The sequence below is a fragment of the Streptomyces sp. NPDC031426 genome, assembly GCF_055581585.1.
In genome coordinates, this window is the sequence record NZ_JBVIJE010000003.1 from 411408 (window position 1) to 521996 (window position 110589).

Below are 110589 nucleotides of genomic sequence, written 5' to 3' on the forward strand. Positions count from 1 at the left end.
CTGCGGGGGCCCGGTGCCGGGCGCCGAGGGTGCCGTACGGCCGCCGGACCTGCGCGGCGCGGAGGCGCTGAGGTTCCTGTGGGAGGGCTATCTGCTCCCGCTCGCCTACGCCATGGCGCCCGGTGTCCGCGCGGCGGCCGGGGCGTTCCGCCCGGACGTGGTGGTGGCCGACCAGCAGGCCTTCGCCGGCGCCCTGGTGGCCGAACGCCTCGGACTGCCGTGGGCCACCTCGGCCACCACCTCGGCGGAGTTCACCGGCGCCTACGACGGCCTGCCGAAGGTCGCCGCCTGGCTGCGAGACCGCCTGATCGAACTGCGCGCCCGCGTCGGCGACCCGTCCGGCACCGCCGACGCACGCTTCTCGCCGCACCTGACGCTGATCTTCAGCACGCCCGAACTCCTCGGCCTTCAGGCGCCGTTGGCCCCGCACATCCACTACGTCGGTCCCTCCCTCGCCGCCCGCCCGACCGGCCCCGCTTTCCCCTGGGAACTGCTGGACCGGTCCCGGGCGAAGGTGCTGGTGACCCTGGGCACGGCGAACGCCGACGCGGGCGGCCGGTTCCTCGCCGAGTGCCTCAGCGCGCTGCGGGAACGCGCCGACCGGGTGCAGGCGGTGATCGCCGACCCGGGTGGTGACCTCGGGGTGTCACCCGGCGACAAGGACGTCCTGGTCCTTCCGTCCGTGCCGCAGCTCGCGCTGCTGGAGCGGATGGACGCCGTCATCTGCCACGCCGGACACAACACCGTGTGCGAGGCCCTGTGGCACGGCGTTCCGCTCGTCGTCGCGCCCATTCGCGACGATCAGCCGGTGGTGGCCGGACAGGTCGTGGACGCCGGCGCCGGCGTCCGGATCCGCTTCGGCCGGGCCCGCGCGGACCGGCTCGGCGCGGCACTCGACACCGTCCTCACCGATCCGGTCCACCGGGCCGCCGCCGTCCGCATCCGCACCGCGTTCCGCGCGGCGGGCGGGGCCCGGGCCGCGGCGGCCCATCTCGAACGACTCGCAGCGGAGGGCCGATGAGCGACCACGAAGAACAGAACGCCGAGAGCGCCCAGAACGACAGGACGGCGCGTATCGCCGCCCTGCGTCCCGCCTACCAGAGCGACCTGGCGGCCGGCACGGACCGCTTCTTCACCGCCCGCCGTCCCGACTGCCCCTGGTGCGGCTCGGCCCGGCTCACCACCCGGCTGCGGACCACCGACCTGCTCCAGCACAAGCCCGGCCGCTTCACCCTCGACCGGTGCGCCGACTGCGGCCACATCTTCCAGAACCCCCAACTCGCCGCCGCCGGCCTGGAGTTCTACTACCGGGACTTCTACGACGGCCTCGGCGAACAGCGCATGAGCGGCACCTTCGGCGGCCGTGGCGCGATGTACCGGGCCCGCGCCGAGGCGATGCTCCCGTACGACCACGCCCCGAAGACCTGGCTGGACGTCGGCACCGGCCACGGTCACTTCTGCGCGAGCGCCCGCGCCGTCCTGCCCGGCACCTCCTTCGACGGCCTCGACTTCACCGACGGCGTCGAACTCGCCGCCCGCGAGGGCCGCGTGGACCACGCCCACCGCGGCGCCTTCCCCGATCTGGCGCCCGAACTGGGCGCCCGCTACGACGTGGTGAGCATGTTCCACTACCTGGAGCACAGCACCGACCCGGACCGCGAACTCCGTGCCGCCCACCAGGTCGTACGCCCCGGCGGCCACCTGCTCATCGAGGTGCCGGACCCGGAGAGCCGCTACGCCCGGCTGCTAGGCCGCTGGTGGCTGCCCTGGCTCCAGCCCCAGCACCTGCACCTCATGCCGGTCGCGGGCCTCCGACGGCGGCTGACCGAGCTGGGCTTCACCGTGCTCGCCGAGCAGCACGCCGAAGCGCATGACCCGGTCGACCTGCTCGCCGCGGTCTGGCTGGCCCTCGACCACACCGCCCCGCGCGAGGACGCCCCCTGGCTGCCGGAGCCGCCCCGCGCCCTACGCCGCGCCACGCGCACCGCACTGCTGCTCGCGGGGGTGCCCGCGCTCATCGCGGCGACGCTCCTCGACCGGTTCGCGGCACGCCCCCTGTCCCACCGCCTCGGCCTGTCCAACGCCTACCGCCTGGTGGCGCGCCGCGAGTGACCCCGCTCACAGCACCTTGGCCCGGATCAGCGCGGACAGCGTGAGGGTGCCCGGCAGCAGCGGCACCCAGTCGGTCAGCACCCGGTAGCCGATGACCGTCGCCGTGGCCACCGGCGGCCCGGCGCCGAACGTGACCAGCGTCCACACCAGCGCCGCGTCGACCGCGAACCCGCCCGGCGCCGGAACCGCCCCCACGGCCGTGCCCGCCGCGAGATAGGCGAGCACCACATGCGCCCAGGGCAGCCCCAGCCCGAGCGCGGCACCGACACAGGACAGGGTGGACCCCTGCACCAGCGGCATCGCCACCGCCCCGCCCCACAGCGCGACCACGCGGCAGGGCCTCGTGTGCACCTCCCGGGCGTCGGCGAGGGCGGAGCGCAGCAGTCCGGTCACCGGTCGCCGCAACGGCCGTACGACCGTCAGCAGCACCCCCGCCACCGCGACGGCCCCGCCCACGACGGCGGCGACCGGAACCACCAGCCGTCCGTCCGGCACCAGATCCCCGAGCCGCCGCCAGGCCGGTGAGGTGGCGAGGAACACCAGCAGCACCAGGGTCTTCGCGCTCGACTTGGCCAGCGAGTACAGCCCGATCGACGCGGTGGCCCGGGCCGGCGTCACCCCTTGGCCCCGCAGAAAGCGCAGTGTGACGGCATGGGCGCCGAGCCCGGCCGGCAGCGCGTGGTTGGCGGCACCGGCGGCGAACTGCGAGGCCAGCAGCAGCCCCGGGGGCACCCGGTCGGGCAGCGCGCCCTGCCGGACGCACGTGGCCGCCACACAGTTCAGGCAGGTGAAACCGGCCCCGGCCAGCAGCCACCCCGGGTCGGCCGCGAGCAGCCGCCGGACCCCCTCGTACATCACGGGCCGGTTGGCGACGGCCCAGCCGGCGGCGAGCAGCAGGGGAGCCAGGCACAGGACCAGCCGGATGTGCCGGGCCGCGAGGGGGGACACGGACCGGGGAGCGGATTCGGAACCGGTGTCGGGCGGGGCACCGGGGCCGACGGGGAGCGGATCCGCCGTCCGGGGACACGGCGGGGAGGGGAGCGAAGGGGACGGAGACAGTGAGGACACGGGGACGTCGTCCTTCCGCAGCGGGTCCCTGCGGGGACCTGGGGGAGGCGGGTCGGGCGATACCGCGGGGAGCCTTCCCCTCCCGCGTGACACGGGGATGTCCGAAAACCGAAGGCGCGAGGGCGGGACGGTGCCGCGGGGCGGGTGCGCGCAAGCCGCCGTTCACCGCCGACCAGGTAGCCTTCCCTTGGGGCGCGCTGTGCATGCGGCGGCCCGGAACGCAAGGACAGCGACAGGGGAGGATCCCGCGGTGCACGTCCAGGAATGGCTCGACACGGTGCCCGCGGCCGCCGTCTACGCAGTGGTGGCCCTGGTGATCGGTGTGGAGAGCCTGGGCATCCCGCTTCCCGGAGAGATCATCCTGGTCTCGGCGGCGCTGATGTCCTCCCAGCACTCGGGCATCAATCCGCTCGTCCTCGGCGCGTGCGCGACCGCGGGTGCCGTGATCGGCGACTCCATCGGCTACGCGATCGGCCGCAAGGGCGGCCGCCCGCTGCTGGCCTGGCTGGGCGACAAGTTCCCGAGACACTTCAGCGAGGGCCATGTGGCCACCGCCGAGCGGTCGTTCGAGAAGTGGGGCATGTGGGCCGTCTTCTTCGGCCGCTTCGTCGCCCTCCTGCGCATCTTCGCCGGCCCGCTCGCGGGCGTCCTCCAGATGCCGTACTGGAAGTTCCTGATCGCCAACGTCCTCGGCGGCATCTGCTGGGCGGGCGGCACCACGGCCGCCGTCTACTACGTCGGCGTGGTGGCCGAGGGCTGGCTGAAGAAGTTCTCCTACGTGGGCCTGGCGGCGGCGGTCCTGCTCGGTCTCGCCACCATGCTGATCATCAAGCGCAAGGCGAAGAAGGCCCAGGAGCAGGCGGACCGAGAAGCAGAACCTGTAAGCGCCGGGGAGTAGGACGCCCCCACAGGGGCGCGGGGAACTGCGGGATCAACCGCAACGCACCCGCACCCGCCGACGCGCCTACTCATGCACCCCACGATGCGCCTTGGCCAGCTCCGCATACATCGTGCCGTTGAGCGTGACCCCCTGCCGCTCCTCCTCCGACAACGGCCGCTTGACCTTCGCCGGCACCCCGGCCACCAGCGACCCGGGCGGCACGACCATTCCTTGCGGGACCAATGCCTGAGCCGCGACGAGCGACCCCGCCCCGATCACCGCCCCGTTCAGGACAGTCGCCCCCATCCCGACCAGGCAGTCGTCCTCCACGGTCGCCCCATGAACGACGGCGTTGTGCCCGATGGACACCCGCTCGCCCACGCTCACCGGAAACCCGGGATCCGCGTGCAGCGTGACGTTGTCCTGCACATTCGCCTGCGCACCCACGGTGATCGTCTCGACATCCCCGCGCACCACAGCCCCGTACCAGACACTGGCCCCCGCGTGCAGGGTGACATCACCGATCACGGAAGCCGTCGGCGCCACGAACGCCTCCGGATCGACCCGCGGCTCCTTGCCTCCGATGCCCACGATCAGCGCCTGCTGTGTCATCACCGTCTCCTCGCATTCGTAAGTACCCCGCACGCTACGACACGGCGTGGGGCAAAGATCACAGCAGCCCGCTCTCTCGCCGAAGGCAACCGCTGAGTAACGTAAGCCCGTGCCGAAGCCCAAGAACACGTTCTCGTCCTGGCGCCGCGGCCTCGCCCAACGCGCGGTACACGCGGCCTGGGCCTGGGCCCAACGCACCGGCTCCGTCTCCGCCGAGCATCCCGGCCGCCTGAAGTTCGGCGCGATCGGCGAAGCCACCCGGCTCGCCTTCCCGCTCGGCACGGTCTTCGGCGAGCCCTGGATCCACCTCGGCTCGCACTGCATCATCGGCGAACAGGTCACGCTGACGGCCGGCCTGATGCCGGACCTGGACCTCGGCCCGGACCCGATCCTGCGCATCGGCGACGGCGTGGTGCTCGGCCGCGGCAGCCATGTCATCGCCGACACGACGGTCACCATCGGCAGCGACTGCTACTTCGGCCCGTACGTCTACGTCACCTCCACCAACCACTCCTACGACGACCCGCACCAGCCCATCGGCAGGCAGTGGCCGCGCATGCAGCCGGTGGACATCGGCCCGGGCTGCTGGATCGGCACCGGTGCGGTGATCCTGCCGGGCGCGCGCATAGGCCGGAACGTGGTCGTCGCGGCCGGCGCCGTGGTCCGCGGCACGGTGCCCGATCACGCCGTCGTGGCGGGGGCGCCCGCCCGGGTCGTCCGGCGCTGGACGGCCGAGCAGGGCTGGCAGCCGCCGCTCAGGACGCCGGCCCCGGTGCCGATCCCGGACGGCATGACACCACAGCAGCTGCGGGCACTGGCCGAACTGGACGAGGACGGGGTGGCCCGCCTCGCGGAACTGGAAACCGAAAGCTGACTCGGCTGGGGTTGGATTCCGCGGGTGGGTTCGGCTGGTATCGGAGCCTGCAGGTCGGTTCGGCCGGGGCCGGGGGTCCGCGGGTCGGTTCGGCCGGGACGGGCGCCCGTGGGTCGGTTCGGCCGGGGCCGGAGTCCGCGGGTCAGGCGCGGGGTCCGCGGGGCGGTTCGGTCGGGACCGGAGTGCGCGGGTCGGCTGGGTCGGGGCCGGGGTCCGCGGGTCGGCTGGGTCGGGGCCGGGGGTCCGCGGGGCGGTTCGGTCGGGATGGGTGCCCGCGGGTCGGCTCGGTGGTGGTGGATTCCGCGGGTGGGTTCGGCCGGGGCCGGAAGCCGCAGGTGGGTTCGGTCGGGACCGGGGCCCGCAGGTCGGCTCCGCCAGGACCAGAGCGCCCAGGCTGACCCTTTCGGAGCTGGAAACCGAAGGTCGGTCCAGCCGGAGCCGGGACCTGCGGGCTCGCTCAGCCGGTCGCCAGCAGCAGGGTGCCGAGCAGCGCCAGGCCCGCGCCCGCTGCCTGGATCGCCCGCAGCCGCTCGCTGAGGAAGCCGCGCGCGGCCAGCGCGGTCACCACCGGGTACAGCGAGGCGAGGACGGCCGCCACGGTGACCGGGCCGTGCTGGGCGGCGACGGCGTAGGTGCCGTTGGCGGCCACGTCGGCGAGCCCGACGAAGGCCAGCGCGGGCAGCGAGGCCCACGGGAAGCCGCCCTCGGGCACCGCCCAGCCGCCCCGCCGTACGGAGACGGCGAGCGCGGCCCCACCGACCGCGACGTTCGTCAGCCGCTGGACGAACAGGGACAGGAACAGGCCGCTGACGGTGGTCGAGGCCTCCGTGATCAGGGCGAAGACCGTGCCGAAGCCCAGCGCCGCGATCAGTGTGAGCAGGATCGTCCGCCGCTGGACGGGCGCGCCGCGCAACTGCGGGCCGCCCGCGAGGACGACCCCGGTGACGGCGACCGCGATGCCCGCGACCTGGAGCAGACCGGGCCGCTCGCCGAGGACGAGGCCCACCCCGACCGGCACGGCCACGCTCAGTGTCGCGAGCGGGGAGACGACCCCCATGGGGCCGAGCGCGAGGGCCTTGTAGAAGGAGAGCAGGGCGATCGGTCCGACCAGCCCCGCGGCGAACGCGAACCACAGGCGGGGCCCGGCCTCGCTCCAGCCACCGGTCGCGAGGACGATCGCGCCGAGGACCGTCGCCGCGACGGCCTGCGAGACGACGACGACCGTCAGCGCGGGCGTGCGCCGGGTCAGCAGTCCACCGCCGAAGTCGGCCAGTCCCCACAGCAGACTGGTGGTGAGGGCGAAGAATGCTGTCACGGCCGGCCTCGCAGTACAGTGTGGTGAACAATCAGGTACACCACACCGTAGTCCAGTCAAGTGAACTCTGCCATGCCGTATATTGAACCCTCATCGATGGACGTGATGTGTCGGACCTCGACCTGCTGACCCAGTCCCTGGCGCGCAACGTCAAGCGCTGGCGCACCGAGCGCGGCTTCACCCTGGACGCGCTCGCGGCCCGCGCGGGCGTCAGCCGCGGCATGCTCATCCAGATCGAGCAGGCCCGGACCAACCCCAGCATCGGCACCGTCGTCAAGATCGGCGACGCGCTCGGCATCAGCATCACCACCCTGCTCGACTACGAACAGGGCCCCACCGTCCGCATCGTCCCCGCCGAGCAGGCCGTACGGCTGTGGCACACGGACGCCGGCAGCTACAACCGCCTCCTCGCCGGCACGGAGGCGCCCGGTCCACTGGAGATGTGGGACTGGCGGCTGATGCCCGGCGAGCAGAGCCCCTCCGAGCCGCACCCCGTGGGCACGGTGGAACTCGTCCATGTCACCGCGGGCGAACTGACCCTCACCGTGGACGGCGTCAAGCACCTGGTGCCGACCGGCGCGAGCGCCACGTTCGAGGCGAGCACCTCGCACACCTACGGCAACGAGGGCGACGTACCGATGGAGATGGTGATGGCCGTCTCCGTGCCGCCCGTGCGCTGAACCGCACCGCGGCGGCCTGTTAGCGTGCGGCCATGCGCGCGCCCATCGGAGACTTCGACACCGCCACCCCCGTCCCGGACTGCCTCGAGGAGCTGACCGCCCCGGTCGCCGACGCCGTACGCGAATGGCGGGGCGTGATCCCCGCCGACCGCGTCCTCTACGTCGAGACGGACCCGCGCTGGGCCGACACCGCCGTCTTCGTGGAGCACTACGGCCGCGAGCTGCTGGAGCGGTCGGCGAACTGTGTGGTGGTCGCCGGCAAGCGGGGCGGCGAGACCACTCTCGCCGCGTGCCTGGTGCTCTCCACCACGCGGGTCGACGTCAACGGCGTGGTCCGCCGCCAACTCGGCGCGCGCAAGGCCTCGTTCGCCTCGATGGAGACGGCGACCGGCGAGACGGGCATGGAGTACGGCGGCATCACCCCGGTCGGACTGCCCGCCGGCTGGCCCCTGCTGATCGACTCCGCCGTCGTGGACCTCCCCTACGTCCTCGTCGGCAGCGGACGCCGGCGCGGCAAGCTGCTGGTGCCCGGCAAGGCCCTCGCGGAACTGCCGGGCGCCGTGGTGCTGGAGGGCCTCGGGGTCGCCTGAGGCGGCTGTCCCGCGCATGACCCGGCCCGGGTTGGGATTCAGTAGGCGGTGGCGGTGCCGAGGTACTGCTCGGCGAAGGCCGCCGCCGCGGCCGGTGAGGTGAACAGGCGGCGCAGCCGGGCCAGTGTGGTGCCGGCGCGGAACGGGTCGCCGGACGCGACACCGTGATAGATGTCCGACAGCCACTGCGAGAACTCCTGGTAGTCCCACACCCGGCGCAGACAGGCCGTCGAGTAGCCGTCCAGGCCGCTGCCGTCGCCCTTCGTGACGCAGGCCGCGAGCGCGTCGCCGAGCAGGAAGGCGTCGTGCAGGGCGAGGTTCATGCCCTTCGCGGCGATGGGCGCGACCAGGTGACCGGCGTCGCCGGCCAGGAAAAGCCGCCCGTGGGCCAGGGGTTCGACGACATAGTGGTGCATGTCCAGGACGCGTTTCTCGATCAGCCGGCCCTCGGCGAGCGGGGGCGCTCCGGCCGCGCCGAGCCGCTCGCGCAGCTCGGTCCAGACCCTGTCGTGCGGCCAGTTGTCCGGGTCGTCGCCGGGCGGGCACTGGAGGTAGAACCGGGTCAGCTCCGGGCTGCGGGGCATCTGGCCGGCGAAACCGCGCGGATGGACGCCGAACAGGACGCAGTCCGTCGACGGCGGGACCTCCGCGAGCAGCGCCAGCCAGCCGATGCCGTCGTCCTGCCGTGCGATGCGCCGGCGCTCGACGGGTATCGCGTCCCGGGTCACCCCGCGCGCCCCGTCGCAGCCCGCGACGAAGTCGCAGCGCAGCAGCCGCCGTTCACCCGTGTCCGGGCACCGGTAGGACACCGCGGGCCGGTCGGAGTCCAGGTCGTACAGCGTGACGTCGCGCACGCCGAAGCGGATGTCGCCGCCCCGTACGTCGGCGTACTCCCGCACCAGGTCCGTCACCAGCAACGGCTGCGGGTAGACGTAGTGACGGCTGCCGGTCAGGTCGGCGTAGGGGAGGCGGTACCGCTCGCCGTCGAAGCGGAACTCGCAGGCGCTGTGCGACTCGGCCCGCTCCGGGAGCCGTGCGGACAGTCCGCGCCGGCCCAGTTCGCGCACCGCCCACTCCTCGATGACACCGGCCCTGGGCCGGGTCTCGATGAACTGCCTGCTCTCGGTCTCCAGGACGACACAGTCGACGGAGGCGGCCCGCAGGATGCCGGCGACGGTGAGCCCAGCAGGCCCGGCGCCCACGACGACGACGGTACGGCGTTCCTCGGGCGCGGAGCCGAGGTGGGGGGAAGGCGAGATCATCCCCGCATTATGACGGTGTCCCGTCAGCCGGATCCGGCCGACGGGACACCAGGGGGGAGCGAGGTCAGTGCGCGGGGGCGTCGGTGACGACGACCTCTTCGATGTCGCGCTCGATCTGCTCGGGCTTGGAGGCGGTCGCCTTGGCCCAGTAGTAGATGACGAGCGAGAACACCGCGACGACCAGGATGTCCCACCACAGCGGCAGGTCACCATTACCGCCGAAGGTGCTCAGGTAGGAGATCACGCCGATGCCCACCAGGTAGGGCGGCAGCCACTGCGCGGCCTTGAAGTCCAGGCGCGGCGCGTTGGGCAGGTTCTTGCGGATCGCGTACCAGGCGTAGGAGCCGAGCAGCACGTAGCCGATCAGGATCGCGCAGCCCAGGCGCCACAGGGTGTCCCAGCCGGACCAGAAGATGATCAGGTTGGCGACCACGAAGGACAGCGGCGAGATGATGTTGCCGAAGGGCAGCTTGTACGGACGCTCGTGGTTCGGCAGTCGGTCGGAGAAGACGCCGTAGGCCAGCGGGGCGCCCGCGTACATCAGCACGCTCGCCGAGGTGATGAAGCCGACCAGCGTCTGCCAGCTCGGGAACGGCGCGAAGCAGATCACACCGGTCACGAACGACATCGCCAGGCCGAACCACGGCACACCGCGCGAGTCCGTCTTGGCGAACACCTTCGGAGCGTAGCCGTTCTTGGCCAGACCGTAGGAGATGCGGGAGGTGGCGGTGGTGTAGATCAGGCCCGTGCCGCCGGGGGAGATGATCGCGTCGGCGTACAGGACCCAGGCCAGCCAGCCCAGGCCGACCAGCGAGGCGAGACCCGCCCAGGGGCCGCTGATGCCGGCGTAGGCCAGGTTGGCCCAGCCCTTCGCGAAGGAGGCGTGCGGCAGGGCGGCGATGAACACGACCTGGAGCAGGACGTAGATCGTGGCGCCGATCGCGACCGAACCGAGCGTCGCGCGCGGCAGGTCACGCTTCGGGTTGCGGCTCTCGCCGGCCAGCTGGATCGCCTGCTCGAAGCCGAGCAGCGCGAAGATGATGCCGCTGGAGCTGATCGCGGTGAGGACGCCCTTGGCGCCGAACGGGGCGAAGCCCTCGGAGGTGAAGTTGGCCGGGTGGAAGTTGCCGATGGCGATGATGAAGATCGCCGCGAGCGGGACCGCGATCTTCCACCAGGTGGCGGCGCTGTTCGTGTGCGCCAGCACGCGGACGCCAAGGAAGTTGACCGCGACGAACACGGCCATGAGGAGCACTGCGACGACGATGCCGCTGGTGGTGAGCGTGCCGTTCACGTTCTGCAGTCCGTCGGCGAAGTGCCAGTGCTTGGCGTAGCCGATCATGGCCTCGACCTCGATCGGGGCCACCGTCGCGGCCTGCAGCCAGGAGAACCAGCCGAAGGACATACCCGCCAGACCGCCGAAGGCGTAGTGCGGGTAACGGGCGGTACCGCCCGCAACCGGGAACATTCCGCCGAGCTCGGCGTGCACGAGGGCGAGCAGCACGATCGCCACGGCACCGATCACCCACGAGATGATCGCCGCGGGGCCAGCCGCCGTGACCGCCTTCTCGGCACCGAAGAGCCAGCCGGAGCCGATGATGGAACCCACCGAAGCCCACATCAGGCCGATGAGTCCCACATCGCGGCGCAGGCCGCCGCCGGTGTCGCTTGTGGCTACCGGCGTAGCAGCCTGGTCGACTTTCGCCATGTCTAGTGGCCTCTCAGATCTATACGCAGCGTTAACGAGCAAGGAGGCCACAGGCTAGGGATGTTTTCCGAGTCAGCAAAAGAGTGTTAACCAAATTTTGACCTGGGATCTTCGGTGTCTTGGGCGCACACTCGGTCACTGACTTGTCACAGGTCAGATGCCCAGTAGGAATGTCAATATTCAGCGACCAATTGTGAGTAGAAGGAGAGATTCGTTAGCCCAGACGGGGAATTTCGATGGCCGGACACCGGTCCATGACCATGTCGAGGCCTGCCATCCGTGTGCGCTCGTAGGCGGCCTCGTCCACGACACCGAGCTGGAACCACACCGCCCGCGCGCCCTTGGTCACCGCCTCGTCGGCCACCGCGCCGGCCAGGTCGCCGTTGACGAAGACGTCGACCACGTCGACCTCGAAGGGGATGTCCGCGAGGGAGGCGTAGCCCTGCTCACCGTGCACGGTCTCGGCCTTGGGGTGCACCGGCACGATCCGCTTGCCGTACCGCTGCAGGACCTGCGCCACGCCGTACGCGGCCCGGCCCCGGTTGCCGGACAGACCGACCACCGCCCAGGTGTCGCCCAGCTCGGTCAGGATCCTGCGGATCGTCGCTTCGTCGCCGTACACGGCCGCCTCCTCGGGGCTGCGGGAAACTGTTCCCCTGGGCAACAGCACCCCGGCGGGTCCGGATTCCCGGCCCGACCCCTCGCCACCATGTCCGGAATGGACACAAGATGCCTGCGTACGACCGTCCGCCCGCCTACGCTCAGCCCGTGCTGCGCATCCTCGACGCCCGAACTGGTGAGCCCGTCCCCGCCGCGCCCGCCCGTCGCGGCCTGACCCGCATCGAGGCCCACGCCTCCGGCCCCGACCCGACCTCCCTGCGGGTGCTGCTCACCGCCGACCTCCTCGTCCGCGCCCTGGAACTGGGCGGCACACCGGTCTGGGCGACCCTCGCCGCACCCCGCGGCCCCGCCGGCCTCCACAGCGCCGCGACCACCCTGGCCATCCGCCCCTTCGAGGACGCCCACGACGCCACGCCGGGCCTCGGGGAGGCCCAGACGATCCACGTGACGACCGAAATCCCGGACACCTCCGGCGGGGGACCGGTGGCGTGGGTGGCGCCGGTGGAGTGGACGGGGGAGCCGGTGGGCGGCCCAGGGGCGGATCCCGCCGCGGGGCACGTCCCCGAGCCCGCTGCACACCCCGCGCTCCCGGACCTCCTTTGCGGTCTCTCCGACCCCGCTGCCCTTCGGCTCGCGCTCCTCCGCGTGCCGCGTGGCGAGCCGGTCCGGCTGGGCCTCGCCGTGCTGGAGGAGGCCGCCGGGCGGCTGGACCGGTGGCGGCGGGCAGTGGCGGGGTGGGCGCGGCAGCCCTCGCGGCCCGTGCCCGACGAGGTGCGGGCGCGGCTGCGCTCCGCGTGGGAGGACGACCTCGACCTGCCCGGAGTGCTGGAGGTGCTGCGGGACGTGGAGAGCGCCCCGGACCTGCCCGACGGGGCCCGGTTCGAGACCTACGTCTACGCCGACCGGCTGCTGGCCCTCGACCTCGCCCGCGACCTCGGGAGCCCGGCGTGATCACGCGGGCGGGCAGGGGCTCGCTGCGCCGGCTGGTGGTCCTGCGGCACGCGAAGTCCGCCTGGCCCGAGGGCGTCGAGGACCACCGCCGGCCGCTCGCGCGGCGCGGGCTGCGCGACGCCCCGGCCGCCGGACGCGCCCTCGCCGAGGCCGACTGCCTGCCCGACCTCGCCCTGTGCTCCCCGGCCGTGCGCGCCCGCCGCACCTGGGAGCTGGCCTCCGCCGAGTGGGGCACTCCGCCGCCGGTGCGCTACGACCGGCGGTTGTACGCGGCCGGCGTACCGGAACTCCTGGAGGTGGTCCACGAGGCGCCGTCGGAGGTCGAGACGCTCCTGCTGGTCGGGCACAACCCCGGTCTCGAGGAGCTCGTCCTGGCGCTGGCGCGGGACGGTCTGGAGGACACGCTGGAGCGGGTGCGGACGAAGTTCCCCACGTCCGCCATCGCCGTCCTGTCCTGGCACGGCACCGGCTGGCCCGCCCTCGGCCCCGGCACCGCCCTTCTGACCTCGCTGATCGTGGCACGCGGGAAGAAGAAGTAGGCCCACGCGCGCGTGCGCGTGCCCACGCCGCGACCACCGGCTGCGCGCGCGTACCCGACCGTCGTCCGTGCCCCCACCGCCGGCGTGCGCCCGTCGCCGCCCACTCCCTGTCAGCACATAGGCTTGCGGGATGCAGGACGAGTACCGCACAGTCGCCCGCGCGGGCGTGCACGAGATCGAGATCAACCGCTCCCGCTTCCTGTGCGCCCTCGCCCCGGCCGCCACCGAGCAGGAGGCGCAGGACTTCATCGCCTCCGTGCGCAAGGAGCACGCCGACGCGACCCACAACTGCTGGGCGTACGTCATCGGCGCCGACGCCTCCGTGCAGAAGGCCAGCGACGACGGCGAACCGGGCGGCACCGCCGGTGTTCCCATGCTCCAGATGCTGCTGCGCCGTGAGATGCGCTACGTCGTCGCGGTCGTCACCCGCTACTACGGGGGCGTCAAGCTCGGCGCCGGCGGACTCATCCGGGCCTACGGCGGCGCCGTCGGGGAGGCCCTCGACACCCTCGGCACGATCACCCGGCGCCGCTTCCGGCTGGCCACGGTGACTGTAGACCACCAGCGCGCCGGCAAGGTCCAGAACGACCTGCGCGCCACCGGACGCGAGGTGCGGGACGTCCGCTACGCCGAGGCGGTCACCATCGAGATCGGCCTGCCGGACGCGGACGTGGACGCCTTCCGCGCCTGGCTCGCCGATGCGACGGCGGGCACGGCAGGGTTCGAACTGGGCGGCGAGGCCTACGGAGATGCTTGACACTCCGCCCTGATCGGGCAAATACGGCCATAGTTGACCGGCTGTGTCGGGTCGATACGGGAGTAACCGCCCGTGATGTCAGACCCGGCCGTTAGTCTCGGGGATCATGAGACTCCTGCACACGTCCGACTGGCATCTCGGCCGGGCCTTCCACCGGGTGAACATGCTCGGGGCCCAGGCCGAGTTCATCGGTCACCTCGTCACCACCGTGCGCGAGCGCGAGGTGGACGCGGTGGTCGTGTCGGGCGATGTGTACGACCGCGCGGTGCCCCCACTCGCCGCGGTCGAGCTGTTCGACGACGCCCTGCACCGCCTCGCCGACCTCGGCGTGCCCACGGTGATGATCTCCGGCAACCACGACTCCGCCCGCCGCCTCGGCGTCGGCGCCGGGCTCATCGACCGCGCCGGCATCCACCTGCGCACCGAACCGTCGGCCGCCGGCATCCCCGTGGTGCTCACCGACGCCCACGGCGACGTCGCCTTCTACGGTCTGCCCTACCTCGAACCGGCCCTGGTGAAGGACGAGTTCGCCGTGGACAAGGCCGGACACGAGGCCGTGCTCGGCGCCGCCATGGACCGCGTCCGCGCCGACCTCGCCGGCCGCGGGCCGGGCACCCGCTCGGTCGTCCTGGCCCACGCCTTCGTCACCGGCGGCGAGGCCAGCGACAGCGAGCGGGACATCACCGTCGGCGGGGTCGCCGCCGTACCGGCGGGGGTCTTCGACGGTGTCGACTATGTGGCGCTCGGCCATCTGCACGGCTGCCAGACCCTCACCGAGCGCGTGCGCTACTCCGGCTCCCCGCTCGCCTACTCGTTCTCCGAGGCCGACCACCGCAAGAGCATGTGGCTGATCGACCTCGGCCCCGACGGCTCCGTCTCCGCCGAGCGCGTCGACTGCCCGGTGCCGCGCCCGCTGGCCCGCATCAGGGGCACGCTGGACGACCTCCTCGCCGACCCGGCACTGGCCCGCCACGAGGACGCCTGGGTCGAGGCCACCCTCACCGACCCGGTCCGCCCCGCCGAACCCATGGCCCGGCTCACCGAGCGCTTCCCGCACACCCTCAGCCTCGTCTTCGCCCCCGAGCGCGGCCCGGACGACCCCCAGGTGTCCTACGCCCGGCGTCTCGCGGGCCGCAGCGACCAGCAGATCGCCCAGGACTTCGTCGCCCATGTGCGCGGCGCCGGGCCCGACGAACGGGAGGCGGCCGTGCTGCGCGAGGCCTTCGACGCCATGCGCGCCGACGCCGCCGTACGGGAGGTGGCCCGGTGAGGCTGCACCGGCTCGACATCACCGCCTTCGGGCCCTTCGGCGGCTCCCAGAGCATCGACTTCGACGCCCTGTCCGCCGCCGGACTCTTCCTGCTGCACGGCCCCACCGGCGCCGGCAAGACCTCCGTCCTGGACGCCGTCTGCTACGCCCTGTACGGCTCCGTCCCCGGCGCCCGGCAGAGCGGCCAGGGCATGCACCTGCGCAGCGACCACGCCGAGCCGCGCACCCGCACCGAGGTCCGCCTCGACCTCACCGTCGCCGGCCGCCGCCTGGAGATCACCCGGCAGCCGCCCTGGGAGCGGCCCAAACTGCGCGGCGCCGGCACGACCGTCGACAAGGCCCAGACCTGGCTGCGCGAGTACGACGCCGCGGCCGGCGCCTGGAAGGACCGCAGCCGCTCCCACCAGGAGATCGGCGAGGAGATCACCCAGCTGCTCGGCATGAGCCGCGAGCAGTTCTGCCAGGTCGTGCTGCTGCCCCAGGGCGACTTCGCCCGTTTCCTGCGTGCCGACGCCGAGGCCCGCGGCCGGCTGCTGGGCCGCCTCTTCGACACCCAGCGCTTCGCCGACGTCGAGAAGCGCCTCGCCGAGCGCCGCCGCGCCACCGAGGCACGCGTGCGGGAAGGCGACGCGGCGCTGCTCGCCGACGCCCACCGCATGCAGCAGGAGGCCGGCGACGCCATGGAGCTGCCCGAGCTGGCCCCCGGCGACCCGGGCCTGGCCGACGCCGTCCTCGGCGCCGCCGCGGTCGCCCGGGCCACCGCCCGCGAACGCCTCACCGTCGCCCATTGCCGGCTCGCCGCCGCCGAGTCGGCCCACGCCGAGACCCGACGCGACCTGGACGAGGTACGCGAACTCGCCCGGCTGCAGAGCCGGTTGGCCGAGGCCCGGCAGCGCGCCGAGCGGCTCCAGGAGCGGGCGGGCGCCCATCACGAGGCACAGCGGCGCATGGAGCGGTCCCGCAAGGCGGAGGCGGTCGCGCCCGCGCTGGAGCTGCGCGAGGCCGTCGAGGAGGAGCACCGCAGGACGGCCGCGGCCGAGGCACGCACGCGTGGCATGCTCCCCGAGTCCTACGCCGACGCGGGCGCGGCCGGACTCGCCGCCGCCGCCCGCCGGGCCGCCGAGGAGCTGGGCGGTCTGGACGCGGCCCGGCGGGCCGAGCAGCGGCTCGCCGAACTGGCCGAGGAGCGGTCCGGGCTCGACCGCCAGGAGCGCGCGGACGAGGACGTGCTCCGCGAGGCCGAGGCCTGGCTCGACGGCTGGGACGCCACCCGCGCGGCGCTGCAGTCCCGCGTCGACTCCGCCCAGGAGGCCGCCACCCGCGCCGAACAGCTCGCCGTCCAGCGGGAACCGATGCGCGGGCGCCTAGAGGCGGCCCGCACCCGGGACCAGCTGGCCGCCGACCTGGAGGGGGCCCGGCTGCAGGCGGCCGCCTCGGGGCAGCGCGCCCTCGACGCCCGAGCCCACTGGCTGGACCTCAAGGAACAGCGCCTGCACGGCATCGCCGCCGAACTGGCCGCCCACCTCACCGACGGCGAGCCCTGCGCGGTCTGCGGAGCCACCGAACACCCGGCGCCGGCCCGCAAGGTCGCCGGACACGTCGACCGGGAGACCGAGGACCGGGCCCTGGCCGACTGCCGGCGCGCCGAGGAGCAGCACGCCGAGGACGAACGGCGGCTCGGCGTCGTCCGCGAAGCCCTGGCCGCCGCCACCGCCGAGGCCGGAGACACGCCCACCGCCCAACTCGAAGAAGCCAACGCGCAGTTGGAGCACGAGTACGCCCGCGCCCGGCGCGACGCCTCCGCGCTGCACGCCGCCCACGAGGAGCTGCGCCGCGCCGAGCACGAGCGCGAACAGCGCCTCGCGGACCGCCAGCAGGCCGCCGTACGGGCCGCCTCCCGGCTCACCCGGCGCGAGTCCCTGGAGCGCGAACAGGCGCAACTGGAAGAGGTGTTGACCAAGGCGCGCGGCAACTCCGGCAGTGTGGCCGCACGTGCCGCGCAACTGGAGCGGCAGACGGCGCTGCTGACCGACGCCGCTGACGCCGTGCGCGCCGCCGAGGACGCCGCCCAGCGACTGAAGGACGCCGACGCCCGCCTCGCCGACGCCGCCTACCGGGCCGGCTTCGACACCCCGCGGGCCGCGGCCGGCGCTCTCCTGGACGCCGCGGCCCACCGCGAACTGCAGCACCGCCTGGACGCCTGGCAGGCCGAGGAGGCCGCCGTACGCGCGGTACTGGCGGAGGCCGACACCGCGGCCGCCGCCCAGCGCCCGCCCGCCGACCCGGCCACGGCCGAGCGCGCGGCCGCGACGGCCGAACACCGGCTGCGCGAGGCGGCGTCCGCACGCGACGCGGCGGCCCGCTGCTGCGCCGAGCTGGACCGCCTCTCCGCGCGCACCGCCGAGGCCGTACGACGGCTCGCCCCGCTCCGCGAGGAATACGACCGGGTCGCCCGCCTCGCCGCCCTCACCGCGGGCACCTCCGCCGACAACGAACGCAAGATGCGCCTGGAGTCGTATGTGCTCGCGGCCCGCCTGGAGCAGGTCGCCGCCGCCGCGACCGCCCGGCTGCAGCGCATGTCGTCGGGCCGCTACACCCTCGTCCACTCCGACGACCGCACCGGACGCGGCCGCAGCGGGCTCGGGCTGCATGTGGTCGACGCCTGGACGGGACGCGAACGCGACACCGCCACCCTGTCCGGCGGCGAGACCTTCTTCGCCTCCCTCGCCCTCGCCCTCGGCCTCGCGGACGTCGTCACCGACGAGGCCGGCGGCGTCCGCCTCGACACGTTGTTCATCGACGAGGGCTTCGGCAGCCTCGACGACCAGACCCTCGACGAGGTCCTGGACGTCCTGGACTCCCTGCGCGAACGCGACCGCAGCGTGGGCATCGTCAGCCACGTGCCCGACCTGCGCCGCCGCATCCACGCCCAGCTGGAGGTCGTCAAGGGCAGATCGGGGTCGGCGCTGCGGCAGCGGGGGGTCTGACCAGGTACCCGGATCAGCGGCCCAGTGCGCGCCGGGGCAGGGGAGAGGAGTACACGACACTGGTGGTCACCGAGCCCAGCGCGCCGATCTTCCCGGAGATCTCCTCCAGATGGGACATGGACCGGGCGGCGACCTTGATGACGAAACAGTCGTCGCCCGTCACGTGGTGCGCCTCCAGGATCTCGGGCGTCGCGGCCACCATGTCGTGGAACGGCTTGTAGTTGCCGTTCGGGTAGCGCAGCCTTACGAACGCCAGGATCGGCAGCCCGAGCCGCTCGGGGTCCACGACCGCGGCGTACCCCTGGATCACGCCCGCTTCCTCCAGCCGGCGGACCCGTTCGGTGACGGCGCTCGGCGACATGGAGACGGCCCGCGCCAGCTCGGCGTAGCTGGCCCGGCCCTCGCGCTGGAGGACCTCTAGGATGCGCCAGTCGGTGGCGTCCGGGGAATACACGGTCATCCCGGATGGATAGCAGGGAAATCCCGGCCCGGACAAGGGGAATGCCGTGGATACCTGCTTCAGGGCCGGGGGCGTGAGCCGTAGATTTACAGTCATGATCACGAAGACCACGGAAAACCCTGTCCTGCGCGTCGCGCCCGCGGCCCCCGCCGAGGCGGCCGCCCACTTCCGGGCGAGCCTGGCCTTCCACGCCGATGTCTCCGACGTGGCCGCCGCGCTCGCGGTCGGCGGTGACCCCGGCTTCGTCGTCGTGGACTCGCGCTCGACGGAGTCCTGGGACCAGGGGCACATCCCCGGCGCCGTCCACCTGCCCACCGCGCTCATCCCCGAGCAGGCGGAGCAGCTCCTGGACAAGTCCGTGCCGGTGGTGACGTACTGCTGGGGCCCCGGCTGCAACGGCGCCACCCGCGCCGCCCTCGCCCTCGCCGAACTGGGCTACCAGGTCAAGGAGATGCTCGGCGGCTTCGAGTACTGGGCGCGCGAGGGCTTCGCCTACGAGACCTGGCAGGGGCGCGCACAGCGCGACGCCGACCCGCTGACCGCACCCGTCGAAGGCGATTGCGGCTGCTGATCGACACCCGTGTAGGTTCTCTGCCCATGGCTCGATACGCGGATCCAGGCGCGCTGGAGTGGGTGGAATCGGGCGGCGGTCCGCTGATAGCCGTCCCGGAGACGGTGCTGCCCTTCTGGGCGGGCGCCGACAGCGAGGAACTCGACACGGACTACGACCGCGCGTGCGAGGTCGACGGTTACGCCGGCCTGCTGCCCGTCGGCGACAGCGCGGCCCTGGTCTTCGGCGACGAACCCGCGGCCACCTCGTACCTCCCGGACCACGCCACCTTCGTGCGGTGGTCCGCCGCGAACTCGGAGGCGGAACTCCTCGCCGGTGTCCCCGCCGCCCTGGACACGGCGGTGTGGGGGAGCGAGGTGCACTGGCGGGTGCCCGGACCGGTGCTGCTGTTCGACTCGGCCTGGCCGGGCCCGGCGGCCGACCGCAACGAGCACCTGAGGGTGCCGCTGGAGCCGGGCACGTACGCGGTGCGCGCCGCGTATGCGCAGCCGGGGCCCGAGACCTGGGTCGGGCTGGTACAGCTCAGACGGCTCGATCACTGACCGGACCGCCGACGGCTGTCAACGCAGTTTGTCGAAGGCGATGTTCAGATGCCGGGGGCCGCGCAGCACCGCGTTCTGCCGGTACGGCGGCGGGTCCTCGACCAGACGGGGATTCTCCAGCCGCCGGGCCAGTTCGGACAGCGCGATCTGGGTTTCGAGCCGGGCCAGCGGAGCGCCGAAGCAGCTGTGGATGCCACTGCCGAAGCCGAGGTGCTGGATGTCCTCGCGGTCCGGGTCGAAGCGCTCGGGGTCCTTGAACCGCTCGGGGTCGCGGTTGCCGGCGGCCAGTACCAGCCAGATCCGCGAACCCTTGGGGACGGTGACCCCGCGCACCTGGATGTCGGTGATGCTGGTGCGCTGCGGCACGATCTGCACGGGTGGCTCGTAACGCAGCAACTCCTCCACGATGCGCACCGAAAGGCCCGGGTCCCGGCGCAGGCGCTGCAGGACGTCCGGGTGGCGCAGCAAGGTGAGCATGCCGTTCGTGATCAGGTTGACCGTCGTCTCGTGACCGGCGATCAGCAGCAGCACCGCGGTGCTCAGCACCTCCATCATCGTCATGGCACCGTCCGGGCCCTTGCTGTCGACCAGGTCGGACAGCAGGTCGTCCCGGGGTTCCTTGGTGCGCTGCTCGACCAGCCCGGCCAGGTACATCCCGAGCTGCATCCGTGCTTCCTGCGCCTTCTCCACGAACTCGGGATCGGGATGCTCGCGCGCCTCCGGGTCCAGGCTGGCCACCAGCGGGTCCACCCAGGCGCGGAACCGGGGCTCGTCCTCCCGGGGCACTCCGAGCAGCCGGCAGATCACGGTCACCGGGAAGGGATACGCGAACTGGTCGACCAGGTCGATCTGCCGTGCGTCCCCGAAGCCGTCGATCAGCTGGGTGACGATGGCCGCCATGTCACCGCGCATGTCGTCGACCCGGCGCGGCCGGTGCGGCGGCCCGAAGGCGCTGTTGGCGATGCGCCGGAGCCGGTCGTGCTCCGGCGGGTCGAGCCGCAGGAAGGACGGCGGCAGTCCCCCCGTCTCCTCCGACTGGGCCAGTGGGTCCTCTCCGGCGGCGGCGAGGTTGGCGGAGTCGGAGCTGACCCGGGGATCGTGCAGCAGGGCCTCGATGTCGTAGTACGAGCTGAAGACGTACGGGCCGCCCTCCTCCTCGTGCAGGACCGGGGTCTTGCGCAGCTCCTCGTACAGCGGGTACGGGTTGGCGCGGCTGGCGAAGTCGGTGATCCGACGGAACAACGGGGCCTGCGTCATGACACGTCCTTGGAGCGTCGGGCCGGGCGGCGGTCAGTGCCGGGCGGGATGGAAGACCAGCTGCTGGTCGGCCGGCGAGTAGCCGGTGAGGGTCACGGTGGGGCCGTGGGTCGGCAGGGACGGGTCGGGGAAGTCGGCCGCCACCGGCTGCCTGCCCTCGGGACGCCGGTCCATCGTCGGGTGCTCCACCGGGAACGGCGCGCCCTGCTCGATCTGCCGCGCGTAGAACTCCAGCCACCTGGTGTTGTCGAAGCTCACGGCGGCGATCATCCGGCCCTGGTAGCCGTACACGCCGACGAACCGGCGTTCGACCGGCGAACCCTGCGTGATCATGAGCTGGTCACCCATGGGCGGCACGCCGACCGACTTGATGTTCACGCCGAACATCGACGACCAGAAGGCGGGCATCCACAGGTGCGGCCGCCGGTCGGCGCCGTGGCAGATCATGTTGTGCGCGGCCGTCTCCGCCTGCGCGACGGCGTTGCCCCAGTGCTCCAGTGAGAGGAACTGGTAGCCGAACAGCGCGTGCGGGGAGCGCGCGACGTCACCCGCCACGAAGACGTCGTCGGTGACGATGCCCCGGAAGTCGAAGGCGCGGCAGCCCGCGTCGCAGGCGATGCCCCGGGGGCCGGCGCCCAGCCCCGACCCGGTCAGCCAGTCGGTGTTGCGCAGCGAGCCCAGCGAGACCACGACCACGTCCGCCTCGACGACGCTCTCGTCGGACAGATGGACCGCCCGCACCCGGCCGGCCGAGTCACCCTCCAGCGAGGTCACCGTGACATGTGTGCGCAGGTCCACCCCGTTGTCGGTCTGCAGGTCGGCGGCGACGGCGCCGATCACCCCGCCGAGCGCGCCCACCAGCGGTGCTGCGGCGCGTTCCGCCACGGTCACGGGCAGCCCCATCTCCCGGCAGGCCGACGCCACCTCCGAACCGGCGAAGCCCGCGCCGATGACGAACACCCGGCGCGGCCCTGCCTTGAGCCGCTGGTACAGATCGGCCGCGTCGTCCCGGGTCCGCAGCAGGCAGACGCCGTCCAGCCGGGCCTCGTCCTCATTCGGCCAGGGCCGGGCGCGGACGCCGGTCGCGATGAGCAGCCGGTCGTACTCCACCTCGTCGCCGTCGGCCAGCCGGACCCGTTTGGCCGTCAGATCCAGTCCGGTCGCCGGGACACCGAGCCGCCACTTGGCGTCGATCTCCCGGCGGTGCGGCAGCTCGGTGCGGTGCGGGGAGGCCATCCCCAGCAGGACGGACTTGGACAGCGGCGGCCGGTCGTACGGCTCGTACGGTTCGTCGCCGATCAGGGTCAGCTCGCCGGCGAAGCCCTCGGCACGCAGGGTCTCGGCGGCCCGCAGCCCCGCGAGCGAGGCGCCGACGATCACGATCCGGCCTTCGCGTCTGAGCCACTCGATGTGATCAGCGGCCATCGGACGCCTCCCGGGAGTCTCCCGTGTCGTCCAGACCGTCCGCGGTGATCGCCTGCACCGGGCAGGCGGCGACGGCGCGGGCCAGCCGTTCCCGCTGCTCCTCGGGGGCATGCGGGTTGTAGATCAGTGACTCCTCGCCGTGCATCGCGAAGACATCGGGAGCGAGGAACGCGCACTGGGCGTACCCCTGGCATTTGTTGAGATCGACGACGAGCCGCATCGACGCTCCGCCTTTCCGGTGGCCAGGTCCGGTCCGCGCCGGCCGTGTCGCGCGGCATTCCCGGACGGCGGTCATGTCCCGTTTGTCAGCATGGGTCCACTGCGGCGAGATCGCCCGTCGGGGAACCCGTCCGGGTCGGCGCCACGCCGGGCGCGCCGGACCGGTCCGTCATGCCCGAGGCGCGGCAGGTGAGCGCGAGCCGGCGCTCGCCAGGAGGATGTGACCGCTGAGCACCAGCGACCAGGCCGGGAAGACCAGCTCCGACCAGGGCACGTTGTCCGACACGAAGAGCAGTGTCAGGGCGGTGAGGCCGCCCAGGACGGTGATCGGGCGGGGCAGGACACCGAGACGGTGGCCGATAACCGACACGACGGACACGAAGACGGCCGCCATCCGCATCGCGTACCCCACCAGCATCGTGTACGCGAAGTGGCGGCCGAAGTCCCAGGACGCGGGCGCGGGTGCCGTGCCGGCCGGGTGCGCGACGGAGAGGACGGCACCGGCCGCCGCGGCGGCGCCGAACATCGTGGCCGTGAAGACCAGGCCGCTGCCCAGGAACACGGTGGCCAGAAACCTGTCCTCGGCCGCACCGACATGCGCCCGAATGGAGCCCATGAACCACAGGAAGAAGATGCCTGCGAACGGCACGAGCGCGAGGGCCCTCTCAAGTGCGCCGCGCCGCGCGGAGTTCGTGAACCCCTGGGCGGTGATCGCGGCAGCGCCCTGGGGCATCCCCAGCCGGACCAGGACGATCGCCGCCGTCAGCAGCAGCGCGAACCCGACTCCGGCCAGCCCGGCGGCCCGCGGCGTCTCCAGCGCCGACCTCTTCCGCTGCATGCCGGCCCGCCTCCTCCGCATCGACTCCGGCACCAGCAAGCCCCCACCCGCCGCCCCACGCCACCGGGCACGGCCGGACGGCGGAGCGATGGGGTGTGTGGGGGTGGGGTGGGCGCGGAGCTGGGGCCATATTCACTCGCGGCGCGATCCCGCTCCCCCTAAGGTGATCCGCCATGTCGGCAAACACTCCCCCCGCCCCGGAAGAGCTGCGCCGCGACCCGTTGCCCCTGCGTGGCCGTACCGCTCTCGTCACCGGGGCGAGCCGGCGGACCGGGATCGGGCATGCTGTGGCGCGGCGGTTGGCGGCGTACGGGGCGAGTGTGTATCTGCATCACCATGTGCCGCACGACGCCGCCATGCCGTGGGGCGCCGACAGTCCCGAGGCTGTCGTCGGCTCCGTGCGTGAGGCGCTCGGTGATCCCGGGGCCCGCGTCGCCGCAGGACCCGGTGACCTCGCCGACCCGGCCGAGCCGGCGCGGCTGATCGACACGGTCGTCGGTGAGTTCGGCCGGCTGGACATCCTCGTCGCCAACCACGCCCTCAGCGGCTCGGACGGCACCCTGGACGAGATCGACGCCGCGATGCTGGACGCGCACTGGGCGGTCGACACCCGCTCGGTCCTGCTGCTCGTCCAGGCCTACGCCCGCTCGCGCGCACGGCTGACCGACGGTGCTCCCGGCGGGCGGGTGGTGTTGATGACCTCCGGACAGGACCTCGGCGGTGGCATGCCCGGCGAGATCGCCTACGCCCTGCAGAAGGGCGCCCTCGCCTCGATCACCCGCTCACTGGCCGGCACGCTGGTCGAGCACGGCATCACGGTGAACGCCGTCAATCCCGGCCCGGTGGACACCGGTTACGCCACCGGCGAGGCCCACGCCGCCGTCGCCGCCCGTTTTCCCGGCGGACGCTGGGGGCTCCCCGACGACCCGGCCCGCCTCATCGCGTGGCTGGCCACGGACGAGGCCGGCTGGATCACCGGGGAGGTCATCAACTCGGAAGGCGGCTTCCGGCGCTGACGCTCCCGGGCGTCAGAGCCGGGCCAGCTCGTCCACCAGGTCGTCCAGGCCCAGCGAACCCTGCGACAGGGCCGCCATGTGCCAGGCCTTCAGGTCGAACGCGTCGCCGTGCCGCTCGCGCGCCTTCTCCCGGCCCAGCAGCCACGCCCGCTCACCGAGCTTGTAGCCGATCGCCTGGCCCGGAATCGTCAGATACCGGGTCAGCTCGCTCTCCACGAAGTCCGCCGGTCGGCTGCTGTGGGCACCGAAGAACTCCTGCGCCAGCTCCGGCGTCCACCGCTCACCGGGGTGGAACGGCGAGTCGGCGGGGATCTCCAGCTCCAGGTGCATGCCGATGTCCACGATCACCCGGGCCGCCCGCATCATCTGCGCGTCCAGATAGCCGAGCCGCTGCTCGGGATCCGTGAGGTAGCCCAGCTCGTCCATCAGCCGCTCCGCGTACAGCGCCCAGCCCTCGGCGTTGGCGCTCACCCCGCCGACCGTCGCCTGGTAGCGGGAGAGGTTCTCCGCCACGTGCACCCACTGCGCGAGCTGGAGGTGATGCCCGGGCACGCCCTCGTGGTACCAGGTGGAGACCAGATCGTAGACCGGGAAGCGGGTCTGCCCCATGGTGGGCAGCCAGGTGCGCCCAGGGCGGGAGAAGTCCTCCGACGGAGGCGTGTAATAGGGGGCCGCGGCGCCGCCGGGCGGGGCGATGCGCGACTCCACCTTCCGCACCCGCTCGGCGAGTTCGAAGTGCGTGCCGTCCAGGTCCTGGATGGCCTTGTCCATCAGGCCCTGCAGCCACTCCCGCACCTCCTCCACGCCCTCGATGTGCCGGCCGTGCTCGTCGAGGTGGGCGAGCGCCACCCAGGGGGTCTCGGCGCCGGGCAGGATCTTCTCCGCCTCCTGCCTCATCTCGCCGAGGATGCGGTGGAACTCCGACCAGCCGTACGCGTACGCCTCGTCCAGGTCGAGATCGGTGCCGTTGAAGTAGCGGGACCAGCGCGCGTACCGCTCGCGGCCCACCGTGTTCGGGGCGCCCTCGATCGCGGCCGCGTACACGTCCCGCAGCCAGTCCCGCAGCTCCACCAGGGCGCCGGTCGCCGCGCGGGCCGCCTCGTCCAGCTCCGCGCGCAGCGCCTGGGGCCCGGCGGCGGTGAAGTCCTCGTACCAGCCACGGCCCTTGCCGTCCGTGTCCGTCCACTCGGTGAGCTGCTCGATGTACGTCGCCGTCGGCCGCGGCGCCGCGAACAGCTTGCGGTCCAGGCCGAGTTGCAGCGACTCACGGTAGCCCGCGAGCGCTCCCGGCACCGCGCGCAGCCGCTCGGCGATCGCCGCCCAGTCCTCGTCCGTCTGCGACGGCGTGACCGTGAAGATGTCCCGCACCGAGTGGCCCGGCGTGGCCATGTTGCCGACCGCGCGCAGGTGCTCGTCGGCCTCGTGCACGGCGAGTTCGGCGGTCAGCCGCTCCCGCAGCAGCCGCCCGCAGCGCCGCTCCGCGTCGCTGTCCGCCCCCGGCTGCCGCTCCGCCTCGTCCAGCTTCGCGAGCGTGGTCCGCGCCAGCTCCGCGAGGGCCGACTGGCCCGCGGGCGAGTAGTCGGGCAGCCGGCTCGAACTCTCCTTCACACCGAGGTAGGTACCGGTGACCGGGTCGAGGGCGATGAGGTCGTCCACGTACGCGTCTGCCACCTGACGGGGCAGCGGGCTCTTGGTCTCAGACATGGGCCCATCCTCGTACGAGAAGGATCACCCCGTCACCCACGTATGGGGGGATTCAGCTCTGGGCGTGGCCGGGCGGCAGCAGCGGCCCGCAGTCCCACTGCTGGAAGATCAGCCGGGTCTCCACCCGCGCCACCTCGCGCCGCGCGGTGAACTCGTCGAGCACCAGGCGCTGCAGGTCGGCCATGTCCGCGACGGCCACATGCACCAGATAGTCGTCCGGCCCGGTCAGATGGAACACGGTCAAGGTCTCCGGCAGAGCCCGGATCCGCTCCACGAACGGCCCGACCAGCTCCCGCCGGTGCGGCCGTACCTGTACCGACAGCAGGGCCTGGAGCCCGCGCCCCAGCTTGGCCGGATCCAGACGCAGCTGGTGGCCGAGGATCACGCCCGAGCGGCGCAGCCGGGTCACCCGGTCCAGACACGTCGACGGCGCCACGCCCACCTGCGCGGCGAGATCGCGGTAGGTGGTCCGGGCGTCGTTCTGCAGCAGCCGCAGCAGATGAAGATCCACCGGATCCAGTACGACAGATTCGGCCATGGGCCGAACGTAGCACGGTGTTCGAATCCCGTGAACCGTTCACTGTTCACCCTTCCGCGCATGGACACAGCGAGCACAGGTGCCTACGACGGCGTACGCACCGCATCGAGAGCCCTGGACACGGAGGCCGTGCACGCCGGCCGCGACGATCTCGCCCGCCAGGGCCTGCACGCCCCGCCGATCGATCTGTCGACCACCTACCCCTCGTACGACAGCCGCGGTGAGGCCGCCCGCATCGACGCCTTCGCCACCGACGGCGCCGACCCGGTCGGGCCGCCCGTCTACGGCCGTCTCGGCAACCCGACCGTCGGTCGCTTCGAGACCGCCCTGGCCCGCCTGGAGGGCACCGAGTCCGCGGTCGCCTTCGCCAGCGGGATGGCGGCGCTGAGCGCGGTCCTGCTGGCCCGTTCGGCGATGGGCCTCCGCCATGTGGTGGCGGTACGACCCCTGTACGGCTGCAGCGACCATCTGCTGACCGCCGGGCTGCTCGGCACCGAGGTCACCTGGACCGACCCGGCCGGCATCGCCGACGCGGTGCGCCCGGACACCGGCCTGGTGATGGTGGAGTCCCCGGCCAACCCGACCCTCGCCGAGGTCGATCTGCGGGCCGTCGCGCACGCCTGTGGGTCGGTTCCGCTGCTCGCCGACAACACCTTCGCCACGCCTGTGCTGCAACGCCCGGCCGAGCACGGCGCCCGCCTGGTGCTGCACAGCGCCACCAAGTACCTCGGCGGCCACGGCGATGTGCTGGCCGGAGTGGTCGCCTGCGACGAGGAGTTCGCGGGCCGGCTACGGCAGATACGGTTCGCCACCGGTGGGGTCCTGCATCCGCTGGCGGGCTACCTGCTGCTGAGGGGACTGTCCACGCTCCCCGTGCGGGTGCGGGCCGCCTCCGCGACCGCCGCCGAACTGGCCGGCCGGCTCGCCGCCGACCCGCGCGTGGCCCGCGTCCACTATCCGCGCATCGGCGGCGCGATGATCGCCTTCGAGGTGCACGGCGATCCGCACGAGGTCGTCTCCCGGGTCCGGCTCGTCACCCCGGCGGTGAGCCTGGGCAGCGTCGACACGCTCATCCAGCATCCCGCGTCCATCAGCCACCGCATCGTCGACGCCGACGACCGGCGGGGGGCGGGGGTGAGCGACCGGCTGCTGCGGTTGTCGGTGGGTCTGGAGGACGTGGACGATCTGTGGGCGGACCTGGACCAGGCGCTGGGCGAGCCCGCCGCCCGGACGCCGGTACCACTGCGGGAGGCGGTGCGCTGAGGGATGGCGGCCGGTGCCGGGCGCGGGTGAGTCGGGCACTGCCGCACACCACGGTCGTGGCTGGTCGCCGTCGCGGCGGATCCATGGCCCGGTCGCCCATATAGCGCGCCCGGGGCCCGACCGCCGACACTCGCCCCGGCGGGAGGCCCCGACCCCGGCCGCAGATCCCGGGCCCGGGCCGCAGATCCTGGCCCGCCTACCGGCCCCGGCCCTGCCGCCAGCTGTGGGCCGGGGCGCGTAAAGAGGTGTCGCGGGGTGTGCCGTGTGTCAGTCTCGGTGGGCCGGGGTGCCGAGGTGGTGGAGGCCGGTGTCGTACGGCCGCCGGGCGGGGGTCGGGGCGGCGTCCAGGCGGGCGGTGATGACGAGCGTGCCCTCCTCGATCTGGTAGTCCAGGGGCAGGCCGAGGCCGCGCATCGCGGCGACCATGCCGGTGTTGGACGCCTGCGTCACGGCGTACACGCTCTCGCAGCCGGCCTCCACGGCCATCGCCACGAGCCGGCCGAGCAGTTCACCGCCGATGCCGCGCTGCTGCCAGTCGTCCTCGATCAGCAGCGCGATCTCCGTCTCGTCGCCGTCCCACAGCAGGTGCCCGAGGCCGACGATGCGGCCGGAGGTGGTCAGCGCGGCAAGCGTCCGGCCGAAACGGGGGCTGAGCAGATGGTTCAGATAGCGGCCCGCGTCGCCGACCGGGCCGTGGTAGCGCATGCCGAGGGTGCGCGGCGAGCACCGCTCGTGCATCGCCTTCGCCGCGGTCAGGTCCCCGGTGTCCACCCGGCGGACGGTGATGTCGTTGCCCTCGGGCAGGGTCAGCACGTCCTTGCCGCGCGGGATCCGCGGACCGAGCCGGTTGTCGAGATCCACCAGCGCCCGGGCCCGGGCGAACTCGGTGGGGGTGAACGGCAGATACGGCCGCTCCACGGTGAGCACCCCGCCCTCCGGCGCCGGCAGCCGCATCACGGTGTCCTCCAGCACACCCTCGACCGGCACCGGCTCGGGTCCGCGGCCCCCGCCGGCCGGAGCCCCGGGCAGCGAACGGATCGTGCACCGGCCCAGCAACTGGCGCAGCGCCAGTGGCAGTTCGGCGGCGTCCAGCGCGGTGCGCGCGGCCAGCCCGAGCACCCGGGTGGGGGCGTCGACCAGGTCGTGGGCGTCGGCCCGCTCGATCCACGTCGACTTCCCGCCGGCCTGCGAGACCGCCCGGGTGATCTCGGCCGCCTCCAGCGTGCGCGGCGCCCGGAGCAGGAACTCGTCCACCGTGCCGTCGGCGAGGGGGTGCGTCTGGAGGCTCAGGATGTCCACACGTCGCTCGGCCAGTGCCGTGCACAGTGCCGCCAGCGAGCCCGGTTCGTCCTTCACGGTGGTCCGCATTCGCCACAGCGCACCGGAGTCGGCCACGTCGTCCGTGTCATCGTCGTCACCCGGCTGCCCGGAGGATCCGGAGGGCCCGGCCGGCCGCGTCTCGGCGGCCGGCCGGGCGCCGGTATCACGGGTCGGCGGTGCGTGTCCGTGGCGCCGTGCCCACCATGTGTGGAAGCCGGCCGTCGCGGCCAGCACAAGCGCCGAGATCACCAGCAGGGCCGGGCCGTCGGGGCCGTGCCCGACCAGGTTCGCCACCCCGTCGGCGACGGCCACGGCCGTGAACAGCGCGGCGAGCTCGACGACGTCCCGCCGCCAGTGGTGTACGGGGCGTCCGTGCTTCGCCCGGGTCACATCAGACATCTCTGGAGTCATGCAGCCACTGTGAAGGAAGGGTGTTGCGTGATCACGAACTGCTTGTGACCGATGGGTAAAGCATGCTCCGCCCGTTTTGTAGCATTTTCTAGAGTCTGCTGGCTCCTAGCCGCTCGGCCCCAGATCGTGGCGTTGTCGTCATCCAGTGCTCGCGTCATACGAAAACCGTAGAGGCGACCACTGACAATCGGCCTGACCTGCGAAGAGGGCCGCATGACAGAGGACTTGACCGTGCCGCGCCCCGTGGGATGACGTCGGCGCGCGGCACGGATGAAGGGTACGGGACCGGCGGGCCCGCCTGCGCCTACTGGCCGACCCGGCCCGGCTGGAGCGTCTGGGTGAACAGCACGGTGCCGTCGTACTCGCGCAGCCGTACCGTCAGGTCGCCGCTGTCGCCGTCGATGTCCACCTCGCCGAAGAACTGGTAGCCCTGAGCCGGCGAGACGTTGGAGGCGGTGGGCGCCTTGACGAACACCCGGTCCGGGCCGAACGTGCCGTCCAGCGCGTTGGCAGGGAACGCACCGGCGTTGAGCGGGCCGGAGACGAACTCCCAGAACGGCTCGAAGTCCTTGAACGCGGCCCGCGAGGGGTCGTAGTGCTGGGCGGAGGTGTGGTGCACGTCGGCCGTCAGCCATACCGTGCCGGTGATCCGCCGGTGCTTGATGAACCGAAGCAGCTCGGCGATCTGCAGCTCACGGCCGAGCGGAGCGCCCGGGTCGCCCTGCGCGACGGCCTCGAAGTTCGGCTTGCCCTCGACCGGGTCGGGCACGACAAGGCCGAGCGGCATGTCGTTGGCGATCACCTTCCACACCGCACGGGACTTCGCCAGCTCCCGCTTCAGCCACTCCAACTGCTCCCGGCCGAGGATGCCCACCGGGTCCGCGGTCTGGTTGTCGGGGGAGTTCGCGTTGCGGTAGGTGCGCATGTCGAGCACGAACACGTCGAGCAGCGGGCCGTGGTGGACGACCCGGTAGATCCGGCCGTCGGGGCGCTCGCTGATGGTCGAGATCGGGAAGTACTCGGAGAACGCCTGCCGGGAGCGCAGCGCCAGATCGTCGAGCCTGGTGCCGGCCGGGTAGGGGGTGCCGGAGCCGATGACCTCGCCCGGGTACCAGTTGTTGCGGACCTCGTGGTCGTCCCACTGGATGATGTTGGGCACCTGGGCGTTGAACCGGCGCAGTGCCGAGTCCATCAGGTTGTAGCGGAAATTGCCCCGGTAGTCGGCCAGGGTGGTCGCGACGTGCGACTTCTCCTCGGTCGTGACGTTCCGGTAGACGCTGCCGTCGGGCAGGGTCGCGGTCGCCGCGATCGGGCCGTCGGCGTAGATGTTGTCGCCGCTGCACAGGAAGAAGTCGGGGTCGGCCTTCGCCATCGCGTCGAAGATGCGGTAGCCGCCGATGGACTCGTTGATGCCCCAGCCCTGTCCGGCCAGGTCACCGGACCAGACGAACCGCACGCCCTGGCGGCGCCGGGCGGGCGCGGTACGGAAGGTGCCGGTGACCGGCTCGCTCGTGCGGCGCGGGTCGTCCGGGTCGGCGAGCAGCACGCGGTAGTGGATCTGCTCGCCCGAGGGCAGGCCGTGCAGCCGGGTGGTGCCGGTGAAGTCCGTGCCGGGGCCCAGCAGCGGACCCTGCAGTCTGTGCGGGTTGCGGAACGACTCGGTGGCCGAGGTCTCCACGATCATCCGGGCCGGCCGGTCCGAACGCACCCACACCAGGCCGGAGTCGGTGGTCACATCGCCCGCCTGCACACCCCAGCTCGCCTGGGGGCGCCCGGAGCGGGCGAATGCCGGGGCCGCGCCGAGGCCGACGGGCAGGGTGAGGGCCGCCGACGCGGCCAGGGAGCCGCGCAGAACACTGCGGCGGCCGGGGAACGGACGGTCTGACATGGCTGCGCCTCCAGGCAAGGGATCCGGCCAGTGTGCAGAGCCACACCTACTGGGACGCTGCGGCGCGTGCGGAAACCCGGAGTGAACAACGAGACCTGGCCACTCCGTACGACCGCACCCACGCGCGCGTGACTGTGCCCGGAGCCGGAGCCGACGGTCGCCGGGCCCGTCAGGCGGGGGCACGTTCCGGTCGGCCCGGTGCCCGTACCCGCACACGGTTCGCCTGCGCAGGCCGGGCCCGGCCCATTCGGAACCCTTCGACGCCGGCGGCCATGGACGGTCCCGCAGTGCGGCTGCCCCACCGACGGCCGGTACCAGTCCCCTTCGGCAAGCCCGGTGCCGCCCGCCGCCAGGGAGTCGCCGCCGGCCGTCCGTTCAGCGGCTGCCGTCCAGAATCACCCGGGCGACCAGCGCCGGGTCGTCGTTCATCGGGCAGTGGCCGCAGCCGGGCAGCCGTATCAGCCGGGCGTGCGGGATCAACTGCTTGGCGCGCACGCCCTGGCGGCGGACGAGGAGCCGGTCCCGGGCGCCCCAGGCCACCGTGACCGGCAGACCGGGCAGGGCGTCGGTGAACCGGACGGTGGTGCCCGCTCGCAGCGTCGCGTCGAACCCCGAGGCCCCCACCAGCGCGAGCGTCTCGGCGACCACGGCCTCGGGGGCGCGGCGCGCGGGCCGCGCGTAGATGGTGCTCGTCAGCGCGGTACGGCCGGCCGCCGTGCGCGACAGCCGCTCCACCAGCGGCAGCGGGAGCCGCTGGGCTATGCCCCGCATGGCGAGCAGCACCGAGAAGGCGTACCGGCGCTCGGCCTCCGTCCAGAATCCTGCCGGTGAGAGGGCGGTGACGGACCGTACGAGCTTGTCCCGGCCGAGCTCCAGGGCGAGCAGGCCGCCCAGCGAGTTGCCGGCGATGTGCGGCCGGTCCAGCTCCAGCGCCTCGAACAGGGCGCCGAGCACCGAGTTGGTGGTGGGCAGGTCGTAGGTGAGGCCGTCCGGCAGGGCCGGGGACGCGCCGAAACCCGGCAGATCGACGGCGATCACGTCGCGCTCGGTCGCGAGGATGTCCACGACCGGGTCCCAGGCCTGCCGGTGATGCCCGATGCCGTGCAGCAGGACCAGCGGTTCGCCGCGTCCCACGCGCGCGTAGGACACGGTCACGTCCTTCGGGCCGTGCTCGGTGGGGACCTGGAAGGAGGCGGTGGCGGACATGGGGGTGCTCCTCGTCTGGGTGCTGCGGACGCCGTAGACAGCTTGTCAGCAATTGCTACCGGCCGGTAGCCCCCGGTGGGTGTACGTCCGCGCTCCGGCGGAGGTCAACTCGCCCGGCGCACCTCGATGTTGAAGTCGGCGGTCCCCAACTGCCGCATCATGGTGAGCCACAGCGGCAGATACATCTCCGTCGCCCGCGCCGCCTGGATCCCGCCCAGGTCCAGCACCCGCTCGGCCGGCCAGCCGAACTCTCCGAGCAGCGCCGTCACCTGCTCCTTGGCCCCGGCGTCCTCACCGCACACGAACAGATTGTGCGCGCCCGGCACCCGGCCCGGATCCACCATCACCTGGCAGTTCACCGTGTTCAGCGCCTTCACCACGCGCGCGTGTGGAAAGGCCCGCTGGATCTGTTCGCCCACGCTGTCGGACTCCACCGGGTCCAGCCGCGGCTGGCCGTCCTCGAAGGCCAGCGGATTGGAGACGTCCACCACGACCTTGCCGTCGAGGTGCTCCGCGCCGGCCGCGCGCAGGGCGTCGAGCGCCACCCGGCCGCCCACCGCGTTGATGACCACCTCGGCGCCGCCGGCCGCCTCCGCGAATGTGCCGGCGCGAGCCCGCTCGGCGCAGGCCGTGGCCCACGCCAGCGCCACCGGGTTGTCCTTCACGCGCGATCCCAGGGTCACCTCGTGCCCCAGCTCCAGCAGTCTGCCGCCCAGTGTGCGGCCCACCTCGCCCGTGCCCAGCACCGCATACCGCATCGGCCACCTCCCGTTGTCGGCCGCCGACTTCCGGCGACCCGTGATAATTGTGATCCCGCACCGGCGCCGGACGGTTCGATTCCGGGTGGACAGCCCCGGCGCGTGTCGGATGGGATGGAGCGGTGACCACACGGACCGCGACCGATGTCTTCGAAGAGCACCGCCCGTTGCTCGTGGGCGTCGCCTATCGCATGCTCGGCCGTGTGGCCGACGCCGAGGACGTGGTCCAGGACGCCTGGCTGCGCTGGTCCCGCGCCGACCGCGCGGAGGTCCGCGAACCGCGCGCCTACCTGGTGCGCATCACCACCCGACTGGCCATCGACCGGCTGCGCCAGGTGCAGACGCGCGGCGAGGCGTACGTCGGGCCGTGGCTGCCGGAGCCGTATCTCACCGAGTTCGGCGACGCCGCCCCGGACGCGGCGGAGCACGCCGTGCTCGCCGACAGCGTCTCCCTCGCCCTGCTGGTCGTCCTGGAGTCGCTGTCGCCCCTGGAGCGGGCCGTCTTCGTGCTCAGGGAGGCGTTCGGCTACCCGTACGCCGAGATCGCCGCCCTGCTCGACCGCGGCGAGCCGGCGGTACGGCAACTGGCCGGGCGGGCGCGCCGGCACGTCGACGAGCGGCGGCCGCGCTACGACGTCGACCCCGCGCAGCGACGCGAGCTGACCGAACGTTTCCTCGCCGCCGCGGCCGGCGGCGACCTCGACGCGCTCATGTCCCTGCTCGCCCCGGACGTCCGCCTGGTCGGCGACAGCGGCGGCAAGGCCAAGGCGCCCCTGCGGATCCTGCACACCGCCGACAAGGTCGGCCGGTTCCTCGTCGCCGTCGCGCAGCAGTCCGCGGCGGCCCTGTCCTACCGCTTCCTGGAGGCCAACGGCGGCCCGGCGCTGCTGGTCGTGTCCGCCGGAGAGCCGGAGAGCCTGGTCCAGGTGGACGTCGTCGACGGCCGCGTCACGACCGTGTACATCGTCCGCAACCCGGACAAGCTACGGCACCTCGCCGACGGCTGAGCCGTACTCCGCCGCACCACACGCGCCACGCCGGCCCCCGTCCTGTGACGGGGGCTTTGCCGCGATGTCACACAGACCGCGGCCCACGAACGCCTCATGAACACGTTGCGGCAGGTCGGGCGCGTATTCCCCAGGGGATCGAGGATTGGTCTTGACCAAGGGTGCAGGCCGCCCTATGGTCGCAGAGAAGTGCAACAACCTTTAATAAACAAGGGCGCTAAAAACCGCCGGACCACGGCTCTTGCGGAGGACAGGGTGGGGACCACGCAGCTGGAATCGGTGCCGGAACCGAAGTACTGGCATCTCAGGACGGTGCTCAGCGAGGCATTGGACTCCGAGTTCTCGGTCGGGGAGATCCTGCCCAACGAGCGTGACCTCGCCGCTCGCTTCGGCGTGGCCCGCGCCACGCTCCGCCAGGCCCTCGAACAGCTCGAGCTGGAGGGCCGGCTGCAGCGCCGCCGCGGCGTCGGTACGACCGTCGCGCCCCCACGGGTCGGCGTGGCCGTCGGCACCGAGCAGCACGTCTGGCCGGGCACCGCCTCGGACGCCTGGCAGCCCGTCGACTCCGAGCAGGCGCTGCCGCCCGCCGCCGTCGCCACGGCCCTGGAGACCGGCGCGGACGAGCCCGTGCACATCGTGCGCCGCTCCCGGATGTCCCACGCTCAGCGGGTCGCCACCGAACTCCTCTACATCCCGGTGACCTCCGTCCCCGACCTCACCGCGATCGACGCCCCGTCCGGCCCGGCACGCGCGCGTGCGGTGCTCCGCGAGCTCCAGCACCTGACGCTCGAGAGCCAGGACCGCGCCGTCGAGCTGGGCTCCGCCCGCACCGACGACGCCAAGGACCTCGACCGGCTCCCCGGCTCCCCGGTCCTCGTCGTCACCACCCGCTTCTTCGCCGGGGGCCGCACCGCCGCCCTGTCCGTCGCCACCTACCGTGCCGACACCTGCCGGCTGACCTTCGGCGACTCCCCGGACGTCGAGATACACCACGACCCGGAACGCCAGGCTTCCTGAACACCGGACACCTCTTGACCGCCGGGCGGGGCAGCCGACCCCAGGGGCGCTGAGCCTTCACCCTGCCCGCACGAGACTGCCGCGCGGGCAGGGTGAAGGCTCAGCGCCGAGTCGCCGAGCCGTCCACCGCGAACAACTGCTCCTCGACGTGGTCCAAGGCCAAGCGCAGCGCCCCCGTGGCCACGGCCGCCTCGCCCAGCAGGGACAGCGCCACCTGGGGCGGACGCAGGCAGTAGCGGGCCAGTTCGCGGCGCAGCGGTTCCAGGACGCCGTCCAGGCCCGCCGCCCACCCGCCGATCACCACCAGTTCGGGATCCAGCGCCAGCACCAGCGCGGCCACGTCGTGCACCAGCCGCTGGATGAACCGATCGACCGCCGCCCGCGCGCGCTGGTCGCCCTCCCGGGCCAGCGCGAACACCTCGGCGACCGCCTGCTCGTCCAGCGGGTGCAGCGGCTCGTCGGTGGTGGACAGCAGCGTCTCCGGAGTCGCCTCCCGGCCCAGCAGATGCAGCGCACCGATCTCCCCGGCCGCCCCGCCGTAACCGCGGTGCAGCCGCCCGCCGATCAGCGAACCCGCGCCCGGACTCAGCCCGGCCAGCACGAACACCACGTCGTCCGACTCGGTCGCCGCGCCCTTCCAGTGCTCGGCGACGGCCGCCGCGTTGGCGTCGTTCTCCACCAGCACCGGGCACTTGAAGGAGCGGCTGAGCCGTTCACCCAGGTTCAGGCCGGTCCACTGCGGCAGCGCCGTGCTCAGCCGTACCGTGCCGTCGGCCTCCACGATCCCCGGCGTGCCCACGCCCACGGCCCGCAGCGAGCTGCGGGCGACCCCGGCCCGGCGCAGCAGTTCGGCGACCGCGCCGCGCAGCCTCTCCAGCCGCTCGTCCGCCGGAGCGGTCTCGTCGACCTCCTTGGCCTGCGCGCCCAGCACCCGCCCGTCCAGGTCGGCCAGCAGCGCGGCTACCCGGTGCGGCCCGATCTCCAGGCCCAGCAGATGCCCTGCCTCGGCCCGGAAGCGGAACCGGCGCGCGGGCCGCCCCTGGCGGCGCGCTGTGCCCTCGTCGGCCGCGGTCTCCACGACGAGCCCGCCCTCGATGAGCCCTTCGACGACACCCTCGACGGTCGGCCGGGACAGTCCGGTGACCCGCGTGATCTCGGTGAGCGTCGCGCAGTCCGTGGTACGCAGGGCGTGCAGCACCACCGCGGAATTGATCCTCCGCAGCAGTGAGGGATCGCCGCCGGTCAGCTGCGCCACCGTCCGTCCTTCCAGCTAGCGGGCGTGTTGGGCGGATCGTACTCGGCCCGGCGCACCTCGGCGAGTGCCGGGTTCCGCCTGGCCGGCCCGGCTCACCCCGCCTCGACGAAGCCCGACTCGTACGCCGCGATCACCGCCTGGGTGCGGTCGCGCGCCGAGCTTGGCCGGCACAGCGCTCACATGCGACTTGATCGTCTCCGTGCCAGACCAGCCGGGCGGCGATCTCGGCGTTCGACGGCCCGCGTCCTGGACCGCCCGGGCGCCTGACAGCCCGCCAATTGTCAGTGGTGACCGCTTTACTGGATCACATGGACATCGCGATGCACCTTGCTGTGATCGACCGGTTGTGCGGCCGGGAGTTCCCGGCGGAGCAGGGCCGGTCCGAGTCGGGCACGGCAGGACCCGGTTACGCCACCGTGGTGTTAGCGACGAGCCACGGGGTGCGAGTGGGCCATGCCTCGGTGCGGGAGCGGACCGCCGCCGATTTCCAGGCGTACCGGGAGGCCGTAGCGGAGCGGCTGCACGACCGCTGGGGCCGTCAGCCGCCGTGGGGCCAGCTCACGGTGCGTCAGCGCCTGAGCCGGGGCGAGGAGATACCGGAACCCTGGGCCACCCTCAGCCTGCTCACCGACGAGTTGGACGTCTGGCAGTTGGCAGGGGCCGGCCGCTGGGTCGCCGTCGGCGTCGCCGACCGGGACCGTGCGGACGAGATACGGCTCCTGGCCGCCGTCACGGAGATACCTCCGCCGTGACCACCGGACTTGACGTACTCCTCGGCGGGCAGCTTGACCGTCTCCGTGGAGTCGGTTCAGTCGTACGGCCACTCCTTGCGAACCTGCTTGACCCCCTTCGGACAAGGGCACTTTGACGAGAGGTGGACTCGGTGAGCAGCGCCCGATTCCCCGCGTGCGATCAGCCGGTGCAGCCGGGGACGGACCCGGGTGGGGCGCAGTTGTCGGCGGTGTTGTCGGTCACCGTGGAGCGGATCAGCGTCACGGGCCGGCGGTGAGACCCTCGCTGCCCCGGGCCGGTCCCGGTGGTGTGCCGATTCGCCGGGCCGGTCGTCACTCAGCGGGGGAGCGGCCCCCGGGCAGCTGGTGGTGCTGCTCCTTGCCGGGGCCCTGAGTGGCGGTCGCGTGATCGGCCGGGGCCACCGTCTCCTCCGCCCTGGCGGGCAACGTCCACCGGAAGATCAGCCCGGTCGGCCGCCACACATCACGCCCCGTCGATGTGGGGCCGGACCTGCACCGTGAAGGCGGCGTCTTCGGGGCCGGCACCTTCCTGGCCCTCCCAGACGGTCACGCGCACGTGCTGCTGGCCGGTGCCGCTCACCGTCCACTCGGTCACCAGGTCGGTGACGACGAGGGCGGCGACGTACTCGGCGTTCTCGGCCGGGTCGTCGGTGGTGATGGTCCCCCGCCACCGGTCGGGGCGGTCACCGTAGGGCCGCCATCCGGCCGAGCCGTGCGGCTCGTCCACCCGGTACACCCAGTCCGTCTCGGTGCTCATGTCACCGATCCTGCCACTACTCCCAGGACTGGATCCCCTGGCCACGGGCACAGGGACACCCCTGCCATGACCACCTAGGTCTGCGCAGCGACCCGGAGCCGCGCGAACTCCTCCGCCATCGTCGCCGCCGTCCAGTGTGCGTTCAGCCCGCTGGGATTGGGCAGCACCCACACCCGCGTCTCCCCGATGACCCGCTCCTGCGGTCCCACCTGGGCCTTTCGGTCCCCGAAGGCGGCCCGGTACGCGGTCACCCCGACCACGGCCAGCCACTTCGGCTTCCACCGTGTCACCTTCGCCGTCAGCAGCCGCCCGCCCTCGACGTACTCCTCGGCCGTCAGCTCGTCGGCCCGCGCGGTCGCCCGCGCCACGACGTTCGTGATGCCCAGCCCGAACGACAGCAGCTCCTGCTGCTCGGCAGGCTTCAGCAGCCTCGGGGTGAAGCCCGACAGGTGCAGCACCGGCCAGAAGCGGTTGCCGGGGCGGGCGAAGTGGTGGCCTGTGGCCGCCGTCATCAGACCGGGGTTGATCCCGCAGAACAGCACCTGGAGGCCGCCCACGACCACGTCCGGTACGAGACGGTCGCGGGCGGCCTCCAGTTGGGCTGGGGTGAAGCGGGTCAGAGGATCGCTCCCGGGGTGTAGCCGGCCGCCTCCGGGTGCTGCTTGACGAGCTCCTCGATCCGGCCGACGACGACACCGACCTGGTCGGCGGCGGCGCCGGTGAAGGACAGCTTGTCGGCCATCAGGGCAGCCAGCTCGTCGCGGTCGAGGGGAAGCCGTTCGTCGGCGGCGAGCTTGTCGAGCAGGTCGTTGCGCTCGGCGCCCTGCTCGCGCATCGCCAGCGCGGTGGCGACGGCGTTCTCCTTGATCGCCTCGTGCGCGACCTCGCGGCCGACACCGGCCCGCACCGCGCCCATGAGCACCTTGGTGGTGGCCAGGAACGGCAGGTAGCGGTCCAGCTCGCGGGCGATGACCGCCGGGAAGGCGCCGAACTCGTCCAGGACCGTCAGGAAGGTCTCCAGCAGACCGTCCAGTGCGAAGAACGCGTCGGGCAGCGCGACCCGGCGCACCACCGAGCAGGACACGTCGCCCTCGTTCCACTGGTCGCCCGCCAGCTCGCCGGTCATGGAGGCGTAGCCGCGCAGGATGACCATGAGGCCGTTGACGCGCTCACAGGAGCGGGTGTTCATCTTGTGCGGCATGGCGGAGGAGCCGACCTGACCCGGCTTGAAGCCCTCGGTGACCAGCTCGTGCCCGGCCATCAGACGGATCGTCTTGGCCAGGGAGGAGGGGGCTGCGGCCAGCTGGACGAGCGCGGTGACGACCTCGTAGTCCAGCGAGCGCGGGTAGACCTGGCCGACCGAGGTGAAGGCCTGGGAGAAGCCGAGGTGCACGGCGATCCGGTTCTCCAGGTCCGCCAGCTTCGCAGCGTCCCCGCCCAGCAGGTCCAGCATGTCCTGCGCCGTGCCGACCGGGCCCTTGATGCCGCGCAGCGGGTAGCGGACGAGGAGCTCCTCGACCCTGCCGTACGCGACGAGCAGCTCGTCGGCGACCGTCGCGAAACGCTTGCCCAGCGTCGTGGCCTGTGCGGCCACGTTGTGCGAGCGGCCGGCCATGACCAGCTCGGCGTACTCGCCGGCCAGCTTGCCCAGACGCGCCAGCACGGCCACCGTACGGTCGCGCATCAGCTCCAGCGAGAGCCGGATCTGCAGCTGCTCGACGTTCTCGGTGAGATCGCGGGAGGTCATGCCCTTGTGCACGTGCTCGTGCCCGGCGAGGTCGTTGAACTCCTCGATCCGCGCCTTCACATCGTGCCGGGTGACCTTCTCGCGCTCGGCGATCGAGGCCAGGTCGACGGTGTCGAGGACACGCTCGTAGTCGGCGATCGCCTCGTCCGGCACCTCGATGCCGAGGTCCTTCTGGGCCCGCAGCACGGCGAGCCAGAGCTGCCGCTCCAGCTTCACCTTCTGCTCGGGGGACCAGAGCGTGGCGAGCTCGGCGGAGGCGTAGCGTCCGGCGAGGACGTTCGGGATGCGGGGCTTGGCGGGCGCGGCGGAAGTCACGTGTACGGATTCTACTGGTGGTTTGTGCAGGCCAACGCCATGGCCCTGTTCGGCGGAAGCTACGAGAGGCCCGTCACGTGGTCATGACCGCGACGCTAGGCCTGAGCCTCGTACGGCAGCAGTTCCGGGCGCTTCGGCGGGCGGCCGTCCCCGGAGGAGCGCCCGGTCAGACGCCGGCCTATCCACGGCAGCAGGTGCTCCCGGGCGAACCGCACGTCCGCGATCCGGCGTGTCACCCAGTCCGGCGGCGCCGTGGCCGGCATCGGCACATGCCACCCGGTGTCCTCCGGCTCGTACCCGAGCGTCTGCCAGACGGCTTCGGCGACCCGGCGATGCCCCTCCGCCGTCAGATGGAGCCGGTCCACGTCCCACAGCCGGGGGTCGCCCAGCGCGGGCGCCCCGTACAGGTCGACGACGACCGCGCCGTGCCTGCCGGCCAGCTCCTCCACGCAGGCGAACAGCTCCTCCATGCGCGGCCGGAACCGCTCCAGAACCGGGCCCTGGCGGCCGGGGCTGCGCATCAGCACGAGTTGCTTGCAGGACGGTGCGAGGCGTTCCACGGCCTCGGTCAGCAGGTCCTTGACCCGGCCCATGTCGCACTTGGGGCGCAGGGTGTCGTTGAGCCCGCCGACCAGTGTGATCACGTCGGCGTTCATGGCCGCCGCCACGTCCACCTGCTCGTCGACGATCTGTCCGATCAGCTTCCCGCGCACGGCCAGGTTGGCGTACCGGAAGCCCTGCGTGCGCTCGGCCATCCGCGCGGCGAGCAGGTCGGCCCAGCCCCGGTAGGAGCCGTCGGGCAGCAGGTCCGACATGCCCTCGGTGAAGGAGTCACCGACCGCGACCAGGCTGCTGTAAGGGGGAGGTGTGGGATTCGTCTGCATGGCGTGAGCGATGGTATCCCGGCTCCATACCCGCTGGTCGGTCACCCCGGAAACGCCCGGCACCGGCCCCCGGGTTCGGCCGGTCGCCCGGGATTCCCCCCCGTGCCCGGCCTCACTGCCCTGTTGGTCGTCCGGGATTCCCCGTGCCCGGTCTCCGCGTCGGGTTGAGGAGGACGTGCCGACGCCGGCCCGGGCGGCCGACGTCCCGGACGCGGAGGCGGTTCCGCTGCCGGACACGGCCCCCGCCGGTCCGCCGAATCCGCCGGAGGCTCACGCAGGCTGTCCGAACAGCTGTCGCAGCACGTCCTCCATGGTCACCAGGCCGGCCAGCCGGCCGTCGTCGCCGAGGACCGCCGCGAGATGGGTGCGGCTGCCGCGCATCGCGGTGAGCACGTCGTCCAGCGGGGTCCGCTCCCGTACGCGCGCGATGGGCCGCATGTCCCGCAGCCGGAACGGCACGTCCCGCGGCGAGGCGTCCAGCGCGTCCTTGACGTGCAGATACCCCACGATCCGGCGGCCCACGTCGACCACCGGGAACCGCGAGAAGCCCGAGTCGGCCGACAGCCGCTCCAGCTGCTCCGGGGTGACGCCCATGTGCGCGTACACCACCCGCTTCAGCGGCACCACGACATCCCGCACCGGCCGGCTGCCCAGCTCCAGGGCATCGTGCAGCCGCTCCTGCGCCCGGTCGTCGATCAGGCCCGCCTGGCTGGCGTCCTTGACGATCTCGGCGAGTTCGGCGTCCGTGAAGGTGGCCGCGACCTCGTTCTTCGCCTCGACCCTGAGCAGCTTCAGCAGGCCGTTCGCCAAGGCGTTGACCGTGAAGATCACCGGGCGCAGCGCCCGGGACAGCGTGACCAGCGGCGGGCCGAGCAGCAGCGCGCTGCGCACCGGTTCGGCGAGCGCGATGTTCTTCGGGACCATCTCGCCCATCAGCATGTGCAGATACGTCGCCAGAGCCAGCGCGATCACGAAGGACACCGCGTGACCCGCGCTGACGGGCACACCGAGGGCGTGGAACACCGGCTCCAGCAGATGCGCGATCGCCGGCTCGGCGACCACACCCAGGACCAGCGTGCACAGCGTGATGCCGAGCTGGGCGGCGGCAAGGAGCGCGGAGACGTGCTCCAGGCCCCACAGCACGCTCTTCGCGCGCCGGTCGCCCTCCTGGGCGAGCGGCTCGACCTGCGAGCGGCGCACGGAGATCAGCGCGAACTCGGCGCCGACGAAGAAGGCGTTGACGACGAGGGTCGCCAGACCGATCAGCAGCTGTACGGCGGTCATCGCGCCCCCTCCGCGGTCTCGTGGGCCTGCTCGTCGTCCAGTGGCGCGTGCAGCAGCACCCGTGCCGCCCGGCGGCCCGTGGCGTCCACCACGTCCAGTCGCCAGCCCGCGACCTGGACCGTGTCCCCGGTCACCGGTATCCGGCCCAGCAGGGTCGCGACCAGGCCCGCCAGGGTCTCGTACGGCCCCTCGGGCATCCGCAGCCCCACGCGTGCGAGCTGGTCGGTGCGGGCATAGCCGTCGGCCGAGTACAGGGCGCGGCCCTGCTCGTCCGCGCCGGCGGGGGCGAGGTCGGGCGTCTCGTGCGGGTCGTGCTCGTCCCGTACCTCGCCGACGACCTCCTCGACGATGTCCTCCAGGGTCGCCACGCCGGCCGTACCGCCGTACTCGTCGATGACGACGGCCATGGTGCGTTTGCCGCCGAGCCGGTCCAGCAGCCGGTCGACGGTCAGGGACTCGGGGACCATCAGCGGTTCGCGCATCACCTGGGAGACGCGGCGGTGGCGGCGCTGCTCGGCCGGCACGGCCAGGACGTCCTTGATGTGGGCGACGCCGACGACCGAGTCCAGGCTGCCCCGGTACACCGGGAACCGGGACAGACCGGTGGCCCGGGTCGCGTTCGCCACGTCCGCGCAGGTCGCCTGGGCTTCCAGGGCGATGACCTGGACGCGCGGGGTCATCACGTTCTCCGCCGTCAGGTCGGCCAGGTTCAGCGTCCGCACGAACAGTTCGGCGGTGTCCGGCTCCAGTGCGCCCTGCTTGGCGGAGTGCCGGGCGAGCGCCGCCAGCTCCTGCGGGCCGCGCGCCGAGGCCAGTTCCTCGGCGGGCTCGATGCCGAACCGGCGCACGACACGGTTGGCCGTGTTGTTCAGGTGCGTGATGAAGGGCCGGAAGACCGCGCTGAACCAGCGCTGCGGGTTGCCGACCCGCTTGGCCATGGTCAGCGGCGCGGAGATCGCCCAGTTCTTCGGCACCAGCTCGCCGACGACCATCAGGAACACCGTCGACAGGGCCGTACCGAGCACCAGCGCCACCGTACTCGCCGTACCGGCGGAGAGGCCCATCGCCCGGAACGGGCCGGCCAGCAGTTTGGCGATCGACGGCTCGGCGAGCATACCGACGACCAGGTTGGTGACGGTGATGCCGAGCTGGGCGCCGGAGAGCTGGAAGGTCAGGTTCCGTGCGGCCTTCAGGGCGCCCGGGGCGCCGCGCTCGCCGCGCTCGGCGGCCCGCTCCAGCTCGCCGCGCTCCACCGTGGTCAGCGAGAACTCCGCCGCCACGAAGGCGCCGCAGGCCAGTGACAGCAGGATGGCCACCAGAAGGAGCAGCACTTCGGTCATCGGGTCACCCCCGTCCCATGATCGGACAGGGCGCGACGGGATGCGCGGTGGCGCGGACCGGGAGGCTCGCCCATGGGCGGACGCTCACTACCTTTCATAGAGGGCCGAGTGCTCCCTCCATGGTAAAGGATGGGCAAAGAGAGTTCGGTGTCTCAGTCGGTGAGCGGCTTCACCCAGCGGCGCCAGTGCTCCTGCGGGCCGTAACCGGCGGCGCCCCAGGCGTGGTGCGCGGTCTCGTTGCGGACCAGCACCATCGCGTCCGCGCGGCGCCCGCCGAGCCGTACGAACCGCTCCTCGGCGGCGGCCAGCAGCGCTGTGGCGATGCCCTGCCGGCGCCGCTCCGGATGCACCGCGAGCCGGTACAGATGGCAGCGCCAGCCGTCGAAGCCGGCGATCACCGTGCCCACCAACTCGCCGCCCAGCTCGGCGAGGATCAGCGCCTCGGGGTCGCGGGCCACCAGCCGCTCCACCCCGTCCCGGTCGTCGCTGATGCTGGTGCCCTCGGCGGCCGTCTTCCAGAAGGCGAGCACGGCGTCGAGATCGTCATGAAGAGCAGGACGTGTCCGCAGGTCGGTCATGTGCTGATCGCATCACGGGAGATCGGTCCGGCGCGGGGATTTCCATCATGCGGACTCCTCGCGCAGCCGTTCCATCACCGGTGCGAAGGCCTCCATGTACGGCTCCAGCACGGTCAGATAGGAGAAGCCGAACCGCAAGCGTTGCGTCCGCACCCGCGCCACGAGTTCCTCCAGCGGGCCGGCCAGCACGATGGGCAGGGCGAGTGCGGCGTCCAGGGTCAGCTGCGGCTGCCGTTCCAGCAGCGGCTTCAGCACGGGCTGCGGATCGTCGGTGACCGCCACGAGCTGGATGAGCAGATTCAGCTCCGCCGGTTCCGCCCGGCCCGCCGCAAGCCGCTGGTAGCGCGCCACCCGCTCGTCCAGCTCTTCGGCGGTGAGCGGTTCCAGCGATCCCGGGGCGGAGCCCGGCCGGGCTCCGGTGAAGGCCGCGATGTCCGCGTGCTCGGCGGTCAGCCGCAGCATCCGGTCGCCGTTGGCACCGATCAGCAGCGGCACCCGGGACCGGGGGAGTTCGCCGGAGGCCAGCAGCCGGCCGAGTTCCGCCACCGTGTGCCGGAGGTGGTCCACGCGCTCGCCCGGTGAGCCGTACGGCAGCCCCGCCGTCTCGTGTTCGGCCGGCACATACCCGGTGCCCAGTCCGAGTTCGAGGCGTCCGCCGGTGAGCGCGTCCGTGGTCGCCACCTCGCGGGCCAGCAGGGCCGGGTTGTAGAACCCCGCGTTGAGCACGAACGTGCCGAGCCGGGGCCTGCGCGTCGCCTCTGCCGCCGCGACCAGTGCCGGGAACGGAGCGGGCATCCCGAGGTGATCGGGGACGAGGATCACGTCGTAGCCCAGTTCCTCGGCGCGCCGGCACTTCGCGCGCCACTCGGCGCCGGGCGCGGGCGTGAGCAGATTGACCCCGAAGCGGAACGGACGCGACATCAACTCTCCCCGCCGGCAGGTGGCTTGGGCTACCCCCGCGATTCCATCACTCGTGGGCGATCGCCGCCAGCACGTTCAATCGCGACGCGCGCAGCGCAGGCAGCAGGGCCGCCACCACACCCACCACCGCCGAGCCGATCACGACGGCGACGATCGTGCTCCAGGGGAACGCCAGCGCCGTCAGCCCGCGCAGGGCCAGCACCTGCTGCATGCACACGCCCCACACCAGCCCCAGCGCCAGCCCGAGGACCGCGCCGAACACCGCGATCACCACCGACTCCAGCCGGATCATCCGGCGCAACTGCCGCCGCCCCAGCCCGATCGCCCGCAACAGCCCGATCTCCCGGGTGCGCTCCACCACCGACAGCGCGAGGGTGTTGACCACACCGAGCACGGCGATGACGATCGCCAGCCCGAGCAGCGCGTACACCAGGTAGAGCAGGACCGCGATCTGGTCGTGGACGAGCTGCTTGTAGTCGGTCTGGTTGCGCACCTGGACCTGCGGGAACGGCTTCAGCGCCTGTTCCAGCCGGGGGCGCAGGTCCTGGGGTTCGGTGCCCTTGGCCGCGTTGACGTAGAGCGCGGAGTCCTGCGCGTCCGGCGCGTACCTCTCCAGGGTGGCGAGGCCGAAGTAGAGGCCGCCCTGGGCGCCGAAACCGTCGGCCGTCTCCTGTTTGGTGAGTGCGGAGACGGTCAGCCCGGTGTGCCGCCCGCCCGGGAAGTCGACCGGGAGGACGCTGCCGACGCGCACCCCGTGGCCCCGGGCGAAGTCGGCGTCCATGGCGAGGTGCCCGTCCGCCAGGGCGGCCCGTGAACCGCCCTGTGCGTAGGTGATGTGCACGATGTCGTCGAGCCGGGAGTCGTACGCGACGGCGGCCGTCGTGACCCGGTCGCCGTTCGGCAGCCGTACGGCGACCTGGGTGAGCCGCTGCTGTACGACGAGCCCGACGCCGCGGGTGTGGGCCACGGTGTCCCGCACCTGCTTGGTGAACGGGGTGAAGTTGGAGTTCTGCACGATGAAGTCGGCGCCGAGCGTCTTGTCGATCTGCCGGTCGAAGGACGCGGACATCGAGGCGCTCGCCACCGACATCCCGCCGACCAGGGCCAGGCCCACCATGAGCGCCGCGGCGGTGGCGCCCGTACGACGCGGGTTGCGCAGGGCGTTGCGCTGGCTCATCAGGCCGACCGGGCCGAACAGCGCGGGGAAGGCCGCGCCCAGCACCCGGATCACCGGCCGCACCAGCAGCGGACCGGCGACGACGGTCGCGATCAGGGTCAGGGCCACGCCGAGACCGAGCAGCGAGGCCGCCTGCGCGGTCTTCGTGGCCGCCGCACACCCGGCCAGCGCCGCCGCGCCGACCGCCCCGATCACCGCACCGACGACCGCCCGCGTCCGCAACGGCTTGCCCACACCCGCGACTTCGGCGTCCACCAGCGCCGCCATCGGCGAGACGGCCGCCGCACGCCGCGCGGGCAGATAGGCGGCCACGAACGTGACGCCGAGACCGACGACGTACGCCGCGACGGGCGTGCCCCAGCCGATGACCATCTCCGTGGCCTTCAGGTTCATCCCGAACGCGCTCATCAGCCGGATCAGTCCCAGTGCCAGTCCGATCCCGGCCGCGAGGCCGAGCGTGGAACCGACCAGCCCGAGCAGCAGCGCCTCCGTGAGCACCGAGCGCCGCACCTGGCGCCGGTCCGCGCCGAGGGCCCGCAGCAGGCCCAGTTCGCGGGTGCGCTGGGCGATCAGCATGGAGAAGGTGTTGACGATGAGGAACACGCCGACGAGCAGGGCGACACCGGCGAAGCCCAGCATCACGTACTTGATGACGTCGAGGAACGTGCCGAGGCTGGCCGCCGCCGACTTGGCCTGCTCGTTCGCGGTCTTGAGGTCGTACGTGCCGGTGCCGATCGCCCGCCCGACCCGCTGCTTGAGCTCCGGGTCGGACACCCCCTTGGCCGCGTCCACCGCGATGCTGGTCGCCCGGGCGGGGGAACCGAGCAGTTCGCGGCCCGCCACCGCCGGGTCCAGGAAGACCAGGGCCGCGCCGGGGTTGGTGGTGGTGAACGTGGCGATGCCGACGACCCGCACCCGGAACATGCCCGGCTGTGCCTGCACGGTCAGCGTGTCGCCGATGCCCACGTGCTTCTTGTGCGCCGTGTCGGCGTCCAGCAGCGCCTCACCCGCCCCGTGCGGGGCATGGCCGGAGGTGAGCTTCACAGGACTGCGGTGGGTGACGTACCAGCCCATCGCGATGGTCGGGGCGCCGGTGGTCGGGCCGACGGACTTGTTGTGGCCGTCGACCACGACGGCGTTCTGCACCGACACCTCGGCGCGTGCCGCCGCGACCCCGTCGACCCGCGCCACGCGGTCCCGCAGCGCGGCAGGCAGCGTCTGCACCGAACCGCTCACCCGGGCCGACCTGAGATCCAGCTGTTTCGGCTGGACCGTCACATCGGCGGCGGTGGAGGCGAACAGCCGGTCGAACGTACGCGTGACGGTGTCGGAGAAGATCAGGCTGCCCGCGACGAACGCCACGGACAGGATCACGGCCAGCGCGGACAGCGCGAGCCGCCCCTTGTGCGCGAGGAAACTCCTCAGGGTCGCCTTGAGCACCCGGTCAGTCCTCTCGGACGGTGTCGTCGTCGCCGTCGCCGAGCCGCTCCCGGACCACGTCGAACCGCTTCATGCGTTCGAGTACGGCGTCCGCCGTCGGCCGTTCCATGTCGTCCACGATGCGTCCGTCGGCCAGGAACAGCACCAGGTCGGAGTGGGCGGCGGCGCCGGGGTCGTGGGTGACCATGACGACCGTCTGCCCGAGATCGTCCACCGCGCCGCGCAGAAAGCCCAGCACCTCGAGCCCGGCCCGCGAGTCGAGGTTGCCGGTCGGCTCGTCGGCGAAGATCAGCTCCGGCCGGGAGGCCAGCGCCCGCGCACACGCGACGCGTTGCTGCTGACCGCCGGAGAGCTGGGCGGGCCGGTGCGTGAGGCGGTCGCGCAGCCCGAGTGTGTCGATGACCTGGTCCAGCCACCGCGGGTCGGGCCTCCGGCCCGCGATGTCCATGGGCAGGGTGATGTTCTCGGCGGCGGTCAGCGTCGGAATGAGGTTGAACGACTGGAACATGAACCCGATCCGGTCCCGCCTGAGCTGGGTCAGCTCCCGGTCCCGCAGCCCGGTGATCTCGGTGCCGCCGAGCCACACCTGACCCGCCGACACCGTGTCGAGCCCCGCCAGACAGTGCATCAGCGTGGACTTCCCGGACCCCGAGGGCCCCATCACGGCGGTGAAACGGCCGCGCGCGATGTCCACGTCCACCGAGTCCAGGGCGATGACGGCCGTCTCGCCGGAGCCGTAGGCCTTGGTCAGCCCGCGGGCGCGGGCCGCGACGGCGCCGTCCGGCGCGTACTGCGCAGCAGGTGTGGGTGTGGACAAGACCGCCTCCCGGTCGCCTGAACCGCCCGTCCCGGGCGAGCGTAGGCGACAAGCCGACCCGGCGCACCGGTTCCGCACGCCCTTGCTTTGCTAGCATCCCGGCGCTAGCGTCGAAGCATGGCGAAGACCCAGCTGAACGTGCGCGTGGACGAGGGCACCGCCCGCGCGGCCCGCGAACGCGCCCTGGCCCGCGGTATCAGCGTCAACCGCTACATCGAAGAGCTGGTCAGACAGGACACCGGGGAGGCCGGCCGTACGTTCGTCGAGGCCGCCGCCGACTTCATGAAGCAGTACGAGTCCGTGTTCGCGGAGGAGTTCACCGAGACCCGCGGCACCGGCGTCGGGGACGGCCGCTGATCCCTTGAACGAGCTCAGCATCGACCTCGCCTGGCTGCTCATGCTCGCCGAACAGCGCACCCCCGGGGACCCGCAGGTCACCGACTGGGGCGCGCTCATCGCCGCTGTCGCGCGGCACCGCGCCGACATATTCGGCGTACCCGTCTACGACGACCCGCACGCCCGTGCCGCCTCCCTGCTCCAGCTGCTGATCCACGTGCCGGCGCTGGAACGCTCCAACGCGCTGTTCGCCTCGGCGGTCGCCTACGCGTACCTGGTCGCCAGCGGGGTGAAGGTGGTCACCACGGCCGAGCAGGTGCGGGACCTCGCCCGGCTGGTGAAGGAGGGCGCGGCCGGCGTCGACGACATCGCGCGCGAGCTGCGCGGCTGGAGCCTGTGAGGCCGGTCAGCGCGTATCGGGCTCGTCCGGCCGCCAGGCGACGCCGAGCGCGCAGTACGACGACGGCAGTGCCGGACCCTTCTCCGGCATCATCACCCGACGCTGCGGGCCGAGCGTGAACCCGGCCTCGCGCAGCGCGGCCACCGGCCGCCGGGACAGATGGCAGCCGCCGGTCAGCGCCGGCCACAGGGTCCGGTCCAGCGTGCGCTGGCTCAGTCGCATCACCCGGCCGCCGCCCTGGCCGTGCTCGAAGAACCGGACCTGGCCGCCCGGCTTGAGCACGCGCCGTACCTCGCTCAGCGCCCGTGGCACGTCCCGCACGCTGCACAGGACCAGCGACAGCACGGCCGCGTCGAAGGCTTCGCTCTTGACCGGCAGCGCCTCCGCCGCGCCCGGCACCACGTCGACCGGAATCTCGGCACGCAGGGCCGATTCCAGTGCCAACTGCCTGAGCAGCGGCTCCGGTTCGATCGCGACGACCTCGGCGACGGTACTGGGGTAGTGCGCGAAGTTCAGTCCATTGCCCGCGCCGATCTCGATCACCCGCCCGGACAGCCCGGCGAGCAGCCGCTCCCGTATCCCGGCCATGCCCAGCCGGGTCTCGGCGCTCACGCTGAAGCGGGCGTAGTAACGGGCGAACAGGGGATGGTGGACGGGACTCCGCGTCAGGGTGTCGGAGCCGGAGGACAGCAGCCGCATGGCGACCTCCCGGAACTGGACGACCTAGGAGGAGCTTCCCCCGTACGACGCCTGCCGCACCCTCGGCGACAGCCCACACCACGGGGCTCCGCCCCGAACTCCGCCAGGGTTCCGCCCCTGCCCCTCCCTCGCCCAGCCCGGCTGCGGCGCTTTCCGCACCCGGTCCCACCCCTGAACGTCAGCCCGGCTGCGGCGTTTCCCGGGCCCGGGCCCATCCGTGTACGTCAGTCCAGCCGCGGTGCTACCCGGGTTCACCTGCGTTGATGAGTCCGGCTGCGGCGTTTCCCGGGCCCGGGCCCATCCGTGTACGTCAGTCCGGTCGCGGTGCCACCCGGGCCCACCCCCGTTGATGAGTCCGGCAGCGGCGCTTCCCGGGCCCGGGCCCATCCGTGTACGTCAGCCCGGCCTCAGCGCTACCCGGGCCCACCCGCGTAGATGAGCCCGGCTGTGGCGCTTGATGGACCCGGGATCACCCCCGTTGATGAGTCCGGCTGCGGTGCCTCCCAGCCCCGGGTCCACCCCCGGACATCACCCCGGCTGCGGTGCCTCCCGGACCTGGAACGCCTCCCTGTCCCAGGTCCCGTCCAGGCGGGGTGCCAGCCACGTCGGTGCCGTCTTGCGGAAGTCGGCCGGTGGCAGGGCGCCCGCTCCGGAGGGGATTGCGCCGAGGAGGGGGGCTTCCGCGACCTCCGGGAGGTCGGCCACGTTGCAGCGGGACGCGAGGTCGGGGGAGTCGGGCCAGCTGCCGATCACCACGCCGGCCAACTCCAGGTCCCGGCGCCGTAGTTCGAGCGCCGTCAGCTCGGTGGTGTTGAGGGTGCCCAGACCCGCGTGCGCGACCACCAGCACCGGTGCGCCGAGCAACCCGGCCGCGTCCGCCAGGGTGCCGCCGGCCGCGTCGAAGCGGACGAGCAGTCCGCCCGCCCCCTCGACCAGCACCAGATCGTGCTCGGTGGCCAGCTTGGCCGCCCGGTCGGCCACCTCGCGCGGGCTGACGGGAGCCATGCCCGCCCGTCGGGCCGCCGTGCCCGGCGCCAACGGCTCGGGGTAGCGGGCCAGTTCGGCGGTCGTGACCGGGCCCGCCAGCCGTGCGACCTCATCGGCGTCCCCGCGCTCGTCCGGCCGTACGCCCGTCTGCGCGGCCTTCAGCACGGCCACCGAGCGCCCGGCCGCGAGCGCCGTGGCGGCGACGGCGGCGGTGGTGACGGTCTTGCCGACCTCTGTGCCCGTGCCCGTGATCACCAGTACCGGCATGTCATCCCTCCCGCGCCGCGGCGCACACCGCGCGCGCGATCCTCGCCACGTCCTCGTTCGAGGTGATGTACGGCGGCATCGTGTAGATCAGGTCGCGGAAGGGGCGCAGCCAGACACCCTCCCGGACGGCGGCCGCGGTCGCCGCGGCCATGTCCACCTCGTGGTCGAGCTGGACGACGCCGATCGCCCCGAGGACGCGGACATCGCGGACGCCCGGCAGCTCACGAGCGGGCGTGAGGCCTTCCCACAGGCCCGCCTCGATCCGTTTGACCTCCGCCCGCCAGTCCTGTGCCAGGAGCAGTTCGATGGAGGCGCAGGCCACGGCCGCGGCCAGCGGGTTGCCCATGAACGTCGGGCCGTGCGCCAGCACGGGCACCTCGCCCCGCGAGATGCCGTCGGCGATCCGCGGGGTGCACAGCGTGGCCGCCAGCGTCAGATAGCCGCCGGTCAGCGCCTTGCCCACGCACATGACATCCGGGGCGACGCCCGCGTGCTCCGCCGCGAACAGCGCGCCGGTACGGCCGAAGCCGGTGGCGATCTCGTCGAACACCAGCAGGACGTCGTGTGCGTCGCACGCCTCGCGCAGCACCCGCAGATAGGCGGGAGAGTGGAAGCGCATGCCGCCCGCGCCCTGCACGACCGGCTCCACGATCACCGCGGCCAGCTCGTCCGCGTGCCGGGCGATCAGTTCGCGCAGATGGACTGCGTACGACTCCTCGTACTCCGCCGGCGGTGCGTCCGCGAAGATCTGGCGCGGCAGCACACCCGACCAGAGCGCGTGCATCCCGCCCTCCGGGTCGCACACCGACATCGGGTTCCAGGTGTCGCCGTGGTAGCCGCCCCGCCAGGTCAGCAGCCGCTGCTTGCCGGGCCGGCCGAGCGAGCGCCAGTACTGCAGGCACATCTTCACCGCGACCTCGACCGACACCGAGCCGGAGTCGGCAAGGAAGACGTGTTCCAGGCCATCAGGTGACATGTCGACAAGGTGCTTCGCCAGCCGTACCGCCGGCTCGTGCGTCAGCCCGCCGAACATCACATGGCTCATCCGGCCGAGCTGGTCGTGCGCCGCCTCGTTGAGGACCGGGTGGTTGTAGCCGTGGATCGCCGACCACCACGACGACATGCCGTCCACCAACTCGCCCGAGCCGTCGGCCGGCCGCAGCCGGACCCCGCTCGCCGACTCCACGACGAGCGGTTCGACACGGCCGGGCATCGGACCGTACGGATGCCACACATGCCGTCGGTCCAGCTCCAGCAGCTCGGGCACGGTCAGGTCGGTCAGGTCGGTCAGGCCGGTCAGGTCGGGCAGATCAGGCATTGGGCGCGAGGTCCGTTCCGGCGCCCCGGCGGCGCACGGCGACGAGATCGGTGCGCGCCTCCTGTGCGGTCGGCGCGGCCGCCGTACCGCACGCGTCGCCGCCCTCGTGCGAGCCGCAGCCCTCGTGCGAGCCGCAGCCCTCGTGCGAGCCGCAGCCCTCGTGCGAGCCGCACACCGAACCGCAGCCGGACCCGGCCTCGACCCGGTGCTCGGGCAGTGTCACCTCGCCGGCGCCCTCCACCTCGAACCCGGCGTCCGCGATCATCTCCAGGTCGGCCTTGCCGGCCTGGCCCTCGCTGGTCAGGTAGTCGCCGAGGAAGATGGAGTTGGCCAGGTGCAGCGCGAGCGGCTGCATCGAGCGCAGATGGACCTCGCGGCCGCCCGCGATCCGGACCTCCACGTCCGGGCAGACGAACCGGACCATCGCGAGGATCCGCAGACAGCGCTGCGGGGTGAGGTTCCACTCCTTGGCCAGCGGGGTGCCCTCGAACGGGATGAGGAAGTTCACCGGCACCGAGTCCGGATCCAGTTCGCGCAGCGAGAAGACCACGTCGACCAGGTCCTCGTCGCTCTCGCCCATGCCCGCGATCAGACCGGAGCAGGCGGACAGACCGGCCGCGTGCGCCTTCTGCACCGTGTCCACCCGGTCGGCGTACGTGTGCGTGGTCGTGATGTCCGCGTAGGTCCCCTCGGACGTGTTGAGATTGTGGTTGTAGGCGTCCGCGCCCGCCTCGCGCAGCCGCTCGGCCTGTCCGTCGGAGAGCAGACCGAGGCAGGCGCACACCTCGACGTGCTCGTTCTGCTCCTTGATGGTCCGGATGGTCTCCGAGACCCGGTCCACATCACGGTCCGTCGGGCCGCGCCCGCTGGCCACCAGACAGACCCGCTTGGCGCCTCCCGCGAGGCCCGCGGCGGCCGCCTGGGAGGCCTCGTCGGGCTTGAGCCAGGTGTACTTCAGGATGTCGGCCTTGGAGCCGAGCCGCTGGGAGCAGTAGGAGCAGTCCTCCGGACACAGGCCCGACTTGAGGTTCACCAGATAGTTGAGTTTCACCCGTCGCCCGAACCAGTGCCGGCGCACCTTTCCGGCCGCGGCCACCACATCGAGTACGTCGTCGTCGGAGGTGGCCAGAACGGCGAGCGCTTCCTCGCGGGTCGGCAGCTCGCGCCGAAGCCCCTTGTCCACCAGCGTGTTCAGCAGGTCCATGAGGCCTGATCCTGTCCTACGGGACCGCCTGGGGCCAAGGAGAGTTTGCACAACGGAGACGGTTCACCGTGTGGGTATTGCCACACCCTGGGCGGCTGCTCGTGCCGCTAGGGTCTGTCCGCTACCTACAAAAGCCCCGGAGGACCCATGGCGTTCGGCTGGATCGACGAGCAGGCCGAGGCGCGCCGCCGCGCCGGACTCGTCCGCACCCTGCGTCCGCGCCCCGCCGACTCGCCCCTGCTGGACCTGGCGAGCAATGACTACCTCGGCCTCGCACACCACCCCGAGGTCACCGAAGGGGCCGCCCGGGCGGCCCGGACCTGGGGCGGCGGGTCCACCGGCTCCCGGCTCGTCACCGGCACCACCGAGCTGCACACCGAGCTGGAGCGCGAGCTGGCCGAATTCTGCGGTTTCGAGGCGGCGCTCGTATTCTCCTCCGGGTACGCCGCCAACCTGGCCGCGGTCACCGCGCTCGGGCCGCACGGCTCGCTGATCGTCTCCGACGCCGGCAACCACGCCTCCCTCATCGACGGCTGCCGGCTCGCCCGGGGCGAGCGGCAGGTCGTCGGACACGCCGACCCCGAGGCGGTGCGCAAGGCGCTGGCCACTCATCAGGGGCCGGCGATCGTCGTGTCCGACACCGTGTTCTCGGTGGACGGCGACCGGGCGCCGCTGGCCGAGCTGGCGCAGGCGTGCCGGGAGCACGGCGCGGGACTGGTCGTGGACGACGCGCACGGGCTCGGGGTGCTGGGCGACGGCGGCCGGGGCGCGCCGTACGCGGCCGGTCTCGCGGGCGCCGCGGACGTGGTGGTCACGGCCACCCTGTCCAAGTCGCTGGGCAGCCAGGGCGGAGTGGTGCTCGGCCCGGCGCGAGTGATCGACCATCTGGTCAACGCCGCCCGGACCTTCATCTTCGACACGGGCCTGGCCCCGGCGGCGGCCGGCGCGGCGCTCGCCGCACTGCGGCTGCTCGTCCGCGAACCGGAGCGCGCGGCGCGCGCCCGTGCGGTGGCCGCGGAACTGCACGCACGGCTGACGGCCGCGGGTCTGGAAGCGGTGCGTCCGGACGCCGCGGTGGTCTCCGTGCGGGCTCCGTCCCCGGAGCAGGCGGTGCGCTGGGCGGCCGACTGCCGTACCGCGGGGCTGGCCGTGGGCTGCTTCCGTCCTCCTTCCGTGCCCGACGGCATCTCGCGGCTGCGGCTGACCGCCCGCGCGGACCTGTCCGGGGCCGAGATCGAACGCGCTGTACGGGTGATCGGCGAAACGCGACCATGAGTCGGCGTGACACGGCCGTGCTTCGCGCGAGTCGTCCTCGCGTCGGGGTCGTCTACGGGTGGGGGTCGTCTACGGGTGGGGGTCGTCTACGGGTCGGGATCGTCTTCGGACCGGGGTCGTCTTCGGGTCAGAGGGCGGTGAGGAAACCGGCCCAGCTCTCGGCGGAGAAGAGCAGCGCGGGTCCGGCCGGGTTCTTGGAGTCGCGCACGGCGAGCAGTCCGGCACCGGGGCCGGAGCGCGGCCGGGCCGTCTCCACGCAGTTGTTGGCTCCCGTGCTGTAGCTGCTGCGCAGCCAGCGCACGTCGTGCAGGTCGGTACTGGCAGGGACGTTCCGAGGCATGGCTGACATGGTGCCTCCTTACGCGCCGTCACCTATCCCGGCGATGTAATCCAACGTGTCCTCAGGGGAAAGGGCGTGCATCCGAAGGGTGTCGAAGGCCTCCGCATAGGCCATGAGGTCTTCTTTCCGCTCCAGGTAGAGGCTACTCGTCAACTGGTCGAGAACAACCACGTCCAGATCAGAAGTGCTCGGAAATGAGAAAATAACGAAAGCTCCGTTGACGCCGACATGCGCTCCGGCGCCGAACGGCAGTACCTGGAGCCGGACTTGGGGCAAGCGGGCCGCCTGCATCAGCCGCCGAAGCTGCCGGGCCATCACCTCGGGGCCGCCGACCTCGCGCCGTAGTACCGATTCGTCCAGCACCGCGCTCAGCTCCAGCGGCGGGTCGGCGCGGAGCACGTCCTGCCTGGCCAGCCGCACCTCCACCAGCGCGTCCAGGCCTTCCTCGTCCAGGTCCGCGACGGCCGCCCGGGTCACCGCGCGGGCGTACTCGGGCGTCTGCAGCAGGCCGGGTACGACCGTGGTCTCCAGGGTGCGCATCGTGCTCGCCTGCGACTCCAGGCTGATGAAGTCCCGGTACGCGGGCGGGAGCACCCCGCGGTAGGCGTGCCACCAGCGGTGCCGGTCTCCCGTGTCCTCGGAGTCCGCCAGTATCAGCAGCAGCTCGCGCAGTTGCCCGTCCCGCACCTCGTAGGCGTCGAGCAGTAAGCGCACATCGGCTGGTTTCACACCACTGGCACCGGTCTCGATACGGCTGACCTTCGACTGGTGCCAGCCGACCAGCCGGGCCGCCTCACCGCTCGTGAGCCCAGCACCGGCGCGCAGCGTGCGCAGTTCGGCGCCCAGTTTGCGGCGGCGCACTGCCGGCCCGTTCTGCATGGGCTCCTCCTTACTCCTTCCGGGCCGCCCAAATACGGTTTCGCGTCGTAGAGTTCACCGCTTCGAGCGACAGATATATGCACTTCTTGGTGGATGGCTCCCCGTGACCGGCCCCGTGGTGGCAGGCTGACGAGCAAGCACCAGTCCGGGACCGTACTCGAACCATCCGGCTCCGTGTCGGACCGCGGTCCCGTGGGAAAGGGACGACGTCGCCATGGCAGACCATCTGGAAGCATCCGTCACTCTGCCGAGCGATCCCGCTTCGGTCTCCGCCGCCCGCACGTATGTCGTGGGCACGCTCGCGGAGTGGGGCCTGCCGTCGGACACCGACGTGGCTGACACCGTGCGGCTCATCGTCTCCGAACTCGCCACAAATGCCGTACAGCACACCTTCGGTCAATCACCCACCTTCACGGTTGACATCGCCCTGGACCGCGACGAACACCTTCGCATCGGTGTCACCGACAGTCATCCGCGCTTTCCGAAGAGACTGCCCGCCGCCGTCCAGCAGGACAACGGCCGCGGCATGGTCATCATCCGCTGGCTCACCGCGGAGTGCGGCGGCAAACTCCGCGTCCGCCCCACCCGAGAGGGCGGCAAGACGGTCTCCATCGAACTCCCCTGGATCATCCCGGCCGAGCCGGTCCCGGCGGGCCCACAGGAGCCGTAGCCCTCCGGGCGGGGGTGCCGTGAGGGGGAACATGGGGTGACGAGGGGGCGGGGGCGAGGGGGCGCGGGGGCTGCGACGGGTGCAGGGCCTCGAGGCGGACCGCCTGGGTACATCACCGCGCCGGCCCCGGGCACGCCCGTGGGCTCCAGGCGGCACCGGGGTGGCGTTGACGGAGCTGGGAGCGGCCCTGCTGCTGGAGCCGCTCCCGCCCTGACGGCGGGTCAGCTGACCCGGCCGTACCAGACGCTCTTGGTCCAGAGCTTCTGGAGCCGTACCACGTCCCCGGTCCTCGGTGCGTGCCAGATCTTGCCGTGCCCGGCGTAGATGCCGACGTGGTAGACGTAGGAACCATAGTGGAAGAACACCAGGTCACCGGCCTGGCGACGGCCGGCGGAGATGTGGTGCGTCTTGTTGTACTGCTGGGCGGCGGTACGCGGCAGGGTCTTGCCCGCCTTCTTGAACGCATAGAGCGTCAGCCCCGAGCAGTCGAACCTGCGCGGCCCGGTGGCCCCGTACTGGTACGGGGCCCCCTCCTTGGCGGCCGCGACCTGCAGTGCTTTCGCCGCGAGAGTCGCGGCCGAGGCATCGGGGGCGAGGCCGGGGACCGCGATCGAGCCGCCGACGGCGGCGAGGGTGAGGGCCGAGGCCGTACCGGCCCGGGCCATGAGCGACGGGACACGATTGAGCGCAGTCATGCGCAACCCTTCGTCAGCCGCCTGTGAAGGATGACCTGTCGGATTCGGGCTGGCGAAGTTGCCCGGCCGCGTTGCCGCGGCTTCACCCCAAGGGCTGCCCGGAACCTCAGACCGTCTGCGACGAGCAGACGAACATCCGTACCGGCGACCCGTCTTGCTTGGGTCCTCCACTCCTGCCGATCCACTCCTGTCGACCGGTCGTCCGGGCGGCGGCAGGACTCGGCGTCCGCCCGGACCGCCCCGCCGCGGTGGCGGGGGCTTGTCGTCGGACGGGATCTTCGCTCACACCGGTCCGAAAATCCCAATGCATCCGTGGATTTGTGGCGTTACTCACCACTCACCCGTTCGGGTGGAGCGTGGGATGTTCGAGACATCGTCAGATCCCGTGCGTAGCACCCGACCTGGGGCTATGCGCTTTTCCGCGAACCACGAACCGGCGTGGAACGCAAGTCGGGAGGCCCGGGGAACGATCCGGATATACACCGGTCGGCGGTCCGTCATTCGGCCCGTTTCAAGTCCCGCCCGCGCGGCGCCGGTCGACGACCGGATCCCGTCCGGCTGGTCCGGCGTCCGGATCAGCCGACGCCGTCGGGCGGGAGCGCGACGCGCGCGGTACGGCGTTCACCGTCCAGCACCCGCAAAGCCCGTGCCAGCGTGTCCCCGTGCAGCTCCGCCTCGCCCCGCCGGTGCATCGACGCGAGGGCGTCACGCAGCTCTGCGGCCTTGCGTACCAGGGCCTGAGCGGCGCGCAGCCCGCGATAGGTGTCCCCGCCGTGCGCCGGGTTGACGCGGCCCAGCAGGTCGGCGGCTTCCAGGTAGCGGTCGATCAGCTCTCCCTCGGCTCGCGTCAGTGCGGGCAGCGGCGGCAGGTCCGGCAGCATCGGCGGCTCACCTCGCGTCCGGTGCGCCGGGTGTGCGCCGCCGACTGGGCACGACGGCGTCCACCAGCCCGTAAGCCACCGCCGCGAGGGCGTCCAGGACCAGGTCCCGCTCCAGGTCGCGGCGCACCTCTTCGGCCGTGCGCCCGGTGTGCCGTACCAGGATCTCCTCCGTGAGCGCGCGGACCCGGGCCAACTCCTCGGCCTGGATGAGCAGGTCGCTGGGCTGGCCCTGCACCGGTTCGGCGAGCTGGGGCTGGGAGAGGACCATGCGGGCGCCGGGCAGGGTGAACCGCTTGCCCGGCGTGCCGGCCGCGAGCAGCAGGGCGGCGTGGGAGGCGGCCTGGCCCAGGCAGTACGTGGCCACGTCGCAACTGACATAGCGCATCGTGTCGTAGACCGCCGTCAGCGCACTGGACGAACCGCCGGGCGAGTTGACGTACAGCGTGATGTCGCGGTCCGGGGCCGCGTGTTCGAGGTACATGAACTGCGCCATCACGTCGTTCGCGGCCACGTCGTCCAGCGCGGTCCCGAGGAAGACGATCCGGTCCTCGAACAGCTTGCCGTAGGGATCGAGCGTGCGGGCGCCGCTGCTGGTGCGCTCGGTGAACTCGGGCAGGACATGACGGGCGAACGCTCGGGACATGGGACACCCCTTCTCATCGCACGGGCCTCCGACGGGCTCGGCTTCTGTAAAAAATGTACAGGACGTACGTGACGTAAGGTTGGGGTATGGCGTACGAGATTCCGGTGACACAAGCCAGGGCTGAGCTCGCCGACCTGATCAACCGCGTGGTGTACGGCGGTGAGCGCGTCGTCGTGACGCGGCACGGCAAGCCGCTGGTCGCGCTGGTGTCGGCCGCCGATCTGGAGCGGCTGGACGCCCTGGCGGAGCCGGCCGGGGAGCAGGTCGTCAGCTCGGTCTCGGGCGTCCGTGAGGTCGGTTCCGCCGCGCGCGAACAGCAGCGGTTCGGGATCGCCGCCGAACATCGTGGTCCCGGCACGGCCGCCGAGCACCGCGGCCCGGGCGGGTCCTGACCCGGGCGGGTATCGGGGACCCCATCGCACGGTCAGCTGTGGATCAAGGTCTGGTTAACGTCGCTGAAACTCCGGCGTTCTAGCCTGCCGATCCACGCCATCAGGGGTTTTTCTGCCCGGATTGAGGACGATCCGGGGATTTGTCTGCGTGTTACACCTATCCCCGTCGCGATGGCTGCGGAAACCGGACCCCGCACGGTCCGGAGCAAGGACTGTGAGGTGGGACGTGCAACTGACCCCGCACGAGCAAGAGAGGCTGCTGATCCATGTGGCAGCCGATGTGGCCGAGAAGCGCAGGGCCCGCGGGCTCAAGCTCAACCACCCGGAAGCGGTCGCCCTCATCACGTCGCACATCCTCGAAGGCGCGCGTGACGGCCGTACGGTCGCCGAACTCATGTCCTCCGGTCGCAAGCTCCTCACCAGGGACGACGTCATGGAGGGGGTCCCCGAGATGATCCATGACGTCCAGGTCGAGGCCACCTTCCCGGACGGCACCAAGCTCGTCACCGTCCACGACCCGATCATCTGAAGGGGCCCACGATGATTCCCGGAGAGATCCTGTTCGCGGACGACCCGGTCGTCTTCAACGAGGGCCGTGAGGTCACCCGGCTCACCGTCCTCAACGCCGCCGACCGGCCGGTCCAGGTCGGCTCCCACTACCACTTCGCCGAGGCCAACCCCGGCCTGGAGTTCGACCGTGCCGCGGCCCGCGGCAAACGCCTGAACGTCTCCGCCGGCACCGCCGTGCGCTTCGAGCCGGGCATCCCCGTCGACGTCGAGCTCGTCCCCCTCGCCGGCGCCCGGATCGTGCCGGGGCTGCGCGGGGAGACCGGAGGTGCCCTCGATGCCTGAGATCTCGCGCGGCGCCTACGCCGACCTGTTCGGCCCCACCGCCGGTGACCGTATCCGGCTCGCCGACACCGACCTGCTGATCGAGATCGAGGAGGACCGCTGCGGCGGACCCGGCGGCTCCGGCGACGAGGCGGTGTTCGGCGGCGGCAAGGTCATCCGCGAGTCCATGGGCCAGTCCCGCGCCACCCGGGCCGACGGCACCCCCGACACCGTGATCACCGGCGCCGTCATCGTCGACCACTGGGGCATCGTCAAGGCGGACGTCGGCATCCGCGACGGCCGGATCGCCGCGATCGGCAAGGCGGGCAACCCGGACACCATGGACGGCGTCCACCCCGACCTGGTCGTCGGTCCCGAGACGGAGATCATCGCGGGCAACGGGCGGATCCTCACCGCCGGTGCCATCGACGCGCACGTCCACTTCATCTGCCCCCAGATCGCCGACGAGGCGCTGGCCTCCGGCATCACCACCCTGGTGGGCGGCGGCACCGGCCCCGCCGAGGGCTCCAAGGCCACCACCGTCACGCCCGGACCCTGGCACCTCGCCCGGATGTTCGAGGCGATGGAGGCCTACCCGGTCAACATCGGCTTCCTCGGCAAGGGCAATACCGTCTCGCACGAGGCGATGCTCTCCCAGATCCGGGGCGGCGCGGCCGGCCTGAAGCTGCACGAGGACTGGGGCTCCACCCCGGCCGTCATCGACGCCGCGCTGACCGTGGCGGACCGGACCGGCATTCAGGTCGCCATCCACACGGACACCCTGAACGAGGCCGGTTTCGTGGGCGACACCCTGGCCGCGATCGCGGGCCGGGGCATCCACTCGTACCACACCGAGGGCGCCGGCGGCGGGCACGCGCCCGACATCATGACCGTGGTCTCACAGCCCAACGTGCTGCCCAGCTCCACCAACCCGACCCGCCCCTACACCGTCAACACCGCCGAGGAACACCTCGACATGCTGATGGTGTGCCACCACCTCAACCCCACCGTCCCCGAGGACCTGGCGTTCGCCGAGTCCCGGATCCGGCCGTCCACCATCGGCGCGGAGGACGTCCTGCACGACCTCGGCGCGATCTCCATCATCTCCTCCGACTCCCAGGCCATGGGCCGGGTCGGCGAGGTCGTCCTGCGTACCTGGCAGACCGCCCATGTGATGAAGCGCAGGCGCGGGGCACTGCCCGGTGACGGCCGCGCGGACAACCACCGCGTGCGTCGATATGTCGCCAAGTACACGATCAACCCGGCCCTCGCCCAGGGCCTCGCCACCGAGATCGGTTCCGTGGAGACCGGCAAGCTCGCCGACCTCGTGCTGTGGGAGCCGGCGTTCTTCGGGGTCAAGCCGCAGCTCGTGCTCAAGGGCGGGCAGATCGCCTACGCGCAGATGGGTGACGCCAACGCGTCCATCCCCACCCCGCAGCCGATCCTGCCCCGCCCGATGTACGGCGCGATCGGCCGGGCTCCGGCCGCCAACTCGGTGAACTTCGTGGCCCCGTTGGCGATCGAGGACGGGCTGCCGGAGCGGCTCGGGCTCGGCAAGCGGTTCGTGGCGATCGCGTCCACGCGCGCGGTGACCAAGGCCGACATGCGCGAGAACGACGCCCGGCCCGATGTCCGGATCGACCCCGACAGCTTCGCCGTGCACATCGACGGCGAACTGGTGGAGGCCACCCCGGCGGCCGAACTGCCCATGGCCCAGCGCTACTTCCTCTTCTGATGGTGTCGTGATGTCACGGGCAGCACTTCTCGTCCTGGCTGACGGCCGTTTCCCCGCCGGAGGGCACGCGCACTCCGGCGGGGCGGAGGCCGCCGTCAAGGCGGGCCGGATCACCTCCGCCGCGGGCCTGGAGGACTTCTGCCGGGGCCGGCTGCACACCGCAGGGCTGGTCGCCGGTGCGCTTGCGGCCGCCGCCGTACTCGGCGCGGATCCCGGGGAGCTGGACGCGGCGGCGGACGCCCGGACACCGTCGCCCGCCCTGCGGACCGCCGCGCGAAGGCTCGGGCGGCAATTGATGCGGGCGGCACGGGCCGGCTGGCCGTCGGCCGAACTCGACGCGCTGGCAGGGCAGTTCCCGAAGGGCGCGCACCAGCCGGTGGTCCTCGGCGTTGCCGCGCGGTCGGCCGGGCTGGGACCTGCCGACGCGGCGTACTGCGCGGTGTACGAGAGCGTGAGCGGGCCGGCGACGGCCACGGTACGGCTCTTGAGCCTCGACCCGTTCGATGCGACCGGTGTGCTGGCCCGGCTCGCGCCGGAGCTGGACCGCGTCGCGGACGCGGCGGTGGAGGCGGCGCGCAAGGTGCTCGACGAGGGCGCCGACGCGCTGCCGGCCGCGTCGGGGCCCTTGCTGGAGGTCGGTGCGGAATGGCACGCGGCCTGGCCGGTTCGGCTGTTCGCCTCCTGAGCCCGGCGCCGGACCCCACACAACGTGTCAGACATTGGAGCCGTACATGCACCTCGACCACACCCACTCCGGCCCCGCCGCCCTCGGTGCGGACGCGCGCCGTCCCGACGGTTCGCGCCGTGCCCTGCGCATCGGCCTCGGCGGGCCCGTCGGGTCCGGGAAGACCGCGACCGTCGCCGCGCTCTGCCGGGCCCTGCGCGACGAGCTGTCGCTGGCCGTCGTCACCAACGACATCTACACCCGTGAGGACGCCGAGTTCCTGCTCCGGGAGGCCGTGCTGCCGCCCGAGCGGATCACGGCCGTGGAGACGGGCGCCTGCCCGCACACCGCGATCCGCGACGACATCTCCGCCAACCTCGAAGCGGTGGAGGACCTGGAGGACGCGGTCGGCCCGCTGGACCTGATCCTCGTCGAGTCCGGCGGCGACAACCTCACCGCGACCTTCTCTAAGGGGCTCGTGGACGCGCAGATCTTCGTGATCGACGTGGCCGGCGGCGACGACATCCCGCGCAAGGGCGGCCCCGGTGTCACCACCGCGGACCTGCTCGTCGTCAACAAGACCGACCTCGCCCCGCACGTCGGCTCCGACCTCGCCCGGATGGCCGCCGACGCCAAGGTCCAGCGGGCCGAACTCCCCGTCGTGTTCCAGTCGTTGCGCGGCGATCGAGGCGTCTCCGAGGTGGCCGCCTGGGTGCGCGAGCGGCTCGCCGCGTGGACGGCGTGACGGCCACCGGGGTCCGGGCGGACGCGCGGATCGTGGCCCGCGCCGACGGCCGCGGCGGCACCGCGCTGCCCGTACTGGACAGCGACGGCCCGCTGGCCCTGCGCCGCACCCGGTCCAGCGGCCGCGAGGCGAGGGTCATGGTCGTCGGCGCGATGAGCGGACCGCTCGGCGGCGACCGCTTCTCGCTCACGGCGAGCGTGGCGGAGGGCGCCCGGCTGCACGTCGGCTCGGCCGCCGCCACCCTCGCCCTCCCCGGCCAGGCCAAGGGCGAGGCCCGCTACGACGTACGGCTCGACGTGGCCGACGACGCCGAACTGCACTGGCTCCCCGAACAGTTGATCTCGGCCCGCGGCAGCGACCTGCGCATCACCACCCGCGCCGAACTCGCCGCCGGTGCCCGGCTCGTGCTGCGCGAGGAGCAGGTGCTCGGGCGGACGGGAGAGGAACCCGGGCGGCTCACCAGCAGGCTCACCGTACGGATCGCGGGCCGCGCCGTGCTGGACCAGGAGCTGTCCTGCGGGCCCGGCGCGCCCGGCGGCTGGGACGGACCGGCGGTGCTGGCGGGGCATCGCGCGGTGGGCCAACTTGTCGTCGTGCGACCGGAGTTCGCCCGGCGGCCTGCCGAGCCGCGGATGCTGGACGAGTGCGCGGCCCTGATACCGCTGGCCGGTCCGGCGGCACTGGTCAGTGCCCTGGCACCGGACGCACTGCGCCTGCGGCAGGTCCTGGACGAGGCGCTGACCTACCTCGGCTGAAGTACGCGGCACCCAACCGAACATGACCATCCGTTTATCGGATTGGTAAAGATGGCAGGCGCCCCCTGTTCTCAGGCGGCTCACAGCCGAGAGGATCCCCCGAACTGACCACTCGCAGCGATCCTGATGTAGGGGGAGGGGCCCACTTGAGGGACAACAGACCGAAGAGCCGCCTGCTGGCACTCGGTTCGGCGGGAGCGCTCGTCACCGCCACCCTGATCGCCGGTGCCGTCTCGGCGCCCGCGGCCAGCGCCGCCGGCCGGCCCGGCCAGGACCGGGAGGCCAAGGGCGCCGAGATTGCCGCCGCCCGCGCCGCCAAGGCCGGCATCGACTGGCAGGACTGCCCCGCGGGATGGGGGCTGGAGAAGCCCATCCAGTGCGGCTGGGTGAGCGTGCCGCTCGACTACGCGTACCCGTACGGCAAGCAGATCAAGCTCGCCGTCGACCGCATCGGCAACACGGGGACCAAGGAGGAGCGCCAGGGCGCCCTCGTCTACAACCCGGGCGGTCCCGGTGGCTCCGGCCTGCGCTTCCCGCGCCGGGTCACCACCAAGAACCCCGTCTGGGCGAACGTCGCCAAGGCCTACGACTTCGTGGGCTTCGACCCGCGCGGCGTCGGCCACTCCGCGCCCATCTCCTGCGAGGACCCGCAGGAGTTCGTGAAGGCGCCGAAGATGGACCCGGTGCCGGACACCGAGGCGGACAAGACCGCGCAGCGCAAACTGGCCCGTGAGTACGCGGACGGCTGCCTGGAGCGCACCGGCCGGGCGATGCTCCAGCAGATGACCACGCCGAACACCGCCCGCGACCTGGACGTCATCCGCGCCGCCCTGGGCGAGAAGAAGCTCAACTACCTCGGCGTGTCCTACGGCACCTACCTCGGCGCCGTCTACGGCACCCTCTTCCCGGGCCACCTGCGCCGCATGATCGTGGACAGTGTGGTCAACCCCGCCCGCGAGAACATCTGGTACCAGGCCAACCTGGGCCAGGACATCGCCTTCGAGGGCCGCTGGAAGGACTGGGAGGACTGGGTCGCCGCGAACGACGCCGCCTTCCACCTCGGCACCACCCGCGAGGCCGTCCAGGCCAAGTGGCTCCAACTGCGCGCCACCGCGAAGAAGAACCCCATCGGCGGGGCCGTCGGCCCGGCCGAGCTGATCTCCTTCTTCCAGAGCGCGCCGTACTACGACTCCTCGTGGGTGCCGGTCGCCACGGTGTTCAGCAAGTACGTCGCCGGTGACACCCAGGCACTGGTCGACGCTGCCGCCCCCGACATGTCGAACACGGCCGGCAACATCTCCGCCGAGAACGGCAACGCCGTCTACACGGCCGTCGAGTGCACCGACGCCAAGTGGCCCACCAGCTGGCAGAGGTGGGACCGGGACAACACCGAGCTCAACAAGAGCTACCCGTTCATGACCTGGGCCAACGCCTGGATGAACCTGCCCTGCGCCACCTGGCCGGTCAAGCAGCGGACCCCGGTCGACGTGCGGACCCACAAGGATCTGCCGCAGGTGCTGATCGTGCAGTCCACGCGGGACGCGGCCACCCCTTACGAGGGTGCCGTCGAGCTGCACAAGCGGTTCCAGGGCTCGCGTCTGATCACCGAGAAGGACGCGGGCTCCCACGGTGTGACCGGCCTGGTCAACCCCTGCATCAACCAGCGCGTCGACGCCTACCTGGTCGACGGCAAGCTGGACGGCGCGGACGTGACCTGCGGCCCGCACGCCACGCCCAAGCCGTGATCCGGATCGTACGGTGACGAGGGGCGGCCGGGCTCTCCGGCCGCCCCTGTCAGCTGAGCGGCGCCCGCGGGAACCTGCGCTCCCTGGCGCCCTGCTCCGCGGCCGACCGTTCCTTGACGACGGCCGCGTACTCGTCGACGTACTCCTGCTCGGACAGCGCCAGGATGGCGTACATGATCTCGTCGGTGACGGCCCGCAGGATCGCCTTCTGCTGCTCCATGCCGGCGTAGCGGGAGAAGTCGAGCGGCCTGCCGAAGCGAATGGTGACCGGACGGACGTTCGGGATGACCTTCCCGGGCGGCTGGGCCTCGAACGTCCCGATCATCGCGCACGGTACGACCGGCACGCCGGCCTTCAGCGCCATCACCGCGACGCCGACCTTGCCCTTGTAGAGCCTGCCGTCGTGCGAACGGGTGCCCTCCGGATAGATCCCCAGCAGCTCGCCTCGGCGCAGCACCTTCAGGCCCTCGCGAATCGCCGCCTGCCCCGCCTCCTTGCCCGAGCGGTCCACCGGGATCTGCCCGGCGCTGCGGAAGAAGAACGCGGTGAGCCGGCCCTTGAGCCCCGGGCCGGTGAAGTACTCCGCCTTGGCGAGGAAGGTGATCCGGCGGCGCAGCATCGCCGGCATCAGGAAGTGGTCGGAGAAGGACAGATGGTTTCCGGCGACGATCGCGGGACCGGAGTCCGGCACGTTCTCCAGGCCCTCGATCCGGGGCCGGAAGACCAGTCTCAGCAGGGGGCCCAGCAGCACGTACTTGAGCAGGTAGTAGAACAACGGCTCGCCCCTTACCTCGTCCAGCCCACGCCGCGTGCGCCTGTCGTCATCTGTAACCGCAACTGGCCATGCCCATGCCGTTCGTCGAGCCCCTCGGCGGTGACGCGGGCCCCGACAGCCTGACGGTAGTGCGGACAGGCGGTGATGTCCTCGTGAGCGCAGCCGAGCGCGCACTCGATCAGGTCCAGCGAGGCCTGCGCCGCCGCGATCCGCCGGCGCAGCGCCTCGGCCTCGCCCTCCAGCAGCGTCCGCCTGGCAGCAGGATCCGCCGTCGCGGTGAGCGAGCGGATGGCGTCCAGGGACAGGCCGGCCTCCTTCGCCCGCAGGATCACGGCGACGCGCGTGACGTCGGCGGGGCCGTACCGCCGCCGTCCCGCCGGGTCGCGCGCGGGCGCGAGGAGGTCCATCGCCTCCCAGTGCCGCAGCACATGCGGGGCCAGTGCGAAACGCTCCGCCAGCGCGCCGATGCTCAGGGGCGGTGAGCCGCCGGTTGACCTCATGCCGACATTAAGTCGCACTCTGGCCGGCATGACCAGGCCGACAGAACAACTGCCGCGCTCCGGCGCGGAACTCGCCGCCGTACTCGACTCCATGGAACAGCGCCCCGCCGCCGTGCAACTCCGCCGGCACTCCTACGACCTGCTGCGCCTGCGCCCCGGCGCGCCGGTCGTGGACGTCGGCTGCGGCACCGGCCGGGCCGTGGCGGAACTGACCGCGCGCGGTGCGCGGGCCGTCGGGATCGACCCGGCCGAGCCGATGCTCGCGATCGCCCGCCGACGGTGGCCCGACGCGGATCTGCGGAAGGCGGACGCCTACGCGCTGCCGCTGGCGGACGGCTCGATGTGCGGATACCGCGCGGACAAGGTGTTCCATGAACTGGCCGAGCCCGAGCGGGCGTTGGGGGAGGCGCGCCGGGTGCTCTCCCCGGGCGGCCGGATCGTGCTCCTCGGCCAGGACTGGGACACGGTCGTCATCGACTCCGACGACCCCGCGCTGACCCGCACCCTCGTCCAGGCCCGCGCCGACCGGGTCACCGCGCCCCGGTCCGCGCGCCGCTACCGCTCGCTCCTGCTGGACGCCGGGTTCACCGACGTGGCGATCGAGGTCCGCACCGCCGTCTTCACCGATGAGCTCGGCCTCACCGTGCCGGCCGGGCTGGTGGCGGGCGCCGGGGCGCCGGGGGAGAGCCCGGTGACCCCGGACCGGGCGGAGGCGTGGTTCGCCGAACAACGGACCCGCGCCGCCCGCGACCGCCTCTTCGTGGCCCTGCCGGTGTTCGTGGCCTCGGCCTCGGCGCCGGACCGTCCATGACGCCCCTGTCCGGCCATGGGTCACAGCCGCACGATGACCAGCGCCGTGTCGTCGGTGGCGCCGCCGGGAGGCAGCAGTTCCGGCAGGACGGCGTCCGCGAGGCTCTCTTGGTCCTCCTCGCGATGGCGGGCGAGGAGTCGGCGAGGCCGCCGCTGGGGCCGCCACGGGCCCGGATCAGCTCGGTCACCTCCTCGACCCGGTGCACCAGCAGCACCACCTCGCCGTCCGGACCGAACACCGGCGCGTTGACCGGGCTCCAGTAGCGCTCCTCCCACTCCCCGGGCCGGTCGGAGTTCTCGACGTCGTACCGCTGCAGGGCCATGGCGTCGCGCTCGCCGGTGGCCACGACCCGGGTCAGGGAGGCGGCCAGGTTGCGCATGCCCGAGGCGCCGGGGTCGTTGGGGTTCTCCGGGAAGACGTCGAAGAGGTAGCGCCCCACCACCTGCTCGCGGGTGCGCCCGGACTGCCGCAGGAACTCCTCGTTGGCGTCCGCGAAGAGCAGGTCGGGCGTCAGCAGCGCCACCATGCCCGGCAGCGCCTGGAACCCCCGCGTAGTCGGTGGCCCCGTCGTTCATGGCTACCGCCCATCCGCCGAAGTGACGCCGTTTTCCCCCGTCATGCGATGCCCGCGTGGTCCGCGCAGGTCAGTCCGGCAGGCCCGTCGTGGACTGCTCGGCCCAGATGATCTTCCCGCCGGGGACGAAGCGGGTTCCCCACCGCTCGGCGAACTGGGAGACCAGCAGCAGTCCGCGGCCGCCCTCGTCCGTGGTGCGCGGATGGCGCAGATGGGGCGCGGTGGCGCTGCCGTCGGAGACCTCGCAGATCAGGGCGGCCCGGTCTCTGATCAGCCGGAGCCGAACGGGGCCCTCCGCGTGCCGGATGGCGTTGGTGACCAGCTCGCTCACGACCAGTTCGGCGGTGAACGCCAGCTCATCCAGCCCCCACTCGCCCAGCTGCCGGGTGGTCTCCTTGCGGGCCTCGGCGACCACGGCCGGGTCGGCGGGCAGATCCCAGTCGGCGACCTGGTCGGCGCCGAGCAGCCTGGTGCGGGCCATCAGCAGGGCCACGTCGTCGTACGGCCGGGCGGGCACCAGCGCGTCGACCACGGACCGGCAGCTCATGTCGAGCGTGGCTGCGCGCTGTTCCAGGGCGCGGCGCAGCCGGTCGCGGTCCGCGGCGACGATCCCGCCGTCGTCCCGGTCGCCCCCGTCGCCGTCACCGTGGACCAGCAGGCCGTCGGTGTGCAGGGCCAGGGTGCTGCCCTCGGTCAGGGTCAGCTCCACCGCCTCGAAGGGCGGCCCGCCGGCCCCGAGCGGCGGCCCCTGCGGGAGGTCGACGAAGCTGACGGCGCCGTCGGGCAGGACCACGGCGGGCGCGGGGTGGCCCGCGGCGGCCATCGTGCACTGCCCTTTGACCGGGTCGTAGACGACGTACACGCACCCCGATCCCACTGCCTGGATACCGGCGGCCTCCGGGTCCTCGGGCCGGACGCCCTCCTCCCGGGCCATCCGCGCCACCAGGTCGTCGAGGTGCGCGAGGACCTCCTCGGGCGGCAGATCGAGCGCCGCGAGGGTGTGCACGGCGGTGCGCAGCCGTCCCATGGCCGCCGCGGCGTCGATTCCGTGTCCCGGCACCTCGCCCACGACCAGGGCCACGCGTGCGGCGGACAGCGGGATGATGTCGTACCAGTCGCCGCCCAGGCCGGTCAGCTCGTCGGCCGGCCGGTAGTAGGCGGCCACCTCCACCGCGTCCTGCTCGGGCAGCCGGCGCGGCAGCAGACTGCGCTGCAGGACCAGGGCCGCTTCCCGCTCACGGGTGTAGCGGCGGGCGTTGTCCACGCACACCGCCGCCCGGGACACCAGGTCCTCGGCGAGACTCAGGTCGTCCTCGTCGAACGGCTCCTGACGGTGGCGCCGGAAGAAGGTGGTGACGCCCATCGTGACGCCCCGCGCACGGATGGGCACGATCATCACGCTGTGCACACCGAGCTCCAGGAAGGTCGCCATCCGGCCGCCAGGGATGTCCGTCGCCCATTCCTTGGCCAGCGGGTCCAGCCGTGCCGCGTGCCAGGGCCGACCCGTGGTCAGACTGCGGATCGGGGGCGATCCGGCGAGATAGGTGGCCACCGCGCCGATCTTGACGACGGCCTCCGGGACCCCGGGGTTCACCGACTGGTGCCCGGCCCGCCGCAGCGGCACCCGGTCCATCTCGCTCGGCGGCTCGGGCTCCGCACCCCGCAGCACGGAATCCAGCAGGTCCACGCTGACGAAGTCGGCGAAGTCCTGCACGGCCACGTCGGCCAGTTCCTGTGCCGTCCGCACGATGTCCAGGGTGCGGCCGATCTGCTCGCCGGCCCGGTCCAGCAGGGCCAGCCGCTGCCGGGCCCGGTGCCGGTCGGTGATGTCGACGACCGTGTAGTACACGCCCATCGGGTGTCCCCGGTCGTCGTCGAGGCAGGTGAACGACATCATGTGCGCCGTCTCCCGGTGCGGCGCGGACCGCACATGGCCGACATGCTCGTACCCGACCACCGGCAGGCCGGTCTCCAGCACACGCCGCATCTGCGTCTCGATGTCGGCGGAGTCGATGCCCGGCTGGATCTCCGCCAGCCGCCGGCCCAGCCGCTCGCCCGGGGAGCCGCCGCCGAACCGCTCCAGGGCCTCGTTCGACCACACGCACCGCAGATCGGTGTCCACGATCGCCATCCCGACGGCGGAGTCGGTCACCATCTGCTCCAGCACCCCACGGCTCATGTCCCAGCCACGTTCCCCCGCCACGTCGGAGACCAGAACCAGCCAGTGCGGTGCCCCGCCGGGTTCCATCGCCGGGGTGATCCGCACCATCACCCGTATCGGCTGCCCGTCCTTGCGCCGTGCGGTCAGCAGTCCCGCCCAGCCGCCGTCCCTGCGGCACCGCTCGGCCAGTTCGGGCACCCGCGCGGCGTCCTCGGCGGACAGCAGGCCGGTCACCCTGGTGCCCACCACCTCGGCGGCCGTGTACTCCAGCAGGCTCTGGGCGCCCTGCGTCCAGTGCGTCACCACGCCCCGCGCGTCGAGCAGCAGGGGCGCTGCGTCGGCCACGTCGAACCGGCGCCCGGCAACGTCCTGCTCCTCGTGAGTGCTCACGGCCGACCTCTCTGTAGCTGAGAGTGGTCTACCCCCTCCTGGCTCAATCTTCACCCTTCGGGCGGACGAGCGAAGGGTGTGGGACGGCCTCGGCCGCCCCACACCGACGTCACGAACCCAGCACCTTCTCCAGTGCCGCCAGCGCGGACCGCAGCTCCTCCGCCGTGATGGTCAGCGGCGGTGCCAGCCGGATCGTGGAACCGTGGGTGTCCTTCACCAGGATCCCCTCCCGCATCAGCCGCTCGCTGACCTCGCGGCCGGTGCCGATCGCCGGGTCGATGTCGACGCCCGCCCACAGGCCTCGCGAGCGGAAGCCGACCACACCCCGGCCGGCCAGTTCGGTCAGCCCGTCCCGCAGGAGCACGCCCAGCTCGGTGGCCCGGCGCTGGAACTCGCCCGTTCGAAGCAGCTCGACCACGGCCGAGCCGACCGCCGCCGCGAGCGGGTTGCCGCCGAACGTGGAGCCGTGCTCGCCCGGGTGCAGCACACCCAGCACCTCACGCCGGGCCACCACCGCCGACACCGGCACGATCCCGCCGCCCAGCGCCTTGCCGAGCAGCAGCATGTCCGGCACGACGTCCTCGTGCTCGACGGCGAAGGTGCGGCCGGTGCGGCCGAGGCCCGACTGGATCTCGTCCGCGATGAACAGGCAGCCCTTGCGGCGGGTCAGCTCCCGCACTCCGGCGAGATAGCCCTCGCTCGGGATGACCACGCCCGCCTCGCCCTGGATGGGCTCGATCAGCACGGCCGCCGTGGTCTCGTCGACGGCCTCCTCCAGCGCGGCCAGGTCGTCGTACGGCACGATCCTGAAACCGGGCGTGAAGGGGCCGAAGCCGGCCCGGGCCGTCCCGTCGGTGGAGAAGCTGACGATGGTCGTCGTACGGCCGTGGAAGTTCTCCGCCGCGACCACGATCGTCGCCCGGTCGGCGGGGACGCCCTTCACGTCGTACGCCCACTTGCGGGCCACCTTGATGCCGCTCTCCACCGCCTCGGCGCCGGTGTTCATCGGCAGCACCATGTCGAGGCCGGTCAGCTCCGCGAGCTGCTCCGCGAAGTGGGCGAGCCGGTCGTTGTGGAAGGCGCGGGAGGTCAGCGTCAGCTGGTCGAGCTGGCGGTGCGCGGCCTCGATCAGCGCCGGGTGCCGATGGCCGAAGTTCAGCGCCGAGTACCCGGCGAGCATGTCCAGGTAGCGGTTGCCCTCGACGTCCTCCACCCAGGTGCCCTCGGCGCGGGCGACCACGACCGGGAGCGGGTGGTAGTTGTGTGCCAGGACCGGCTCCTCCGCTCGGATCAGGTCGTCGGACGTACGCGTGCGCGCGGGTGCGGTCATCAGCGGATCTCCTGGGTGCAGCACTTGATGCCGCCGCCGGCCTTGTGGAACTCGGACAGGTCGACGGGGACGGGGGCGTAACCGTGGTCGGCCAGGCGCGCGGCGAGCGCCTCGGCCTGGGGGGCGATGAAGACGTTCCGGCCGTCGGAGACGGAGTTCAGGCCGAACGCCATCGCGTCCTCGCGGGTGGCGAGCACCGCGTCCGGGTACAGCCGGCGAAGCACCTCGCGGCTGCCCGCCGAGAACGCCTCGGGGTAGTAGCAGATGTTGTCGTCGTCGAGGACGAACAACGCCGTGTCCAGGTGGTAGAAGTACGGGTCCACCAGGGTCAGGCCGATCACCGGGTGGCCGAGGAACTCCTGCGCCTCCCGGTGCGCCTCACGGGTGGTGCGGAACCCGGTGCCGGCGAGCACGTACCGGCCCGTCCACACCAGGTCGCCCTCGCCCTCGGTCACCGACTCCGGGCGGTACACGTCATAGCCCGCGGCCTTGAACCAGGTGTCGTAGTGCAGCGACTCCGGGCGTCGTTCCGGCGCGTGGAACAGGGAGCCGAAGACCCGGCCGCCGACCACGAACGCCGCGTTGGCGGCGAAGACCATGTCGGGCAGGCCGGGGACGGGCTCGACCGACTCGACGGTGTGACCGTGGGCGCGGTAGGCGCGGATGAGCGTCTGCCACTGTTCCCGGGCGAGGTCCACGTCGACCGGCTTGTCGGGGTGCATCCAGGGATTGATCGCGTACTGCACGGCGAAGTGTCTGGGTTCGCAGACGAGAAAGCGCCGAGGACGCTGTACACGGCTTTCGGACACAGAGGGTTTCCTCCGCTTTGCTGTGTGTCACTTGGGGGTGCACACCACGGTAGAAAGGGAGGCAGACGGCCGACAAGCGAGGAAAGCTGCTTAGATGCGCAGCATCGCTGCGTTGTTCGAGGTCGATGCGCATGATTCCTGCGCATGCCTCGCCTCATTCCGGTGCGGCGTGGGTCGCGCCCGCTTCCGGGCTTTCCGGGAGCAGGTGGGACAGCACCATCACGCTGATCGTCTTCCGGATGAACGGCTCGACCCGGATCCGCTCCAGCACCTCCTCGAAGTGCTCCACGTCCCGGGCCCGCACGTGCAGCAGCGCGTCGGCGCCGCCGGTGACCGTCATGGCCGCGGTGATCTCGGGATGGTTGCGCACGACCTCGGCCAGCCGCCGGGGCGGGGCCGCGCCCTCGCAGTACACCTCGACGTACGCCTCGGTGCGCCAGCCGAGCGCCGAGGGCTTGACCGTCGCCGTGAACCCGGTGATCACCCCGGTCTCCCGGAGCCGGTCCACGCGCCGCTTGACCGCGGTCGCGGACAGCCCGATGCCCGCGCCGATCTCGGCGAAGCTGGTCCGGGCGTTCGCCATCAGCGCGGTGATGATCTTGCGGTCGAGGTCGTCGAACGAGGGCGTCCTGCTGTTCATGCGGGCACTGTAGGTCAGTCCCGCCGAACAGTTCCCCTCACGACTGGGTGACGATCATGGCGAGCGTCAGCAGCCCCAGCACCACCCATCCGAACCACAGCCAGCCGTTGCTGCCGAGCGCGACCGTGTAGGCGGTCACCACGACGAGCCCGCCGACCGTGAGAGCCCCCATCGCCTTGGTGGAACCGTTCGTGGAACCGGGCATCGCGACACCCTTCTCTTGGTCCGTCCATGACCATGGTGCCCCGGTTCCGGCCCGGACGGGACGGCTCCGCCCCGGCTCTCGCGCGCGACTCAGCTCTCGCGCGCGTTCAGCGAGGCCAGATAGGCGTTGTACGCCTCCAGCTCCTTGTCACCGTCCCGGTCCGCGGCCCGGTCCTTGCGCCTGGCCTGCCGCTGCTCGGAGCTGTACCACTGGAACAGCAGCGCGATCAGCACCAGCACGGACGGGATCTCGCTGAACGCCCATGCGATGCCGCCGGCCGCGTTCTGGTCGGACAGCGCGTCGATGCCGAGCGAGGCCGACGGGTCCTTGAAGGTGTCCACCATCGGCGCCGTGGCCATCATCAGCGCGATACCGAAGAACGCGTGGAACGGCATGCCCGCGAACAGCTCCAGCATCCGCATCACGTATCCGGGTCGGTACGGACCCGGGTCGACGCCCATGATCGGCCAGAAGAACACCATGCCGACGGCGAAGAAGTGCACCATCATCGCGATGTGCCCGGCCTTCGACCCCATCAGGAAGTCGAACAAGGGGGTGAAGTACAGGACGTACAGGCTCGCGATGAACATCGGGATCGTGAACGCCGGGTGCGTGACGATCCGTGTGTAGCGGCTGTGCAGCAGCGCCAGCAACAGCTCGCGCGGGCCCTTGCGGCCCCGGCCGGCGGTCGGCAGCGCGCGCAGCGCCAGTGTGACCGGGGCGCCGAGCAGGATCAGGATCGGCGACAGCATGCTGATCACCATGTGCTGCACCATGTGCACGCTGAACATCACCATGCCGTAGTCGTTCAGCTTGGTGCACATCACCAGGGCGACGGTCAGCACACCCGCGACGTACGCCACGGTACGCCCGGCCGGCCACGCGTCCCCGCGCCGCCGCAGCCGTACGACACCCCAGCCGTACAGGGCGAGTCCGAGCAGACAGGCGACGAGGAAGAACGGGTCAGTGGACCACTCCAGCCCCCGCCCCAGCGTGAACGGCGGCAGATCCATCATCATGCCGTGCCCGCTGTGATCCATCCGGCGGCTCCTGATTCGTGGGGGTTGTGCGAGTTGTCCGCCCCAAGAGTAGAACCGCCCCCGGTCATGGTCGTGACCGGGGGCGGTTTGTGCGCCACCGAACTACAGCACGCACTCCGCCTCGTCGTACCGCTCCACGGGAACGGTCTTCAGGGTCTCGACGGCCTCCGCGAGGGAGACCATCACGATGTCGGTCCCGCGCAGAGCCGTCATCCGCCCGAACTCACCCCGGTGCACGGCCTCCACCGCGTGCCAGCCGAAACGGGTCGCCAGCACCCGGTCGTACGCCGTCGGCGTGCCACCCCGCTGCACATGACCGAGGATCACCGGCCGCGCCTCCTTGCCGAGCCGCTGTTCCAGCTCGACCGACAGCTGCCGGGCGATCCCGGCGAAGCGCTCGTGCCCGTAGATGTCCTTGCCGCCCTCGTCGAAGTCCATAGTGCCGGCCTTCGGCTTGGCGCCCTCGGCCGCGACGACGATGGCGAACCGCTTGCCCGCCTCGAACCGCTCGCCGACCTGCCTGGTCAACTCCTCGATGTCGAAGGGCCGTTCCGGGACGACGATGGCGTGGGCGCCGGCCGCCATGCCGGAGTGCAGCGCGATCCAGCCGGTGTGCCGGCCCATGACCTCCACGATCAGCACGCGCTGGTGGGACTCGGCGGTGGTCTTCAGCCGGTCCAGGGCCTCCGTCGCCACGGTGACGGCCGTGTCGAAGCCGAAGGTGACGTCCGTGACAGCGATGTCGTTGTCGATGGTCTTGGGCACGCCCACGATCGGCAGCCCGTTGTCCGACAGCAGCCGGGCCGCCTTCAGGGTGCCCTCACCGCCGATCGGGATGATCGCGTCGAGGCCGAGCTCCGCGACATGCCCCTTGGCCCGCTCGACGCCGTCCCGCAGATGCTCCGGGCGGACCCGGGAGGAGCCGAGGATGGTGCCGCCGCGTGCCAGGATGCCGCCCACGGCATCGAGGTCGAGCTTGAGGTAGTCGCACTCCAGGAGGCCCTTCCAGCCGTCCCGGAAACCGATGACCTCGTCGCCGTGGTCGGCGACGGCACGGTGCACGACGGACCGGATGACGGCGTTCAGGCCGGGGCAGTCGCCGCCGGACGTGAGGACACCAATGCGCATAGCCCGAAATACCTTCTCAACGTGGGCCGGGTAACCGGACCACGTTGTCCGGCGGATTCCCGGCCACCCTACCGGCGTGAGGGGGTGGCTCCGTAGCGGGCGTCCGCCTGCTGGACGCGCCCGCACATGTGAGCGGACGGGCCGTCAGGCGGGCCCGCTACCAGGCTGCCGGACCGCGCTGAGATGTTGCTGAAGTCTTGCTGTCGCGCCGCTTACGCGGGCTGCTGCGCGGCCGCGATGCGCTCGTTGCGGAGCGCCTCGTACCAGCGGTCGTCGGTCGGCGGCAGTGCGTTGACGTCGAGTGCCAGCTTCAGCAGCAGGTCGGCGATCAGCGGGTTGCGGGCGAGCACCGGGCCGTGCATGTACGTGCCGAAGACGGTCCCGTTGTACGCGCCCTCCGTGCCGTCCCCGGTGCCGTTGCCGTTGCCGATCTTCACCTGCGCGAAGGGGCGGGCGGTGGGGCCGAGGTGGGTGACGCCCTGGTGGTTCTCGAAGCCGGTCAGCTGCGGCAGGCCCAGTCGCGGGTCGATGTCGCCGAGCACGTCACCGACGCACCGCTCGCCCTCGCCGCGTACGGACACCACGTCGAGCAGCCCGAGACCCGGCTCGCGCTGGCCGAGGTCGTTGATGAACTCGTGGCCGAGGATCTGGTAGCCGGCGCAGACGGAGAAGACGATCGCGCCGTTCTCCACCGCGCGGTTCAGATGCCCGTCCCGGCGCAGCCGCTCGGCCGCGAGCCGCTGCGGACGGTCCTCGCCGCCGCCGATCAGGTAGATGTCGCCGGAGGTCGGGATCGGCTGGTCGCTGCGCACGTCGAGCCGGGCCACGTCCAGGCCGCGCTGCCGGGCCCGGCGCTCCACGACGAGGGCGTTGCCCTGGTCGCCGTAGGTGCTCAGCAGGTCCGGGTAGATCCACACCAGCCGCAGTTGGTTGTCGCTCATGAGGTGATCGCCCTTCGAAGATCAGTTGCCGACGCGGCGGCGCAGGTCCTGGAACGCGGTGTAGTTCGCGATGACCTCGATCCGGCCCGGCGGGCACATCTGCACGGCCTGGTCGAGGTTCTCGCAGACCTGGAAGTGCTGATTGGCGACCTCCAGGCGGACGGCGAGGTCCAGCTTCCGGTCGCCGATGACGAAGATCGGGTGGCCGGTCAGCCGGGTGTAGTCGACGTCCCACAGCCAGGAGGTGTCGGTGCCGTCGGCGCCGCGTGCGTTCACGGACAGGATCACCGGGGCAGGCGGCGGGTCGATCAGGGAGAACGTCTCCAGCCAGCCGGCGGGGTTCTTGGCCAGCAGCAGCCGCAGATCGCGGTTCTGGAACTGCACGACGTCATAGCGGCCCGCGACGGCCTGCACCTGGTACATCCGCTCCAGGGCGACCTGCGGCGGCACACCGAAGACGGCGGCGACGGCCGCGGAGGAGGCGGCGTTCGCCTTGTTGGCGCGGCCCGGCAGCTGCAGATGGATGGGCCAGGCGGACCCGTGCGGATCCAGTACGTGGTCCCCGGACAGCGCCCAGGTCGGCGTCGGCCGCCGGAACCCGCACTCGCCGCAGAACCAGTCGTCGCCGGGGCGCTGCATCACGCCACCGCAGGACGGGCAGGACCAGGCGTCGTCCTTCCACATCTGCCCGGCCGCGACCCAGATCACATTCGGGGACGAGGAGGCGGCCCACACCACCAGCGGGTCGTCGCAGTTGGCGACGACCACGGCCTTGGACCCGGCCAGGCCCTCGCGCCAGTTCTCGGCGAGCATCCGGGTCTCGGCGGCACGGTCGAGCTGGTCGCGGGAGAGGTTGAGCAGGGCGATGCACTTCGGGTCGGTGTCCCGGGCCACCCCGGCCAGGTACTTCTCGTCGACCTCTATGACACCGAACTTCGCGTCCGAGCCACCCGCGAGCGCGGAGGTGATACCGGCCGGCATGTTGGCGCCCAGCGCGTTCGACACGACGGGGCCCGCGGCGCGCAGCGCCTCGGCGATCAGCCGGGTGGTGGTCGTCTTGCCGTTGGTGGCCGACACCAGGACGACGTCCAGGTTCTGCGCGAGCCGTGCGAGCAGGTCGGGGTCGAGTTTGAGCGCGACCCGGCCACCGATCACCGATCCGCTGCCGCGCCCCGCGGCGCGCGATGCCGCAGCGACCGCCTTGCCCGCCGTCACGGCCAGCTTGGCCCGCGGCGTGAGCGGGTCCGAGTTGCCTGCCATCAGTTCTCGATCCTCCTTGCGTACGCGCCGCGCCTGGGGCCATCCGGCAGCGTGGTGTGACCTCAGCCTATCGAGATCCGTATCCACACCCGAATCCCGGCCCACGCCTTGAGCGGCGGGCATGGGCTGAACGAACCGTACCCTTGCCGCCATGCGACACGGTTCCATTCCGGGCGCCCACGGGCGCGTCCGGCCTCTCACCCTGCTCGGCGACGCGGCTTTGCGCGAACAATGCCGGGAAGTCACCGAATTCGGCCCCGAACTGGCGGTCCTCGTGGAGGACCTGTTCGCCACGATGTACGCGGCGCAGGGGGTCGGACTGGCGGCGAATCAGGTGGGGGTGCCGCTGCGGGTGTTCGTGTACGACTGCCCGGACGACGACGATGTCCGGCATCTGGGACATGTGGTGAACCCGCGTCTGGTGGAGACGGACGGGGTGGTGATCCGGGGACCCGAGGGGTGCCTGTCCCTGCCGGGTCTGGAGGCGGGGACCGAGCGGTACGACCATGCGGTGGTCGAGGGTCTCACGGTGACGGGGGAGCCGGTGACCGTGCATGGCACGGGGTTCTTCGCGCGGTGTCTGCAGCACGAGTGCGACCATCTGCAGGGCCGGGTGTACGCGGATCACCTCACGGGTTGGCGCAAGCGCGGATTGGCGAGGCGGATCAGGCGAGCTTCGTGGCACCGGGCGAGTGGTCCGACTCAAGGGGTGCGGGGAACGCGCTGAGCCCCCGCGCAGCCGCACACGGGGAACGGCCGTCAGAATCCCGGACCTCCTATTCTGTCCCCCGCCGCCGCAAGGCGACCCCACAGCAGATCAGCCAGAGACCGCACCAACTCGCTCCGGGAACAGGGGCGTTCACCCAGCCACCAGTCCCCGGCCGCATGCATCATCCCGACGATCCCATGTCCCCACACCCGGGCGAGCTGCTGACTCTCCGGCCCGAGATCCACCCGCTCCTCGATGACCTGAGCCAGCTCCTCGCCCATCCTGCGGAGCAACGGCGCCGAATGCTTGCCGACGTCGAAGCCATGCTCGGCACCCGCGCTCCCCTCCGCCGGATGCATCAGAAACCGGTACACCTGAGGCCGTGCCTCAATGGCGGCGAGATACGTGTCCAGCGTCGACTCCACCCGCTCCCGCCGCTCGGCCGGAGCGTCCAGCGCCGCCCGGAGCGAATCGAGCAGGGCATCCGTGTGCCGCTTGGCCAAGGCGGCGTAAAGGCCCCCCTTGTCGCCGAAGTGGCGGTAAAGGATCGGCTTCGTGATGCCGGCTTCCGCGGCGATCGCGTTCATCGACGCCTGTGGGCCGTCGCGCAGCACCACCCGGTCGGCGGCCTCCAGCAGCTCGCGCCGTCGGCGGTCGGCGGACCGCTGCTGATCGGTCCGCTGTGTGGTGTCCATGAGCTCTCCCCACCCGTGCTGATTCGGTGACGCCTGCGCAAACTAACACTGACTGTGCCCCTGACATCGAACGGGATGCCGAGACGTCATCACCGGTTGACTTTTCCTACCCGTCGGTAACAGACTCGGGTTACCGCTAGTAACATCGCACCGCCGCCGCTGGAGGGGACATGGCCGAGTTCACCATGGAGCTCAACGACGAACAGAAGGAAGTCCGGGACTGGCTCCATGGCTTCGCCGCCGACGTGATCCGCCCCGCGGCCGCCGAGTGGGACGAGCGCGAGGAGACTCCCTGGCCGGTCATCCAGGAGGCGGCGAAGGTCGGCATCTACTCCCTCGACTTCTACGCGCAGCAGTACTTCGACCCCACCGGCCTCGGCATCCCGATGGCCATGGAGGAGCTGTTCTGGGGCGACGCGGGCATCGCCCTGTCCATTGTGGGCACCGGCCTGGCCGCCGTGGGCGTTCTCGCCAACGGAACCGAGGAACAGATCGGCACCTGGATGCCGCAGATGTACGGCGACGTCCACGACGTCAAGGTGGCCGCGTTCTGCTCCTCGGAGCCCGACGCCGGCTCCGACGTCGCCTCCATGCGCACGCGCGCCGTGTACGACGAGGCCAAGGACGAGTGGGTGATCAACGGCACGAAGACCTGGGCGACCAACGGCGGCATTGCCAACGTCCACGTCGTCGTCGCCAGTGTCGACCCGGAACTGGGTTCCAAGGGCCACGCCTCCTTCATCGTCCCGCCGGGCACGCCGGGCCTGGCCCAGGGCCAGAAGTTCAAGAAGCACGGCATTCGCGCCTCGCACACCGCCGAGGTCGTCCTCGACAACGTCCGCGTTCCCGGCTCCTGCCTGCTCGGCGGCAAGGAGAAGCTGGACGAGCGGCTCGCCCGGGCGCGGGAGAAGGCAGCGAAGGGCGGGGAGCGCGTCAAGAACGCGGCGATGGCCACGTTCGAGGCGTCCCGCCCGGCGGTCGGCGCCATGGCGGTCGGCACCGCCCGGGCCGCGTACGAGGTCGCCCTCGACTACGCCACGACCCGCGAGCAGTTCGGCCGGCCGATCATCGACAACCAGGGCGTGGCCTTCCAGCTGGCGGACATGCGCACGCAGATCGACGCGGCGCGGCTGCTGGTCTGGCGTGCGTCCTGGATGGCGGTCAACGGCAAGCCGTTCACCGCGGCCGAGGGTTCCATGTCCAAGCTGTTCGCCAGCGAGACGGCGAAGAAGGTCACCGCCCAGGCCATCCAGATCCTCGGCGGCAACGGCTACACCAGGGAGTACCCGGTGGAGCGCATGCACCGGGACAGCGCGATCTACACGATCTTCGAGGGCACGAGCGAGATCCAGCGGCTGGTGATCGCCCGCACCCTCTCCGGCATGCCCATCCGCTAGCGATGCCTGAGCGGCGTCAGCTGCTCGATGTCGTACTTGGCCCGCAGGGCCTCGATCGCCTCCTGGTCCGGCGGCCCCCCGTTCCCCAGGATCTCCAGCAGTTCCTCGAAGTAGCGCTCGTGATCCGGTGGGGGAGCGGCCTGGAAGAACATCTTTGCCGGGGTGTCCGTCGGATTGGCGAACGCGTGCGGGCACCCCGGTGGTACGACGATGACCGTGCCCGGAGCCGCCCGCACCACGCGGCTGCCCGAACTCGACTCCCACCTCTGCCAGTTGTCGGGGGTGCGGATGCGTGGCTCGAAGGCGAGGACGTCCAGTTCGCCCTCCAGCACGTAGAACAGCTCCTCGCTGCGCGTGTGCACATGCGCGCCCACGTCGAAGCCCGGCGGGACCTCCACCTCGAAGGTGGAGGCCATCCGCGAGTGCATGCCGGTGACCTTGAACGTCACCCGCTGGGCCGGTGTCTCGACGACACGGCCGTGGCCCGGCGGTACGTACAGTCCCTCGGTCTCCGTCATCGCCCACTCACCAGGTCACCGGAAGGGCCTCGGGACCCCGGATCAGCGCGCCCTTCTTGAAGGGCACCTTCTCCGGCGCCACGGCCAGCCGCAGGCCCGGAATCCGGTCGAGCAGGGCGTCCACCATGAGTTCCTCCTCCAGCCGGGCCAGCATGTTGCCGGGGCAGAAGTGCGGGCCGAAGCCGAACGAGACGTGCGGGTTCGGGCTGCGGGAGAAGTCGATGGTGTCCGGGTCGGGGAACACCTCCGGGTCGCGGTTGGCGGCCAGGTAGGAGTTGTACACCGCGTCGCCCGCGCGGATCCGCACACCCCGGATCTCCACGTCCTCCAGGGCGATCCGGGACAGGCCGACCGCGTTGCGGTGCGGAATCCAGCGCAGGAGCTCGTCGATCGCCCTGGGGCGGATCTCCGGCTGCGCGCGCAGCAGCTCCACCAGGTCGGGGCGGGTCAGCAGCAGATAGAACATCTGCCCGCTGTTGTTGGTGACCGCCTCGCCACCGATCTGGAGGAGACCGGCCAGTCCAACGGCCTCCTCCAGGGAGACCTCGCCCCGGCCCACCGCGGCGCCGAGCAGTGAGGCGACGTCCTCGGCCGTGCTGTTCTCGCGCAGCCCGATCAGGTCCGAGAAGTAGGCGGCCATCTCCCGTTTGGCCTTCTCGCTGATCTCCTTGCCGTTGGAGGAGGACAGGATGAGCTGGGTCCAGGTGTGCATGGTGTGCCGGTCGGCGGCCGGGACGCCCATCATTTCGCAGATCACCGCGATCGGGAACGGGCTGAGGATCGTCGCCGTGAGATCGGCGGGCGGTCCGTCCTGGAGGAGTTCGTCGACCAGTTCGTCCAGCATGGCGCGGGCCTTCTCCCGTACCCGCTCCACGCCCTTCGCGGTGAAGGCGGCCGCCACCGAGCGGCGCAGCCGGGTGTGGTCGGGCGGGTCGAGGAAGCCGACCGCGCCCGGGTCGGGGATGAAGTGCGGGGCCAGCCGGGTGACCGGCTTCTTCATGACCTCCTCGCGGCTGAAGCGGGGGTCGTTGGTCACCATGCGCACGTCGTCCATCCGGGTCACCAGCCAGGCCCAGCCCTCGCCGTTGGGCAGCTGGATGCGGGTGACCGGTCCTTCGCGCATGAGCTCTCTCAGCACCGGGTCGAAGTCCGTCCCGGTCAGGTCGAGCGCCGGCCAGTGCCGGATCGGGGGCAGGGTCTCGGTGAGTGTCTCTTCGGTCATGCCGTACTCAAGCCGTCTCTCGGTCTTCAGCTGCGCCAGCGGCCCAGCGTCATTTCCGCGGTGATGCCGGGTCCGAACCCGGCGAGGAGCCCGCGCGCCCGGTGCTCGGCGCCGCCCTCGTCGAACATCCGGCGCAGCGCGTCCAGCACGACGCCGGAGGCGATGTTGCCGTACTCGGTGAGGGTGGCCCGGCTGAACCGGAAGGCGTGCGGGTCGACCTGGAGGAACTTGCTGAGGTCGTCGAGGATGCGCGGGCCGCCGGCGTGGACGATGTAGAAGTCCAGGTCGGACGCGTCCCAGCCGTGCATGCCCGCGAGGTCCTGCAGCGCCGGGGCCAGCGGCTCCATGGTGGCGGGCACCCGTTTGTCGAGCAGGAAGTGGAATCCGGTCGCCCGGACGTCGTACATGATCCACTCTTCGGTCTTCGGGATCAGGTACGAGCCGTTGCGTTCCAGCTCGACACCGGTGCCGCCCTTGCCGCGGACCACGGCGGCGGCTATGCCGTCACCGAACAGGCCGTTGGAGAGCAGCGAGCCCACGCCCAGGTCGGTGGGCTGGTAGCACAGCGAGCAGAACTCGCAGGCCACTATCAGCGCGTTGGCGTCGGGGTAGGCCGTGCAGAAGTCGTGCGCGCGGTTGATCGCCGCGCCGCCGGCCGCACAGCCCAGCTGGGCTATGGGGAGCTGTCGGGTGGTCGAGTCGAAGTCCATCTCGTTGATCAGCCACGCCGTCAGCGAGGGCATCATGAAGCCCGTGCACGAGACGTAGACGATCACGTCGATGTCGGAGGTCAGGAGTTCCGCGTCGTCGAGTGCGCGCTGGATCACCGCGGGGACCCGGGCCTTGGCCTCGGCCTCGTAGAGCTTGTTGCGCTCCTCGAACCCGGGGTGCTTGAGGGTCTCCTCGATGGGCTGCACTATGTGCCGCGTCTTCACCCCCGTGTTCTCGATCAACCGCAGTGCGAGCGGCAGTTGGGGGTGGTCCGAGTGACGCGACCGCGCCAGTTCCAGCGTCTCCTCCATCGTGATCACGTGCTCCGGCACCGACACCGTTGGTCTGCACAAAGTCGCCATGAACCGTGCCTGCTTTCAGCCTTCCGGAAGGCCTGCGCCCGCCGGTCAGAGGGGTCGTTCACCTCAGGAGGTGGTCCACCCACGATCACTCGACCCGGCGGCGATCTCGCGCCGAACTACTCCAGACCGGGGACACCCGAGTCAGGGTCGGTAGGAAACCGCACGTCCGCGAGAGGGAGCACACCATGACGGCATCGGCCGGGGATCCGCCGGAGACGACCACCAGGACGCTCGCCCGCCTGGCCCTGGCACAGCGGTGGGTGATCCCCGTCGACCGCCGCTCCTTCGCGCATCCGGCCCAGCGCGCCGACCCCGGCTCGGGGGCCTTCTTCACCACGCTCGCGACGGGCCAGGAACCGGCCGCACAGCACCTCCGCCTTCGCCCGGGCCTGCGGCGTCACCGAGGACCGCTCCCGGACATACGTCCCCCTGGCGGGCTGCCAGGCCTACCCCGCCCACGTCTCCTGGCCGGCCCTCAACGCCTCCCCGGCGGACGCCGTTCTGGCCCTCACGGCGAACTTCTCCGCCTGGGGCGGTCATCGCGCCCGCATCGCGGCGGGGCCGCGCACGCACTACGGTTTCCTCGGACGAATGCCTGAAGCGGGCTTCCAGTGAATGTTCCGGACTTCGCCGGCCTAAGGCGCTCCACTGCTGTGCGCGATGCACGCCACGTCAATGCGATCGGCCAGCTTGGCCAGCTCGATGGTCAGCGCAGCAACCGTGTCCTCGTCCAACCCCGGCTCCCCCGCCTCGACGAGCCGCAGCCACCGCCCGCCCACGGTCCGCAGCAACTTACTCACGTCGGCCGCAGACACCTGCAAGGTACCGCGGTCGTCGACGATCAGAGGCAGGGTCACTTCGCGGGTCACAAAAGGGGATGGTAGCCGCGCAGCGCTCACGCACCCTGCCAAACCGTGGTGATGTTGCAGAACTCGCGGATTCCGTGCCCGGACAGCTCACGCCCGTACCCGGACCGCTTGACCCCGCCGAACGGGAACGCCGGATGGGAGGCCGTCATCCCGTTGACGTACACCGAACCGGCCTCCAGGTCGCGCGTGAACCGCTCCACCTCGCTCTCGTCCCGCGTCCACACATTGGAACTCAGCCCGAACAGCGAGTCGTTGGCGATGAGCAGCGCCTCGTCCAGGTCGCCGGCCCGGTACAGCGTGGCGACCGGTCCGAACGCCTCCTCCCGGTGGATGCGCATCTCGCGGGTGATCCCGGCCAGCACGGTCGGCGGGTAGTACCAACCCGGCCCGTCCGGCCGCTCGCCGCCGCACAGCACCTCGGCCCCGGTGCGCCTGGCGTCGTCGACCAGCTCCTCCAGATCCTTCCGCCCCTGCTCGCTGGAGAGCGGCCCGACCTCGGTGTCCTCCTCCAGCGGGTCACCGACCTTGAGCGCCTTCATGCCCGCGACGAACTTCTCGGCGAAGGCGTCGTAGACGTCCGTGTGCACGATGAACCGCTTGGCGGCGATGCAGGACTGCCCGTTGTTCTGCACGCGAGCGGTGACCGCCACCTCGGCCGCCCGGTCCAGGTCGGCGGAGGGCATCACGACGTACGGGTCGCTGCCGCCCAGCTCCAGCACCGTCTTCTTGATCATCTCCCCGCAGGTGGAGGCCACCGCCCGGCCCGCCGGCTCGCTGCCGGTCAGCGTCGCGGCCTTCACCCGCTCGTCCCGGAGGATGTCGTCGACCGCCCCCGAGCCGATCAGCAGCGTCTGGAAGCAGCCCTCCGTGAAGCCCGCCCGGTGGAACAGGTCCTCCAGGTACAGCGCCGTCTGGGGGACGTTGGAGGCGTGCTTGAGCAGACCCACGTTGCCCGCCATGAGCGCGGGCGCGGCGAACCGGATCACCTGCCAGAGCGGGAAGTTCCAGGGCATCACCGCGAGGACGGGCCCCATCGGCCGGTACCGCACCCGGACCCGGGAGGCGCCGGAGTCCTTCACGTCCGACTCGGCGGGCTCCTCGTCGGCCAGCAGTCCCTCGGCGCGTTCGGCGTACCAGCGCATCGCCTTGGCGCACTTCGCGGCCTCCGCACGGGCCTGCCTGATCGGCTTGCCCATCTCGGTGGTCATCACCCTGGCGACCTCCTGCTGATCCTCGTCCAGCAGATCGGCGGCCTTCAGCAGCAGCCGGCCACGGTCGACGAACGACATCGTCCGGTAGGTGCGGAACGTGGCCTCGGCGAGCTGGAGCCGGCGTTCCAGCTCTTCCTCGCCCATGGGCTCGTACGTCTTGAGCGTCTCGCCGTTCGCCGGGTTCACCGTCGCGATGGGCATGGCTGACCTCCCTGGGAGCGGGCTTGCTTAGACCTTCGCGCGCAGTACGGCCGTACGCAACGCGTGGCGTCCCTTCAGGCCGAGTGCTCCGCCAGCCGGTCGAGAAACGCGGTCTGCGCCGTGATGATCAGCTGCCGGGCCCGGTCCAGGCCGAGCCACGCCACGCGGTCCAGTTCCGGGAACTCCCGCACCCGGCCGGAGCGCGGCGGCCACTCCATGGTGAAGGTGCCGGGGCTGAAGCCGCTCAGGTCCGGGTCCGCCTCGACGGCCCAGGCCGTGACGACCTTGCCGTTCTTCTGCGCCACCTCGCCCAGCGGTACGGCCTTCCCGTCGGGCGGCGCGACTCCCAGCTCCTCCCGGAACTCGCGCCGGGCGGCCTCCCAGGCGGGCTCGTCGGGGTCGTACTCGCCCTTGGGGACGGTCCACGCACCGGCGTCCTTCTTTGCCCAGAGCGGACCACCCATATGGCCCAGCAATACCTCCAGTCCCTCATCGGTATGCCGGAACAACAGCAGTCCCGCGCTGCGCTTCGTCGCACGCACCGTCACGGCTTGACCTCCGGGTGGGCCGCCAGCAGGGCCTCCACGGTATCGGCCTCCTCGGGCCGTTTGTCCTCGCGGTAGCGGACCACGCGGGCGAAGCGCAGGGTGACGCCGGCCGGGTAGCGGGAGGAGCGCTGGAGGCCGTCGTAGGCGATCTCCACGACGAGTTCGGGGCGGACCCGGACCACCCAGCCGTTGTCCTCCACGGCGAGCTGCTGCAGCCGCTCGGTCTGCCAGGCGAGCATCGCGTCGGTCATGCCCTTGAAGGTCTTGCCGAGCATGGCGAAGCCGCCGTCGGGGTTGCGGGCGCCGAGGTGGAGGTTGGAGAGCCTGCCCGTGCGCCGGCCGTGGCCCCACTCGGCGGCCAGCACCACCAGGTCGAGGGTGTGCACGGGCTTGACCTTCAGCCAGGCGGCGCCACGCCGGCCCGCGCTGTACGGAGCGTCCAGCGCCTTCACCACCACGCCCTCGTGGCCGCGGGCCAGGGTATCGGCGAGGAAGCGTTCCGCCTCCGCGATGTCCCCCGGCCCGGAGGCGACCGTCCGGCGCACCCGCATCGGCTCGGGCACCAGCCGGGCCAGCTCCACGTGCCGCTCGGCGAAGGGCAGGTCCAGCAGATCGGTGCCGTCGACCGACAGGACGTCGAAGAAGACGGGGGAGACCGGGGTCTCCCCGGCCGCCTTCGTCACGTCCGTCCGGGAGCCGACCCGGCCCGCCGTCTCCTGGAAGGACCGGGGCCGTCCGGCCGCGTCGAAGGAGATCACCTCGCCGTCCAGGATGAACCGCTCGCCTGGCAACTCCCGCGCGGCGGCGGTCACTTCGGGCAGCCGGTCGGTGATGTCGTCCAGGGTGCGGGTGTGCACCCGGACCGTCTCACCGTCCCGGTGGACCTGCACCCGGATGCCGTCCAGCTTCTCCTCCACCGCGCAGGCGCCGAGCTTCTCCACGGCCTCGGCCACGGAGGACGCGCTGTGCGCCAGCATCGGCAGCACCGGGCGGCCCACGGTGAGCCGGAACCTCTCCAGTGCCCCGGACCCCTCGGCGAGCAGGGCCTGGGCGACCGTCTGGAGCGACCCGGCGAGCATCACCGCGCGGCGGACGGCGGCCGGGTCGGCGCCGGTCGCCTGGGCGAGGCCTTCCACGGCGACCGCGTCCAGCGCGCCCTGCCGCACCTCGCCGGTGAGCAGGCCGAGCAGGAAACGCTGCTCCTCCTCGGTGGCCGCGCCCATCAGCTCGCCGACGAGCCGGACCCGCTGTGCCTGCGAGCCCGGCCCCGACACCTCGCCCAGCTCGCTGAGCAGGGCGTCGACCTCGCGCACCGTGAGACTGGGCTCGTCGGCCGGCGGCACGGGCCGGCTCAGCACCTTCCAGCCGACGCCGAGCCGGCCCTGCGGCAGCCGTCCGGCCAGGTACGGGATGACGATCGGCACGTCGTCCGCCTCCGCCTCCCGGAACAACTCGGCGAGCAGCGCAGTCTTGCGGGACCGGGCCGCCGTCGCGGCGACCTCCCGGGACACCTGGGCGAGCCGGGTCAGCAGCATGCAGTCATCGTGCACCGGGGGAGCGGCGGTTACACCCGGACGGAGTCGAGGTCGGCCATCAGCAGCTCCCCGTTGATCGCGGCCCCCGCCCGTATCCCCGGCTCGCCGCGTTGATCACCTGCTCGGCGAAGCCGCTCGCGTTGCCCGCCGCCCACAGGCCGGGCACGGTCGTCAGGCCCCGCTCGTCGATCACCGGGTAGGCGCCGAACGGCGTCTCGCGCAGCTCGGCGCCCAGCCGCACCAGCAGGTGGTTGTTCGGTACGGCGCGCGGGGCGGCGTACAGGACCTCCCGGTCATGGACCGTGCCGTCCTCGAGCCGGATCCCGGTGAGCCGGTCCTCGGCGACGAGGAGTCCCGCGACCCTCCCGGGTACGACCGTGACCCCGGCGGCGGCCAGCCGGCGCAGGTCTTCGTCCGTCAGCTCCGACTCGCCCACCTCGTGCAGGAGGAACCGCACGTCCTTGGACCACTGGGTGACCATCAGCGCCTGGTGCACGCTCAGCGGCGAGGCCGCGAGCACCCCGGTCGGCAGGTCGCGGGCCTCCCAGCCGTGGCAGTACGGGCAGTGCACCACGTCCCGGCCGAACCGCTCGGCCAGTCCGGGGACGTCCGGCAGCTCGTCCTCCAGGCCCGTGGCGATCACCAGCTGCCGGGCGCGGACCGTCCCTCCGCTCGCGAGGACGACGGTGAAGTCCTCGTCCCTGGCCGCGTCCACGACCCGGTCCCGCACCAGCTCCACCCCGTAACGGGCGATCTCCTCGCGGCCGATCGCCAGGAACTCGGCCGGGGACATGCCGTCCCGGGAGAGATAGCCCTGCATGTGCGCGGACGGCGTGTTGCGCGGCTCGCCCGCGTCCACGACCAGCGTGCGGCGCCGGGCGCGGCCGAGGACCAGCGCGGCGGACAGCCCGGCGGCCCCACCACCGACGACGACTGCTTCGTACCTGTTGTTCTCGGTGTTCTGGGTCATGCCGCGACGGTCGCTCGGCGGCTGCGGCATTGACAAACGTATTTGCCGTTCCTGCAATAGTCGTCATGAGCACAGACGACGTACTGGCCGAAGTGGGCGCCCGGCTGCGCCGCATCCGCAAGGAGCGGGAGGTGACCCTGGCCGCGCTCTCCGAGGCCACCGGCATCTCGGTCAGCACCCTCTCCCGGCTGGAGTCCGGCCTGCGCAAGCCCAGTCTCGAACTGCTGCTGCCGATCGCGCAGGCCCACCAGGTGCCGCTGGACGAGCTGGTCGGCGCGCCGCCGGTGGGGGACCCGCGGGTGCGGTCCGAGCCGATCGTGCGGGGCGGGCGCACCCACTGGCCGCTGACCCGCCAGCCCGGCGGCCTGCAGGCCTTCAAGGTGCTCGAACCGCAGCGGAAGCAGGATCCTGACCCGCGCACCCACGAGGGCTACGAGTGGCTGTATGTGCTCTCCGGCCGGCTGCGGCTGGTCCTCGGGGAACACGACGTGGTGCTGTCGGCGGGTGAGGCCGCCGAGTTCGACACGCGCGTACCGCACTGGTTCGGGTCGACGGGGGAGGGGCCGGTGGAGTTCCTCAGTCTGTTCGGGCCGCAGGGCGAGCGGATGCACGTACGGGCACGGCCCAGGCGGAAGTGACGCGGCCGACTGTTCCCTGATTGGCAAGCGACCGCTTAGTATGCGATCGGACCCGGTCAGACGAAGCAGTCCCGTGGAGGCCCCGCATGCAGGCATGGCAAGTGCACGAGAACGGCGAGCCGAGCGAGGTGATGCGCCTGGCGGAGGTGGAGCGGCCCGTGCCCGCAGACGGCCAGGTGCTGCTACGCGTGCGCGCTGCCAACATCAACTTCCCGGACGCGCTGCTGTGCCGGGGCCAGTACCAGGTGCGCCCGCCGCTGCCGTTCACGCCCGGCGTGGAGATCTGCGGCGAGACCGAGGACGGCCGCCGGGTGATCGCCAACCCCGCGCTGCCGTACGGCGGTTTCGCCGAGTACGCCCTCGCCGACGCCCGCGCCCTGCTGCCGGCCCCCGAGGCGCTGGACGACGCCGAGGCCGCCGCGCTGCACATCGGCTACCAGACCGGCTGGTTCGGCCTGCACCGCCGGGCCCACCTGGAGGCGGGCGAGACCCTGCTGGTGCACGCCGCCGCCGGCGGTGTCGGCAGCGCGGCCGTCCAGCTCGGCAAGGCGGCCGGGGCCACCGTGATCGGTGTCGTCGGCGGCGCGGACAAGGCCGCCGTGGCCCGCGAGCTGGGCTGTGACGTGGTGGTCGACCGCCGCTCCGAGGACGTGATCGCGGCCGTGAAGGAGGCCACCGGCGGCCGGGGCGCGGACGTGATCTACGACCCGGTGGGCGGCGAGGCCTACACCCAGTCCGCCAAGCTCGTCGCCTTCGAGGGCCGGATCGTCGTGGTCGGCTTCGCGAGCGGCACCATCCCCAGCCCGGCCCTCAACCACGCGCTGGTGAAGAACTACTCGATCCTCGGCCTGCACTGGGGCCTGTACGCCACCAAGAACCCGAAGCTCATCCTGCGCTGCCACGAGGAGCTGACCGAGCTGGCCGCCCGGGGCGCGATCAAGCCGCTGGTGAGCGAGCGGGTGCCGCTGAGCGGGGCGGCCACGGCCGTGCAGAAGGTGGCGGACGGCCGCTCCACCGGCCGGATCGCCGTCGTGATGGAGGGAGCAGCATGACCGACGCCGAAGAACTGCGCCGCCGCACACGAGAGTTGCTGACCCAGCATCCCCCGGCGAGCACCGACCGCCTCGACTTCCTCAGGGCCCGCTTCGACGCCGGCCTCGCCTGGGTGCACTACCCGGAGGGCCTCGGGGGACTGGGCGCGCCCCGTCACCTCCAGGCCGTCGTGGACGCCGAGCTGGAGGCCGCGGGTGCCCCCGACAACGACTCACGCCGTAACGGCATCGGGCTCGGCATGGCAGCGCCGACCATCCTGAAGTACGGCACGGAGGAGCAGAAGCAGCGCTATCTGCGGCCGCTGTGGACGGGGGAGGAGGTCTGGTGCCAGCTGTTCAGCGAGCCCGGCGCCGGCTCCGACCTGGCCGCCCTCGGCACCCGGGCCGTGCGGGAAGGCGACACCTGGGTCGTCAACGGGCAGAAGGTGTGGACGTCCGGCGCGCACAACGCCCGCTGGGCCATCCTCATCGCCCGCACCGACCCGAGCGTGCCCAAGCACGCCGGCATCACCTACTTCCTCTGCGACATGACCGACCCCGGCGTCGAGGTCCGGCCGCTGCGCCAGATCACCGGCGAGGCCGAGTTCAACGAGGTCTTCCTCACCGACGTCCGCATCCCCGACTCCCGCCGCCTCGGCGAGGTCGGCAACGGCTGGCGGGTCGCCCAGACCACGCTCAACAACGAACGCGTGGCCATCGGCGGCATGCGGCTGCCCCGCGAGGGCGGCATGATCGGCCCGGTCGCCAGGACCTGGCGCGAACGCCCCGAGCTGCGCACTCACGAACTGCACCAGCGCCTGCTGAAGCTGTGGGTCGAGGCCGAGGTCTCCCGCCTCACCGCCGAACGCCTGCGCCAGCAGCTCGTCGCCGGCCAGCCCGGCTACGAGGGCTCCGGCATGAAGCTCGCCTTCGCCCGCCTCAACCAGGAGATCAGCGGCCTGGAGGTCGAACTCCGAGGCGAGGAAGGTCTGTTGTACGACGAGTGGACCATGCGCCGCCCCGAGCTGGTCGACTTCACCGGCCGTGACGCCGGCTACCGCTACCTGCGTTCCAAGGGCAACAGCATCGAGGGCGGGACCAGCGAGGTCCTGCTGAACATCGTCGCCGAGCGGGTCCTCGGCCTGCCCGCCGAGCCGCGCACCGACAAGGACGTCGCCTGGAAGGACCTGGCCCGATGACAAAAGCGCCGGACCTGCTGTACTCCGAGGAGGAAGAGGCGCTGCGCGCCGCCGTCCGCGACCTCCTCACGGACCACTGCCCGCCCGCGGACGTCATCGCCCGCGTCGAGTCGGGCACTCCGCACGACCTCGCCCTGTGGAAGTCCCTCGCCGAGGGCATGGGCCTGGCCGGGCTCCTGGTGCCCGAGGAGCAGGGCGGGCAGGGCGCCTCCGCCCGCGAAGTCGCCGTCGTCCTGGAGGAGTTGGGGCGAGCGGTCGCTCCCGTCCCGTACCTCACCAGCGCCGTCGTCGCCACCGAGGCCCTGCTGGCCTGCGGTGACGAGGAGCTGCTGGCACGGCTGGCCTCCGGGCGCACCATCGGCGCCCTCGCGGTCGGCCTGCACTCGGCTCCGGGCGCCGACTTCAAGGCCGTACGACTGGAGAGCGGCACTCTGCACGGGGAGTTGACGGGCATCGCCGACGCGGCCGTGGCCGACGTCCTGCTCGTCCCGGCCGAGGACGGCGGCCTGTACGCCGTGGCCGCGGACGCCGCGACCGTCACCCCGCAGATCTCCCTCGACCTGACCCGGCCGCTGGCGACGGTACGGCTGGACGGCGCGCCCGGCCGGCGTATCGGCGCCGCCGAACCCGCCGTACGCCGCGCCCTGCGCGCCGCCGCCGGACTGCTCGCCTCCGAGCAACTCGGTGTCGCCGACTGGGCGTTGACCGAGACCGTGCGCTATCTCAAGGAGCGCAAGCAGTTCAACCGGCCGGTCGGTGGCTTCCAGGCACTCAAGCACCGGCTCGCGCAGCTGTGGCTGGAGGTCGTCAACCTGCGGGCGGCCGCCCGTGCCGCGGGCGACGCGCTGGCCTCCGGCGCGGACACGGATGTCTCGGTCGCCGTTGCCCAGGCCTATGCCGCCCCGGTCGCCGTCCACGCCGCCGAGGAGGCGCTGCAGCTGCACGGCGGCATCGGGATGACCTGGGAACACCCCATCCACCTGTATCTGAAGCGGGCCAAGGCGGACTCGATCGCCTACGGCACGGCCGGTGCCCACCGCGAGGCGCTGGCCGGCCTGGTCGACCTCCAGGCACCCTGACCCAACCCGGGTGAAGCCCGCCCCCACCTGGGGCGGGCTATTCCGTGCGCGTGCTCCGCAGAAGTGAACAGCGCACCAACTCCCCGCGAGAGAAGGCCTCTTCGGTGGTGAGGCCACGCATACTCCCTTCGGTCCCATCCGGCACCTCAAGGGAGGCAGAGCATGGCCCTCACCACCCGTCGCAGAGCCCTCACCACCCTCGGCGCCGCCCTCGCCGGCGCGGTCGCCCTGCCCGCGTCGCAGGCCAGGGCGGGCACCGCACAGCGCGGTCCGCACCCGCTGTGGAACGCCCACGCCCACAACGACTACGAGCATCCCCGGCCGCTGTCCGACGCGCTCGACCACCGCTTCAACAGTGTCGAGGCCGACATCTTCCTCGTCGGCGACCAGCTCCTCATCGGGCACGACAGCTCCGAGCTGGACCCGTCCCGCACCCTCGAATCCCTCTACCTCGACCCGCTCGCCGCCCGGGTCCGGGCCGAGCGCGGTTCGGTGTACCGGGGATGGCGCAGGCCGCTGCAGCTCCTGATCGACATCAAGACCGAGGGCTCGTCGAGCTACCTCGAACTCGACCGCCAGCTGCGCCGCTACCCGCACCTGTTCACCCGGTACGCGCACGGCCGGGTGCACCCCGGGCCGGTCACCGCCGTCATCTCCGGTGACCGCGCCGCCCGTATCCCCATGGAGGCGCAGGACGAGCGGCGCGCCTTCTACGACGGCCGGCTCACCGACCTCGGCAGCACCGCCCCGGCCACCTTCATCTCGCTGATCAGCGACAACTGGACGCAGAACTTCACCTGGTCGGGCGAGGGCGCGTTCCCCGACGCCGAGCGGCAGAGGCTGCGGAGCATCACCGCCGCCGCGCACGCGCGCGGGCAGCAGGTGCGGTTCTGGGCCACCCCGGACGCCGCGGGCCCGGCCCGCGACGCCCTGTGGACGGAACTGCTCGCCGCCGGCGTCGACTACCTCAACACCGACGACCTGGCCGGCCTGGAGAACTTCCTCGACGCCCGCCCCGCCGCGTAACACCACACGTTCGGGGGACACGTCAGCCGCCCGGACGAACCCTCCGCTACGCCACACTTGCGGCCGAAACGCCACCCAAGGGGCGTGGCGGAGGAGGTTCCTGGTGATCATTCCCGTCTCTGCGGTCGTGCTGCTCCTGATCCTGGCCGTGATCTTCATCCGTAACTGCTCGCTGAAGATCTCCCACGCCCTGGTCTGCATGCTGCTCGGCTTCTTCCTGGCCGGCACGAGCATGGCGCCCACCATCCACAGCGGGCTCATGACGACCGCCGACCTGGTGAGCGGTCTGCGGCCCTGAGATCAGCCGGCCGAGAAGACCCCGATGCCGTTCGCGACCGCACGCTCGGCGCCACCGCTCGGATGGTTGCGGACCGTCACGACGCTCGCCCCGTCGTCGCGGGTGACCAGCTCCGTCGAGCCGCCGCCGTCGAGGTTGAACGCGGCGGACGCGCCCAGCGAGCGCATGGTGTCGGCCTCCTCCGCGACCGTCATACCGGTCCGGTACTCGGCGGCTCCGTCGAGCGCCAGGATCAGCAGTTGCCGTCCGCCGCCCTTGAAGCCCACGACCGTGCGCACCGCCGAGGTGCGGTCGTCCAGGCCGGACAGCGCCTGGCCGTGCTCAAGGACCGGGAAGCCGCCGATCGCGAAGGCGTACGGCACCCCGGACGAGGCCGCCACCAGCCGGTGCGTCACGCTCACCGCATCCCCGACGGAGAGCTTGCGCAGCCGCTGCGCACCCTCCTCGCGGCCCAACAGGACAGTGGTGCCCGCCGGGATCGGGCCGCTGCCCGGGATGTCGGAGGCGGAGACCACCCGGCCGCCCCGCACCCTCACCTCGTAGGTGTCCTTGCTGCATGGCGCCGACCGCTGGGCGTCGGTGCCGCACACGGCGCGCATCCGGGAGACGCTGCCCCAGCGTGCGGTGAAGGCGCCGACGGAGTTCTCCGGGAGCGCGTACTGGTTGAGGCCCTTCAGCGGGATCGTGCCGGCCGGTGTGTGCACGCTGCCGGAGAGGGAGAGGCGGTCCAGCCGGGCCCGCCGGTCGGTGCCCACACCGAAGACGTCCCGCGTGCTGGTGTCCGGCGGCAGCGCGGGCCCGAAGCGCTGGCCGTTCGGCACCGCCGCCTTGAGCACGTGCCCGTCCGCGATCGCCGGTCCCACGCTCGCGCCGGTGGCCGCCACGCCCGGATGCTGGGTCTCCGTGATGTCGAAGAAGTCACCGTTGACCCCCGCGACCGCCCCGGCCGAGTCCGCCATCCGGGAGACGGTGGCCCGGGCCGCCACCGCGCCCGGGTACAGCAGGTCCACGCGGACATGCGGATCGGCAAGGTCGACCGTGAGCAGATGGGCGTGTGCCGGGCCCGCGGCCGCCTTGACGTCGAACTGCCGGTAGGTGATGCCGGGCGCGATCCGCTTGCCGTCCGGGACGGCGCCGGCCGGTGCCGCTCCCGCCAGGGCCGCACCGGCCAGTACACCGAACGCCGTGACAACCGTGAGAACCGTTCTGCCCGCTGCCGAACGCCTGTGACGTCTGATCACCATGCCCCCTGATGTCTCGTCAACTGCCCCTGCCGTACGGGTTGTCGTACGGGTCGTACGGGGCAGTGGACCAGAGGGCGGCGAGCGGCGGGCCGACTAGGCGTCGACTACGCGAGAACGAGTGAGAAAACGCACCCCCTCGGGTGCCTCCAGCGAGAAACCGCTGCCCCGTCCGGGTACCACGTCCACGATCAGCCGGGTGTGGCTCCAGGCCTGGTACTGGCTCCGGGACATCCAGAAGGTGACGGGCTCGGCCACACCGTCCACCGTCAGCTCCGCCAGCAGCACGTCCGAGCCGCCGGTGCGGAACTCGCCGTCCGGGTAGCACATGGGCGCGCTGCCGTCGCAGCAGCCGCCGGACTGGTGGAACATCAGCGGACCGTGCTCGGCGTGCAGCCGCCGCACCAGGTCCGCGGCCTCGGGAGTGAGTTCGACGCGCGGGGCTTCCTCAGCCATGGGTCACCCTCCTGAAGGGCCGGTGCGCGGGAGGTCGGACCCGGCCCAGTCTCACGGATCGTCACTGGGCCGTCCAGAACGCCTCGTCGGCCCGGCCGACCGGGGTCAGCGATGGCTGAGCACGTTCACCACCCGGCCGCCCGGATCCCGCACGAAGAACCGTCGTACGCCCCACTCCTCGTCCGTCAGCGGGTGCACGATCTCCGCGCCGCGGTCCCGCATCGCGGCGTACGCCGCGTCGACGTCCTCGACCTCGATGCTCAGGTCCGGGGCGACGGGCGCGGTGCGGTCCTCGGTCATCAGGCTGAGCTGCACGGCAGGGTTCTCCGCGGAGGCCAACGTCGTGATCCAGCCGTGGTTCATGACCTCCTGCAACCCCAGCGCCCCATAGAACTCGGCGCTCTGCGGCAGCGCGGCCGACTGGAGGACGGGCACGACGCGGCGTACAGGCATCTCGCGGCTCCACTGGTCGGGGCAGGTACGGGGAGAAGTCCGCGCTGATGGTGTACGACAGCGGCCCCGAGGCGATGAGGGCGACACCGGCCGACAGGGTCGCCCACAGGGCGGTGCCGGTCAGCGGCCGGTCCGGGACCTAACCGAAGTCGGTGTGCCGCACCACCACGAAGCCGACCACGGCGAAGACGGCGGTCGGGGCGAGGGCGATCGGCACATGGAGCCGGATGATCGCGGCATGGCCCCAGACGCTGATGGCAAGGGTGATCGCCGCGATCAGCACCACGACGACGGCCTTCACCGCGGTGTTCACCGGCAGACCGGTCCGGGCGACCAGCGAGAAGACCGCCGTCGCCGCCGCGGCCGGGTTCAGCGAGAAGTAGCTGACGGAGATCATCCAGCCGGTGACCGCGTTGTTGACCCGGTTGCCGCGGTTGCCGCGTACGCCGTACATGGAACCCCGCTTGGGCCGCGGGGGAGGAGGGCCGGGCGGGCAGGCTCGCCATCGGTCACCGGGCCGACCTGACGGTGCTGGCCGACGACCCGCTGAAGGTGGCCGACACCGACCCGGGTCACGTACCGGGGGGCGGTGGGCTGAGCGCCACAGCGTGGCACTCTCAACGGCTGCCGCGGCTGCCGCGGCTGTCGCGGCGGGCGCGGCGGGCCTCGAACAGGAGGGGCAGCATCGACAGGGCGACGACCACGGCGACCAGCGGCAGCAGATAGTCCTCGAGATGCGGGACCGACGTACCGAGGCTGTAACCGGCGACGACGAGCAGTTGCGACCACAGCACCCCGCCCACGGTCTGCCAGAGCGTGAAGGTCCGAACGGGCACCCCGAGGACACCGGCCACGGGGTGCAGCACCGTCCGCAGCAACGGCACGAACCGGCCGATGACCAGCGCCTTCCCGTGGCCGTAGCGGGCCAGCAGCTCCTCGGCCCGGGCGGCCGCCGCCTTCACCCGGCTGCTGGAGGTGCGGGCCAGCAGCGCCCGCCCGCCGTGCCGCCCGATCAGATACCCGACCTGCCCGCCCACCACCGCCCCGACCGCCGCGCACAGCAGCACCTGCCACAACGCCAGCCGGGGCGGCTGCTGCGCACTTCCGGCGCACAGCACACCGGCCGGGAACAGCAGGGTGTCACCGGGCAGGAAGAAGCCGACGACCAGCAGACCGGACTCCGCGAAGATCACCACCAGGACGCCGATCGCGCCGAAGGCGGCCAGCACCGAGGCGCTGTTCAGCGGATTGACGGCTATCACCTGGCCGCGCCTCCCGGCCTGCTCGCAGGGCTCCTCGCTCCTAAGCATCGCCCGGCCACCGCGAAAGCGCCCGCCCCGGCGCCGCACCCGGGCGTCCTGCACGTGGGTGCGGCAGTTATCGAGTCACGATGTCTGGGTGGAAGCGGAATGTATCGATATCGTCGCCGCGTACACTGACGTCGTGCCGAAGCTGTGGAACGAGACGATCGAAGAGCATCGCCGCGCCGTCCGGGAAGCGGTGCTGGAGACCACGGCCGCACTCGTGGCCGAGCAGGGTCTGCGCGGGGTGACGATGTCCCGGATCGCCGAGCAGAGCGGCATCGGCCGGGCCACGCTGTACAAGTACTTCCCGGACGTCGAGTCGATCATGATGGCCTGGCACGAGCGCCAGATCGCCGGGCACCTCGATCAACTCGCTGAACTGCGTGACCGCGCCGGCACGCCTGGCGAACGGCTCGCCGCGGTCCTGGAGGCCTACGCGCTCATTCAGCAACAGCGGCACGGCCACGGAGCGGAGTTCTCTGCGCTCCTGCACCGAGGCGACCATGTGGCACATGCCGAGCAGCATCTCCGTCGCTTCGTACGGGGCCTGTTGGCCGAGGCGGCGGAAGCGGGCGAGGTTCGGGGCGACGTCAGTACGGACGAGCTGGCCGGCTTCTGTCTGCACGCCCTCGCAGGGGCCGGTGACCTGCCGTCCAGGGCCGCGGTGCGGCGGCTCGTGGCCGTCACCCTGGCGGGCCTGCGGCCGTAGGCCGACCGGCGCGGGGGGACTGCCAGGGCCTGCCTGTCCGGCTTCCAGGCTGTGGCGCCGTGCGGAACACACTCACTGACCGGGGCGGCGCCTTCATCGATGGGGACGGGCGGCCGCCACGTGAACCGCCGTGGACGTCACGTGTGTCGATCCCGGGACGAACCGAGCCGAGGCATGCGGTGGGTCAGGAAGGACCTGCTCCGCCGGACGCCCGCGCGCCCCAGGACGACGTGGCCGCCTATGAAAATGACCTTCAGCGCGATGAGGGCCAGGACGCCGCCCGCGGCCCAGCCCGTCCACGACGGGGCGGTCAGCGCGACCCCGGCCACGCCGAGGTGCAGGGCGATGACGAGTGCGCCGACCGCCAGGAGGCCGGCCACCCGGGCGGGCCCACGAAGCCGCCGCTTCCCGTCCTCGGCCGGCCGGGCCGCACCGGACGCCTCATCGGTGGCGGGCGCCGGGGGAGCCGACGCGCGCTGCCAGGTGACCGTCAGACCGTCGCGCCGGCCGATCTTTTCGAGGCGCATGGTGATCCCGGTCAGGAGTCGTCGCAGGGCCGGCTCGTCGGCGGCCTCGACGCGCAGTGTCAGCGCGTCGGGTCCTGCTTCCAGATGCCACGCGCCCTCGCCGAAGCGCACGGTTCCGTGGATGCCGGACCACTCGACGTGGCGAACGTCCGGCATCCGGCCGCCGCCATGCCCGGCCGGTGACTGATGCCGCATCCGGCGCATCATGGCGGTGTGGCGGCAGAGTTGGACGAGGTACCGGCTCGCGCGGTCCGTCGCGATCCGGGCTTCGGCGGTCGGCATGGGATTCCCTTCTCGGACACCCTGCGGATGTCAGATCCTGGTGAGGGCGGCCAGCCAGGCCCGAACGCCCGTGGGATCGGTGGTGATGTCGATCGTGGCCGGTTCGATCGAGTCGACCCGCCAACCCTGGGCGAACGTGGAGGTGATCTCGTCCCTCGACACCCGCCGCGGCCCTTGGTCGCCGGGCTGCCGGTCGCTGAAGCAGAGCATGAAGTAGCGGCCACCCGGCCGTACCGCGGTGCCCAGGCTGCCGGCGAAGGCGGTCCGGTCCTCGTCGTCGAAGATGTGGAACAGTCCGCAGTCGAGCACGGTGTCGAACAACTCCCCGAGATCGCTCAGCCTGCGGGCGTCGTGGTGGAGGAAGCGGGCGGCGAGGCCCCGTCGGCGCGCCTTGTCCTCCGCGGCCCGAAGGGCCCGGGACGCGAGATCGACGCCGGTGGCGTCCAGACCCCGGGCGGCGCACATGAGTACGTGCTCCCCGGTTCCGCAGCCGACGTCCAGCACCCGGCCCCGGATCGCCCCGGCGTCGGCGAGTGCGAGGAACGCGGGCTGAGGCCGGCCGATGTCCCACGGTGGTGTGCTGGCGTACATGTCGTCGGGACGCGCCCATGGCGTGCCGGAACCGGCATGGGAGTACGGGCTGGACACGTGGCTGTCCTCCGTCGCGGTTGATGGTCCGGAGCGTGTTCCGGTCTCTGCGGAGCAAGCTTTATCGAGACACACTGTCTACGTCAAGCCGGTGTGTCGCGAAAAAGGTACCCGTGGAGCGGATGAACCCAAGGGACGGAAAAGCCGTCAATAGACACGTCGGCAATCCCCTGATCCAGTGAAAGGCTTCCCGTGCCCTGGTACCGAAGACGACGGCCGCGCATCCTCATCGCTCTCGTGACGGCCGTGACCGTCGTCGTGATCGTCGCGGTGACGATCGCCCTGACGGTCACGACGTACGACCACACGTCGCCGCGCGCCGCCCGGGACAAGGCATCGGGAACGGTGGCTGCCGGAGCGGTCGACTGCCGCAAGGCGAAGTGCGTGGCACTCACCTTCGACGGCGGCCCCAGTCCGACGACGCCCGGGCTGCTGGACATCCTGAAACGCGAGCATCTGCACGCGACGTTCTTCGTGCAGGGCGAGGGGCACATCGGGAAGTACCCCGAGATCCTCCGTCGCATCTCGGACGAGGGGCATGAAATCGGCAACCACACCTGGAACCACAAGATCCTGACGCAGATCGACACGGCCGATGCCCGTCAGGAACTGACCCGCACGCAGGACGCCATCGAGAAGATCACCGGCACCAGGCCCGTCCTGATGCGTCCGCCGCAGGGCCGCACCAACCGTGACGTGGCCAAGATCTGCAAGGAGTTGGGCCTGGCACAGGTGCTGTGGAGCGTCACGGCCAAGGACTACGAGACGACCGACTCGGCCCTGATCACCAGGCGGGTGCTCGACCAGACTCACCGCGACGGCATCATCCTGCTGCACGACCTGCACAAGGGCACCGTGCCCGCCGTCCCGGGGATCCTCAAGGCGCTCGAACAGCGCGGCTACACGATTGTCACGGTGTCGCAGCTCCTCGCCCCGGCCAAGGCCCAGCCGGGGATGGTCTACCGGCCCTAGTCAGGCTCGGAAGCCGGCACAGTGCGGTCGTCGGTTCGCGTTCCGCCTCACAAGGAGCTCTGATAATTCACCCGAACGACCCTGAAAGCTGCCATACCGTGTCGAACTGCATACGATCTTTCGCATGCCGCAGGAATCGGCCGGCCGCCCGGAGAGGCGTACGCCGGCCCTTGCTCTCCTCGTGGGCCTGGCGCTGATGCTCATGGCCCACGTCGTCGCCTGCGCCCTGCACCATGCCGACGCCCACTCGCACACCGTGGCGGAGAGCATGGTGATGACGAGTGCGGCGCCGAGCGTCGGCGCCCCGCCGCTCGGATCCGACGCCGCGGCCTGTTCCGCGGACCACGACGCCGGTGACCACCCCGGCCACGGCACCGCGTGCTGCGACCCGGCCGACCGGCCGGCCGACCTGCGGGGATCCTCGGCGACCCTGATCCTGGCGATGCTGTTGCTCGTCCTCACCCGGACCAGCCGCACGGGCGACCTGCTGCTGCCCGGCGCACCGCCGGGAGGGTCGGGCCCGGAACCCCCGCCGGACTCCGGCGGACCGCATCTGCTGCGCCTCGTCTGCGTCAGCCGTACCTGACAGAGCTGCCCCGGCCGTGCCCCGAGGGTGATCCCCGGAAGGGTCGCGCCGCCGGGCTCTGCGCATGCTCCGTACGGCACACACGACGGCCCATGGCAACCACGGGCCGCAGAAGGACGACTTCATGAGCACAGCTCTGCGCGGCATCTCCTCGCGCGACATCAGCTCCTTCCTCGCAGCGCACGAACTCCCCGAACCGGCCGGAGCCCCGCGCCGGTCGCCGGCCGGCATGGTCGGCAACACCCCGGTCCTGTGGGTGGGCGAGCCCTTCAATCCGCCCGGGCGTGGCTTCTGGGCCAAGCTGGAGAGCGCCAACCCCGGCGGCCTCAAGGACCGCGCGGCCCTCAACATGGTCGCTGCCGCCCGCAAGCGCGGCGATCTCGCAGCAGGCGCACCCGTGATCGAGTCCACCAGCGGCACGCTCGGCCTCGGCCTCGCCCTGGCCGGCATCACCTACGGCCACCCGGTCACCCTCGTCACCGACCCCGGCATGGAGCCGCTCATGGTGCACCAGCTGGGCGCACTCGGGGCGCATGTCGAGGCGGTCACCGAGCCGCACCCGGTGGGCGGCTGGCAGGAGGCGCGCCGGCAGCGGGTACGCGCGCTGCTCGCGCGCACCCCTGCGGCCTGGTGCCCCGACCAGTACAACAACCCGGACAACGTTGCCGCGTACGCCGCCCTCGCCCTCGAACTGATCGTCCAGCTCGGCCGGGTCGACGTGCTGGTGGCCGCAGTCGGCACCGGCGGCCACTCGGCGGGCATCGCCCGTACGCTGCGGACGTTCAACCCGCAGCTGAGGCTCGTCGGCGTCGACTCGGTGCACTCCACCGTCTTCGGCCAGCCCGCCGGCCCGCGCCTGATGCGCGGCCTGGGCAGCAGCATCCATCCCGGGAACGTCGACCACGCGGCCTTCGACGAGGCGCACTGGGTGAGCCCTGGCGAGGCAGTGTGGACCTGCCGCCGGTTGGCCCGCGGCCACTACGCCAGCGGCGGCTGGAGTGTGGGAGCGGTCGCCCTCGTGGCGAACTGGATCGCCCGTACACAGCCGGAGCACACCCGCATCGTGGCGATCTTCCCCGACGGCGTGCACCGCTACTGGAACACCGTCTACAGCGACGAGTACTGCCGCGCCCATGACCTGCTGGGCAGCCGGCCGGCGGCCGACCCGGACGAGATCGCGCACAGCGGTGAACGGGTGGTCGAGCGGTGGACCCGGTGCACGAACGTCACAGTGCCAGAGGGGGTTGTTCGATGAGGCTCCTCGTCACGCAGTTCCGCTCCTTCAACGGGTGCGTCCGGCTGCTGATGGTCCAGCAGTTCACCATCAACACCGGCTTCTACATGCTCATGCCCTACCTGGCCGTGCATCTGGCGGACGGACTGGGCATGGCCGCCTGGGCGGTCGGCCTGGTGCTGGGGGTGCGCAACTTCACCCAGCAGGGCATGTTCCTCGTCGGCGGCACACTCGCCGACCGACTCGGCTACAAGCCCACGATCATCGCCGGATGCCTGCTGCGCACCGCAGGCTTCGGCCTCCTCGGCTTCGTCGACGCCCTGCCCGCCCTCGTGGTGGCCTCGGCCGCGACCGGATTCGCGGGGGCGCTGTTCAACCCCGCCGTGCGGGCCTGTCTCGCCGAGGAAGCGGGGGAGCGGCGAGTGGAAGCGTTCGCTGCATTCAATGTCTTCTACCAGGCCGGCATGTTCGTCGGCCCCCTTGTCGGGCTGGCGCTGCTGGCCACCGACTTCCGGCTGGTCTGCTCGGTGGCGGCAGCGTTGTTCCTCGCCCTGACGGTCGTCCAGCTGCGCTTCCTGCCCGGCCATGAGGCCACCGCGTCGGACGAACGGGGCGGAGTGCTCGCCGACTGGCGCACCGTCGTCCGCAACCGTCCCTTCCTGCTGTTCTCGCTCGCCATGATCGGCTCCTACGTACTGTCCTTCCAGGTCTATCTGGCGCTGCCGCTCCAGGCCCATCGGGTGGCGCCGGGTAGCGGCGACGCGGTGACGACGGCACTGTTCGCGGTATCCGCCGCCGTGGCCGTGGTCGGACAGCTGAGGATCACCGCATGGGCCCGGGGCCGCCGGTGCCCGCAGCGTGCGATCGTCTACGGCATCGCTCTCATGGGTGCTGCCTTCTTGCCGCTGGCGCTGACGGACCTGGTGGTCGGCAGCAGGTCCGGCCTCCTGGACTGGACCCTGGCACTGCTGCCGCTGTTCACCGCGGTGACTCTGCTCGGGCTGGGCACGGCCGCGGCGTACCCGTTCGAGATGGACACCGTCGTCTCGCTCGCCGGCGGCCGGCTCGTCGCCACGCACTACGGGCTCTACAACACCGTCTCCGGGCTCGGCATCACCGTGGGGAACCTGACCACGGGCGCGGTGTGGGACGCCGCCCATCGCCTCGGTCACCCGGAGTTGACGTGGTGGGTGCTGGCGTCGACGGGTGCGCTCTGTGCCGGCTGTGTCGCGCTCCTCGCACGATCCGGCCGCCTGAATCCCCGGCCGGAGCCAGAACCGTTGGCGGTGGCCTCGTGACAGGGGGCACAGGCAACGGGAGCCGGGCCGGCACGTGCTTCCGGAGCGGTGAGCTCCGGGAGTTCCGCGCCGAGGAGTTCGAAGTCGATGACGACCGAGGCCAGGGCTCCTGACGCGGGCGCGATGACCAACCGAGCGGCGGGGAACGGCAGGCCCGCTCGGCGGGCCATGTCGCCGACGGACCAGGGACTTCGGCCTGTCGTTGACCTCGACGGAGCCGTCGCCGAAGTGCCGGCGCTTCCCCAGTCGCGCGGCGCTTGTCAGGCGCTCCGTCGCGAGGAGGTGGAGCAGCTGTGCGCGAGTGTGGACACCCTGCTCGCGCGGATGCGCCCCGACCTCGCGCTGCGGCGGTGGATGGACTGCTTCGCCGACCACGTCGAGGCCACGGGCGAGAGGGGCGATGCACTGCGGGCGCTGATCGACGCCGACGTGCTGACGGTGGTGAGGTCGCGCGAGCGGCTCGCAGGGGAGCACGAGGCGTAGCCGGCCTGCGTGCGAGGTCCGGCGCAGGCGCGGCCACGTACTCGGCATGTGGGCTGCCTGCCGACAAGATCGGGTTACGAACTCCGGCGAGGTCAGAGGAAGTCGGCGAGCCCGTCGAGGAGTCGGGCCACGTCGTCGGTGGTGTTGTAGGGGGCGAGGCCCGCGCGCAGGGCGGGGGCTTCGAGCTTGAGCGCGGTGAAGGGTTCGTAGGCGTAGAACGACCCTGCCGGTGCCACCACGTCGCGTGCGGCCAGATGTGCCTGGGCCTCGCGGGCGTCGCGGCCTTCGATGGACATCAGGAGCGTCGCGGTGCGGTCGGCGGCCTTCGAGTGCACGCTGATGGCGTCGCCCAGGGACTCCAGACCCTCCTGCAGCCGTGCGCGCAGCGTCAGTTCGTGCTCGTGCAGGGACTCGAAAGAGCGGGTGAGGCGCTCCCTGCGCGAGATCCCCGTGCCCGGGTCCAGCTCGGCGAGGAAGTCGACGGCGGCGGTGGCGCCCGCCAGGATCTCGTAGGGCAGTGTGCCGAACTCGAAACGTTCGGGCACCGTGTCGGGGGACGGCAGGAGCTTGTCCGGGCGCAGGGTTTCGAGGAACCCGGGTGCCGCCGCGAGCACCCCGCAGTGCGGTCCGAGGAACTTGTACGGCGAGCAGACGAACACGTCGACCCCGAGCGCGGGCACGTCCACAAGGTGGTGCGCGGCGTAGTGCACGCCGTCCACGTACACCAGGGCGCCGACTTCATGGGCACGGTCGGCGATCCGGCGGACGGGCGGCTTGGTGCCCAGCACGTTCGAGGCCGCGGTGACCGCGACCAGCCGGGTCCGGGGTGTCAGGACCCGCTCGTACGAGTCGAGGTCGAGCTCCGTGGTCTCCGGGGCGATCTCGATCCAGCGGACCGTCACTCCGGCGCGCTCGGCGGCCTGGATCCAGGGGCGGACGTTGGCGTCGTGGTCGAGGCGGCTGAGGACGATCTCGTCGCCCGCGTTCCAGGTCTTGGCCAGGTGCCGGGAGAAGTCGTACGTCAGTTGCGTGGCGCTGCGGCCGTGGACGATGCCGTTCGCGGGCACGTTCAGCAGATCGGCATAGGCGGCGCGGAAGTCCGCGACGGCGCGCTCGGCGTTGAGCTCGGACGGGCTGACGGTTCCCCGGTTGGACAGGGGGCCGGTCAGCGTCGCGGCGATGGCGTCGGCAACGGGGCGGGGGGTCTGCGTTCCGCCCGGACCGTCGAAGAAGGCGAGCCCGGTGGCGAGGGAGGGGAAGTGGGCCCGCAGGGCGGTGAGGTCGATGGCCATTCTCTCTGGTTTCTGTCGGGCGGAGTGCCTGGCGTCGAGGTGCCTCTACTCTGGCGGCGCTCCCGGGACACGTAAAGCGATGGATCCCGAAGCGAGAGTTCATGAAACATCGAAGTCCCGGCCGGACCTGAAGCTCCTGGCCACCTTCCTGGCCGTCGTACGGTGAGGCTCGATGGCAGAGGCCGCGGCCGGGCTCGGCTGCGTGCCCTCGGCGGTGTCCCCCTCGCCCAGGCGACCGAGACGCTCTCCGACGCGACTGCGCGCTTCCAGCACGCCGCCCACGGCATCGCGAATCGCGAGATAGACCCAGGTCCCCCGGATCCGGGTATCGGTCAGTCGCGGTCAGGGTGACCGCCTCATGACTCGCCTCGATACGCAGGCCAGCAAGCACCGGCATGCCGGGCTCGCGTGCGGGCGCGGTCAGGACCTGCTCGACCGCATCCGCCAGCACGGGACCCTTCCGCGCCGTGATCGGAAGACCCGGCACGTTGCCGAGCGCGGACTTGATGACAGCAGCCTTCTGCTGTGCCGCCGCCGCGTCTCCCACGACCTTCGACACATGCTCATCGAGCAGCCGGGACACCTCGGCAGCCCCGGAACCCAGTACCGCCTCGACACCAGCGCGGGGCATGGCAATCTCACGCAACTGGCGCAGCACGGTCGCCCGCGCCAGCTGGTCAGCGCTGTAGTAGCGGTAACCCGAGATCGTGTCGACTTCGGCAGGGGGCAGCAGCCCGGAGTCGGCGTAGAACCGCAACGCGCTGGAGGTCAGACCACCGCGCTGGGCAAAGACCCCGATCGGCATCAGCTCAGAATTTGGCACCTCGCCATCGTTGAGCTTCAACCAAATCGAAGATCTGCACCCGCAGCAGGGGCCTGCTGCCCCGCCCGGCGCCCCGCTCGTAAGGGCCGATGCGTGGCTCGACAGCTCGCCCGTGGGGTGGGGCCGTTCTTCAAGGGGAACGGTTGTTCCAGGTCGACCCGCTGCCAGCACCCGTACACAGGGGCGATCGGTATCAGCGGCGCGAGGTTATGCCATGTGTTAGTCTCACGCGTTTGCGTGGTCGTCGCGGTGGGCGATTCTGCCTGTTCCGTTCGGCTTGTGCGTGGGCTGTTCAAACCTGCCGGGCCTTCCTCGGTACGTCCCCCTGCGGAAGGTTGTTCATGAAGCATCCCAAGGACTCCGGCATCGCTCACGGCAGTCCCGCCCTGCCCGAGGCAACGACCCCGGCGCTGCTCCCGGCCGTCACCTTCGCCGGTCTGGAACTGCCGACGGAGGTGCTGCGGACACTGAGCGAACTCGGGGTGCGCGAACCCTTTCCGATACAGGCCGCCACACTGCCCGATGCCCTGAAGGGGCGCGACATCCTGGGACGCGGGCGCACCGGATCAGGCAAGACGCTCGCCTTCGGCCTGCCGCTGCTGACATGTACAGCCGGGCGGCGCGCCGAACCGAAGCAACCCCTCGCTCTGATCCTTGTGCCCACCCGGGAGCTGGCCCAACAGGTCACCCAGGCGCTGGCGCCGTACGCCGAGGCACTGCGGCTGCGGATCGCCACGGTCGTCGGCGGAACGTCGATCGGGCGGCAGATCGCCGCGCTGCGCCAGGGAGTCGAGGCGGTCGTCGCCACCCCCGGACGCCTGCACGACCTGATCGAGCGCAACGCCTGTCGCCTGGGACGGGTGAGAATCACCGTGCTGGACGAGGCCGACCAGATGTGCGACTTGGGATTCCTGCCGCAGGTTGCCGACGTGCTCGACCAGGTGCACCCCGACGGTCAGCGGATGCTCTTCTCGGCCACTCTCGATCGCGACGTCGATCAACTGGTCCGCCGCTACCTCCACGACCCCGTCGTCCACTCGGTCGACCCGGCCGCGGGCACGGTCACGACGATGCAGCACCACCTTCTGGTCGTCCACGGCCCTGACCGCTACGCCGTCACCACGGAAATCGCCGCCCGCGACGGCCGCGTACTGCTGTTCCTCGACACCAAGCACGCCGTCGACCAGCTCACCCGGCATCTGCGGGCCAGCGGGGTGCACGCCGGGGCCCTGCACAGCGGCAAGTCCCAGCCACAGCGCACACGGACCCTGGCGCAGTTCAAGAACAGCCAGATCACCGTTCTGGTGGCGACCAATGTCGCGGCCCGTGGCCTGCACGTCGACGACCTCGATCTCGTGGTCAACGTCGACCCGCCCACCGACGCCAAGGACTATGTGCACCGGGCGGGCCGCACCGCCCGCGCCGGTGAGTCCGGCAGCGTGGTCACGCTCGTGCTGGCGGGCCAGCGCCGCGAGACGAGCCGCATGATGGCCGGGGCCGGCATCGAGCCGACCGTCACCAAGGTGCGCTCGGGCGAGGCGGAGCTGAGCCGGATCACCGGCGCCAAGACTCCCTCCGGGATCCCGCTCGACGGCGGGCCCGCCGTCCCCCGACCCAAGAACACCAACGCTCCCTTCCGCGGCCTCGGCACCAGCAAGGGCACCTCCCGCGGCGCCGGCGGCAAGTCCCCAAAGGCCGGCGAGGCCCGCAAGCTCGCCGAGGCCCGCAAGCTCGCCGAGGCCCGCAGGGCCGCCCTCGTGCGTCGCAACGGCTGAGAGCCGTTGCCCTGGCAGCCTGGCCACGGGATCGGCAACCCTCGGCCCGGCCCGAAGCCGTCCTGTGCGCCTCACCTACGAAGTCAACGCCTTTGGCCGCGAGAGGGATACCCGCCGAAACGGAGCAGGATGACGTTGCCGGCGCCTCGCACTGCGCCCAGCATGAAAAGCTGTGCTTGCCCACCCCCGATCCCAGGAGGTCACCATGACCGCAGAGCCCCTATCTACGGAAGGTTCGGAGCCGGCTGCCCCCGAGACGTCCCCTCTGGAGCCGGACAGCGACGGCAACTACGACCTCAAGCGCAAGTTCCGCGAAGCCCTGGCGCGCAAGCGCGGTGCGCAGGCGGACGCCGCTGATACTGTCGCCAAGTCCGATGCGTCGAAGTTGCGTTCGGCGCATGGCCCGGCTGCGAGCCAGCGGTCGTTCAGGCGCAAGAGCGGCGGCTGAGTCGATGAGTCCCGCGATCTAACCGCTTCACCGGCACTCGCGCTATCCACTCGCGCGTCCCGTGCAGTGGCCCGCGACGTGCGCATGCCCGTGCGCGCGTTGCGGGCGGGGCGTAGCCGGCGGACTCGCCTGGGGGAATGGCCCAGATGCGGTTGGCTCGGGTCGGTGGCGCCGCCGAACTGGAGTTCCGGGATGAGAGCACTGCCTTGTCCGGGGGTGCGCGGCCGGTGTTGCGCGCCTTGCGTGCCCCTGTACCGCTGTGAAAATCGACTGCGGTTCTCCGGGGTGACGGTAGGCATCCGCGTGGCCAGGACATTCGTACCCCGTCCTGCTGCGGCTGATCGACGAACAGCCGGTCGCGTTCCCGGCAGCGGTCGCGCTCACCCGGACCGAGGCGCCGGCCTGCCGGCGTCCCGTTGAGACCGGCTCACCGGTTGTCATGGTGCATCGGGTCGGGACTCGTAGAGCAGGCTGTGAAAACGGCCGTTCTCCTCGCATGCCGTGGGGTCGCCCCCCAGCGCTCGTACGGCCGCGATGGCATAGCGCCGTTCCCGCTCGTCGGTGAAGAGGCGCTGTGGATACGTGCGGGAGGCATCGACCTTGGTGTTCAAACCGTGTACGGCCAATGCGCGGGCGATGCGCTGGTACGACACCGTCCGCAGCACGAACGCGTCGACCCATACCGGTCTGCGAGCGCCGTTCAGCAGTGCCGTGAACGTTCGGGCGGTGACGTAGCTGCCGCCGCCTGTCAGTGTGATGAGACCGACCTCGGCGAGCGCGCTGCTCAGCCCCGGGCTAGATAAGCCCTGTTCCAGATCGTCGGTGAAACCGGCGTCCGGCAGACCCACCTCGAGCGCGTACTGCACGGCGGGGGCCGAGAC

At 71.9% G+C, this 110589-nt stretch carries 114 protein-coding genes and 4 pseudogenes (2 of these 118 running past the window's edge); 49 read left to right on the forward strand and 69 right to left on the reverse strand.

Going from position 1 to position 110589, the window contains the following annotated elements; all coding sequences use genetic code 11:
• Together ACZ5NH_RS07370 and ACZ5NH_RS07375 are read left to right on the forward strand one after the other, a co-directional pair.
• Positions 1-1021: the 3' portion of a glycosyltransferase gene (locus ACZ5NH_RS07370; RefSeq protein ID WP_468773366.1), read on the forward strand. It extends 161 nt beyond the left edge of the window; only the last 1021 of its 1182 coding nucleotides appear in the window; its start codon lies beyond the left edge, outside the window; its stop codon occupies positions 1019-1021.
• Positions 1018-2112 (forward strand): class I SAM-dependent methyltransferase, encoded by a 1095-nt coding sequence (locus ACZ5NH_RS07375; RefSeq protein WP_468773367.1) that lies wholly within the window; start codon positions 1018-1020, stop codon positions 2110-2112. Before ACZ5NH_RS07370 ends, ACZ5NH_RS07375 begins: the two co-directional genes overlap by 4 nt.
• A 6-nt stretch (positions 2113-2118) precedes the next feature.
• Here ACZ5NH_RS07375 and ACZ5NH_RS07380 read toward each other — a convergent pair whose 3' ends face one another.
• Positions 2119-3180, reverse strand: a complete 1062-nt coding sequence (locus tag ACZ5NH_RS07380; RefSeq protein ID WP_468773368.1) for a lysylphosphatidylglycerol synthase transmembrane domain-containing protein — start codon at positions 3178-3180, stop codon at positions 2119-2121.
• A gap of 250 nt (positions 3181-3430) precedes the next feature.
• On the opposite strand from ACZ5NH_RS07380, the gene ACZ5NH_RS07385 reads away from it, so the two are divergent.
• Positions 3431-4078: a DedA family protein gene (locus ACZ5NH_RS07385; protein WP_468773369.1), complete on the forward strand. Its 648-nt coding sequence runs from the start codon at positions 3431-3433 to the stop codon at positions 4076-4078.
• 66 nt (positions 4079-4144) lie between these two features.
• Here ACZ5NH_RS07385 and ACZ5NH_RS07390 read toward each other — a convergent pair whose 3' ends face one another.
• On the reverse strand, positions 4145-4672 hold the full coding sequence (locus ACZ5NH_RS07390; RefSeq protein WP_451555388.1) for a gamma carbonic anhydrase family protein: 528 nt from the start codon (positions 4670-4672) through the stop codon (positions 4145-4147).
• A gap of 109 nt (positions 4673-4781) precedes the next feature.
• On the opposite strand from ACZ5NH_RS07390, the gene ACZ5NH_RS07395 reads away from it, so the two are divergent.
• Positions 4782-5546, forward strand: coding sequence for an acyltransferase (locus ACZ5NH_RS07395; protein ID WP_468773370.1), 765 nt, complete (start codon positions 4782-4784; stop codon positions 5544-5546).
• A 457-nt stretch (positions 5547-6003) separates the two neighbouring features.
• On the opposite strand, the gene ACZ5NH_RS07400 is transcribed toward ACZ5NH_RS07395, so the two are convergent.
• The gene (locus ACZ5NH_RS07400; RefSeq protein WP_468773371.1) at positions 6004-6861 is read right to left on the reverse strand and encodes an EamA family transporter; all 858 of its coding nucleotides are present in this window, start codon (positions 6859-6861) and stop codon (positions 6004-6006) included.
• A gap of 107 nt (positions 6862-6968) precedes the next feature.
• On the opposite strand from ACZ5NH_RS07400, the gene ACZ5NH_RS07405 reads away from it, so the two are divergent.
• Both ACZ5NH_RS07405 and ACZ5NH_RS07410 read left to right on the forward strand, forming a co-directional pair.
• Positions 6969-7541, forward strand: a complete 573-nt coding sequence (locus ACZ5NH_RS07405; protein ID WP_351807939.1) for an XRE family transcriptional regulator — start codon at positions 6969-6971, stop codon at positions 7539-7541.
• Between the two features lie 32 nt (positions 7542-7573).
• Positions 7574-8131 carry a YbaK/EbsC family protein gene (locus ACZ5NH_RS07410; protein ID WP_388632594.1) on the forward strand — a complete coding sequence of 186 codons (558 nt, stop codon included), beginning with the start codon at positions 7574-7576 and terminating at the stop codon, positions 8129-8131.
• A 38-nt stretch (positions 8132-8169) separates the two neighbouring features.
• Here the strand turns inward: ACZ5NH_RS07410 and ACZ5NH_RS07415 are convergent, their stop codons facing one another.
• The 3 genes from ACZ5NH_RS07415 to ACZ5NH_RS07425 form a co-directional block, all read right to left on the reverse strand.
• Entirely contained in the window at positions 8170-9393 is a 1224-nt protein-coding gene (locus ACZ5NH_RS07415) for a 4-hydroxybenzoate 3-monooxygenase (protein WP_468773372.1), read from the reverse strand.
• 64 nt (positions 9394-9457) lie between these two features.
• The gene (locus ACZ5NH_RS07420) at positions 9458-11101 is read right to left on the reverse strand and encodes an APC family permease (RefSeq protein ID WP_468773373.1); all 1644 of its coding nucleotides are present in this window, start codon (positions 11099-11101) and stop codon (positions 9458-9460) included.
• 214 nt (positions 11102-11315) lie between these two features.
• Complete coding sequence (locus tag ACZ5NH_RS07425) at positions 11316-11723, reverse strand: CoA-binding protein (protein WP_451555393.1); 408 nt, start codon at positions 11721-11723, stop codon at positions 11316-11318.
• Between the two features lie 107 nt (positions 11724-11830).
• Here ACZ5NH_RS07425 and ACZ5NH_RS07430 point away from each other — a divergent pair, with 107 nt between their 5' ends.
• From ACZ5NH_RS07430 to ACZ5NH_RS07450, 5 genes are all read left to right on the forward strand, one after another.
• Positions 11831-12673, forward strand: a complete 843-nt coding sequence (locus tag ACZ5NH_RS07430) for a hypothetical protein (RefSeq protein WP_468773374.1) — start codon at positions 11831-11833, stop codon at positions 12671-12673.
• Complete coding sequence (locus tag ACZ5NH_RS07435) at positions 12670-13212, forward strand: SixA phosphatase family protein (RefSeq protein WP_468773375.1); 543 nt, start codon at positions 12670-12672, stop codon at positions 13210-13212. The genes ACZ5NH_RS07430 and ACZ5NH_RS07435 overlap by 4 nt, the downstream gene beginning before the upstream one ends.
• A gap of 130 nt (positions 13213-13342) precedes the next feature.
• Complete coding sequence (locus ACZ5NH_RS07440; RefSeq protein ID WP_451555396.1) at positions 13343-13969, forward strand: YigZ family protein; 627 nt, start codon at positions 13343-13345, stop codon at positions 13967-13969.
• Positions 13970-14075: 106 nt separating this feature from the next.
• On the forward strand, positions 14076-15239 hold the full coding sequence (locus ACZ5NH_RS07445) for an exonuclease SbcCD subunit D (RefSeq protein WP_468773376.1): 1164 nt from the start codon (positions 14076-14078) through the stop codon (positions 15237-15239).
• On the forward strand, positions 15236-18226 hold the full coding sequence (locus tag ACZ5NH_RS07450) for an AAA family ATPase (RefSeq protein ID WP_468773377.1): 2991 nt from the start codon (positions 15236-15238) through the stop codon (positions 18224-18226). The genes ACZ5NH_RS07445 and ACZ5NH_RS07450 overlap by 4 nt, the downstream gene beginning before the upstream one ends.
• A gap of 13 nt (positions 18227-18239) precedes the next feature.
• Here ACZ5NH_RS07450 and ACZ5NH_RS07455 read toward each other — a convergent pair whose 3' ends face one another.
• Entirely contained in the window at positions 18240-18686 is a 447-nt protein-coding gene (locus ACZ5NH_RS07455; RefSeq protein WP_468773378.1) for an Lrp/AsnC family transcriptional regulator, read from the reverse strand.
• Positions 18687-18780: 94 nt separating this feature from the next.
• Here ACZ5NH_RS07455 and ACZ5NH_RS07460 point away from each other — a divergent pair, with 94 nt between their 5' ends.
• Entirely contained in the window at positions 18781-19257 is a 477-nt protein-coding gene (locus ACZ5NH_RS07460; RefSeq protein WP_468773379.1) for a rhodanese-like domain-containing protein, read from the forward strand.
• A gap of 26 nt (positions 19258-19283) precedes the next feature.
• Positions 19284-19799, forward strand: coding sequence for an immunity 21 family protein (locus ACZ5NH_RS07465; RefSeq protein WP_388632624.1), 516 nt, complete (start codon positions 19284-19286; stop codon positions 19797-19799).
• Between the two features lie 18 nt (positions 19800-19817).
• Here the strand turns inward: ACZ5NH_RS07465 and ACZ5NH_RS07470 are convergent, their stop codons facing one another.
• The 4 genes from ACZ5NH_RS07470 to ACZ5NH_RS07485 form a co-directional block, all read right to left on the reverse strand.
• Positions 19818-21056, reverse strand: a complete 1239-nt coding sequence (locus ACZ5NH_RS07470) for a cytochrome P450 (RefSeq protein WP_468773380.1) — start codon at positions 21054-21056, stop codon at positions 19818-19820.
• Positions 21057-21089: 33 nt separating this feature from the next.
• The gene (locus tag ACZ5NH_RS07475; protein WP_468773381.1) at positions 21090-22481 is read right to left on the reverse strand and encodes an NAD(P)/FAD-dependent oxidoreductase; all 1392 of its coding nucleotides are present in this window, start codon (positions 22479-22481) and stop codon (positions 21090-21092) included.
• Positions 22471-22701, reverse strand: coding sequence for a ferredoxin (locus ACZ5NH_RS07480; RefSeq protein ID WP_451557357.1), 231 nt, complete (start codon positions 22699-22701; stop codon positions 22471-22473). The genes ACZ5NH_RS07475 and ACZ5NH_RS07480 overlap by 11 nt, the downstream gene beginning before the upstream one ends.
• Before the next feature lie 168 nt (positions 22702-22869).
• Entirely contained in the window at positions 22870-23538 is a 669-nt protein-coding gene (locus tag ACZ5NH_RS07485; protein WP_468773382.1) for a hypothetical protein, read from the reverse strand.
• Positions 23539-23711: 173 nt separating this feature from the next.
• Between ACZ5NH_RS07485 and ACZ5NH_RS07490 the strand changes: the two genes are divergently transcribed.
• Positions 23712-24554, forward strand: coding sequence for an SDR family oxidoreductase (locus tag ACZ5NH_RS07490; protein ID WP_468773383.1), 843 nt, complete (start codon positions 23712-23714; stop codon positions 24552-24554).
• A 12-nt stretch (positions 24555-24566) separates the two neighbouring features.
• Here ACZ5NH_RS07490 and ACZ5NH_RS07495 read toward each other — a convergent pair whose 3' ends face one another.
• Together ACZ5NH_RS07495 and ACZ5NH_RS07500 are read right to left on the reverse strand one after the other, a co-directional pair.
• Positions 24567-26258: a DUF885 domain-containing protein gene (locus ACZ5NH_RS07495; RefSeq protein ID WP_468773384.1), complete on the reverse strand. Its 1692-nt coding sequence runs from the start codon at positions 26256-26258 to the stop codon at positions 24567-24569.
• Between the two features lie 52 nt (positions 26259-26310).
• Positions 26311-26796, reverse strand: coding sequence for an Lrp/AsnC family transcriptional regulator (locus tag ACZ5NH_RS07500; protein WP_351807920.1), 486 nt, complete (start codon positions 26794-26796; stop codon positions 26311-26313).
• Between the two features lie 60 nt (positions 26797-26856).
• Here ACZ5NH_RS07500 and ACZ5NH_RS07505 point away from each other — a divergent pair, with 60 nt between their 5' ends.
• Positions 26857-28059: a trans-sulfuration enzyme family protein gene (locus ACZ5NH_RS07505; RefSeq protein ID WP_451553086.1), complete on the forward strand. Its 1203-nt coding sequence runs from the start codon at positions 26857-26859 to the stop codon at positions 28057-28059.
• Between the two features lie 267 nt (positions 28060-28326).
• Here the strand turns inward: ACZ5NH_RS07505 and ACZ5NH_RS07510 are convergent, their stop codons facing one another.
• The 4 genes from ACZ5NH_RS07510 to ACZ5NH_RS07525 form a co-directional block, all read right to left on the reverse strand.
• Positions 28327-29790 carry a GNAT family N-acetyltransferase gene (locus ACZ5NH_RS07510; protein ID WP_468773385.1) on the reverse strand — a complete coding sequence of 488 codons (1464 nt, stop codon included), beginning with the start codon at positions 29788-29790 and terminating at the stop codon, positions 28327-28329.
• A gap of 304 nt (positions 29791-30094) precedes the next feature.
• Positions 30095-31678 (reverse strand): alkaline phosphatase D family protein, encoded by a 1584-nt coding sequence (locus tag ACZ5NH_RS07515; protein ID WP_468773386.1) that lies wholly within the window; start codon positions 31676-31678, stop codon positions 30095-30097.
• Positions 31679-32053: 375 nt separating this feature from the next.
• Positions 32054-32884, reverse strand: coding sequence for an alpha/beta fold hydrolase (locus ACZ5NH_RS07520; RefSeq protein WP_468773387.1), 831 nt, complete (start codon positions 32882-32884; stop codon positions 32054-32056).
• Between the two features lie 104 nt (positions 32885-32988).
• Positions 32989-33642, reverse strand: a complete 654-nt coding sequence (locus ACZ5NH_RS07525; RefSeq protein ID WP_468773388.1) for an NADPH-dependent F420 reductase — start codon at positions 33640-33642, stop codon at positions 32989-32991.
• Positions 33643-33764: 122 nt separating this feature from the next.
• Between ACZ5NH_RS07525 and ACZ5NH_RS07530 the strand changes: the two genes are divergently transcribed.
• Both ACZ5NH_RS07530 and ACZ5NH_RS07535 read left to right on the forward strand, forming a co-directional pair.
• A complete protein-coding gene (locus ACZ5NH_RS07530; RefSeq protein WP_468773389.1) occupies positions 33765-34649 on the forward strand; it encodes an RNA polymerase sigma-70 factor in 885 nt (294 codons plus the stop codon).
• Between the two features lie 255 nt (positions 34650-34904).
• Positions 34905-35666, forward strand: coding sequence for a GntR family transcriptional regulator (locus ACZ5NH_RS07535; protein ID WP_468773390.1), 762 nt, complete (start codon positions 34905-34907; stop codon positions 35664-35666).
• 100 nt (positions 35667-35766) lie between these two features.
• Here the strand turns inward: ACZ5NH_RS07535 and ACZ5NH_RS07540 are convergent, their stop codons facing one another.
• Together ACZ5NH_RS07540 and ACZ5NH_RS07545 are read right to left on the reverse strand one after the other, a co-directional pair.
• Positions 35767-36921, reverse strand: a complete 1155-nt coding sequence (locus ACZ5NH_RS07540) for an ROK family transcriptional regulator (protein ID WP_451553080.1) — start codon at positions 36919-36921, stop codon at positions 35767-35769.
• Positions 36922-37013: 92 nt separating this feature from the next.
• A pseudogene (locus ACZ5NH_RS07545) lies at positions 37014-37165 on the reverse strand (response regulator transcription factor); the annotation flags it as partial.
• A gap of 64 nt (positions 37166-37229) precedes the next feature.
• On the opposite strand from ACZ5NH_RS07545, the gene ACZ5NH_RS07550 reads away from it, so the two are divergent.
• Positions 37230-37673 (forward strand): hypothetical protein, encoded by a 444-nt coding sequence (locus tag ACZ5NH_RS07550; RefSeq protein ID WP_451553079.1) that lies wholly within the window; start codon positions 37230-37232, stop codon positions 37671-37673.
• Between the two features lie 131 nt (positions 37674-37804).
• A complete protein-coding gene (locus ACZ5NH_RS07555; RefSeq protein WP_468773391.1) occupies positions 37805-37930 on the forward strand; it encodes a hypothetical protein in 126 nt (41 codons plus the stop codon).
• A gap of 206 nt (positions 37931-38136) precedes the next feature.
• On the opposite strand, the gene ACZ5NH_RS07560 is transcribed toward ACZ5NH_RS07555, so the two are convergent.
• From ACZ5NH_RS07560 to ACZ5NH_RS07605, 10 genes are all read right to left on the reverse strand, one after another.
• The gene (locus ACZ5NH_RS07560; protein ID WP_388632670.1) at positions 38137-38430 is read right to left on the reverse strand and encodes a hypothetical protein; all 294 of its coding nucleotides are present in this window, start codon (positions 38428-38430) and stop codon (positions 38137-38139) included.
• Between the two features lie 74 nt (positions 38431-38504).
• Positions 38505-39050, reverse strand: coding sequence for a G/U mismatch-specific DNA glycosylase (mug, locus tag ACZ5NH_RS07565; RefSeq protein ID WP_468773524.1), 546 nt, complete (start codon positions 39048-39050; stop codon positions 38505-38507).
• Positions 39047-40492, reverse strand: a complete 1446-nt coding sequence (purB, locus tag ACZ5NH_RS07570) for an adenylosuccinate lyase (RefSeq protein ID WP_468773392.1) — start codon at positions 40490-40492, stop codon at positions 39047-39049. The genes mug and purB overlap by 4 nt, the downstream gene beginning before the upstream one ends.
• A gap of 95 nt (positions 40493-40587) precedes the next feature.
• A complete protein-coding gene (locus ACZ5NH_RS07575; protein WP_468773393.1) occupies positions 40588-41376 on the reverse strand; it encodes an SGNH/GDSL hydrolase family protein in 789 nt (262 codons plus the stop codon).
• Between the two features lie 270 nt (positions 41377-41646).
• Entirely contained in the window at positions 41647-42660 is a 1014-nt protein-coding gene (locus ACZ5NH_RS07580) for a hemolysin family protein (RefSeq protein ID WP_468773394.1), read from the reverse strand.
• Entirely contained in the window at positions 42657-44000 is a 1344-nt protein-coding gene (locus ACZ5NH_RS07585; protein ID WP_468773395.1) for a hemolysin family protein, read from the reverse strand. Before ACZ5NH_RS07585 ends, ACZ5NH_RS07580 begins: the two co-directional genes overlap by 4 nt.
• A 152-nt stretch (positions 44001-44152) precedes the next feature.
• On the reverse strand, positions 44153-44578 hold the full coding sequence (locus tag ACZ5NH_RS07590) for a GNAT family N-acetyltransferase (RefSeq protein WP_451553073.1): 426 nt from the start codon (positions 44576-44578) through the stop codon (positions 44153-44155).
• A gap of 45 nt (positions 44579-44623) precedes the next feature.
• On the reverse strand, positions 44624-45499 hold the full coding sequence (locus tag ACZ5NH_RS07595) for an LLM class F420-dependent oxidoreductase (protein WP_468773396.1): 876 nt from the start codon (positions 45497-45499) through the stop codon (positions 44624-44626).
• A gap of 46 nt (positions 45500-45545) precedes the next feature.
• Entirely contained in the window at positions 45546-48116 is a 2571-nt protein-coding gene (locus ACZ5NH_RS07600) for an ABC transporter permease (RefSeq protein ID WP_468773397.1), read from the reverse strand.
• Positions 48117-48120: 4 nt separating this feature from the next.
• On the reverse strand, positions 48121-48933 hold the full coding sequence (locus ACZ5NH_RS07605) for an ABC transporter ATP-binding protein (RefSeq protein WP_468773398.1): 813 nt from the start codon (positions 48931-48933) through the stop codon (positions 48121-48123).
• Between the two features lie 117 nt (positions 48934-49050).
• Here ACZ5NH_RS07605 and ACZ5NH_RS07610 point away from each other — a divergent pair, with 117 nt between their 5' ends.
• Both ACZ5NH_RS07610 and ACZ5NH_RS07615 read left to right on the forward strand, forming a co-directional pair.
• The gene (locus ACZ5NH_RS07610; RefSeq protein ID WP_388632714.1) at positions 49051-49290 is read left to right on the forward strand and encodes a toxin-antitoxin system HicB family antitoxin; all 240 of its coding nucleotides are present in this window, start codon (positions 49051-49053) and stop codon (positions 49288-49290) included.
• Between the two features lie 4 nt (positions 49291-49294).
• The gene (locus tag ACZ5NH_RS07615) at positions 49295-49669 is read left to right on the forward strand and encodes a fic family toxin-antitoxin system, toxin component (protein ID WP_450986277.1); all 375 of its coding nucleotides are present in this window, start codon (positions 49295-49297) and stop codon (positions 49667-49669) included.
• Between the two features lie 6 nt (positions 49670-49675).
• Here ACZ5NH_RS07615 and ACZ5NH_RS07620 read toward each other — a convergent pair whose 3' ends face one another.
• From ACZ5NH_RS07620 to bioB, 4 genes are all read right to left on the reverse strand, one after another.
• Positions 49676-50368, reverse strand: a complete 693-nt coding sequence (locus tag ACZ5NH_RS07620) for a class I SAM-dependent methyltransferase (RefSeq protein ID WP_451553069.1) — start codon at positions 50366-50368, stop codon at positions 49676-49678.
• A 528-nt stretch (positions 50369-50896) separates the two neighbouring features.
• Positions 50897-51622: a dethiobiotin synthase gene (bioD, locus tag ACZ5NH_RS07625; RefSeq protein WP_468773399.1), complete on the reverse strand. Its 726-nt coding sequence runs from the start codon at positions 51620-51622 to the stop codon at positions 50897-50899.
• Between the two features lies 1 nt (position 51623).
• Positions 51624-52940, reverse strand: coding sequence for an adenosylmethionine--8-amino-7-oxononanoate transaminase (locus tag ACZ5NH_RS07630; protein WP_468773400.1), 1317 nt, complete (start codon positions 52938-52940; stop codon positions 51624-51626).
• Positions 52933-54144 (reverse strand): biotin synthase BioB, encoded by a 1212-nt coding sequence (gene bioB / locus ACZ5NH_RS07635; protein ID WP_468773401.1) that lies wholly within the window; start codon positions 54142-54144, stop codon positions 52933-52935. Before bioB ends, ACZ5NH_RS07630 begins: the two co-directional genes overlap by 8 nt.
• 147 nt (positions 54145-54291) lie before the next feature.
• Here bioB and ACZ5NH_RS07640 point away from each other — a divergent pair, with 147 nt between their 5' ends.
• Entirely contained in the window at positions 54292-55419 is a 1128-nt protein-coding gene (locus tag ACZ5NH_RS07640) for an 8-amino-7-oxononanoate synthase (protein ID WP_468773402.1), read from the forward strand.
• A gap of 127 nt (positions 55420-55546) precedes the next feature.
• Here ACZ5NH_RS07640 and ACZ5NH_RS07645 read toward each other — a convergent pair whose 3' ends face one another.
• Both ACZ5NH_RS07645 and ACZ5NH_RS07650 read right to left on the reverse strand, forming a co-directional pair.
• Positions 55547-55768: a DUF397 domain-containing protein gene (locus tag ACZ5NH_RS07645; RefSeq protein ID WP_388632734.1), complete on the reverse strand. Its 222-nt coding sequence runs from the start codon at positions 55766-55768 to the stop codon at positions 55547-55549.
• 9 nt (positions 55769-55777) lie between these two features.
• Entirely contained in the window at positions 55778-56638 is an 861-nt protein-coding gene (locus tag ACZ5NH_RS07650; RefSeq protein WP_468773403.1) for a helix-turn-helix domain-containing protein, read from the reverse strand.
• Between the two features lie 214 nt (positions 56639-56852).
• On the opposite strand from ACZ5NH_RS07650, the gene ACZ5NH_RS07655 reads away from it, so the two are divergent.
• Positions 56853-57308, forward strand: coding sequence for an ATP-binding protein (locus ACZ5NH_RS07655; RefSeq protein ID WP_468773404.1), 456 nt, complete (start codon positions 56853-56855; stop codon positions 57306-57308).
• A gap of 221 nt (positions 57309-57529) precedes the next feature.
• Here ACZ5NH_RS07655 and ACZ5NH_RS07660 read toward each other — a convergent pair whose 3' ends face one another.
• The 3 genes from ACZ5NH_RS07660 to ACZ5NH_RS07670 all read right to left on the reverse strand — a co-directional run bounded on the left by ACZ5NH_RS07660 (position 57530) and on the right by ACZ5NH_RS07670 (position 59527).
• On the reverse strand, positions 57530-58003 hold the full coding sequence (locus ACZ5NH_RS07660) for a C40 family peptidase (RefSeq protein WP_468773405.1): 474 nt from the start codon (positions 58001-58003) through the stop codon (positions 57530-57532).
• 575 nt (positions 58004-58578) lie between these two features.
• Positions 58579-58884 (reverse strand): hypothetical protein, encoded by a 306-nt coding sequence (locus ACZ5NH_RS07665; RefSeq protein ID WP_451553063.1) that lies wholly within the window; start codon positions 58882-58884, stop codon positions 58579-58581.
• Positions 58885-58891: 7 nt separating this feature from the next.
• On the reverse strand, positions 58892-59527 hold the full coding sequence (locus ACZ5NH_RS07670) for an ATP-dependent Clp protease proteolytic subunit (RefSeq protein WP_468773406.1): 636 nt from the start codon (positions 59525-59527) through the stop codon (positions 58892-58894).
• Between the two features lie 86 nt (positions 59528-59613).
• Here ACZ5NH_RS07670 and ACZ5NH_RS07675 point away from each other — a divergent pair, with 86 nt between their 5' ends.
• From ACZ5NH_RS07675 to ACZ5NH_RS07710, 8 genes are all read left to right on the forward strand, one after another.
• Complete coding sequence (locus ACZ5NH_RS07675) at positions 59614-59919, forward strand: type II toxin-antitoxin system Phd/YefM family antitoxin (RefSeq protein WP_388632750.1); 306 nt, start codon at positions 59614-59616, stop codon at positions 59917-59919.
• Positions 59920-60145: 226 nt separating this feature from the next.
• Positions 60146-60448 (forward strand): urease subunit gamma, encoded by a 303-nt coding sequence (locus ACZ5NH_RS07680; RefSeq protein ID WP_388632753.1) that lies wholly within the window; start codon positions 60146-60148, stop codon positions 60446-60448.
• Between the two features lie 11 nt (positions 60449-60459).
• Positions 60460-60771 (forward strand): urease subunit beta, encoded by a 312-nt coding sequence (locus ACZ5NH_RS07685; protein WP_388632756.1) that lies wholly within the window; start codon positions 60460-60462, stop codon positions 60769-60771.
• Positions 60764-62485, forward strand: coding sequence for an urease subunit alpha (locus tag ACZ5NH_RS07690; protein WP_388632759.1), 1722 nt, complete (start codon positions 60764-60766; stop codon positions 62483-62485). Before ACZ5NH_RS07685 ends, ACZ5NH_RS07690 begins: the two co-directional genes overlap by 8 nt.
• A gap of 10 nt (positions 62486-62495) precedes the next feature.
• A complete protein-coding gene (locus ACZ5NH_RS07695) occupies positions 62496-63170 on the forward strand; it encodes an urease accessory protein UreF (RefSeq protein ID WP_468773407.1) in 675 nt (224 codons plus the stop codon).
• A gap of 46 nt (positions 63171-63216) precedes the next feature.
• Positions 63217-63894 (forward strand): urease accessory protein UreG, encoded by a 678-nt coding sequence (gene ureG / locus ACZ5NH_RS07700; RefSeq protein ID WP_468773408.1) that lies wholly within the window; start codon positions 63217-63219, stop codon positions 63892-63894.
• Positions 63891-64649, forward strand: a complete 759-nt coding sequence (locus ACZ5NH_RS07705; protein ID WP_468773526.1) for an urease accessory protein UreD — start codon at positions 63891-63893, stop codon at positions 64647-64649. Before ureG ends, ACZ5NH_RS07705 begins: the two co-directional genes overlap by 4 nt.
• Before the next feature lie 146 nt (positions 64650-64795).
• Positions 64796-66394, forward strand: coding sequence for an alpha/beta hydrolase (locus ACZ5NH_RS07710; protein WP_468773409.1), 1599 nt, complete (start codon positions 64796-64798; stop codon positions 66392-66394).
• Positions 66395-66443: 49 nt separating this feature from the next.
• On the opposite strand, the gene ACZ5NH_RS07715 is transcribed toward ACZ5NH_RS07710, so the two are convergent.
• The gene (locus ACZ5NH_RS07715) at positions 66444-67169 is read right to left on the reverse strand and encodes a lysophospholipid acyltransferase family protein (protein WP_388632773.1); all 726 of its coding nucleotides are present in this window, start codon (positions 67167-67169) and stop codon (positions 66444-66446) included.
• An 11-nt stretch (positions 67170-67180) separates the two neighbouring features.
• Positions 67181-67669 carry a MerR family transcriptional regulator gene (locus ACZ5NH_RS07720; RefSeq protein WP_388632776.1) on the reverse strand — a complete coding sequence of 163 codons (489 nt, stop codon included), beginning with the start codon at positions 67667-67669 and terminating at the stop codon, positions 67181-67183.
• Between the two features lie 28 nt (positions 67670-67697).
• Here ACZ5NH_RS07720 and ACZ5NH_RS07725 point away from each other — a divergent pair, with 28 nt between their 5' ends.
• Positions 67698-68480 carry a methyltransferase domain-containing protein gene (locus ACZ5NH_RS07725; protein WP_468773410.1) on the forward strand — a complete coding sequence of 261 codons (783 nt, stop codon included), beginning with the start codon at positions 67698-67700 and terminating at the stop codon, positions 68478-68480.
• Entirely contained in the window at positions 68477-68743 is a 267-nt protein-coding gene (locus ACZ5NH_RS07730; RefSeq protein WP_468773536.1) for a hypothetical protein, read from the forward strand. Before ACZ5NH_RS07725 ends, ACZ5NH_RS07730 begins: the two co-directional genes overlap by 4 nt.
• Here the strand turns inward: ACZ5NH_RS07730 and ACZ5NH_RS07735 are convergent.
• The 10 genes and pseudogenes from ACZ5NH_RS07735 to ACZ5NH_RS07780 form a co-directional block, all read right to left on the reverse strand.
• A pseudogene (locus tag ACZ5NH_RS07735) lies at positions 68629-69055 on the reverse strand (PAS domain-containing protein); the annotation flags it as partial. The gene ACZ5NH_RS07730 and the pseudogene ACZ5NH_RS07735 sit on opposite strands and share 115 nt — an antisense overlap.
• A 69-nt stretch (positions 69056-69124) precedes the next feature.
• Entirely contained in the window at positions 69125-71605 is a 2481-nt protein-coding gene (locus ACZ5NH_RS07740) for a SpoIIE family protein phosphatase (RefSeq protein WP_468773411.1), read from the reverse strand.
• Positions 71606-71714: 109 nt separating this feature from the next.
• Complete coding sequence (gene rocD / locus ACZ5NH_RS07745; protein WP_468773412.1) at positions 71715-72935, reverse strand: ornithine--oxo-acid transaminase; 1221 nt, start codon at positions 72933-72935, stop codon at positions 71715-71717.
• Entirely contained in the window at positions 72935-73744 is an 810-nt protein-coding gene (gene ddaH / locus ACZ5NH_RS07750; RefSeq protein ID WP_468773413.1) for a dimethylargininase, read from the reverse strand. The genes rocD and ddaH overlap by 1 nt, the downstream gene beginning before the upstream one ends.
• A gap of 154 nt (positions 73745-73898) precedes the next feature.
• The gene (locus tag ACZ5NH_RS07755; protein ID WP_351811575.1) at positions 73899-74384 is read right to left on the reverse strand and encodes an Lrp/AsnC family transcriptional regulator; all 486 of its coding nucleotides are present in this window, start codon (positions 74382-74384) and stop codon (positions 73899-73901) included.
• 37 nt (positions 74385-74421) lie between these two features.
• A complete protein-coding gene (locus ACZ5NH_RS07760) occupies positions 74422-74589 on the reverse strand; it encodes a hypothetical protein (RefSeq protein WP_351607810.1) in 168 nt (55 codons plus the stop codon).
• 89 nt (positions 74590-74678) lie between these two features.
• The gene (locus tag ACZ5NH_RS07765) at positions 74679-75629 is read right to left on the reverse strand and encodes a cytochrome c oxidase assembly protein (protein ID WP_468773414.1); all 951 of its coding nucleotides are present in this window, start codon (positions 75627-75629) and stop codon (positions 74679-74681) included.
• 102 nt (positions 75630-75731) lie between these two features.
• Entirely contained in the window at positions 75732-76757 is a 1026-nt protein-coding gene (locus ACZ5NH_RS07770) for a 6-phosphofructokinase (protein ID WP_388632793.1), read from the reverse strand.
• Between the two features lie 212 nt (positions 76758-76969).
• Entirely contained in the window at positions 76970-77698 is a 729-nt protein-coding gene (locus tag ACZ5NH_RS07775) for a type 1 glutamine amidotransferase (protein WP_388632795.1), read from the reverse strand.
• 21 nt (positions 77699-77719) lie between these two features.
• Positions 77720-78958: a MurT ligase domain-containing protein gene (locus ACZ5NH_RS07780; protein WP_388632798.1), complete on the reverse strand. Its 1239-nt coding sequence runs from the start codon at positions 78956-78958 to the stop codon at positions 77720-77722.
• 151 nt (positions 78959-79109) lie between these two features.
• Between ACZ5NH_RS07780 and def the strand changes: the two genes are divergently transcribed.
• Positions 79110-79685, forward strand: coding sequence for a peptide deformylase (gene def / locus ACZ5NH_RS07785; protein WP_468773415.1), 576 nt, complete (start codon positions 79110-79112; stop codon positions 79683-79685).
• Positions 79686-79717: 32 nt separating this feature from the next.
• Here def and ACZ5NH_RS07790 read toward each other — a convergent pair whose 3' ends face one another.
• The gene (locus ACZ5NH_RS07790) at positions 79718-80362 is read right to left on the reverse strand and encodes a TetR/AcrR family transcriptional regulator (protein ID WP_468773416.1); all 645 of its coding nucleotides are present in this window, start codon (positions 80360-80362) and stop codon (positions 79718-79720) included.
• Positions 80363-80532: 170 nt separating this feature from the next.
• Between ACZ5NH_RS07790 and ACZ5NH_RS07795 the strand changes: the two genes are divergently transcribed.
• Positions 80533-81759, forward strand: a complete 1227-nt coding sequence (locus ACZ5NH_RS07795; protein WP_468773417.1) for an acyl-CoA dehydrogenase family protein — start codon at positions 80533-80535, stop codon at positions 81757-81759.
• On the opposite strand, the gene ACZ5NH_RS07800 is transcribed toward ACZ5NH_RS07795, so the two are convergent.
• The 8 genes and pseudogenes from ACZ5NH_RS07800 to ACZ5NH_RS07835 all read right to left on the reverse strand — a co-directional run bounded on the left by ACZ5NH_RS07800 (position 81756) and on the right by ACZ5NH_RS07835 (position 89906).
• A complete protein-coding gene (locus ACZ5NH_RS07800) occupies positions 81756-82277 on the reverse strand; it encodes a cupin domain-containing protein (RefSeq protein ID WP_468773418.1) in 522 nt (173 codons plus the stop codon). The two genes, ACZ5NH_RS07795 and ACZ5NH_RS07800, sit on opposite strands and share 4 nt — an antisense overlap.
• Positions 82278-82284: 7 nt before the next feature.
• Complete coding sequence (locus ACZ5NH_RS07805) at positions 82285-83499, reverse strand: cytochrome P450 (protein WP_468773419.1); 1215 nt, start codon at positions 83497-83499, stop codon at positions 82285-82287.
• A 26-nt stretch (positions 83500-83525) separates the two neighbouring features.
• A complete protein-coding gene (locus ACZ5NH_RS07810; protein ID WP_388632814.1) occupies positions 83526-84572 on the reverse strand; it encodes a type III polyketide synthase in 1047 nt (348 codons plus the stop codon).
• Positions 84573-85207: 635 nt separating this feature from the next.
• Positions 85208-85441 carry a DUF6213 family protein gene (locus tag ACZ5NH_RS07815; RefSeq protein WP_388632819.1) on the reverse strand — a complete coding sequence of 78 codons (234 nt, stop codon included), beginning with the start codon at positions 85439-85441 and terminating at the stop codon, positions 85208-85210.
• Between the two features lie 26 nt (positions 85442-85467).
• A complete protein-coding gene (locus ACZ5NH_RS07820; protein ID WP_468773420.1) occupies positions 85468-86853 on the reverse strand; it encodes an NADP-dependent succinic semialdehyde dehydrogenase in 1386 nt (461 codons plus the stop codon).
• Between the two features lie 74 nt (positions 86854-86927).
• Positions 86928-87401, reverse strand: coding sequence for an NUDIX hydrolase (locus ACZ5NH_RS07825; RefSeq protein ID WP_468773421.1), 474 nt, complete (start codon positions 87399-87401; stop codon positions 86928-86930).
• A complete protein-coding gene (locus tag ACZ5NH_RS07830; RefSeq protein WP_468773422.1) occupies positions 87398-88936 on the reverse strand; it encodes an ATP-dependent DNA ligase in 1539 nt (512 codons plus the stop codon). The genes ACZ5NH_RS07825 and ACZ5NH_RS07830 overlap by 4 nt, the downstream gene beginning before the upstream one ends.
• 29 nt (positions 88937-88965) lie before the next feature.
• Positions 88966-89906: pseudogene (locus tag ACZ5NH_RS07835) on the reverse strand (NAD(P)/FAD-dependent oxidoreductase).
• 65 nt (positions 89907-89971) lie between these two features.
• Here ACZ5NH_RS07835 and ACZ5NH_RS07840 point away from each other — a divergent pair.
• The 6 genes from ACZ5NH_RS07840 (at position 89972) to ACZ5NH_RS07865 (ending at position 95177) form a co-directional block, all read left to right on the forward strand.
• Entirely contained in the window at positions 89972-90544 is a 573-nt protein-coding gene (locus ACZ5NH_RS07840; protein ID WP_451552698.1) for a helix-turn-helix domain-containing protein, read from the forward strand.
• Between the two features lie 86 nt (positions 90545-90630).
• Entirely contained in the window at positions 90631-91596 is a 966-nt protein-coding gene (locus ACZ5NH_RS07845) for an NADPH:quinone oxidoreductase family protein (protein WP_468773423.1), read from the forward strand.
• Positions 91593-92774, forward strand: coding sequence for an acyl-CoA dehydrogenase family protein (locus tag ACZ5NH_RS07850; protein ID WP_468773424.1), 1182 nt, complete (start codon positions 91593-91595; stop codon positions 92772-92774). Before ACZ5NH_RS07845 ends, ACZ5NH_RS07850 begins: the two co-directional genes overlap by 4 nt.
• The gene (locus tag ACZ5NH_RS07855) at positions 92771-93853 is read left to right on the forward strand and encodes an acyl-CoA dehydrogenase family protein (protein ID WP_468773425.1); all 1083 of its coding nucleotides are present in this window, start codon (positions 92771-92773) and stop codon (positions 93851-93853) included. Before ACZ5NH_RS07850 ends, ACZ5NH_RS07855 begins: the two co-directional genes overlap by 4 nt.
• A 162-nt stretch (positions 93854-94015) precedes the next feature.
• On the forward strand, positions 94016-94879 hold the full coding sequence (locus ACZ5NH_RS07860; protein WP_468773426.1) for a phosphatidylinositol-specific phospholipase C/glycerophosphodiester phosphodiesterase family protein: 864 nt from the start codon (positions 94016-94018) through the stop codon (positions 94877-94879).
• A gap of 109 nt (positions 94880-94988) precedes the next feature.
• Positions 94989-95177: a hypothetical protein gene (locus ACZ5NH_RS07865; RefSeq protein WP_388632984.1), complete on the forward strand. Its 189-nt coding sequence runs from the start codon at positions 94989-94991 to the stop codon at positions 95175-95177.
• A gap of 2 nt (positions 95178-95179) precedes the next feature.
• Here ACZ5NH_RS07865 and ACZ5NH_RS07870 read toward each other — a convergent pair whose 3' ends face one another.
• From ACZ5NH_RS07870 to ACZ5NH_RS07890, 5 genes are all read right to left on the reverse strand, one after another.
• Positions 95180-96421 carry a phosphodiester glycosidase family protein gene (locus tag ACZ5NH_RS07870; RefSeq protein WP_468773427.1) on the reverse strand — a complete coding sequence of 414 codons (1242 nt, stop codon included), beginning with the start codon at positions 96419-96421 and terminating at the stop codon, positions 95180-95182.
• Positions 96422-96514: 93 nt separating this feature from the next.
• On the reverse strand, positions 96515-96874 hold the full coding sequence (locus tag ACZ5NH_RS07875) for a DUF779 domain-containing protein (protein ID WP_451006265.1): 360 nt from the start codon (positions 96872-96874) through the stop codon (positions 96515-96517).
• A gap of 105 nt (positions 96875-96979) precedes the next feature.
• Positions 96980-97327, reverse strand: a complete 348-nt coding sequence (locus ACZ5NH_RS07880) for a VOC family protein (protein WP_468773428.1) — start codon at positions 97325-97327, stop codon at positions 96980-96982.
• 139 nt (positions 97328-97466) lie between these two features.
• The gene (locus ACZ5NH_RS07885) at positions 97467-97781 is read right to left on the reverse strand and encodes a hypothetical protein (RefSeq protein WP_468773429.1); all 315 of its coding nucleotides are present in this window, start codon (positions 97779-97781) and stop codon (positions 97467-97469) included.
• A gap of 163 nt (positions 97782-97944) precedes the next feature.
• Entirely contained in the window at positions 97945-98589 is a 645-nt protein-coding gene (locus ACZ5NH_RS07890) for a DedA family protein (RefSeq protein ID WP_468773528.1), read from the reverse strand.
• Positions 98590-98770: 181 nt separating this feature from the next.
• On the opposite strand from ACZ5NH_RS07890, the gene ACZ5NH_RS07895 reads away from it, so the two are divergent.
• Entirely contained in the window at positions 98771-99340 is a 570-nt protein-coding gene (locus ACZ5NH_RS07895; RefSeq protein ID WP_388632857.1) for a TetR/AcrR family transcriptional regulator, read from the forward strand.
• 137 nt (positions 99341-99477) lie between these two features.
• Here the strand turns inward: ACZ5NH_RS07895 and ACZ5NH_RS07900 are convergent, their stop codons facing one another.
• Both ACZ5NH_RS07900 and ACZ5NH_RS07905 read right to left on the reverse strand, forming a co-directional pair.
• Positions 99478-100149 (reverse strand): DUF2218 domain-containing protein, encoded by a 672-nt coding sequence (locus ACZ5NH_RS07900; protein ID WP_468773430.1) that lies wholly within the window; start codon positions 100147-100149, stop codon positions 99478-99480.
• Positions 100150-100179: 30 nt separating this feature from the next.
• Complete coding sequence (locus tag ACZ5NH_RS07905) at positions 100180-100797, reverse strand: class I SAM-dependent methyltransferase (protein WP_468773431.1); 618 nt, start codon at positions 100795-100797, stop codon at positions 100180-100182.
• Between the two features lie 237 nt (positions 100798-101034).
• Between ACZ5NH_RS07905 and ACZ5NH_RS07910 the strand changes: the two genes are divergently transcribed.
• From ACZ5NH_RS07910 to ACZ5NH_RS07930, 5 genes are all read left to right on the forward strand, one after another.
• Complete coding sequence (locus ACZ5NH_RS07910; RefSeq protein WP_468773432.1) at positions 101035-101769, forward strand: polysaccharide deacetylase family protein; 735 nt, start codon at positions 101035-101037, stop codon at positions 101767-101769.
• Between the two features lie 124 nt (positions 101770-101893).
• Positions 101894-102355, forward strand: a complete 462-nt coding sequence (locus ACZ5NH_RS07915) for a hypothetical protein (RefSeq protein WP_468773434.1) — start codon at positions 101894-101896, stop codon at positions 102353-102355.
• Positions 102356-102479: 124 nt separating this feature from the next.
• Positions 102480-103610, forward strand: a complete 1131-nt coding sequence (locus ACZ5NH_RS07920; RefSeq protein WP_388632874.1) for a PLP-dependent cysteine synthase family protein — start codon at positions 102480-102482, stop codon at positions 103608-103610.
• Positions 103607-104887, forward strand: a complete 1281-nt coding sequence (locus ACZ5NH_RS07925) for an MDR family MFS transporter (RefSeq protein WP_468773436.1) — start codon at positions 103607-103609, stop codon at positions 104885-104887. Before ACZ5NH_RS07920 ends, ACZ5NH_RS07925 begins: the two co-directional genes overlap by 4 nt.
• An 87-nt stretch (positions 104888-104974) precedes the next feature.
• Positions 104975-105370 carry a hypothetical protein gene (locus tag ACZ5NH_RS07930; protein WP_468773438.1) on the forward strand — a complete coding sequence of 132 codons (396 nt, stop codon included), beginning with the start codon at positions 104975-104977 and terminating at the stop codon, positions 105368-105370.
• Between the two features lie 92 nt (positions 105371-105462).
• Here ACZ5NH_RS07930 and ACZ5NH_RS07935 read toward each other — a convergent pair whose 3' ends face one another.
• Together ACZ5NH_RS07935 and ACZ5NH_RS07940 are read right to left on the reverse strand one after the other, a co-directional pair.
• Complete coding sequence (locus ACZ5NH_RS07935) at positions 105463-106662, reverse strand: cysteine desulfurase-like protein (protein ID WP_468773440.1); 1200 nt, start codon at positions 106660-106662, stop codon at positions 105463-105465.
• 325 nt (positions 106663-106987) lie between these two features.
• Positions 106988-107485, reverse strand: a pseudogene (locus ACZ5NH_RS07940) (MerR family transcriptional regulator); the annotation flags it as partial.
• 341 nt (positions 107486-107826) lie between these two features.
• On the opposite strand from ACZ5NH_RS07940, the gene ACZ5NH_RS07945 reads away from it, so the two are divergent.
• Together ACZ5NH_RS07945 and ACZ5NH_RS07950 are read left to right on the forward strand one after the other, a co-directional pair.
• Positions 107827-109260 carry a DEAD/DEAH box helicase gene (locus ACZ5NH_RS07945; RefSeq protein ID WP_468773442.1) on the forward strand — a complete coding sequence of 478 codons (1434 nt, stop codon included), beginning with the start codon at positions 107827-107829 and terminating at the stop codon, positions 109258-109260.
• A 205-nt stretch (positions 109261-109465) separates the two neighbouring features.
• A complete protein-coding gene (locus tag ACZ5NH_RS07950; RefSeq protein WP_468773444.1) occupies positions 109466-109708 on the forward strand; it encodes a DUF5302 domain-containing protein in 243 nt (80 codons plus the stop codon).
• A gap of 437 nt (positions 109709-110145) precedes the next feature.
• Here ACZ5NH_RS07950 and ACZ5NH_RS07955 read toward each other — a convergent pair whose 3' ends face one another.
• Positions 110146-110589, reverse strand: the 3' portion of a protein-coding gene (locus ACZ5NH_RS07955; RefSeq protein WP_468773446.1) for a hypothetical protein. Its footprint extends 354 nt past the window's final position; 444 of the gene's 798 nt are visible here — the last part of the coding sequence; the start codon falls outside the window, past its right edge; it ends in the stop codon at positions 110146-110148.

Coding starts and splice junctions, on each gene's coding strand:
- ACZ5NH_RS07850 (WP_468773424.1), top strand. CDS start 91,593: ATGACCGACGCCGAAGAACTGCGCCGCCGCACACGAGAGTTGCTGACC.
- ACZ5NH_RS07790 (WP_468773416.1), bottom strand. CDS start 80,362: ATGGACACCACACAGCGGACCGATCAGCAGCGGTCCGCCGACCGCCGA.
- ACZ5NH_RS07480 (WP_451557357.1), bottom strand. CDS start 22,701: ATGCGGCTCGTCGTCGATCTCAACAAATGCCAGGGGTACGCCCAGTGC.
- ACZ5NH_RS07485 (WP_468773382.1), bottom strand. CDS start 23,538: ATGCAGCGGAAGAGGTCGGCGCTGGAGACGCCGCGGGCCGCCGGGCTG.
- ACZ5NH_RS07765 (WP_468773414.1), bottom strand. CDS start 75,629: ATGGATCACAGCGGGCACGGCATGATGATGGATCTGCCGCCGTTCACG.
- ACZ5NH_RS07430 (WP_468773374.1), top strand. CDS start 11,831: ATGCCTGCGTACGACCGTCCGCCCGCCTACGCTCAGCCCGTGCTGCGC.
- ACZ5NH_RS07595 (WP_468773396.1), bottom strand. CDS start 45,499: ATGTCGCGTCCGTTCCGCTTCGGGGTCAATCTGCTCACGCCCGCGCCC.
- ACZ5NH_RS07455 (WP_468773378.1), bottom strand. CDS start 18,686: ATGACCGTGTATTCCCCGGACGCCACCGACTGGCGCATCCTAGAGGTC.
- ACZ5NH_RS07870 (WP_468773427.1), bottom strand. CDS start 96,421: ATGGTGATCAGACGTCACAGGCGTTCGGCAGCGGGCAGAACGGTTCTC.
- ACZ5NH_RS07695 (WP_468773407.1), top strand. CDS start 62,496: ATGTCACGGGCAGCACTTCTCGTCCTGGCTGACGGCCGTTTCCCCGCC.
- ACZ5NH_RS07670 (WP_468773406.1), bottom strand. CDS start 59,527: ATGTCCCGAGCGTTCGCCCGTCATGTCCTGCCCGAGTTCACCGAGCGC.
- def (WP_468773415.1), top strand. CDS start 79,110: ATGCGACACGGTTCCATTCCGGGCGCCCACGGGCGCGTCCGGCCTCTC.
- ureG (WP_468773408.1), top strand. CDS start 63,217: ATGCACCTCGACCACACCCACTCCGGCCCCGCCGCCCTCGGTGCGGAC.
- ACZ5NH_RS07665 (WP_451553063.1), bottom strand. CDS start 58,884: ATGCTGCCGGACCTGCCGCCGCTGCCCGCACTGACGCGAGCCGAGGGA.
- rocD (WP_468773412.1), bottom strand. CDS start 72,935: ATGACCGCACCCGCGCGCACGCGTACGTCCGACGACCTGATCCGAGCG.
- bioB (WP_468773401.1), bottom strand. CDS start 54,144: ATGGACCTGCTGAACACGCTGGTGGACAAGGGGCTTCGGCGCGAGCTG.
- ACZ5NH_RS07810 (WP_388632814.1), bottom strand. CDS start 84,572: ATGGCGACTTTGTGCAGACCAACGGTGTCGGTGCCGGAGCACGTGATC.
- ACZ5NH_RS07900 (WP_468773430.1), bottom strand. CDS start 100,149: ATGCCGACCGCCGAAGCCCGGATCGCGACGGACCGCGCGAGCCGGTAC.
- ACZ5NH_RS07720 (WP_388632776.1), bottom strand. CDS start 67,669: ATGAGGTCAACCGGCGGCTCACCGCCCCTGAGCATCGGCGCGCTGGCG.
- ACZ5NH_RS07830 (WP_468773422.1), bottom strand. CDS start 88,936: ATGCTGCTGACCCGGCTCGCCCAGGTGTCCCGGGAGGTCGCCGCGACG.
- ACZ5NH_RS07495 (WP_468773384.1), bottom strand. CDS start 26,258: ATGTCTGAGACCAAGAGCCCGCTGCCCCGTCAGGTGGCAGACGCGTAC.
- ACZ5NH_RS07505 (WP_451553086.1), top strand. CDS start 26,857: ATGGACACAGCGAGCACAGGTGCCTACGACGGCGTACGCACCGCATCG.
- ACZ5NH_RS07820 (WP_468773420.1), bottom strand. CDS start 86,853: ATGCCCATCGCGACGGTGAACCCGGCGAACGGCGAGACGCTCAAGACG.
- ACZ5NH_RS07375 (WP_468773367.1), top strand. CDS start 1,018: ATGAGCGACCACGAAGAACAGAACGCCGAGAGCGCCCAGAACGACAGG.
- ACZ5NH_RS07470 (WP_468773380.1), bottom strand. CDS start 21,056: ATGACGCAGGCCCCGTTGTTCCGTCGGATCACCGACTTCGCCAGCCGC.
- ACZ5NH_RS07510 (WP_468773385.1), bottom strand. CDS start 29,790: ATGACTCCAGAGATGTCTGATGTGACCCGGGCGAAGCACGGACGCCCC.
- ACZ5NH_RS07515 (WP_468773386.1), bottom strand. CDS start 31,678: ATGTCAGACCGTCCGTTCCCCGGCCGCCGCAGTGTTCTGCGCGGCTCC.
- ACZ5NH_RS07630 (WP_468773400.1), bottom strand. CDS start 52,940: ATGCCTGATCTGCCCGACCTGACCGGCCTGACCGACCTGACCGACCTG.
- ACZ5NH_RS07620 (WP_451553069.1), bottom strand. CDS start 50,368: ATGCGGCTGCTGTCCTCCGGCTCCGACACCCTGACGCGGAGTCCCGTC.
- ACZ5NH_RS07645 (WP_388632734.1), bottom strand. CDS start 55,768: ATGTCAGCCATGCCTCGGAACGTCCCTGCCAGTACCGACCTGCACGAC.
- ACZ5NH_RS07885 (WP_468773429.1), bottom strand. CDS start 97,781: ATGTACGGCGTACGCGGCAACCGCGGCAACCGGGTCAACAACGCGGTC.
- ACZ5NH_RS07640 (WP_468773402.1), top strand. CDS start 54,292: ATGGCGTTCGGCTGGATCGACGAGCAGGCCGAGGCGCGCCGCCGCGCC.
- ACZ5NH_RS07755 (WP_351811575.1), bottom strand. CDS start 74,384: ATGAACAGCAGGACGCCCTCGTTCGACGACCTCGACCGCAAGATCATC.
- ACZ5NH_RS07915 (WP_468773434.1), top strand. CDS start 101,894: ATGCCGCAGGAATCGGCCGGCCGCCCGGAGAGGCGTACGCCGGCCCTT.
- ACZ5NH_RS07685 (WP_388632756.1), top strand. CDS start 60,460: ATGATTCCCGGAGAGATCCTGTTCGCGGACGACCCGGTCGTCTTCAAC.
- ACZ5NH_RS07500 (WP_351807920.1), bottom strand. CDS start 26,796: ATGGCCGAATCTGTCGTACTGGATCCGGTGGATCTTCATCTGCTGCGG.
- ACZ5NH_RS07800 (WP_468773418.1), bottom strand. CDS start 82,277: ATGACGGAGACCGAGGGACTGTACGTACCGCCGGGCCACGGCCGTGTC.
- ACZ5NH_RS07580 (WP_468773394.1), bottom strand. CDS start 42,660: ATGACCGCCGTACAGCTGCTGATCGGTCTGGCGACCCTCGTCGTCAAC.
- ACZ5NH_RS07945 (WP_468773442.1), top strand. CDS start 107,827: ATGAAGCATCCCAAGGACTCCGGCATCGCTCACGGCAGTCCCGCCCTG.
- ACZ5NH_RS07760 (WP_351607810.1), bottom strand. CDS start 74,589: ATGCCCGGTTCCACGAACGGTTCCACCAAGGCGATGGGGGCTCTCACG.
- ACZ5NH_RS07475 (WP_468773381.1), bottom strand. CDS start 22,481: ATGGCCGCTGATCACATCGAGTGGCTCAGACGCGAAGGCCGGATCGTG.
- ACZ5NH_RS07840 (WP_451552698.1), top strand. CDS start 89,972: ATGAGCACAGACGACGTACTGGCCGAAGTGGGCGCCCGGCTGCGCCGC.
- ACZ5NH_RS07655 (WP_468773404.1), top strand. CDS start 56,853: ATGGCAGACCATCTGGAAGCATCCGTCACTCTGCCGAGCGATCCCGCT.
- ACZ5NH_RS07690 (WP_388632759.1), top strand. CDS start 60,764: ATGCCTGAGATCTCGCGCGGCGCCTACGCCGACCTGTTCGGCCCCACC.
- ACZ5NH_RS07930 (WP_468773438.1), top strand. CDS start 104,975: ATGACGACCGAGGCCAGGGCTCCTGACGCGGGCGCGATGACCAACCGA.
- ACZ5NH_RS07560 (WP_388632670.1), bottom strand. CDS start 38,430: ATGAGCACCGAGACGGACTGGGTGTACCGGGTGGACGAGCCGCACGGC.
- ACZ5NH_RS07725 (WP_468773410.1), top strand. CDS start 67,698: ATGACCAGGCCGACAGAACAACTGCCGCGCTCCGGCGCGGAACTCGCC.
- ACZ5NH_RS07525 (WP_468773388.1), bottom strand. CDS start 33,642: ATGCGGTATGCGGTGCTGGGCACGGGCGAGGTGGGCCGCACACTGGGC.
- ACZ5NH_RS07410 (WP_388632594.1), top strand. CDS start 7,574: ATGCGCGCGCCCATCGGAGACTTCGACACCGCCACCCCCGTCCCGGAC.
- bioD (WP_468773399.1), bottom strand. CDS start 51,622: ATGCCGGTACTGGTGATCACGGGCACGGGCACAGAGGTCGGCAAGACC.
- ACZ5NH_RS07950 (WP_468773444.1), top strand. CDS start 109,466: ATGACCGCAGAGCCCCTATCTACGGAAGGTTCGGAGCCGGCTGCCCCC.
- ACZ5NH_RS07460 (WP_468773379.1), top strand. CDS start 18,781: ATGATCACGAAGACCACGGAAAACCCTGTCCTGCGCGTCGCGCCCGCG.
- ACZ5NH_RS07860 (WP_468773426.1), top strand. CDS start 94,016: ATGGCCCTCACCACCCGTCGCAGAGCCCTCACCACCCTCGGCGCCGCC.
- ACZ5NH_RS07675 (WP_388632750.1), top strand. CDS start 59,614: ATGGCGTACGAGATTCCGGTGACACAAGCCAGGGCTGAGCTCGCCGAC.
- ACZ5NH_RS07520 (WP_468773387.1), bottom strand. CDS start 32,884: ATGTCCGCCACCGCCTCCTTCCAGGTCCCCACCGAGCACGGCCCGAAG.
- ACZ5NH_RS07845 (WP_468773423.1), top strand. CDS start 90,631: ATGCAGGCATGGCAAGTGCACGAGAACGGCGAGCCGAGCGAGGTGATG.
- ACZ5NH_RS07590 (WP_451553073.1), bottom strand. CDS start 44,578: ATGACCGACCTGCGGACACGTCCTGCTCTTCATGACGATCTCGACGCC.
- ACZ5NH_RS07925 (WP_468773436.1), top strand. CDS start 103,607: ATGAGGCTCCTCGTCACGCAGTTCCGCTCCTTCAACGGGTGCGTCCGG.
- ACZ5NH_RS07780 (WP_388632798.1), bottom strand. CDS start 78,958: ATGGCAGGCAACTCGGACCCGCTCACGCCGCGGGCCAAGCTGGCCGTG.
- ACZ5NH_RS07855 (WP_468773425.1), top strand. CDS start 92,771: ATGACAAAAGCGCCGGACCTGCTGTACTCCGAGGAGGAAGAGGCGCTG.
- ACZ5NH_RS07805 (WP_468773419.1), bottom strand. CDS start 83,499: ATGACCGAAGAGACACTCACCGAGACCCTGCCCCCGATCCGGCACTGG.
- ACZ5NH_RS07585 (WP_468773395.1), bottom strand. CDS start 44,000: ATGACCGAAGTGCTGCTCCTTCTGGTGGCCATCCTGCTGTCACTGGCC.
- ACZ5NH_RS07660 (WP_468773405.1), bottom strand. CDS start 58,003: ATGACTGCGCTCAATCGTGTCCCGTCGCTCATGGCCCGGGCCGGTACG.
- ACZ5NH_RS07770 (WP_388632793.1), bottom strand. CDS start 76,757: ATGCGCATTGGTGTCCTCACGTCCGGCGGCGACTGCCCCGGCCTGAAC.
- ACZ5NH_RS07465 (WP_388632624.1), top strand. CDS start 19,284: ATGGCTCGATACGCGGATCCAGGCGCGCTGGAGTGGGTGGAATCGGGC.
- ACZ5NH_RS07795 (WP_468773417.1), top strand. CDS start 80,533: ATGGCCGAGTTCACCATGGAGCTCAACGACGAACAGAAGGAAGTCCGG.
- ACZ5NH_RS07610 (WP_388632714.1), top strand. CDS start 49,051: ATGGCGAAGACCCAGCTGAACGTGCGCGTGGACGAGGGCACCGCCCGC.
- ACZ5NH_RS07575 (WP_468773393.1), bottom strand. CDS start 41,376: ATGCAGACGAATCCCACACCTCCCCCTTACAGCAGCCTGGTCGCGGTC.
- ACZ5NH_RS07390 (WP_451555388.1), bottom strand. CDS start 4,672: ATGACACAGCAGGCGCTGATCGTGGGCATCGGAGGCAAGGAGCCGCGG.
- ACZ5NH_RS07415 (WP_468773372.1), bottom strand. CDS start 9,393: ATGATCTCGCCTTCCCCCCACCTCGGCTCCGCGCCCGAGGAACGCCGT.
- ACZ5NH_RS07880 (WP_468773428.1), bottom strand. CDS start 97,327: ATGCCTGTACGCCGCGTCGTGCCCGTCCTCCAGTCGGCCGCGCTGCCG.
- ACZ5NH_RS07920 (WP_388632874.1), top strand. CDS start 102,480: ATGAGCACAGCTCTGCGCGGCATCTCCTCGCGCGACATCAGCTCCTTC.
- ACZ5NH_RS07490 (WP_468773383.1), top strand. CDS start 23,712: ATGTCGGCAAACACTCCCCCCGCCCCGGAAGAGCTGCGCCGCGACCCG.
- ACZ5NH_RS07730 (WP_468773536.1), top strand. CDS start 68,477: ATGACGCCCCTGTCCGGCCATGGGTCACAGCCGCACGATGACCAGCGC.
- ACZ5NH_RS07440 (WP_451555396.1), top strand. CDS start 13,343: ATGCAGGACGAGTACCGCACAGTCGCCCGCGCGGGCGTGCACGAGATC.
- ACZ5NH_RS07935 (WP_468773440.1), bottom strand. CDS start 106,662: ATGGCCATCGACCTCACCGCCCTGCGGGCCCACTTCCCCTCCCTCGCC.
- ACZ5NH_RS07550 (WP_451553079.1), top strand. CDS start 37,230: ATGGACATCGCGATGCACCTTGCTGTGATCGACCGGTTGTGCGGCCGG.
- ACZ5NH_RS07420 (WP_468773373.1), bottom strand. CDS start 11,101: ATGGCGAAAGTCGACCAGGCTGCTACGCCGGTAGCCACAAGCGACACC.
- ACZ5NH_RS07775 (WP_388632795.1), bottom strand. CDS start 77,698: ATGAGCGACAACCAACTGCGGCTGGTGTGGATCTACCCGGACCTGCTG.
- ACZ5NH_RS07875 (WP_451006265.1), bottom strand. CDS start 96,874: ATGGCTGAGGAAGCCCCGCGCGTCGAACTCACTCCCGAGGCCGCGGAC.
- ACZ5NH_RS07445 (WP_468773376.1), top strand. CDS start 14,076: ATGAGACTCCTGCACACGTCCGACTGGCATCTCGGCCGGGCCTTCCAC.
- ACZ5NH_RS07650 (WP_468773403.1), bottom strand. CDS start 56,638: ATGCAGAACGGGCCGGCAGTGCGCCGCCGCAAACTGGGCGCCGAACTG.